At 64.1% G+C, this 115343-nt stretch carries 99 protein-coding genes; 51 read left to right on the top strand and 48 right to left on the bottom strand.

The genetic code is table 11. The features are described from left to right. Positions 1–121: 121 nt before the first annotated feature. Entirely contained in the window at positions 122–994 is an 873-nt protein-coding gene (locus N5D20_RS11415; protein ID WP_279914409.1) for a DMT family transporter, read from the bottom strand. A 115-nt stretch (positions 995–1109) separates the two neighbouring features. Between N5D20_RS11415 and N5D20_RS11410 the strand changes: the two genes are divergently transcribed. Together N5D20_RS11410 and N5D20_RS11405 are read left to right on the top strand one after the other, a co-directional pair. Further along, entirely contained in the window at positions 1110–2054 is a 945-nt protein-coding gene (locus N5D20_RS11410) for a LysR substrate-binding domain-containing protein (RefSeq protein WP_010486365.1), read from the top strand. Positions 2055–2122: 68 nt separating this feature from the next. After that, positions 2123–2416, top strand: a complete 294-nt coding sequence (locus N5D20_RS11405) for a hypothetical protein (RefSeq protein WP_005415831.1) — start codon at positions 2123–2125, stop codon at positions 2414–2416. A gap of 31 nt (positions 2417–2447) precedes the next feature. Here the strand turns inward: N5D20_RS11405 and N5D20_RS11400 are convergent, their stop codons facing one another. Beyond that, positions 2448–3254, bottom strand: coding sequence for a DUF4349 domain-containing protein (locus N5D20_RS11400; RefSeq protein ID WP_279914410.1), 807 nt, complete (start codon positions 3252–3254; stop codon positions 2448–2450). A 5-nt stretch (positions 3255–3259) separates the two neighbouring features. Next, on the bottom strand, positions 3260–3616 hold the full coding sequence (locus tag N5D20_RS11395) for a GFA family protein (protein ID WP_197579447.1): 357 nt from the start codon (positions 3614–3616) through the stop codon (positions 3260–3262). Positions 3617–3728: 112 nt separating this feature from the next. Here N5D20_RS11395 and N5D20_RS11390 point away from each other — a divergent pair, with 112 nt between their 5' ends. Continuing rightward, the gene (locus tag N5D20_RS11390; protein WP_279914411.1) at positions 3729–5537 is read left to right on the top strand and encodes a DUF885 domain-containing protein; all 1809 of its coding nucleotides are present in this window, start codon (positions 3729–3731) and stop codon (positions 5535–5537) included. Positions 5538–5621: 84 nt separating this feature from the next. Here the strand turns inward: N5D20_RS11390 and N5D20_RS11385 are convergent, their stop codons facing one another. Beyond that, the gene (locus tag N5D20_RS11385; protein ID WP_049433857.1) at positions 5622–5858 is read right to left on the bottom strand and encodes a hypothetical protein; all 237 of its coding nucleotides are present in this window, start codon (positions 5856–5858) and stop codon (positions 5622–5624) included. 164 nt (positions 5859–6022) lie between these two features. Between N5D20_RS11385 and N5D20_RS11380 the strand changes: the two genes are divergently transcribed. Beyond that, positions 6023–7021 carry a polysaccharide lyase gene (locus N5D20_RS11380; protein WP_054171324.1) on the top strand — a complete coding sequence of 333 codons (999 nt, stop codon included), beginning with the start codon at positions 6023–6025 and terminating at the stop codon, positions 7019–7021. Between the two features lie 9 nt (positions 7022–7030). Here N5D20_RS11380 and agp read toward each other — a convergent pair whose 3' ends face one another. Then, the gene (agp, locus tag N5D20_RS11375; RefSeq protein ID WP_279914412.1) at positions 7031–8254 is read right to left on the bottom strand and encodes a bifunctional glucose-1-phosphatase/inositol phosphatase; all 1224 of its coding nucleotides are present in this window, start codon (positions 8252–8254) and stop codon (positions 7031–7033) included. Positions 8255–8794: 540 nt separating this feature from the next. Here agp and N5D20_RS11370 point away from each other — a divergent pair. The 3 genes from N5D20_RS11370 (at position 8795) to N5D20_RS11360 (ending at position 11790) form a co-directional block, all read left to right on the top strand. Further along, positions 8795–8965: a hypothetical protein gene (locus N5D20_RS11370; protein WP_157999904.1), complete on the top strand. Its 171-nt coding sequence runs from the start codon at positions 8795–8797 to the stop codon at positions 8963–8965. 918 nt (positions 8966–9883) lie between these two features. Next, positions 9884–10711: a hypothetical protein gene (locus tag N5D20_RS11365; RefSeq protein ID WP_279914413.1), complete on the top strand. Its 828-nt coding sequence runs from the start codon at positions 9884–9886 to the stop codon at positions 10709–10711. Between the two features lie 2 nt (positions 10712–10713). Then, the gene (locus N5D20_RS11360; protein ID WP_279914414.1) at positions 10714–11790 is read left to right on the top strand and encodes a TraB/GumN family protein; all 1077 of its coding nucleotides are present in this window, start codon (positions 10714–10716) and stop codon (positions 11788–11790) included. A 39-nt stretch (positions 11791–11829) separates the two neighbouring features. Here the strand turns inward: N5D20_RS11360 and smrA are convergent, their stop codons facing one another. Together smrA and N5D20_RS11350 are read right to left on the bottom strand one after the other, a co-directional pair. Then, positions 11830–13662: a multidrug efflux ABC transporter SmrA gene (gene smrA / locus N5D20_RS11355; protein ID WP_143994086.1), complete on the bottom strand. Its 1833-nt coding sequence runs from the start codon at positions 13660–13662 to the stop codon at positions 11830–11832. A gap of 172 nt (positions 13663–13834) precedes the next feature. Further along, a complete protein-coding gene (locus N5D20_RS11350) occupies positions 13835–15394 on the bottom strand; it encodes a serine hydrolase (RefSeq protein ID WP_279914415.1) in 1560 nt (519 codons plus the stop codon). A gap of 110 nt (positions 15395–15504) precedes the next feature. Here N5D20_RS11350 and N5D20_RS11345 point away from each other — a divergent pair, with 110 nt between their 5' ends. The 3 genes from N5D20_RS11345 to N5D20_RS11335 are packed head-to-tail and all read left to right on the top strand — an operon-like array spanning position 15505 to position 17745. Then, complete coding sequence (locus tag N5D20_RS11345) at positions 15505–15948, top strand: VOC family protein (RefSeq protein ID WP_019337612.1); 444 nt, start codon at positions 15505–15507, stop codon at positions 15946–15948. After that, a complete protein-coding gene (locus N5D20_RS11340; RefSeq protein ID WP_010486383.1) occupies positions 15945–16763 on the top strand; it encodes a DUF72 domain-containing protein in 819 nt (272 codons plus the stop codon). Before N5D20_RS11345 ends, N5D20_RS11340 begins: the two co-directional genes overlap by 4 nt. Positions 16764–16797: 34 nt before the next feature. Then, positions 16798–17745 carry a DMT family transporter gene (locus N5D20_RS11335; RefSeq protein WP_032128349.1) on the top strand — a complete coding sequence of 316 codons (948 nt, stop codon included), beginning with the start codon at positions 16798–16800 and terminating at the stop codon, positions 17743–17745. Positions 17746–17775: 30 nt separating this feature from the next. Here N5D20_RS11335 and N5D20_RS11330 read toward each other — a convergent pair whose 3' ends face one another. The 6 genes from N5D20_RS11330 to N5D20_RS11305 all read right to left on the bottom strand — a co-directional run bounded on the left by N5D20_RS11330 (position 17776) and on the right by N5D20_RS11305 (position 27365). Continuing rightward, the gene (locus tag N5D20_RS11330) at positions 17776–18936 is read right to left on the bottom strand and encodes an AAA family ATPase (RefSeq protein WP_279914417.1); all 1161 of its coding nucleotides are present in this window, start codon (positions 18934–18936) and stop codon (positions 17776–17778) included. A gap of 121 nt (positions 18937–19057) precedes the next feature. After that, positions 19058–20128, bottom strand: coding sequence for a sensor domain-containing diguanylate cyclase (locus N5D20_RS11325; RefSeq protein ID WP_049433866.1), 1071 nt, complete (start codon positions 20126–20128; stop codon positions 19058–19060). A 116-nt stretch (positions 20129–20244) separates the two neighbouring features. Continuing rightward, a complete protein-coding gene (locus N5D20_RS11320; RefSeq protein ID WP_005408708.1) occupies positions 20245–20967 on the bottom strand; it encodes a pseudouridine synthase in 723 nt (240 codons plus the stop codon). Between the two features lie 34 nt (positions 20968–21001). Further along, complete coding sequence (locus N5D20_RS11315; RefSeq protein WP_279914418.1) at positions 21002–22666, bottom strand: GGDEF domain-containing protein; 1665 nt, start codon at positions 22664–22666, stop codon at positions 21002–21004. A gap of 110 nt (positions 22667–22776) precedes the next feature. Then, a complete protein-coding gene (locus N5D20_RS11310) occupies positions 22777–25200 on the bottom strand; it encodes an EAL domain-containing protein (RefSeq protein WP_279914419.1) in 2424 nt (807 codons plus the stop codon). A gap of 218 nt (positions 25201–25418) precedes the next feature. After that, positions 25419–27365 carry a DEAD/DEAH box helicase gene (locus N5D20_RS11305; RefSeq protein WP_279914420.1) on the bottom strand — a complete coding sequence of 649 codons (1947 nt, stop codon included), beginning with the start codon at positions 27363–27365 and terminating at the stop codon, positions 25419–25421. 267 nt (positions 27366–27632) lie between these two features. Between N5D20_RS11305 and N5D20_RS11300 the strand changes: the two genes are divergently transcribed. Beyond that, positions 27633–27854: an RNA-binding S4 domain-containing protein gene (locus N5D20_RS11300; RefSeq protein ID WP_010486399.1), complete on the top strand. Its 222-nt coding sequence runs from the start codon at positions 27633–27635 to the stop codon at positions 27852–27854. A gap of 11 nt (positions 27855–27865) precedes the next feature. Here the strand turns inward: N5D20_RS11300 and ubiM are convergent, their stop codons facing one another. From ubiM to N5D20_RS11280, 4 genes are all read right to left on the bottom strand, one after another. After that, positions 27866–29044 (bottom strand): 5-demethoxyubiquinol-8 5-hydroxylase UbiM, encoded by a 1179-nt coding sequence (gene ubiM, locus N5D20_RS11295; RefSeq protein WP_043396543.1) that lies wholly within the window; start codon positions 29042–29044, stop codon positions 27866–27868. 80 nt (positions 29045–29124) lie between these two features. After that, on the bottom strand, positions 29125–29514 hold the full coding sequence (locus N5D20_RS11290) for an MAPEG family protein (protein ID WP_010486403.1): 390 nt from the start codon (positions 29512–29514) through the stop codon (positions 29125–29127). Between the two features lie 11 nt (positions 29515–29525). Continuing rightward, positions 29526–30071, bottom strand: coding sequence for a DUF4019 domain-containing protein (locus N5D20_RS11285; protein ID WP_241872586.1), 546 nt, complete (start codon positions 30069–30071; stop codon positions 29526–29528). A gap of 58 nt (positions 30072–30129) precedes the next feature. Further along, positions 30130–31293: a hypothetical protein gene (locus N5D20_RS11280; RefSeq protein ID WP_049433873.1), complete on the bottom strand. Its 1164-nt coding sequence runs from the start codon at positions 31291–31293 to the stop codon at positions 30130–30132. Between the two features lie 412 nt (positions 31294–31705). On the opposite strand from N5D20_RS11280, the gene N5D20_RS11275 reads away from it, so the two are divergent. From N5D20_RS11275 to N5D20_RS11265, 3 genes are all read left to right on the top strand, one after another. Further along, the gene (locus N5D20_RS11275; RefSeq protein WP_171954053.1) at positions 31706–33184 is read left to right on the top strand and encodes a DNA-3-methyladenine glycosylase 2; all 1479 of its coding nucleotides are present in this window, start codon (positions 31706–31708) and stop codon (positions 33182–33184) included. After that, the gene (locus N5D20_RS11270) at positions 33181–33672 is read left to right on the top strand and encodes a methylated-DNA--[protein]-cysteine S-methyltransferase (RefSeq protein WP_010483106.1); all 492 of its coding nucleotides are present in this window, start codon (positions 33181–33183) and stop codon (positions 33670–33672) included. Before N5D20_RS11275 ends, N5D20_RS11270 begins: the two co-directional genes overlap by 4 nt. A gap of 499 nt (positions 33673–34171) precedes the next feature. Next, on the top strand, positions 34172–35422 hold the full coding sequence (locus tag N5D20_RS11265) for an ectonucleotide pyrophosphatase/phosphodiesterase (RefSeq protein WP_279914421.1): 1251 nt from the start codon (positions 34172–34174) through the stop codon (positions 35420–35422). A gap of 101 nt (positions 35423–35523) precedes the next feature. On the opposite strand, the gene N5D20_RS11260 is transcribed toward N5D20_RS11265, so the two are convergent. Together N5D20_RS11260 and N5D20_RS11255 are read right to left on the bottom strand one after the other, a co-directional pair. Beyond that, positions 35524–35703 (bottom strand): 30S ribosomal protein THX, encoded by a 180-nt coding sequence (locus N5D20_RS11260; RefSeq protein WP_004150462.1) that lies wholly within the window; start codon positions 35701–35703, stop codon positions 35524–35526. 110 nt (positions 35704–35813) lie between these two features. After that, positions 35814–36227: a MerC domain-containing protein gene (locus N5D20_RS11255; protein ID WP_019338435.1), complete on the bottom strand. Its 414-nt coding sequence runs from the start codon at positions 36225–36227 to the stop codon at positions 35814–35816. Positions 36228–36362: 135 nt separating this feature from the next. Between N5D20_RS11255 and N5D20_RS11250 the strand changes: the two genes are divergently transcribed. The 5 genes from N5D20_RS11250 (at position 36363) to N5D20_RS11230 (ending at position 42791) form a co-directional block, all read left to right on the top strand. Continuing rightward, entirely contained in the window at positions 36363–38567 is a 2205-nt protein-coding gene (locus tag N5D20_RS11250) for a TonB-dependent receptor (RefSeq protein ID WP_279914422.1), read from the top strand. 168 nt (positions 38568–38735) lie between these two features. Next, positions 38736–39185 carry a hypothetical protein gene (locus tag N5D20_RS11245; RefSeq protein ID WP_049411306.1) on the top strand — a complete coding sequence of 150 codons (450 nt, stop codon included), beginning with the start codon at positions 38736–38738 and terminating at the stop codon, positions 39183–39185. Between the two features lie 201 nt (positions 39186–39386). Further along, positions 39387–39953, top strand: coding sequence for a TetR/AcrR family transcriptional regulator (locus N5D20_RS11240; protein WP_049433878.1), 567 nt, complete (start codon positions 39387–39389; stop codon positions 39951–39953). Continuing rightward, positions 39953–41626, top strand: coding sequence for an MFS transporter (locus N5D20_RS11235; RefSeq protein WP_197578356.1), 1674 nt, complete (start codon positions 39953–39955; stop codon positions 41624–41626). Before N5D20_RS11240 ends, N5D20_RS11235 begins: the two co-directional genes overlap by 1 nt. Before the next feature lie 10 nt (positions 41627–41636). Continuing rightward, a complete protein-coding gene (locus tag N5D20_RS11230; RefSeq protein ID WP_279914423.1) occupies positions 41637–42791 on the top strand; it encodes an HlyD family secretion protein in 1155 nt (384 codons plus the stop codon). A gap of 70 nt (positions 42792–42861) precedes the next feature. On the opposite strand, the gene N5D20_RS11225 is transcribed toward N5D20_RS11230, so the two are convergent. The 7 genes from N5D20_RS11225 to creB all read right to left on the bottom strand — a co-directional run bounded on the left by N5D20_RS11225 (position 42862) and on the right by creB (position 50740). Further along, positions 42862–43353: a Fur family transcriptional regulator gene (locus N5D20_RS11225; protein ID WP_004150412.1), complete on the bottom strand. Its 492-nt coding sequence runs from the start codon at positions 43351–43353 to the stop codon at positions 42862–42864. Between the two features lie 34 nt (positions 43354–43387). Beyond that, the gene (gltX, locus tag N5D20_RS11220) at positions 43388–44791 is read right to left on the bottom strand and encodes a glutamate--tRNA ligase (RefSeq protein WP_049482789.1); all 1404 of its coding nucleotides are present in this window, start codon (positions 44789–44791) and stop codon (positions 43388–43390) included. Positions 44792–44945: 154 nt separating this feature from the next. Then, complete coding sequence (locus tag N5D20_RS11215; RefSeq protein ID WP_125437099.1) at positions 44946–46532, bottom strand: M28 family metallopeptidase; 1587 nt, start codon at positions 46530–46532, stop codon at positions 44946–44948. A 196-nt stretch (positions 46533–46728) separates the two neighbouring features. Further along, complete coding sequence (locus N5D20_RS11210; RefSeq protein WP_049482784.1) at positions 46729–47139, bottom strand: hypothetical protein; 411 nt, start codon at positions 47137–47139, stop codon at positions 46729–46731. A gap of 10 nt (positions 47140–47149) precedes the next feature. After that, positions 47150–48469, bottom strand: coding sequence for a cell envelope integrity protein CreD (gene creD, locus N5D20_RS11205; RefSeq protein ID WP_126559960.1), 1320 nt, complete (start codon positions 48467–48469; stop codon positions 47150–47152). Between the two features lie 81 nt (positions 48470–48550). After that, positions 48551–50011, bottom strand: a complete 1461-nt coding sequence (gene creC, locus N5D20_RS11200; RefSeq protein WP_043396583.1) for a two-component system sensor histidine kinase CreC — start codon at positions 50009–50011, stop codon at positions 48551–48553. A 3-nt stretch (positions 50012–50014) separates the two neighbouring features. After that, positions 50015–50740: a two-component system response regulator CreB gene (creB, locus tag N5D20_RS11195; protein WP_134959383.1), complete on the bottom strand. Its 726-nt coding sequence runs from the start codon at positions 50738–50740 to the stop codon at positions 50015–50017. A gap of 35 nt (positions 50741–50775) precedes the next feature. Here creB and rlmJ point away from each other — a divergent pair, with 35 nt between their 5' ends. The 4 genes from rlmJ to N5D20_RS11175 all read left to right on the top strand — a co-directional run bounded on the left by rlmJ (position 50776) and on the right by N5D20_RS11175 (position 56552). Beyond that, a complete protein-coding gene (rlmJ, locus tag N5D20_RS11190) occupies positions 50776–51633 on the top strand; it encodes a 23S rRNA (adenine(2030)-N(6))-methyltransferase RlmJ (protein ID WP_043396586.1) in 858 nt (285 codons plus the stop codon). Positions 51634–51728: 95 nt separating this feature from the next. Further along, a complete protein-coding gene (locus N5D20_RS11185; RefSeq protein WP_004150340.1) occupies positions 51729–52274 on the top strand; it encodes a GNAT family N-acetyltransferase in 546 nt (181 codons plus the stop codon). A gap of 149 nt (positions 52275–52423) precedes the next feature. Beyond that, entirely contained in the window at positions 52424–55888 is a 3465-nt protein-coding gene (gene mfd / locus N5D20_RS11180; RefSeq protein WP_279914424.1) for a transcription-repair coupling factor, read from the top strand. A 46-nt stretch (positions 55889–55934) separates the two neighbouring features. Further along, positions 55935–56552: an HD domain-containing phosphohydrolase gene (locus N5D20_RS11175; RefSeq protein ID WP_159359930.1), complete on the top strand. Its 618-nt coding sequence runs from the start codon at positions 55935–55937 to the stop codon at positions 56550–56552. Positions 56553–56751: 199 nt separating this feature from the next. Here the strand turns inward: N5D20_RS11175 and N5D20_RS11170 are convergent, their stop codons facing one another. Both N5D20_RS11170 and gpmA read right to left on the bottom strand, forming a co-directional pair. Continuing rightward, the gene (locus N5D20_RS11170) at positions 56752–58845 is read right to left on the bottom strand and encodes a M13-type metalloendopeptidase (protein WP_191850958.1); all 2094 of its coding nucleotides are present in this window, start codon (positions 58843–58845) and stop codon (positions 56752–56754) included. A 211-nt stretch (positions 58846–59056) separates the two neighbouring features. Next, positions 59057–59806 (bottom strand): 2,3-diphosphoglycerate-dependent phosphoglycerate mutase, encoded by a 750-nt coding sequence (gene gpmA / locus N5D20_RS11165; protein ID WP_019337589.1) that lies wholly within the window; start codon positions 59804–59806, stop codon positions 59057–59059. A 94-nt stretch (positions 59807–59900) separates the two neighbouring features. On the opposite strand from gpmA, the gene nfi reads away from it, so the two are divergent. Beyond that, positions 59901–60575 (top strand): deoxyribonuclease V, encoded by a 675-nt coding sequence (gene nfi, locus N5D20_RS11160; protein ID WP_279914425.1) that lies wholly within the window; start codon positions 59901–59903, stop codon positions 60573–60575. Between the two features lie 38 nt (positions 60576–60613). Here the strand turns inward: nfi and N5D20_RS11155 are convergent, their stop codons facing one another. Next, positions 60614–61594: a cation diffusion facilitator family transporter gene (locus N5D20_RS11155; protein WP_010483164.1), complete on the bottom strand. Its 981-nt coding sequence runs from the start codon at positions 61592–61594 to the stop codon at positions 60614–60616. Between the two features lie 142 nt (positions 61595–61736). Further along, on the bottom strand, positions 61737–63986 hold the full coding sequence (locus N5D20_RS11150) for a TonB-dependent siderophore receptor (protein WP_241873799.1): 2250 nt from the start codon (positions 63984–63986) through the stop codon (positions 61737–61739). Positions 63987–64272: 286 nt separating this feature from the next. On the opposite strand from N5D20_RS11150, the gene N5D20_RS11145 reads away from it, so the two are divergent. Beyond that, complete coding sequence (locus N5D20_RS11145; RefSeq protein ID WP_279914426.1) at positions 64273–65688, top strand: GGDEF domain-containing protein; 1416 nt, start codon at positions 64273–64275, stop codon at positions 65686–65688. Positions 65689–65787: 99 nt separating this feature from the next. Here the strand turns inward: N5D20_RS11145 and N5D20_RS11140 are convergent, their stop codons facing one another. Then, positions 65788–67005 carry an MFS transporter gene (locus tag N5D20_RS11140; RefSeq protein WP_197653769.1) on the bottom strand — a complete coding sequence of 406 codons (1218 nt, stop codon included), beginning with the start codon at positions 67003–67005 and terminating at the stop codon, positions 65788–65790. A 78-nt stretch (positions 67006–67083) separates the two neighbouring features. Between N5D20_RS11140 and N5D20_RS11135 the strand changes: the two genes are divergently transcribed. The 15 genes from N5D20_RS11135 (at position 67084) to map (ending at position 79739) form a co-directional block, all read left to right on the top strand. Further along, on the top strand, positions 67084–67533 hold the full coding sequence (locus N5D20_RS11135; RefSeq protein WP_197578370.1) for a helix-turn-helix domain-containing protein: 450 nt from the start codon (positions 67084–67086) through the stop codon (positions 67531–67533). Positions 67534–67606: 73 nt separating this feature from the next. Further along, positions 67607–68734 (top strand): metallophosphoesterase, encoded by a 1128-nt coding sequence (locus N5D20_RS11130; RefSeq protein ID WP_279914427.1) that lies wholly within the window; start codon positions 67607–67609, stop codon positions 68732–68734. Positions 68735–68868: 134 nt separating this feature from the next. Next, positions 68869–69552, top strand: coding sequence for a response regulator (locus tag N5D20_RS11125; RefSeq protein ID WP_019337583.1), 684 nt, complete (start codon positions 68869–68871; stop codon positions 69550–69552). Beyond that, a complete protein-coding gene (locus tag N5D20_RS11120; protein ID WP_010483178.1) occupies positions 69549–70928 on the top strand; it encodes a sensor histidine kinase in 1380 nt (459 codons plus the stop codon). Before N5D20_RS11125 ends, N5D20_RS11120 begins: the two co-directional genes overlap by 4 nt. 79 nt (positions 70929–71007) lie before the next feature. Continuing rightward, complete coding sequence (locus tag N5D20_RS11115; protein ID WP_049455640.1) at positions 71008–71844, top strand: alpha/beta fold hydrolase; 837 nt, start codon at positions 71008–71010, stop codon at positions 71842–71844. 1 nt (position 71845) lies between these two features. Next, positions 71846–72205 carry an EamA family transporter gene (locus tag N5D20_RS11110; protein WP_012479558.1) on the top strand — a complete coding sequence of 120 codons (360 nt, stop codon included), beginning with the start codon at positions 71846–71848 and terminating at the stop codon, positions 72203–72205. After that, complete coding sequence (locus tag N5D20_RS11105) at positions 72202–72600, top strand: DMT family transporter (RefSeq protein WP_019337581.1); 399 nt, start codon at positions 72202–72204, stop codon at positions 72598–72600. The genes N5D20_RS11110 and N5D20_RS11105 overlap by 4 nt, the downstream gene beginning before the upstream one ends. Before the next feature lie 10 nt (positions 72601–72610). Next, positions 72611–73813: a DegT/DnrJ/EryC1/StrS family aminotransferase gene (locus N5D20_RS11100; protein WP_279914428.1), complete on the top strand. Its 1203-nt coding sequence runs from the start codon at positions 72611–72613 to the stop codon at positions 73811–73813. Positions 73814–73987: 174 nt separating this feature from the next. Beyond that, on the top strand, positions 73988–74704 hold the full coding sequence (locus tag N5D20_RS11095) for an MtnX-like HAD-IB family phosphatase (protein ID WP_279914429.1): 717 nt from the start codon (positions 73988–73990) through the stop codon (positions 74702–74704). Between the two features lie 48 nt (positions 74705–74752). Beyond that, complete coding sequence (locus tag N5D20_RS11090) at positions 74753–76153, top strand: aminotransferase class III-fold pyridoxal phosphate-dependent enzyme (RefSeq protein WP_006425764.1); 1401 nt, start codon at positions 74753–74755, stop codon at positions 76151–76153. Positions 76154–76181: 28 nt separating this feature from the next. Further along, complete coding sequence (locus tag N5D20_RS11085; protein WP_279914430.1) at positions 76182–77246, top strand: GNAT family N-acetyltransferase; 1065 nt, start codon at positions 76182–76184, stop codon at positions 77244–77246. 3 nt (positions 77247–77249) lie between these two features. Next, on the top strand, positions 77250–78134 hold the full coding sequence (locus N5D20_RS11080; RefSeq protein ID WP_109814367.1) for an arginase family protein: 885 nt from the start codon (positions 77250–77252) through the stop codon (positions 78132–78134). A 171-nt stretch (positions 78135–78305) separates the two neighbouring features. Beyond that, positions 78306–78665: a VOC family protein gene (locus N5D20_RS11075; RefSeq protein WP_043396624.1), complete on the top strand. Its 360-nt coding sequence runs from the start codon at positions 78306–78308 to the stop codon at positions 78663–78665. Positions 78666–78733: 68 nt separating this feature from the next. Further along, a complete protein-coding gene (locus N5D20_RS11070) occupies positions 78734–78946 on the top strand; it encodes a ParD-like family protein (protein ID WP_005412680.1) in 213 nt (70 codons plus the stop codon). A 10-nt stretch (positions 78947–78956) separates the two neighbouring features. Continuing rightward, on the top strand, positions 78957–79739 hold the full coding sequence (gene map, locus N5D20_RS11065) for a type I methionyl aminopeptidase (protein WP_279914451.1): 783 nt from the start codon (positions 78957–78959) through the stop codon (positions 79737–79739). Here map and N5D20_RS11060 read toward each other — a convergent pair. Then, on the bottom strand, positions 79736–80350 hold the full coding sequence (locus tag N5D20_RS11060) for a LysE/ArgO family amino acid transporter (RefSeq protein ID WP_279914431.1): 615 nt from the start codon (positions 80348–80350) through the stop codon (positions 79736–79738). The two genes, map and N5D20_RS11060, sit on opposite strands and share 4 nt — an antisense overlap. A gap of 104 nt (positions 80351–80454) precedes the next feature. Here N5D20_RS11060 and N5D20_RS11055 point away from each other — a divergent pair, with 104 nt between their 5' ends. The 5 genes from N5D20_RS11055 to N5D20_RS11035 all read left to right on the top strand — a co-directional run bounded on the left by N5D20_RS11055 (position 80455) and on the right by N5D20_RS11035 (position 86135). After that, positions 80455–81348, top strand: a complete 894-nt coding sequence (locus N5D20_RS11055; protein WP_279914432.1) for a LysR family transcriptional regulator ArgP — start codon at positions 80455–80457, stop codon at positions 81346–81348. A 78-nt stretch (positions 81349–81426) separates the two neighbouring features. Then, positions 81427–82839 (top strand): TolC family protein, encoded by a 1413-nt coding sequence (locus N5D20_RS11050; protein WP_279914433.1) that lies wholly within the window; start codon positions 81427–81429, stop codon positions 82837–82839. Then, positions 82832–83845, top strand: coding sequence for an efflux RND transporter periplasmic adaptor subunit (locus tag N5D20_RS11045; protein WP_053442719.1), 1014 nt, complete (start codon positions 82832–82834; stop codon positions 83843–83845). Before N5D20_RS11050 ends, N5D20_RS11045 begins: the two co-directional genes overlap by 8 nt. Beyond that, positions 83830–85017, top strand: a complete 1188-nt coding sequence (locus N5D20_RS11040) for an ABC transporter permease (RefSeq protein WP_279914434.1) — start codon at positions 83830–83832, stop codon at positions 85015–85017. The genes N5D20_RS11045 and N5D20_RS11040 overlap by 16 nt, the downstream gene beginning before the upstream one ends. Next, positions 85014–86135: an ABC transporter permease gene (locus N5D20_RS11035; RefSeq protein WP_241872600.1), complete on the top strand. Its 1122-nt coding sequence runs from the start codon at positions 85014–85016 to the stop codon at positions 86133–86135. The genes N5D20_RS11040 and N5D20_RS11035 overlap by 4 nt, the downstream gene beginning before the upstream one ends. A 51-nt stretch (positions 86136–86186) precedes the next feature. Here N5D20_RS11035 and N5D20_RS11030 read toward each other — a convergent pair whose 3' ends face one another. The 3 genes from N5D20_RS11030 to N5D20_RS11020 all read right to left on the bottom strand — a co-directional run bounded on the left by N5D20_RS11030 (position 86187) and on the right by N5D20_RS11020 (position 90466). Continuing rightward, the gene (locus N5D20_RS11030) at positions 86187–87563 is read right to left on the bottom strand and encodes a hypothetical protein (RefSeq protein WP_279914435.1); all 1377 of its coding nucleotides are present in this window, start codon (positions 87561–87563) and stop codon (positions 86187–86189) included. Positions 87564–87708: 145 nt separating this feature from the next. After that, positions 87709–88077, bottom strand: a complete 369-nt coding sequence (locus N5D20_RS11025) for a glycine zipper 2TM domain-containing protein (protein WP_032127541.1) — start codon at positions 88075–88077, stop codon at positions 87709–87711. Positions 88078–88243: 166 nt separating this feature from the next. After that, positions 88244–90466 (bottom strand): methyl-accepting chemotaxis protein, encoded by a 2223-nt coding sequence (locus tag N5D20_RS11020; RefSeq protein ID WP_049433909.1) that lies wholly within the window; start codon positions 90464–90466, stop codon positions 88244–88246. A 282-nt stretch (positions 90467–90748) separates the two neighbouring features. Between N5D20_RS11020 and N5D20_RS11015 the strand changes: the two genes are divergently transcribed. After that, a complete protein-coding gene (locus N5D20_RS11015; RefSeq protein ID WP_049433910.1) occupies positions 90749–91141 on the top strand; it encodes a barstar family protein in 393 nt (130 codons plus the stop codon). Positions 91142–91171: 30 nt separating this feature from the next. On the opposite strand, the gene N5D20_RS11010 is transcribed toward N5D20_RS11015, so the two are convergent. Continuing rightward, positions 91172–92164, bottom strand: a complete 993-nt coding sequence (locus N5D20_RS11010; protein ID WP_019337566.1) for a glycosyltransferase — start codon at positions 92162–92164, stop codon at positions 91172–91174. Further along, the gene (locus N5D20_RS11005) at positions 92164–93441 is read right to left on the bottom strand and encodes an O-antigen ligase family protein (RefSeq protein WP_019337565.1); all 1278 of its coding nucleotides are present in this window, start codon (positions 93439–93441) and stop codon (positions 92164–92166) included. The genes N5D20_RS11010 and N5D20_RS11005 overlap by 1 nt, the downstream gene beginning before the upstream one ends. 716 nt (positions 93442–94157) lie before the next feature. Between N5D20_RS11005 and N5D20_RS11000 the strand changes: the two genes are divergently transcribed. Further along, positions 94158–96203, top strand: a complete 2046-nt coding sequence (locus N5D20_RS11000) for a type 4 pilus major pilin (RefSeq protein ID WP_279914437.1) — start codon at positions 94158–94160, stop codon at positions 96201–96203. Here the strand turns inward: N5D20_RS11000 and N5D20_RS10995 are convergent. After that, a complete protein-coding gene (locus N5D20_RS10995; protein WP_279914438.1) occupies positions 96184–96957 on the bottom strand; it encodes a hypothetical protein in 774 nt (257 codons plus the stop codon). The genes N5D20_RS11000 and N5D20_RS10995 overlap by 20 nt on opposite strands. A 252-nt stretch (positions 96958–97209) precedes the next feature. Here N5D20_RS10995 and N5D20_RS10990 point away from each other — a divergent pair, with 252 nt between their 5' ends. The 4 genes from N5D20_RS10990 to N5D20_RS10975 all read left to right on the top strand — a co-directional run bounded on the left by N5D20_RS10990 (position 97210) and on the right by N5D20_RS10975 (position 100552). Next, complete coding sequence (locus tag N5D20_RS10990; protein ID WP_279914439.1) at positions 97210–98946, top strand: YadA-like family protein; 1737 nt, start codon at positions 97210–97212, stop codon at positions 98944–98946. A gap of 90 nt (positions 98947–99036) precedes the next feature. Beyond that, a complete protein-coding gene (locus N5D20_RS10985; RefSeq protein ID WP_279914440.1) occupies positions 99037–99441 on the top strand; it encodes a carboxypeptidase-like regulatory domain-containing protein in 405 nt (134 codons plus the stop codon). Continuing rightward, positions 99441–100109, top strand: coding sequence for a DUF5710 domain-containing protein (locus N5D20_RS10980; RefSeq protein ID WP_279914441.1), 669 nt, complete (start codon positions 99441–99443; stop codon positions 100107–100109). Before N5D20_RS10985 ends, N5D20_RS10980 begins: the two co-directional genes overlap by 1 nt. After that, the gene (locus tag N5D20_RS10975) at positions 100106–100552 is read left to right on the top strand and encodes a GIY-YIG nuclease family protein (protein ID WP_279948124.1); all 447 of its coding nucleotides are present in this window, start codon (positions 100106–100108) and stop codon (positions 100550–100552) included. Before N5D20_RS10980 ends, N5D20_RS10975 begins: the two co-directional genes overlap by 4 nt. A gap of 176 nt (positions 100553–100728) precedes the next feature. Here the strand turns inward: N5D20_RS10975 and mobF are convergent, their stop codons facing one another. The 10 genes from mobF to N5D20_RS10925 all read right to left on the bottom strand — a co-directional run bounded on the left by mobF (position 100729) and on the right by N5D20_RS10925 (position 114483). Next, positions 100729–103737: a MobF family relaxase gene (gene mobF, locus N5D20_RS10970; RefSeq protein WP_279914442.1), complete on the bottom strand. Its 3009-nt coding sequence runs from the start codon at positions 103735–103737 to the stop codon at positions 100729–100731. A 30-nt stretch (positions 103738–103767) separates the two neighbouring features. Further along, a complete protein-coding gene (locus N5D20_RS10965; protein ID WP_279914443.1) occupies positions 103768–104634 on the bottom strand; it encodes an ankyrin repeat domain-containing protein in 867 nt (288 codons plus the stop codon). A 67-nt stretch (positions 104635–104701) separates the two neighbouring features. After that, positions 104702–106588, bottom strand: coding sequence for a type IV secretion system DNA-binding domain-containing protein (locus N5D20_RS10960; RefSeq protein WP_279914444.1), 1887 nt, complete (start codon positions 106586–106588; stop codon positions 104702–104704). Positions 106589–106633: 45 nt separating this feature from the next. Next, a complete protein-coding gene (locus tag N5D20_RS10955) occupies positions 106634–107470 on the bottom strand; it encodes a M15 family metallopeptidase (RefSeq protein WP_279914445.1) in 837 nt (278 codons plus the stop codon). 75 nt (positions 107471–107545) lie between these two features. Continuing rightward, complete coding sequence (locus tag N5D20_RS10950; RefSeq protein ID WP_279914446.1) at positions 107546–108430, bottom strand: hypothetical protein; 885 nt, start codon at positions 108428–108430, stop codon at positions 107546–107548. A 24-nt stretch (positions 108431–108454) separates the two neighbouring features. Next, a complete protein-coding gene (locus N5D20_RS10945; protein ID WP_279914447.1) occupies positions 108455–111478 on the bottom strand; it encodes a hypothetical protein in 3024 nt (1007 codons plus the stop codon). Between the two features lie 10 nt (positions 111479–111488). Beyond that, positions 111489–111824, bottom strand: a complete 336-nt coding sequence (locus N5D20_RS10940; protein WP_279914448.1) for a hypothetical protein — start codon at positions 111822–111824, stop codon at positions 111489–111491. A 68-nt stretch (positions 111825–111892) separates the two neighbouring features. Then, positions 111893–113218: a hypothetical protein gene (locus tag N5D20_RS10935; RefSeq protein WP_279914449.1), complete on the bottom strand. Its 1326-nt coding sequence runs from the start codon at positions 113216–113218 to the stop codon at positions 111893–111895. Positions 113219–113291: 73 nt separating this feature from the next. Continuing rightward, positions 113292–113936: a glycine zipper 2TM domain-containing protein gene (locus N5D20_RS10930; RefSeq protein WP_141098009.1), complete on the bottom strand. Its 645-nt coding sequence runs from the start codon at positions 113934–113936 to the stop codon at positions 113292–113294. A 100-nt stretch (positions 113937–114036) separates the two neighbouring features. Beyond that, entirely contained in the window at positions 114037–114483 is a 447-nt protein-coding gene (locus N5D20_RS10925) for a hypothetical protein (RefSeq protein WP_279914450.1), read from the bottom strand. Between the last annotated feature and the right edge of the window lie 860 nt (positions 114484–115343).

Here is a 115343-nt window from a genome sequence, read left to right as displayed (position 1 = left end):
GGCGGCTCGCGACCTGGCGGCGCGTTTCTTTTGGTTACTTTTCTTTTCGCGCGAAAAGAAAAGTGACGCCCATGAACAATGAAGCACCTTCAGCACGCGCCACGCGCAAAACGCCAACGCCTCAGCCCTTCTGACTCACCGCCACGCTCCCCAGAATCAACGCCCCCGCCACCAACATCTGTACCGTCACCGCCTCCCCCAGGAACAACCACGCAAACGCCGCGCCGAACAGCGGAATCAGGTACGTCACCGTCGACGCGCGTGACGGGCCGATGCGGCCAATCAGGCGATAGAACATCAGGAATGCCAGGCCGGTGCAGGCCACGCCCAAGGCGATCGCTGCACCCCAGGCCTTCAGCGGAATGGCGGCCTGTGGCCAGTGCGTCACCGCCATCGGCAGCATCCACAGCGAGGCACACGACAGCGTGGCTGCCGCCGCCGCGGCCGATGGCAGGCCGGTCATGTGCCGCTTCACCATGTTCACGCCCAGCCCGTACAGCAACGACGCCGCAGCGCCGGCGATCACTGCGGTACCAATACTCAGGCCGGACACCTTGGCGGTGGCCAGCACCACCACGCCGGCGAAACCAACCAGCAAGGCGCCGGCGCGGCGCATGCCAATCTTCTCGCCGAAGAACAGGAAGGCGATCAGCGCGGCGAACAGCACGGTCATCGCATTGCAGATCGCGCCGATCGCCGCCGGCGCCTGCTCGGCAGCATAGGCGAACAGCACGAACGGCAGCGCCGAATTGATCAGGCCGATCGGTGCCAGCCACAGCCAACGACGCGGCGGGAACTGCGCGCGGGCGCGCCACAGGAACGGCAGCAGCACCAGCGCGCCCAGCACCAGCCGCACCTCGACCAGCGCGAACGGGCCGAACGACGGCACCGCCACCCGCATGAACAGGAACGAGCAGCCCCAGATGGCGCCCAGCAGGGTCAATTCCAGCGGTGTGCGCCAGTCGCGCTCGACCGCCTGTGGGACCGCATTCATACCCTGCCTCCGTCCATCGTCTGTTTCTCGCCAAGGCAGACAGGATCGGGTGCAGACGCCCGCCGCACAAGCGCGTAGTATCGCTGCCAGCCACAAATATGGTTTGAGGCTCGCCATGCAGCTACGCCCTTCCCTGCTCCCCGCACTGGCCGTCTTCGCGGTCGCGGCGCGCCATCAGAACTTCGCCCAGGCCGCGCAGGAACTGCACCTGACGGCCAGCGCGGTCAGCCACCATGTGCGGCGCCTGGAAGAGGTACTGGAGACCCGGCTGTTCCTGCGCCATGCCCGCGGCGTGCGCCTGACCGCGGAGGGCCGGCAGTTGGCCGACGCCGCCAGCGCCGCCTTCACGGATGTCGCGGCGGTCGCCCATCATCTGCAGCCGGATGCCGACAGCGTGCCGCTGCGGATCACCACGCTGCGCTCGCTTTCCTACTGCTGGCTGCTGCCTCGACTGCCACGCTTCACCCAGGCCTATCCGCACATCCGCATCGAGCTGCACACCGGCAGCGGCCTGGATCGCTACGACGACAATGGGCCCGAGGTCGGCATCCGCTACGGCCTGGGCCAATGGCCGGGCCTGCGTGCGCAGCATCTGATGGACGACTACCTGTTCCCGGTGGCCTCACCCGCGCTGGCCGGGGTCGAAACGCTGGACGATCCGGCCCGCATCGCCGAGCTGCCACTGCTGACCGACCTGTCACCGCAGGGTTGGCGCGACTGGTTCCGTCACGCCGGCGTGCGCCCACCGTCGCCGCTGCCGCCGATGCACACCTTCGCCGACAGCACCGATGCGATGCGTGCAGCGGTATACGGCATGGGTGCGGTGCTGGCGCGCACCCACATCGCTCAACCCTACCTGCAGCGCTACGAGGTGGTGCGCCTGCCCGGCCCGGCGCTCAAGGCGCGCTATGCGTATCACGTGGTGCATGCCGAAGGACAACCACCCAGCCCCACCGCGCGCCTGTTCATCGACTGGTTGCTGGAGCAGGCGCAGGACGAACGCACGCCGATTCCGGCATTGCCGGACAGCCTGCTGGGACGCCCGGCCACACGCGCCTGACTGCGCCCTCACCCGTTCTTTGCCTGGCGCTGGCTAGGCTGCAGGCAACTCCACAACGTACCTATGCCATGGCCATGCTGCGACTGCGCATCACCGGAACCGAAGACGACGCCCGCGCCATCAGCGACCTGCTGCTCGGCCTGGACGGCATCGAACATGTCGAGGAAACCGACGACCTGATGCCGCACATGGACGACGACGATTCCAGTTCGGCCGGGCTGTCTGATGACATCGGCCCGGGCATCCACGAACTGGAAGTGGAAGTCGGCAATGAAAGCACCGCGCAGAAGGTGCGCGACGCGGTGCAGGAACTGGCACTGGAACTGGATGTGTTCGTCGAGTACGAGACCGACGAGGGCTGATGCCGGCTGGCTGCCGGCATCAGCCTTCCCCTCACAGGTTGGGCGGGAGCTTGCGACGGCGGCGACGCCACCACGCCCGCACACCCCAGGCCGCGATCATGGCCAACACTGCCACCGGCAGCAGCGCGGCAACAGCGCGGATCAGGAACGCGATGCTGGTGCTGAGGATGCTGCCCGACTCGCTCAGCGCCTCACCGATCTCGCTGCGGCTGCGTTGGCCGGACGTGGTTCCGAAGTGGATCGTCACCAGCTGGGTATCGATGCGCCGGCGCTGCTGCGCGGCATCCTTGCTGGCCTGCTCGACGCCCGCTTCGATCTCCGACAGCCGCGTGGTGATCGCCATCAGGTCCTCGATCTTCAGGTCCTTGCGGTCCTGGTAGGACAACAGCCACGCGTGCTCCTTTTCCAGCCGGGCCTTGGTCAGTGCCGTCTCGGCCACTTCCTGTGCGAGATCCTCGGCGCGCGTATTGCGCGACTGCAGCGTGCCCCCCTCACCGGCCATCGCGATCAACGGCTCGGTACCCTTCGGGGCGATGCGTACCTTGACCTCGCCGCTGGGCTGCTCGCCACTGCGCTGATCGACCTGCAGCACCGCACAGTCGCCGAACTTCGCGCTCTGGCAGGCCTGTGCCACCTGCTGGATGCGGGGTGCGATCTGCGCCGCTTCCAGCTGCACCTGCACGTCGTGTTCGTAGGCGAGGAATGCGCCTTCCGGTGAAGCGACGGCAGCTTCGGCGGCACTGGCGCCCGCATCGGCCGCTGCATCGCCGTGTTTGGCGCAGGCTGCCAATGCAAGCAGCAGAACCGGCATCGCCGCCACGCGCGTCCACGCGCGCATCGGCCTCACAGTGCAGCTCCGTCATAGGAAGTCACCGCCAGCGTGCCCAGATCCACCTGCGGTACGCAGCGCACGTTCACCGCCACCATCGGCGTTCCGGTGCGCGGGTCCACCGCTTCGCTGTAAGGCGCGACACCGCACTCACGGCAATGGTGATGGTCGATATGGGCCTTGTTGAAATGATAGGTGGCCACGTCCGCCGGATCGGTGGCCAACTGGAACGCCGCGCGCGGGGCGAACCACAGCAGGCTGCCGCGACGGCGGCACATCGAGCAGTTGCAGTCGATGACGTCGCTGATCGGCGCCTCGGCCTGTACGGTGAATGCGATCCTGCCGCAATGGCAGCTTCCCTGGTATTGCATGTCCTGCGCTCCGTTGGAGGGTCCGTGTCTGCGCCCATGGTAATCCTATGGCACGGGGACAAAGCAGCCGCGGGGCCCTATGCTCGGGGTTTGACCCTGTACAGGAACGCCGATGCGCCCGCATCTTCTTGCCCTCGCCCTGGTCGCCGCCCTGGCCGGTTGCCAGCCGGCCGACGCCCCGACAAACGGTTCCACCCCGGCCACCAGCCAGCAGGCCGGTAACGCGGCGGTCGACGCCGCCTTCGCCGATCTGTCCAAGCGCGCCCTGGACACCTGGATGCAGCTGTCGCCGGTCAGCGCCACCCAGATCGGCGACCACCGCTACGACAGCGAACTGGACGACCTGAGTGCCGCCGGCCAGCAGAAGACCGTGGCCGCCTACAAGGCGCTGCTGGGCGAACTGGACAAGATCGAGGTGGCCAAGCTGGGCCGCGAGAACCAGGTGGATGCGGCGATCCTGCGCAACCAGCTGCAATCGGAAATCTGGAATGCCGAAGTGCTGCAGTCCGGCAAGTGGGACCCGCAGCTGTACAACGGCATCGCCGGCAGCGCGATCTACGGCCTGATGGCCCGCGAGTTCGCGCCGCTGCCGGAGCGCCTGAAGTCGGCGACCGCGCGCATGGAAAAGCTGCCGGCAATCTTCGCCCAGGCACGTGAGAACCTGGATCCAGCCCGCGTGCCGAAGATCCATGCAGAGACGGTGGCCAAGCAGAACAAGGGCATCCTCAGCATCGTCGATACCTTCATCACCCCACACATCGGTGAACTGCCACAGGCCGACCAGCAGCGCCTGCAGGCCGCCATCGACGGCCTGAAGAAGGCGGTGGACGAGCAGCAGACCTGGCTGGACAAGACCCTGGTGCCGAACGCAAAGGGCGATTTCCGCATCGGTGCGGAAAAGTACGACCAGAAGCTGAAGTTCGCGCTGAGCTCGTCGCTGTCGCGCCAGGAGATCGGTGAGCGTGCACGTGCCGAACTCAAGCGCGTGCGCGAAGACATGTACGGCATCGCGCAGACCGTGCTGAAGGACAAGCCGGGTGCGCCGGAAATGCCGGCGCAGCCGACCGACGAGCAGCAGCAGAAGGCGATCGAGGCCGCGCTGGAACTGGCCTACGCCGACAAGCCGGCGCGCGACAAGGTGGTCGACGATGCCAAGGCCGCACTGGAGCAGTCCACCGCGTTCGTGCGCGAGCACGACCTGATGACGCTGCCCGATGCGCCGGTCGACATCATCCTGATGCCGGAATTCCAGCGTGGCGTGGCCGTGGCCTACTGCGATTCACCGGGCCCGCTGGACAAGAACCTGAAGACCTTCTACGCCGTGTCGCCGATTCCGGACGACTGGAACGACAAGCAGGTCGACTCGTTCCTGCGTGAGTACAACTCGCGCATGATCCACCTGCTGAGCATCCACGAAGGCACCCCGGGCCATTACCTGGAAGGCTGGCATTCGGCCAAGTTCCCCTCCACCCTGCGTGCGGTACTGCGTTCGGGCCTGTTCGCCGAGGGCTGGGCGGTCTACACCGAGCGCATGATGCAGGAGCAGGGTTACCTCAACAACGACCCGCTGTTCCACCTGGTGCAGCTCAAGTTCTACCTGCGCACGATCTCCAACGCGATCCTCGACCAGGGCGTGCACGTGGACAACTGGGATCGCGAGAAGGCGATGCACCTGATGACCCACGATGCGTTCCAGCAGGAAAGCGAAGCCTCGGGCAAGTGGGTGCGCGCACAGCTGACCTCGGCGCAGCTGCCGACCTACTTCGTTGGTGCGCAGGAACACTTCGACACCCGCAAGGCGGTGCAGGAGAAGCTGGGCGACAAGTTCAACCTGAAGGCCTACCACGACCAGGTGCTGTCCTACGGCGCACCGCCGGTGCGCTTCGCACGCCAGCTGATGCTGGACCAGCCGATCGAGTGATCGGGACGGTGTGAGATGAAGCGGAGCGGCCCGGGGAAACCCGGGCCGCTTTTTTTGTTCGCCCCTGCTTGGGCTGCTGCCGGGTCAGAGCAGATGGATGTACATTTTCTTGGAGCTCAGCCGCAGATCTACGAAGTACTCGGCACCACAGCCACGACAGGCGGCAGGACAATCCTCATCACTGCCACGCTCGTTTTCCAATGAGCCCGCCACTACCGGGTATCCGCACTCGAAACAGTTGAAAGCCACATGGTTACCATGCGGATCAGCAGGGATCTCGTCACCCTCGCCGTCCATCACGAGAAAATCCGTGATTCTCATCGCCACTCCCTCCCGCTGAATTGATGACGACAGACTAGCCAACTCTTGAGCTTCAGGCGCCGCTCCGGCCCTGAATACTTGCAAACCGGGCCTGTGCGGCCTCACAGCTGGCAAACGACTCCGGGCGCATCGTTCGCATCGCCTCCCCGTCCCTGCAGGTTCCCATGCCCTCCCCGGTGCTACACCTTGGCCTCCTCTCCGCTGCCCTGGCGGCCGGTCCTGCCTTCGCCGCCTGCCCCCCGCCGCCGCCCGGCCAGCCGGACATCCGCGCTCTTGGCTACTACACCGACAAGGTGGGCTCGGTCATCGACCCGGCACTGCAGCAGCAGAACAAGGATGCCACCGCGCCACTGGACCGCTATGCCGCCGACGTGGCGCGCATGAGCGATGACTACCTGCGCAACGGCGACCCGGCGGCGGCGAAATGCACGCTGGTGTGGCTGGGTGCATGGGCCGACGATGGCGCCATGCTCGGGCAGATGATCCGGGTCAACAACGACCAGTCGTTCTACATGCGGCAATGGATGCTCGATGCAGTGGCCATGGCCTATTTGAAAGTGCACGACCAGGCCGATGCCCGGCAGCGAGCACGCATCGACCTATGGCTGCAGAAGCTGGCACGGGCCAACCTGGCGTACTGGGACAGCCCGAAACGGCGCCGCAACAACCACTACTACTGGGGCGGCCTGGGCGTACTGGCCACCGGCCTGGCTACCGACGACGATGCTCTGTGGCAGGCCGGCCACGCGGCATTCCAGAAAGGCATCGATGACATCCAGGACGATGGCAGCCTGCCGCTGGAGATGGCCCGCGGGCAACGTGCCCTGCACTACCACGACTACGCATTGGCGCCGCTGGTAATGATGGCCGAGCTGGCACGACTGCGCGGCCAGGACTGGTATGCCAGCAAGGGCCATGCCATTGACCGGCTTGCCCGCAGGGTCATCGAGGGCAGCAACGACCCCGTGTGGTTCAACCAACACACCGGTGTGGCACAGCTGCCACTGCATGCCAGCGGCTGGGTCGAGTTCTACCGGTTGCGCTCACCCGATGGCGGGCTGTTCGATGCCGCGCATGCACGCGGACCGTTCCATTCCCCACGGCTGGGTGGCGACCTTACGTTGATGGCCACCCATGGCATCGTACGCACACCGCTGCGATAGACCCTTGTTTCAGCGATGGGCGCGCTGCAGCAGCTGCTGGAACTGCACGATGCTGCAACCCCTTGGATCGCAGCCTGGCAATGACAGCACGACACGGCCCGGCGGCTGCGCTTCCGTCAACGACAGCGCATCGCGCAATTGCGCAGTGGTCGGGTAGACGTAGGCCAGGCGGAAACGCCCGCCACCGCTTCGGCGGTCACGCCAACGCTCGAACTGCAGCAGGCCGCCGATCGGCGTCTTCTCGTACTGCCCTGGCAGGGTGTAGTCGCTGATTCCCAGCGCGGCGAGCACGGACCCGATGTTGGAGTCATGGCCGACCAGCAGGGTCACCCTCGGCGTTGCCGGATCTTCGAACAGCGCGCCCAATCGTTCCAGCAGCGGTCCGGCCACATCCCGCGCCACCTCGGGCGTTCCGAACAGGATGTCCTGGTAGCGGTTGCGGATCTGCGCCAGCGCCTGCCATTGGGCCTCCGTGTTCAATCGGCCCCAGCCTTCGCGGGGGATGCCACTGCCCTGGTAGTGCTCCATCAACAAGGCATCGACCAACCCGCTGGCCAGGGCCAGCGAACCGGACGCGCGTGGTTCCTTGCCCGGTTCCGCATTGAAGGTCGTGTCGGCCAGCATCAGATGGCATTCGCTGTGCCCCGCACAGGCCGCCGACTGCGGGTAGCGGGTGATCTGCTCCACCACGGACAGTGCCGGTGCCAGTTCCGATGCGGCCAACGCTCGCTGCATTGCCGACAGCGCGTGCTCGCGGAAGACCGTGTCTCTGTTATGGATCACCGGATTGAACAACGGATCCATCGTGCCCAGCGCCATGCGCTGCTCGACCGCGACATGACAGCCCGGGAAGGCACCGGCAACGAAGAACTGCGCGGTGGCCTGGGTGCGCTGAAGGCTGTTGGCATGGGCGTGGAAGTCAGCCAGCTGCGGGCAACCCGAAGCCGGCAACAGCTGCGCCTGACGCAGCCACTGGCCCATGTAACGGCCCATGTAGACCTCCAGCACGCCGCCCTTGGTGGTGAGCTCGCCTGCGCCCACGTCCCAGCTTGGCCAGCGCTCCGGAGTGGCATTGGCCAGCGCGCCCGACGCCACCACCGGCGCGCGCAGGTTGTGGCGGCTGAGCAGGATGCCCTCACGTGTTCCGCTCACCTCGCCATTGTCCGCCATGGCTGGAACAGCGGTCACAAGGCTCGTCACCAGCGATAGGCAGCGAAAGATACGCAAGTGCATCCGAGTCTTTGAGCACGATTGAACCTGCATCACCTGCTCCTATAGTGCAGATAGAGTCTCGAGCCCATGTCTGCTGATCAACGGTCGGCACGGCAATGTCAAAACGGTGAACAGGCCGTTCTCCGAGCTACCCAATGGGGATGGTAGCACCGTCAACCCATGACCTCCCCGACACGCGATGCAAACGCATCCAGTCGTGAAATATCCAGTGATCGCCTCCCACTCGAGGATGCTCCCTGAGTCACGTCCTCGTCTGATTGATACACGCGAGCGCCGAACCGATCCAGGATCTCGACGCCGCCCTGCGCTACATCCCCGGCCCCGACATTCAAGAGAAGCTCCAGGCATCAGAACAAGCCACGGACACAACGCGCAGAGCAGCTTGCTCGACTACGAGACTGATGCAGAAATTAAAAGAGAAGTCCTACGCAACGAACCCGCTACCACTGACAGCAAGTAGCCATACGGACGGCGCATTCTTGATGCCGACCAAGGGATGTGCCCTGGTCATCAACACACACCTATAAAAGGAAATACGTCATGCACGCATCCGCAACCATTTCAGATCCAAACGCCGTCGCCGCATGGATGAAATCATCCAGCGCAAATGCAAGATCCCTCGACGCAGTGTTTGAAACCGAGGCGGACGAAATCAAGGTAGCCGCATTCAGCAGTGACTGCTGCGGATCGAACAATTATGAAGAGCGCTGACAGACTCCGTTGATGGCACGCGGCGTGGATGCGTGTCATCAACACTATCAAACAGGATCAGAATCACGATGACTCGCAGTCATGACGGCATGAGCCGAATAGCACAAAGCCCAGAACAAAGCCGCATGCGATGCGATGGAACATCCCCCTTGCCAAACGACACATCATCATCGACCGCAATCATTGCCGCGACGACTCGATCCAATATTAATCGCGCTATCTAACTCCGCAGAAGGGGATTGATCACCGAGATAATTGGCACAGATCCCGCTTACTCGACAACGCCATCCGACGCGCTTCGCAAACTGGATGGTGATGCGGGAATTCACACCATTATCGTGTTCAGTGACCAGCTTACATCCAGCCTTGACGCTCCTGTCTTGACGTCCCACCACGGGCAGCAGCGCTACCTGCCTCTGGTGGAAGGAGTCCTCAACAGCATCCACGAATTTCAAATCATGACAGGCACATGCGATGACACGATCACATTGCCACCCTGCTCACCCATCACTTCCGTTCTGCGCACTATTTCGAACCATCTGGATTCCAACCAGAAGCTTGGAGGAGACTGGCTCGCGCAACCAGCTCAGACAAAGCGATGGCCTGCTACACGGCTAGCCGAGAGCAGATTCCGTCAGCGTGTCTTTCACTCAGCTCTGATGCACATGTACTGGAAGCATCCTGACTTCAATCCCAAGCATTTCGATTGGCTCCATGGACAACTCAAGAACCTCTACCGCGCATCGCAGCGAGCAAAGGCGGTCCAGGATGCACGAAAGTCAAGCACATGAGAGTCGTCAGCCTGCCCCGGAGGCCACCTTTCGGCACAGCGTCCAGACAGAGCAACAGCTTGGATTGACCCTTTCCGATAGGGAAAGGAAAGCCATCCTCTCCGCATGCGAAGTCAGCGGACTCGATATGGATTCCTACTACAGCTGGTATCAATCGAAAGCCTCCATCAGCTCCCAGTTGGCTGACCTTTGCCGCCCGTCACTGTTGGAGGCGGTCCACAGCATCGACCGTTCCGACTACTCCTCAATCGATGGAAAGCTCCCTGCCGACAGGGGAGTTGTGATCGCACTGCCGCATCACGGCCACTATATCCTGTCTGCGGTCCGTCTGATGGAGCACATTCGCCATCGGCGTGACATCTACATCTTCTATGGCGACCCAAAGAACCATGCAGGCAACGAATTGTTCGACGACCTGTACCACCGGCTCTTCAATCACGCCGGATGCCGCGCGAGCATCATCCACTCGAATGCCAGAGGGATAAGCATAGCGCTTCGCGCACTGAAAAATAGAGCTGCAGTCATCATGATGCCCGATGTCCACCGCTTTCGCGAAGAAACCTATTGCATTCCATTTTTGGGGCGCCCCTTGGACATCATGCTGGGAACCGCCGCAATGGCGCGCAAAACCGGAAGTTGCATATTGCCAGCCATCTCCGTCGTTGACCGGGATCTTCGAGCAACTATTACTTTCGGAGATGCCATCGAGCCTATACAGACGCGAGCATCGCTTCCATCTGAAGTAGCTGACTACTGGACGATGGCTGAAGTCTATCGTTTCCTTGAGCGTGCAATGGGACCTCAGGCCATCTATTGGCAGTACATCAGGCAACACTTCATGAAATCCTCCAAGTTCCCGATGTTCCACCCCGAAACAATCGATGAAGCTTGGCACATGTTCTCCAATGACCCGCGAACCAAGCCACACACGCGTTATACGGCATGCCTGGATTGAACATGGATAGATTTCATTCTCCTTCCATTACCTTGGCGGCCATCGCCCTGATGGCGATGGCGCCCATCAATGGATACGCAACGGATCAAGAGAATGCCGATGCAACTCATCTTCCTGCGATCCACGCGGTCCACTCAGCCCCCGGCCCGCGCATCTGGCAGTTCAGAAAAGGCTCTTCAACGCTGCTTGTACTGGGCACGATTCAACCCCTAAGAAAGAGCCTATCCATCGATACTCGCAGCGTTGAAGCAGCAATCTCGACGTCTGATGCAATTCTGAGCCCTCCGGGCGTGACCGTGGAGCACGATGGCGGGGTATTTCGCAGCCTCATTCTGTGGCCCGCCATCCGCAAGCTCAAGTTCCTTTCAGGTAGAAGAACGCTTCGTGACGAGCTCACCGAAGAAGAGTACACGCGATTGAGCGATCTCAAGATTCTCTATGGCCTGCGTGACGCGAGCATTGAGAGGATGCGCCCAATGTACGCGGCTTGGAAAATTCATGATGCTGCACTGCAATTCAGTGGAGCCCGAGCCGGTGAGCCACTTTCTCGAGCCATTGACCGTATGGCCCGCGATCATGGGATCCCGATGATCAACGCCCGCTTCCCGATGCGGGTGGGAGGGGGCAGGGAAACTATCCAGAATTTTCACATTGACTCCGTGAAAGACCGCAAATGCTTCTCGGATGCCACATCAAGCCTGCGGCCCTGGCTCGATAACCTAGATGAGCTAGGTCATGCGTGGGCAGAGGGAGATATTGAATCGGGCGCGCTCCTGCATGCCCCTCCATCGCCCTCCCGGTGCTGGGCTCGTCTGACCAACGACGCGATCGCCACTACAATGAATATTGACCTTGATATCCAGAGACGAACTCACTGGGTTGCAGTGCTCCGCTCAACTACTTCGCGGCACAGTACGGTTTTCACCACTCTGCCCTTGGATGATCTTCTGCATTCAAGAGGCATGGCCGCGGTACTCGTGGACGAGGGATACATCCCCGATGCCAGGGTGTTCTTTGGCGATCAGCCGCGACCTCCAAACATCGGAGCAAGTGAAACCTCAAATCATCCGGACGGGTGACGATGTAACTTGGCACCTTGCAACGCGGTCACATCGAAGTCACTGATCGGCAGCCACAAAGCCACCAGTCTGCCGCGCCCACAAGCGCGCATACAGGCCACCGGCAGCAATCAGCTCGGCATGGGTGCCGGTCTCGACGATGCGGCCCTGGTCCATCACCACCAGCCGGTCCATGCGCGCGATGGTCGACAGCCGGTGCGCGATGGCGATCACCGTCTTGCCTCCCATCAACTGGTCCAGGCTGTCCTGGATCGCTGCTTCCACTTCCGAATCCAGCGCCGAAGTCGCTTCGTCCAGCACCAGGATCGGTGCATCCTTCAGCAGCACGCGGGCAATGGCGATGCGCTGGCGCTGGCCACCGGACAACTTCACGCCACGCTCGCCCACATGCGCGTCGTAGCCACGACGCCCCTGCCCGTCCACCAGCGTATCGATGAAGGCTTCGGCACGTGCCTTGGCTACGGCTGCACGCAGCTGCTCATCAGTCGCATCCGGGCGGCCGTACAGCAGGTTGTCGCGGATCGAGCGATGCAGCAGCGAGGTGTCCTGGGTAACCACGCCGATCTGCTGGCGCAGGCTTTCCTGCGTAACGTAGGCAATGTCCTGATCGTCGATCAGGATGCGGCCGCTTTCCAGGTCGTACAGGCGCAGCAGTACGTTGACCAGGGTCGACTTGCCGGCGCCGGACGGACCGACCAGGCCGATCTTCTCGCCCGGCTTCACCACCAGGTCCAGGCCGGCAATCACACCGCCCTTTTTACCGTAATGGAAATGGATGTCCTGGAAATGCACGCCGCCTCGGGTCACCTGCAGCGGCACCGCATCCTCGCGGTCCTGCACGGTCAGCGGCTGGGCGATGGTGGTGATGCCATCCTGCACCGTGCCGATGTCCTCGAAGATGCCGTTGATGGTCCACATGATCCAGCCGGACATGTTGTGGATGCGGATCACCAGGCCGGTGGCCAGGGTGATCGCGCCGACGGTGATGTGGCCGCCATTCCACAGCCACAGCGCGAGACCGCAGGTACCGGCAATCAGGAAGCCGTTGACGATGGCGATGGTCAGGTCCATGCCGGTGGTGATGCGGGTCTGTGCGCGGTGCTTGACCGCCAGCTCCCGGATCGACTCGGCCACGTAGGCCTGCTCACGCCCGCCATGAGCGAACAGCTTCAGCGTGGGAATGTTGGTGTAGCCATCGACAATGCGGCCCATTGCCTTCGAACGTGCTTCCGAGGCAATCCATGCCCGTTCCTTCGCGCGCGGCACGAAGTAGACCAGGATCACCACGTAGGCCAGCAGCCACAGGATCAGCGGCACCATCAGCCGCCAGTCGGCCTGCGCGAACAGGTACAGCGCGGTGCCGGTGTAGACCACGATGTACCAGAGGGAATCGACCATCTGCACCGCCGACTCGCGCAACGAGGTACCGGTCTGCATCACCCGGTTGGCCACGCTGCCAGCAAAGTCGTTCTGGAAGAAGCTCAGGCTCTGCCGCACCACGTAGTTGTGCATCAGCCAGCGCGAGCGGTTGCTCAGGCCGGGCACGATCGCCTGGTTCACCAGCAGGTTGTGCAGACCGACCAGGATCGGCCGAGCGATGACCGTGATGAACAGCATCCAGCCCAGTTCATTGGCGTGGCGCTTGAAGAAGCCGGCACCCGGCTGCTCGGCGACCATGTCGACGATGCGGCCCAGGTAATCGAACATCGCCACTTCCACCAGCGCCAGCAGCAGGCCGGCGATCAGGGTCGCCAGCAGCACTGGCCACACCGGGCGCAGGTAGTGCAGGTAGAACGGCAGCACCTTGCGCGGCGGCATGCGCCCGTCCACGGGCGGGAACACCGGAATCAGGGATTCAAACCAACGGAACATTGCATTCCCTCGCCTCTTGCAAGCGGCGAAGTATCCCACGCCGGATGTGTACGCCAGCCGATGATGCCCCGGTTCTGGTAGCGCCGGGCCATGCCCGGCGATTCCCCTTGCAACCGCGCTGCGCGCTCGCCGGGCATGGCCCGGCGCTACCGATCATGTGGGCCGCATCGGGTTACGTTGCCGGGGTGAACAGCAGGTCCTGGAAATCGAAGCTGAAATCGGTCAGGTCGGAGATCGACTGCATGCGCACCTCGCGTACCTTGCCGTCCGGGTCCAGGCTGAAGTTCACGAACGCGTCGGCGTTGAGCGAACGGTCGTCCCAGCGCACGATGAAGGTGTCGTACTGCCAGTGCTCCAGGCGCCCGCTCAGCTGCGCGGTCTTCATGAAGCGCAGGCGCAGGCCCTTGCCCTCGGCACTGATCTGCATGTCGCCATACCAGCGGTCACGGAAGGTGCCGGTGTAGCCGGCCAGTGCCAGCGACGGCTTGCTGCCCTTGTCGCGCGCGCTCTGGTGCTTGGCCCAGGCTTCGTCGGCCTTGTCCTGGCCCTTGGCCACGGCCTTGGCATAGGCGTCCACCCAGTCGTGCTTCTCGCCGCCCAGATAGGCATCGAGCACGCTCAGGGTGATCGCATTGAACGCCGCGCCCACTTCCTGGTTGGTCAGCACCACCACGCCCAGCTTCTCGCCCGGCACCAGGGTCAGCCGCGAGACCATGCCCGGCCAGCCACCGGTGTGCCAGACCAGCTTCTGCCCACGGTAATCGCTCAGGCTCCAGCCTTCGCCATAGCCGGCGAAATTGGCTCGCGCCGGTGCCAGCTCCGGCACGCTCGGCGCCGGGATCGACTGCGGGGTGATCATCCGCCACATCTGCTGCTGGCTCTTTTCACTGAACAGCGGCGTGCCATCGGCCAGTTTGCCTTCGGCCAGCTGCACCTTCATCCAGCGCGCCATGTCATGCGCGCTGGAATAGATGCCACCGGCGCCGGCGTTGTTCGACCAGGTCAGCGGCGCAACGGTGCGCAGGTCCTTGAAATCGTACTTGGCGTGGCCGACCGCGGCCTTGTCGCCGGCCTTCAGGTGATCGGCGTTGTAGCGCGTGCCGGCCATGCCCACCTTGTCGAAGATGCGGGTCTGCAGGAACTGCTGGTAACTCATGCCAGAGACATGCTCGATCACCTGCTGGGCGACCGCGTACAGGATGTTGTCGTAGGCATAGCTTTCGCGGAAACCGCCCTTCAGCGGCACTCTGCCCAACCGCTCCACCACTTCGGCATTGCTGTAGGACGTGGTCGGCCAGAACAGCAGGTCACCAGCGCCCAGGCTCAGGCCACTGCGGTGGGACAGCAGGTCACGGATCGTCATCTGCCCGGTCACGAACGGGTCGGACATGCGGAACGACGGCAGGTGGTCGATCACCTTGTCGTCCATCTTCAGCTTGCCGTCCTCGGCCAACAGGTTCAGCGAGGTGGCGGTGAACGCCTTGGTGTTGGAAGCAATGGCGAACAGCGTATCGGCCTGCACCGGTTCCGGCTTGCCCTGCTCGCGCACGCCCCAGCCGCGCTCCAGCACCACCTCGCCATCCTTGACCACCGCCACGGCAATGCCGGGCACGTCGAACTGCGCGCGCACGCGCTCGACGGTCGCATCCAGGTCCTGCAGCTGCGCCGGGGTGGCAGCACTCGCCATGGTCGTGCACGCCAGCAGCACGGCTCCTCCAATCCAGGGTTTCATCCAGCACGATCTCCGAACAGGGGTGGCGGCCATGTGCAGGTCGTCACCGGGGTTTCGCGGGATGGTAACGTTCTGCGGCGCACCCTGCCCTGTGCCATAGGAGGGGTGTCATGGGCGGGAACGGCCAACCGAGCAACGGCTCCACCATCATTCCGTGCCTGCGCTATCGCGACGCGCAGGCCGCCATCGACTGGCTGCAGCGCGCCTTCGGCTTCCATGCCCAGGCTGTCTACGCCGATGGCGATACGGTGTTCCATGCGCAGCTGACCTTCGGCAGCGGCATGATCATGCTCGGCTCGGCCGACAGGGAAAGCGCCTGGAGCCAGCATGCCGCGATGCCGGACGAGGTGGGCGGCCGCCAGACCCAGAGTGCCTGCGTGATCGTCACCGATGCCGACGCCCATTACGCCCGGGCCAAGGCCGCAGGCGCCCGCATCGTCATCGACATCGCCGACCAGGACTACGGCGGCCGTGGCTATGCCTGCGCCGATCCGGAAGGCTACCTGTGGTGGTTCGGCAGCTACGATCCGTGGCGCGCGGACCACGACCAGTGACCGCCGCAGCGATCCGCTGCGGCATCGGCGGCTGGGTGTTTCCCGAATGGCGCGGCGGCGTTTTCTACCCCGTGGGCCTGCCGCAGCGTGAAGAACTGGCCCATGCCAGCCGGGCCCTGCGCTGCATCGAAATCAACGGCACCTTCTACCGCACGCCCACCGCAGCACAGTGCGCGCAGTGGGCCGCGCAGACGCCGGAAGGCTTCCGGTTTTCGATGAAGGCACCACGCTACCTGGTGCAGCGCCGCGACCTGTCCAGCACGGTGGAGGCAGCCGCGCCCTTCCTGCAGGCCGCACTCGCACTCGGCGACCGGCTGGGCCCCCTGCTGTGGCAGTTCGATCCGCGGCATCCGGCCGACGCCGAAGCGCTGGAACGGCTGATGGCGCAGCTGCCCAAGCAGCTGGGCGGCGTGCCGCTGCAGCACGCCCTGGAAGTCCGCAATGCCGAGGCGCATGGCCCGGCACTGGTTACCGCCGCACGCGCGCATGGCGTGGCCGTGGTGATCGAGGACAGCGACGAGGCGCCCCTGCACGGCGATGTCAGCGCCGGCTTCGTCTACGCACGGATCAAGCGCAGCCAGGCCCGCTTGAAGGAGGGCCTGCTGGCGCCCGTGCAGCAGCGCTGGGCCGAACGGGCCAGGCGCTGGTCGCGCGGAGAGCCGGTGGACGACCTGCCCTGCCTCGCAGGGCCCGCCCCTGAAAGCCCGCGCGAGGTCTACCTCCTGTGCATCGGCGCAGGCAAGGCGCGCAACCCGGCGGCAGCGATGGCGCTGCAGCGGCAGGTTGACCAGAGCAGTCATTCCACACGCGGGTAGCGCTGCGACGTTCGCCTTGCCTCACAATAGGCGGATGAGCACACCCGACACCCGCAAAGCGCTGTGGCAGATCCACTTCTGTGTCCTGCTGTGGGGCGTCACCGCCATCCTCGGCAAACTGATCACCCTGCCCGCACTGCCGCTGGTGTGGTGGCGCATGCTGCTGGTGACGGCGATGCTGGCCCTGCTGCCACGGGTCTGGCGCGGGCTGCGCACCCTGCCCCTGCGGCTGGTGGCCGGCTACGCCGGCATCGGCGCGCTGGTCGCCCTGCACTGGCTGACGTTCTACGGCGCGGTGAAGCTGGCCAACGCCTCGGTGGCCGCCACCTGCATCGCGCTGGCGCCGGTGTTCACCTCGATCATCGAGCCATGGGTGGCCAAGCGGCCGTTCCAGCTGCGTGAACTGGCGTTCGGCCTGGCGGTGCTGCCGGGTGTTGCGCTGGTGGTCGGCGGCGTGCCCGATGGCATGCGCCTCGGTGTGTTGATCGGCGCGATCTCGGCGCTGCTGGTGGCAGTGTTCGGCTCACTCAACAAGCGCATGGTCAGCCACGCGGATCCGCTCACGGTCACCGCACTGGAGCTGGGTGCGGGCACCCTCACCCTGACCCTGCTGGCACCGCTGATGCCCTACCTGCTGCCGGCGCTGGCCAGCCCGCTGTGGGTGGTTCCGGACCTGCACGACGGCATCCTGCTACTGGTCCTGGCCGGCTTCTGCACGCTGCTGCCGTTCGCCCTGGCCCTGGTCGCGCTGCGCCACCTGAGCGCCTACACGGTGCAGCTGGTGACCAACCTGGAACCGGTCTATGCGGTGGTGCTGGCGGTGGTGCTGCTGCGCGAGCAGCACGAGGTCACCCCGTGGTTCTACCTGGGCGTGGCAATCATCGTCGGCGCGGTGTTCCTGCATCCGCTGCTGAACCGCCGCAAGCCGGTGCAGCATCCGGAAATCCTTGGCACGGCCGAGGCACGCAACATCGCCGATTGAGCGCGTCCACGCAGGGCGTGGATGGCCGTATCAACGCTGCGGCCAGTGCCATGCCGGAGCATCCAGCAGGCCCTGCCCGCTCAGCAGCGTGCGGCCCTGTTCCTTGTGCAGGTGCAGCGAATGACAGCCGGGCGCTTGCTCCAGTGCTGCGATCAACCGGCTGGCGTGTGACACCACCCACACCTGGCTGCGCGCACTGGCCGCGATGATCAGCCGCGCCAGCGCCGGTAGCAGGTCCGGATGCAGGCTGGTCTCCGGCTCGTTGAGCACCAGCAGCGGCGGCGGGCGTGGCGTGTGCAGCGTAGCAGCCAGCAGCAGGAAGCGCAGCGTACCGTCGGACAGTTCGGCCATCGACAACGGCCGCAGCAACCCCGGCTGGTGGAAGCGCAGGGCCAGTCGACCGTCCAGCTCTTCGAAGCCGACCGTGGCGCCGGGGAACGCATCGTCGACGCTGCGTGCCAACGCGATCGGATCTCCGATCTCGAGAATGGTCACCCACGCTGCCGCCAGATCCCGGCCGTCGTGATGCAGCACCGGCGTGCGCGTGGCCATCGCCGGTTGTCGCGCCGGGGCATGGGCGTCGCTGCGGAAATGGTCGTAGAAGCGCCAGCGACGGATGTACTCACGCAAGGCGATGGTTTCCGGCATGCGCTGCGGATCGCCGACCTGGGTGAACAGGCTGTCGAACAGCGACAACCGGTCATCCACGAGATCCCAGCCGCGCGCATGACGTTGCCGCACCATTACCCCACGGCGATCAACCAGCAGGTTGGCGCTGCGCAGGAATGGCCCGGCCCAGATCGCCTCCGCCTTGATCTGCGGATCCAGCGCAAACGCCGAACGGCTGGGCGGCGGATAGCCCAGGTCGATGGCATAGCCGAATTCGTCGGTGGTGAAGCCGAGCTTCAATCCCACCGATGCCTGCCGAGGGCCACCCTGCAGCGGGATATCGCCGGCCGCAACCCGGCGATCGATGGATTCGGGGCCGGCCCACAGCGCCGAACCCAGCCCCCCTTCGCGGGCCAGCACCGCCGCAACGCCGCCCTGTGCGGTCTCCGCCAGCAGGCGCAGCGCGCGGTACAGGCTGGACTTGCCACTGCCGTTATCACCGGTCACCACGTTCAACTGCTGCAGCGGCAGTACCAGCCCGTGCAGCGAACGATAGTGGGCGATGGCCAGGGTCTGCAGCATGGTCGGCGTCCGTGGGAACAGGAACGGCATATTCGCCGGGCACAATCGCACAGGCCGCGACACGGCGTTATCCCATCGGCAAAATCATCCACGCAGGGCGTGGACCTACTGCATGCAGGGCTCAGCCTGCCCGTTCCACCCGGTTGCGACCGTTGCCCTTGGCCCGGTACAGCGCCTTGTCGGCGCGCGCCAGCATGTCATCCACGCTTTCACCTGCCTGGTGCTGGGCAACGCCGATGCTGATCGTGACCGGGAAACCCAGCGGAAGGTCTGCCACGGCCAGGCGCAGGAACTCGCATTGCAGTTCGGCCGTGCGCAGATCAGTGCCCGGCATCACCGCCACGAACTCCTCGCCGCCATAGCGCGCGGCCATGCCACGGCCGGCGAAATGCGAGCGCAGCAGCACGCCCAGCTCGGCCAGCACCCGGTCGCCGGTGGCGTGGCCCTGGAAATCGTTGATGTGCTTGAAGTGATCGATGTCCAGCAGGGCCACGCAGGCCACTCCCGGTTGCCCATCGATCTCCGCCACCGCCTCTTCCAGTGCCGCCGCCATCGCGCGGCGGTTCGGCAGTCCGGTCAACGCATCGGTGCGGCTCTGCTCGGCCAGGTCGGCATTCTGCGCCAGCAGCACGTCCTGGTACTCCGACAGCAGGCGCTCGTAGTCATCGCGTTCCAGCATGTGCTTCTGGATGTCGAGCGCGAAACGGCGCAGCTCCATCACCAGCATCACCTGCCGTGACAGAGCGGCCAGTGCCTCGGCCTTGTCGCTGGGCAGGTGCTGCGGATGTGCATCGAACACGCACAACGTACCCAGTGGCAGGCCATCGGAACTGATCAGTGGCGCACCGGCGTAGAAGCGGATGTGCGGGTCGCCGGTCACCACCGGGTTGTCGTGGAAGCGGATGTCCTGCAACGCGTCCTCGACCACCATGATTTCCTGCGGCTGCAGGATGGCGTGGCCACACATCGATTCGCTGCGCAGGTTCTCTGCCGCGTCGATGCCCTGGATCGACTTGAACCACTGCCGCTCGACATCGATCAGGGTCACCGCCGCCATCGAGGTACCGCAGACCGCCTTGGCGATCGCCACCAGGTCGTCGAATGACTTCTCGCGCTGCGAATCAAGGATCCGGTAGCGGTACAGCGCCTCGAGCCGGAGGGCTTCGTTGGCAGGCTTGTCGGGCTTGATCATGCAGCGTCACATTCCGGCAGGTCACTGCGGAGTCTAGCCGATGTAGAGCCGAGCCCATGCTCGGCTGCACCCGGACAAAAGGCAGCCGAGCATGGGCTCGGCTCTACAGAGGCCGTTTACCAGTCCAGTTGCTTCGGCAACAGGCCCTGCAGCTCCTGCTCGGTCAGGTTGCGCCACTGGCCCGGCTTCAACGCGCCGATCTTGATGTTGTCGATGCGCACGCGGCGCAGCTGGGTCACGCGATAGCCGAATTCGGCGGCCATCAGGCGGATCTGCCGGTTCAGGCCCTGCTGCAGGGTGATGCGGAAACCGAACTTGGCGATGCGCGAGGTCTTGCACGGCAACGTCATCTGGTCGTGGATGCGCACACCGCGCGCCATGCCGCGCAGGAACTCATCGGTAACCGGCTTGTTCACCGCCACCAGGTACTCCTTCTGGTGGCCGTTCTCGGCACGCAGGATCTGGTTGACGATGTCGCCGTTGCTGGTCATCAGGATCAGGCCTTCGGATTCCTTGTCCAGGCGCCCGATCGGGAAAATGCGCTGCTCGTGGCCGACGAAATCGACGATGTTGCCCTTGACCGAGGTTTCGGTCGTGCAGGTGACACCCACCGGCTTGTTCAGCGCGATGTAGACATGGCGGCGGGCGCCGGGCTTGCGGGCCACGCGCGCGCGCAGCGGCTGGCCATCGACCAGCACCTGGTCTTCTTCGCCCACCACCGCGCCAGTGCCGGCCGGATGGCCGTTGACGGTGACCCGGCGGGCGGCGATCAGGCGATCGGCCTCGCGGCGGGAGCAGAAGCCGGTGTCGGCGATATGTTTGTTGAGTCGGGTGGTCATCGCCCTATTATCCGGCATCGCCGCCCGCAGCGCTTCATGCCAGGCCGGGCGGATCGAGCTCTTCGCCGTCGAACACCCGGTTCCGGCCCGCCCGCTTGGCCACGTACATGGCATGATCGGCCCGCCGCAACAGCCCGGCCAGATCGTCCTCGCCCGGCCGCCACTGCGCCAGGCCGATGCTGGCGGTCACTTCCAGCCCCGGCACCTGCAGGGCCTGCCCGGCCTCGGTGATGCGCTGGCGCAGGCGTTCCAGCCGCGCCGACGCCGCCTCGCGCGGCATGCCGGGCATCAGCAGCAGGAACTCCTCGCCGCCCATCCGCACCACTTCGTCCTGGCTGCGCACCGCAGCGCGCAGCGCGCGTGCCACCGCCACCAGTACCTGGTCCCCCACCCCGTGGCCATGGCGGTCGTTGATGTCCTTGAACAGGTCGATGTCGAGGAAGCCGATCACCAGCGAGCCACGCTCACGGTCGACCTGTGCCAGGTGACGGGCCAGCTGCTGCAGGCCGGCGCGGCGATTCGGCAGTCCGGTCAGGACGTCGGTTTCGGCCAGCTGACGCAGTTCATCGCGCTGCTGGCGCAGCCGGCCCAGCCGCTGGTTCATGGCATAGGCGGCCATCATCAGCAGCCAGGTCACCGACAGCTGCAGTGCTTCGACCCGGTATTCCAACAGCCATTCCGCACGGCAGGCATCGGCGATGATCAGGACCAGCATCGGTGCCAACGCGGCCAGTCCCGCCTGCGACCAACGGTCGCCACGCCAACGGGCCCATACGCCCATCAGCAATGCCAGGCCACATCCCAGCAGATAGGACACCTGCAGGCCCTGCGCGACCCAGGCCAGCTGTTCCCAGCGCAGCCACGGCACCAGTACGGCCAGCGCCAGCAGGCCCCACAGCACGGTCGCCTGCAGCGGCCGCGACCGTGGCCATACGCGGTCACCGCCGTTCAGCCGCCACAGTGCCGGCAGTACCAGCGCCTGGGTGGCGGCGGTCAGCGAGAGCAGCCACCAGGCCCCACGCTCCCCCACCGGCAGCCACGGCTCCGGGTAGCCGCTGAGGCCACCGAGGATCGCCTGCCACAGCACCAGTACCGTGGTGCCGGCGACGTAAACCAGGAAGCTGCGATCGCGCGTGGTCAGGAAGGCCATCAACGCCGACAGCGCCAGCGCGATCGCCACGGCGATGCAGGCAGCACGCATCAGCAGGCGGGCGGTGTCGTTCTGCTGCACCGGGCTGGGCGCGCCCAGCCTCAAGGTCGGTACCCAACGTGTCTTCAGCGGTGTCTGCCAGGAAACCAGGAACGGCTCATGGCTGCCGGCCGGCGGTACGGCCACCAGGCCGATGCCTGCACGGAAGCGCGAATCACGGGTGCGGGCGTCGTGCATGTTGCCGCAGATTTCGCGGTCACCGTGCTGTACCCGCACTTCGCCGGCAAAGACATTGAACACGTCCAGCGCCTGTGGCTGGCCCGACCAGCCTTCCTGCGGAGCCGTCACCAGCACCTGCTGGCGCGGGCCCGACAGCATGCGCGGCGTGCACGCACGATGCGGGGTGGGCTCATCGGTGGCGCCACCGACCAGCAGGTAATCGCGCCCCGATTCCACCGCTGCGGCCTGCAGCGGCCACGGCGTCGCCAACCACGCCAGCAGTACGACCAGCACCGCTCCCGTTCCGTACTGCCACTGCCTGCCGCCCACGCCACATCCTGTTGTTGCTTACGCCCGCGCCCACTGCGCGTCGCCCCTGGCCGGCATTATCGCAGCCGGACGTACGCCGCACGTGTAGACCAAAGTCGCCGCCACGCCGTTCAGCCAGCCCCCGGCGGCCCCTTCACCGCGACCAGCCGCACCGGGCGCAGATCGGCCAGGGTCAGCCGCTCCAGCGGCTGCGGGCGTTCGATGGCATAGCCCTGCAGGCCCTGCACGCCAAGCCGGGTCAGCGCACCGGCAACCTCGGCGGTCTCCACCCACTCGGCCACCACTTCCATCTGCAGCTCGCGCCCGAGCTCGCTGATCGCACGCACCGTGGCGTGACTGACCGGGTCTGTATCCATGTCCCGCACGAAGGCGCCGTCGATCTTCAGGATGTCCGCCGGCAACTGGCGCAGATAGCCGAAAGAAGACAGGCCGGAGCCGAAGTCATCCAGTGCCATCCGGCAGCCCCGCGCCTTGACCGCATCGATGAACGCACGGGCCTGGCTGAGGTTGCTGATCGCCGCGGTCTCGGTGATCTCGAAGCACAGCTTGGAGGCCAGCGCGCGGTTGCGCTCAAGCAGGTCGCAGACGAAGGCGAGGAATCCCGGCTCGGCGATCGACTGCGCCGAGACGTTGACGTTGCACAGGCCCAGCTGGCGCACGTGTGCCGGGCACACCTGCAGGTGGCGGAACAGCAGCCCGAGCACGTGACGATCCAGCGCCACCGCCATGCCATAGCGCTCCACTGCCGGCATGAACTGTCCGGGCAGGTGCAGGCTGCCGTCGGTACCGCGCATGCGCACCAGCACTTCGTAGTGCAGGTAGGTCGGATCGCCCACGCGGGCGATGCGTTGCGCATACAGCAGCATGCGGTTCTCGGCCATCGCCAGGCTGACGCCCTGCAACCGCTCGGCTTCCCGGCGGCGCTCCTCCAGCGCCATGCGGTTCTCATTGAAACAGTGCACCCGGTTGCGACCGGCCTGCTTGGCGGCATAGCAGGCGCTGTCGGCAGCACTCATGAGCCAGTTCGCATCGGGGGCGTCGGCGCTGACTTCAACCACACCGATGCTGCAGCTCAGCTGCGGGCTGCCCTCGCTGATCGGGAACGTGGCCTGGCCCAGGTTGCGGATCACCCGCTGCAGCACCCGCTTGGCCTCGTCCTGCCCGGCATGGGCGAGGAACACGGCGAACTCGTCGGCGCCCAGGCGGCCGACCCAGTCACCGTCACGCACTGCAGCCACCAGATAGTCGGCGAAACTGCGCAGCATCTGGTCACCGGCGGCGTGGCCGAAGCTGTCGTTGACCAGCTTGAAGTGGTCCAGGTTGATGTAGCACAGCGCATGCGTGCCGCCGTCGCTGCGCACCTGCAGCAGCGAACGTTCCAGCAGCCGCTCGATCTCGCGCCGGTTGATCAGGCCGGTCAGCGGATCGTGGCTGGCGTGGTGTTCGATCTCGCGCGCCAGGGCATGGTTCTGGCTGACATCCTCGATGATCGCAAACACCGACAGGCCACCTCCCGCGCTGCGCACGCCGGTGCCACTCCAGCGCCCCCACACCAGGCTGCCATCGCGGCGGCAGAAGCGCAGCTCACTCGGCCGCAGCTGCCGGTCCCAGTCAATGCGGCCGACGCCATCGATGACCAGTTCGCCTTCCATCAGCAGATCACCGAGCGACATCTGCAGCAGCACGTCGCGTCGGTAGTCGAGGATATCGGCCATCGCCTGGTTGGCTTCGATCACCTTGCCGTCGGTGTCGAGCTTGAGCATGCCGACATTGGCCTGGTAGAAGGCCGCACGGAAGCGGCTTTCGTGCTCGGTCAGGTCCTTGCCGACGCGGCGCGCCAGCGCGACAGCCATCAGGCTGATCGCCAGCACCGACAGCCCACCGACCACAAGCGTGGCGATCCGCACCATCGTGGCCATGCGCAGCAACGCCTGGGAAAATGCCTGTGCCTGCACCTGCAACCGCCGGTCCAGATCACGCAGCTGCTGCAGGTACCGGTCGCGGTCCGCCACTGGCAGCGCCCCGTGGGCATGCCCCGACTGCAGCTCGGCGACCAGCCGCTGCACGGCCAACAGGTCATCATCGGTCTGTCGCCACAGCGTGCTTGCTTCCCGGAATGCACCGATGTCGCGTGCATAGCGGAACGAGAACACCAGGCGCGGAATATCGGCGCGCGCGTTGCCGCCCTGCAGGAAGCCCTGCCTGGCCTTCTCCTCGTCCGGTACCGCCTGTTCCAGCGCCAGCCGGGCCTGCAGATCCCCCAACGGAATCCGCAGCGCCTGGCGCGCGTCGTCCAGGTCCTGGGCATCACCGCGCGCCAGATAGCGGCTGAGTGCGGCGGTCGCATCCTGCTGACCACGCGACCAGTAGCCCTGGCCGGCGATCCATGCGGTGGAGGCCGCCTGCAGCTCCTGGATCAAGGCGGACAGCGCGACCAACCCGATCGCCATGCCCGTCAACAACGCAAAGCGCAATCCCAGGCCACGGGTCATCGGCACCCGCCGGCTCTGCTGGTCCGTGCCACTTCTACCCATCCCGGATCCCCCCGAATGTGCTGCGGTGACAACCTCCCTTGGAACCGGCCCAGCCTATGACCGGCAATGTGTGGGCCATGCGAAAAAGGGGACGGAGGGGATTAAGTCGTTTTCGGCATAAGCGCGCGGCCTGCCATTTACGACTTCATCCCCTCCGTCCCCTTTTCCTGTACGCCAGCCCGGAGGCTGGCGTTGATCAGGACGGCTGCGGGTGCGGCTTAGAAGCTGCGCGGACCGCGCGGCTTGAAGCCGTCACGACGCGGCGGGCGGCTGTCGCGGTCACCGCCGCGGTCGCCGCCGTGGCCACCCGGACCACCCGGACCACCACGACGCGGGCCACCTGGGCCGCCCGGACCACGCTTGTCGAAGCGCGGCTTGAACGGACGCGGGGCCGGGTTGGTGTCTTCACCCGGGGCCAGCGCACGCATCTGCAGCTGCTGGCCGGACACCCACACTTTCTGCAGGTGCGACAGCACGTCCGGCGGCATCTGCGCCGGCAGGTCCAGCAGCGAGAAGTCGTCGTGGATGTCGATGCGGCCGATGAAGCGGCTTTCCAGTCCGGCTTCGTTGGCAATGGCGCCGACGATGTTGGCCGGCTTCACGCCATGCTGGTGGCCCACCGAAATGCGGTAGGTCTCCATGCCCTGCTCCGGTGCACCACGCGGCGGAACCTCGCGGCGCGGACGCTGCTCGAAACCACCTTCGGCGTCGTCACGACGCGGGCCACGCTCGAAGCGCGGACCACGCTCGTTGCGGTCGAATCGATCGCCACGCTCCGGACGGTCGCCACGGTCGAAGCGCTCGCGCGGCGCGCGCTCTTCACGCGGGGCGCGCACCGGCGGCTGCAGCAGGAACGGGGTGTCACCCTGCAGCAGCTTTGCCAGCGCGGCGGCGATCTCGATGGCGGGCACGTTCTGCTCGTTCTCGAAGCGCTCCAGCAGCTGGCGGTAGAAGTCCAGGCCACCGGCGCCGAGGGTTTCGCTGATGCGCGAGGTGAACTTGTTGATGCGGGTGTCGTTGACCGCCTCCACGCTCGGCAGCTGCATCTCTTCGATCGGCTGGCGGGTAGCGCGCTCGATCTGGCGCAGCATGCCCTTCTCGCGCGGGGTGGCGAACAGGATCGCCTCACCGCTGCGGCCGGCACGGCCGGTACGGCCGATGCGGTGCACGTAGCTTTCGGTGTCGTACGGGATGTCGTAGTTCAGCACGTGGCTGATGCGCTCCACGTCCAGGCCGCGCGCGGCCACGTCGGTGGCGACCAGGATGTCCAGCTTGCCTTCCTTCAGCATGGCGATGGTGCGCTCACGCTGGGCCTGTTGCATGTCACCGTTGATGGCGGCAGCGGCCAGGCCACGGGCCTGCAGCTTGCCGGCCAGTTCTTCGGTGCCGGCCTTGGTACGCGCGAAGATGATCATCGCGTCGAACGGCTCGACTTCCAGGATGCGGGTCAGCGCGTCCAGCTTGTGCATGCCGCTCACCCACCAGTAACGCTGGCGGATGTTGGCCGAGGTGGTGGTCTTGGCCGCGATGGTCACTTCCACCGGGTCCTGCAGGTAGGTCTGCGCGATGCGGCGGATCTGCGGCGGCATGGTGGCCGAGAACAGGGCCACCTGGCGCTGCTCCGGCAGCTTCTTCAGCACGGCTTCGACGTCGTCGATGAAGCCCATGCGCAGCATTTCATCAGCTTCGTCCAGCACCAGGGTCTTCAGCTCGGACAGGTCCAGGGTGCTGCGGTCCAGGTGGTCGATCACGCGGCCGGGGGTACCGACCACGATGTGCACGCCACGGCGCAGGGCCGACAGCTGCTGGCCGTACGGCTGGCCGCCGTACACCGGCAGCACGCGGAAGCCCGGGATCTTCGACGAATAGGACTGGAACGCCTCGGCAACCTGGATGGCCAGCTCGCGGGTCGGTGCCAGGATCAGGGCCTGCGGCTTGATCTGCTGCAGGTCGATGTTGGACAGTACCGGCAGCGCGAACGCGGCGGTCTTGCCGGTGCCGGTCTGGGCCTGGCCCAGCACGTCACGGCCTTCCAGCATCGCCGGGATGGTGGCGGCCTGGATCGGCGACGGGGTTTCGTAGCCGATGGCGGTGACCGCCTGCATCACGGGCTCGGACAGGCCGAGCTGCGCAAACTGCAGCGGCGCTTGGGAATCTTGGGACATGGGGAACTCCGAAGACACTGCCGTCTTCCTGGCAGTGCGATAAAAAAGGTGATGGTCCGCGCTTTGGGCGCCCTTCTTATCGCGTGCCCTGGCGCTGCTCGGTTGGAGGAGATTTCACTCGCTCAGAGCGGAATCATACCGCATTGATCCTGAACAAGGTGTACAGCTTGCCATGCGCGTGTCGTCATGCCCCGTGCTGGCGCACAATACGCGCCCTCTTCCCCGGCCCGGCCGCTGGCCCGCGCCCCTTCCCAGGAAACCCGCTCCATGCAGATTCTCGAATTCGACCTCGACGGTGACTACGTCGAACTCAAGCAGTTGCTGAAGCTGGCCGACCTGGTCACCAGCGGCGGCGAAGCCAAGATGGTCATCGGTGACGGCCAGGTGCGGGTCGATGGCGAAGTCGAACTGCGCAAGGCCTGCAAGATCCGCGCAGGCCAGGTGGTCGAATTCGCCGACAGCCAGATCCGGGTGCTGGCTGCCGGCTGATCTGAAGCTGTTCAGGCCACGCGCTGGGTCAGGTGCGAGGCAATCAGCTGCCTGAACGGTGCTACGCCCTGCGCCAGGCGCAGGCCGGCCGCCCGCAGCAGGCGCGCCGGACGGCGATCGTCGGTGTACAGGCTGGCGATCGCATTGGTGGCCTCGTACAGCGGCCGCGACGCCAGCCGGTGACCGCGCTGGTAGCTGGCCAGCATGCCGGCCGCGGCAATGTCGGCACCGCGACGCTGCTGGTTGACGATGCCCTGCGCCAGCCGCTGTGCGCTGGCCAGTCCCAGGTTGAAGCCATGCGCGGTGACCGGGTGCATGCCGACTGCGGCATCGCCGATCAGTGCCGAACGCCCGCCGACAAAGCGGTGCGCGTACACACCTACCAGCGGATACGCCTGCGGCGTGGCCACCGGCTGCATGCGGCCCAGGCGATGTTCGAAGCAACCGCTGATGGCCTCACCGAAGGCCACCTCATCCATTGCCAGCAGTTCTTCAATCTGCCGCGGCGGCAGCGTGATCACCGCCGACGCCTGGCCCTCGTTGAGCGGCAGCAGCGCCATCGTGCGGCCGTAGCCGAACCATTCCCAGGCAGTGTGGTGATGGTCGCGCTCGACCTGCATGCGGCACACCAGCATCGACTTGCCGAAGTCGCGCATCTGCGCACCGATGCCGAGCATGCGGCGGGTGGCGGAGAAGCGGCTGTCAGCGGCCACCAGCAGCCGCGCATGCAATTGGCTGCCGTCATCGAGTTTGACCACATGGCCCTGTGCATCGGCCTGCACGCCCTGCACCTTGCGCCCGTCGAACAGCTCCAGGCCGTCCTGGCCCTGCACGGCATCCCATGCAGCACGGCGGATCAGATGATTGGGCACCAGCCAGCCCAGCGGCTGGCCGTCGACCTGGCTGCTGGCGAAGGTCAGCGCGAACGGCGAGCCACCATTCATCACCTTGGCATCGCGCAGTTCAGCGACTTCGGCGTGCGGCAGGCGCTGCCATAACCCCAGCTGCTCCATGCTCTGCCGCGAGGCATGGGTCAGCGCGATCTCGCGGCCATCGAAGGCGGCTTCGGCCAAGGCTTGGCGCGGCTGCACTTCGACCAGCCCGACCTGCAGCCCGCTGCCGGCCAGCGCGCGCGCGAAGCACAGGCCTGCCGGTCCGGCGCCGACCACCACCACGTCCATCCTGCGCATGCGCGCCTCCTGCCGTTGATTCAGTCCGGGCCAGCATAGCGCCACACACCTGACCGGCCTTGATCTGGATCAGGCCCGGGTCACAACAACGCGAACACCAGCGCCAGGATCGACAGCAGCGACACCAGCCACACCAGGCTGCGCACGTAGGGCACGCCTGCGGCATACAGCGGCAAGTAGGCCACGCGCGCCCAGAAGTAGGCCTGCGCGGCCAGCGCGGTGGTGTCGTTGCCGCGCCCAGCCACGACCACTGCGATCGCGGCGGCGGCGAAGAACGGGAAGGTTTCCAGGAAGTTGGCCTGGGCCCGCTGCAGGCGACCGGCCAGCGGGCTGACCGGCTTCGCTTCGCCATCTCGCGCCGAAGCATTCCACTTCATCCCGCGCTCGCGGGTGACCACGGTGGAGGTGGCGAAAATGTAGACAAAGCCCAGCAGCACCGACCAGGCCAGCATCGTCAGTTCAGTTGCCATCATGCATCTCCTCAGGGTGCCGACGCACGCAGGCTGTAACCGGCCAGGCGCCACACCTGGTCCTCGTCGAAACGGAACGAGACCAGCTCGCGCACCGGCTGCGCGCTGTTGGCGAAACGGGTCGGGAAGCTGACGTTGATGTACAACCCTTCCGGCACCGCAGCGCCGGCGCTGTACTTGACCCGGGTAATGGTCGGCTGGCCGCGGCCGGCCAACGCACCCAGGCGCGTGCGCTCGCTGGTCAACTGGCTGACGAAGGCGGCCTTCGGTACCGCACGACGCGCGACGGCCGAAGCGCCGTCCCACAATTCGCCTGCGCGGTTGGCATCCACCAGCTGCGCCGCCTTCACTGCGGCCGCACCCATTTCCGCGTCCTGTTTCTGCACCTGCGCCTGCTGCGCGGCGGTCAACACCGGAGCGCCGGAGGTAGCCGGTTTTGCAGCCGCTGGCGAGGCCGGTGCCGGGCGCGCGGGTGCCGGGGCGGGCGTGGCCGGCGCAGGTGCCTGCGCCAATGCGGTCAGGGGCAGCAGGGACAGCAGCAGGAGCACGCGCTTCATGGACACCGCCGGTTCTCGGGAAAGAACCGCAGTCTACGCCAGCGCGGTGAGCTGTTCGTCAGCGCGCGTTGGCGCTGCCTTCCACCGCGGCGGCATCGGCCTGCGCGGCAGGCGTGCCGGTGTCTGCCGGCACCTGTTCGGCCACCGGCGGCGGCTCCGACGGTGCCGGCGGCAGCGTCGCCACGTCGATCTCCGACAGCGGGCTTTCTTCCGGGCACACTGCATCCGGGAAGCCGAAGCGCTGCTTCAGTGCCTGGCCGCAGCTGTTGATCGATTCCATGTCAGCGCCTTCGCGCTTGCACTGCTGGTCGAAGGCGATCAGGAACGCGTCCTTGCGCTGCACGAAATCATCGCCGCAGGCCCGCATCTGCTTGATCCGTTCCAGATCGTCCTGCACCGCGTTGGTGCCATCCAGGCCATACTGGCGCAGCTCGTCCGCGGTCAGCAGGCGCAGGCTGCGGTTGGGCACGGTCATCATCAGATCAGCCACGCCCACCGCCACGCCGTTGCGCTGCAGGTAGTCCTTTACGTTGTCGTAGACCTCGTGCAGCTCGCGGTTGAGTTCTGCGCGCGAGGTGGCCTTGGAGCTGATGCGCATCATGCGGTGGATGCCAACCTTGCCTGACAGCAAGCGGTTGTCACCGGCGGCCAGCACGAACACGCAGGCACTGTGGCAGATCGAGCCTTCGCGCACCCAGATGGTCCAGCCGGATTCACCGATACTGTCACCGGCGACGATCGCCGATTCCACCTGGCCCCCGCTGGAATCCAGGTCGAGGATGCGCTTGTGGATCTTCTGCTGGTCGGCAACCACGGCCAACCGCCACATCATCTCGGCGAAGCCCGGGTTGATCTTGCCGGCGTAGCGCACGCGCATCAGGCCACGTTCGGCGCAAGGCGCCAGCGCCTGGCTGATCTGCTCGCGCTGCAGGCCTTCCAGCTCGACACCGTCGCCCGCGTCACCGGCATATTCGGTGCTGCAGCTGACCCACGCACGCCCGTTCTCCAGCTGCGCCTGCGGCCACGGCCGATCCGCCCGGCTGCGCGGCGGCGCCGGCGGCGGTGGCGCATCGGCGGCGTTGATCGACACCATGTTCTCGCCATCACTGGCCGGTGCCCGCGCCGCCTTGTCGGCAGCGGTCACATTGCCCGGATTCTCCAGCTGACTGCAGCCCGCCAGGGCCAGGCACAACAGGGGCAACCAGCGGAGTTTGGCGGACATCGGGCAACCGGATTTCAAGGGAGCAAGGGCCACAGTCTACCCGTCCAGCGCGCGCATTCAGCGCGTGGCACTGAACCCCTTCTGACCCTTGGGAAAGCGTGTCGACCAAGGTCGACACCTACCAGAGCGGGATGCCCTTCCGACAGATCGCAGGAACCTGTCGAAGGCGGGGTGGGTCCGGTTGCGGGAGTGTCCGCGGCATGGATGCCGTGGCCAAGCCCCCGCGGGTTTACGGCGTCTCCCGCAACCGGGCCCACCCCGCCTCCCCACAGGAAACCAGCTTCTGCCGTTGCCGTTGCCGGCCAGCGGCCGGCACTACCGCGGGTGCCGGGCACAGCCCGACCTGACGCCCTTCAGCATCCATGTCCGAATGTGGCGAGTATCTCCACCCGCACACGCCTAGACTGGCGCCATGGATACCGCCCTCGCCCTCGACACCGCCGCCTGCGACCGCGCCCGCCTGGCCCGCGACGCACGCTTCGACGGCGTGTTCTTCACCGCCGTGCGCAGCACCGGCATCTACTGCCGCCCGGTGTGCCCGGCACCGCCACCGAAGCCGCGCAACATCACCTACTACCCGACCGCCGCTGCGGCCGCCGCCGCCGGCTACCGCCCGTGCCTGCGCTGTCGTCCCGAACTGGCGCCGCAGGCACAGCAGGCATTGGCTGGGCAGATCGTGCAGCGCGCCCTCGCCCTGATCCATGGCGGCTTCCTGCAGGAGCAGCCCGTTGCCGACCTCGCGCAGAAGATCGGCCTCAGCGCGCGCCAGCTGCAGCGCCTGTTCGTTGAACACCTGGGCGCGACGCCGGGGCAGATCCACGCCACCCATCGCCTGCTGCTGGCCAAGCAGCTGCTGACCGAGACCACGCTGCCGGTGACCGATGTTGCGCTGGCCGCCGGCTACAACAGCCTGCGCCGCTTCAATACCGCCTTCCTGCAGGGCTGCGGCATGGCACCGACGGCACTACGTCGCCAGCATCAGCCGCCGGCCGCCGATGACGGCTGCCTGGTACTGCGCCTGGTGTACCGTCCACCGCTGGATTTCCCGCGCATGCTGGCCTTCCTGCGCAAGCGCAGCCTGCCCGGCATCGAACTGATCGGCGAAGACAGCTACCAGCGCGTGCTCGGCACACCCGAGCGCCCCACCCTGCTGCGCGTCACCGCCGACCCGAAACGCCCGGAACTGCGCCTGCAGCTGGGCGCGGTCGATCCGCGCCTGATCCCCGACATCGTGCGCCGCGTGCGTCGCGTGTTCGATCTGGATGCCGACCTGCAGCAGGTGCATGCCGCGCTGGGCGAGGAACCGCTGCTGGCGCGAGGCATCGCCGAACGTCCCGGTCTGCGCGTGCCCGGTGGCTGGGATGGCTTCGAGGTGGGCGTACGCGCCGTGCTCGGACAGCAGGTCAGCGTGGCCGCGGCCACCACCTTCGCGCGGCGCCTGGTCGATGCCTATGGCGCACACCTGCCGGGCATGCCATCGGAATTCGATCGCCAGTTCCCTGCGCCCGAGGTACTGGCTGAGGCGCCGCTGGAATCGATCGGCCTGCCGCGCACCCGCGCCGCCACCGTGCGTGCGCTGGCCGCTGCCTGCGCCAGCGGCCAGCTCGACTTCGGGCCCGGTCAGGCATTGGAGGAATTCGTTGCGCGCTGCGTGGCACTGCCCGGCATCGGCCCGTGGACCGCGCAGTACATCGCGCTGCGCGGACTTGGCCAGCCCGATGCCTTCCCCGCCGGTGACCTGGTGCTGCAGCAGGTCCTCGGCCACGCCCAAGGCCAGCGCCTGAGCGAGCGTGCGACCGAAGCCCGCTCGCAACCGTGGCGCCCGTGGCGCGCCTATGCCGTGCTGCATCTGTGGCACCTGTCCGGCACCTTCGTTGGAGAACCGACATGACCCTGTTGTTCGATCGTTTCGACAGCCCGATCGGCGTGTTGACCATCGCCGGTGACGAGCGTGGCCTGTCGCATGTGCTGTTCCCGGAAAACCGCCATCCGGCACGCGGCCGCGAAGACTGGCACTACGCCCCTGATGCACTGCCGGAAGCACGCGATCAGCTGCTGCAGTTCCTGCACGGCGAGCGGAACAGCTTCGACCTCGTGCTGGCACCACGTGGCACGCCGTTCCAGCTGCGTGTATGGCAGGCGCTGGCGTTGATTCCGTTCGGCCAGACCTGGAGCTACCTGCAGCTGGCGCAGCACCTCGGCCAGCCCAGTGCGACCCGTGCGGTCGGCGCTGCCAACGGCCGCAACCCGCTGCCGATCATCCTGCCCTGCCATCGCGTGATCGGCAGCAACGGTGCACTGACCGGTTTCGGCGGCGGACTGCAAACCAAGGCCGCGCTGTTGCGGCTGGAACAACGCCAGGCACCGCTGTTCGCCTGAGAGGGCTGGCCGGGCTGCGCCCGGCACCCGCAGAGGCTAGAGCAACAGCAACAGCGGGCTTCCTGCGGGGAGGCAGGGTGGGTCCAGTTGCAGGGGACGCTGCAAGTACGTCCCTGTAAGCTCGGTCGCCGCTTGCTCGTGTGCGCTGTCCTGCGCACACGGCAAGACCGGGGTTGGGCGTCCTGCCCGACCCGCCCGAGGCATGCCTCGGGCCCATGGCGCTCACGCCCCTGCAACCGGCCCCACCCCGCCTTCGACAGGTTCCGGCGATCTGTCCGAACGTCATTCTGCGCAACTGCTGGTAGGTGTCGACCTTGGTCGACACGGTAGATTCACGCCATGCGTGGATGGAAGCGTCTGTAAGCTGTCTGGAGAAAAGCCCCGTTCTTGTTGAAGGGGGCGCGCCGACAGGTGCGGGGATAAGGAAAAATGCGCGGACACGGCGCGCGATAGTGCGCCGTGTCTTGGGCGCGTCATTACCTCGCACTATGATGGACGGATGACTTCCGTACGCCTGACCTGCGCGCTGGCGCTGCTGCTGCCATTGGCCGCCTGCACCACCGCGCCCACCCCTTCCGCCTCTGTTCCCACCCCTGTTGCAACGGCTGCACCGCCGAAGCTGCTGCTGATCTCGATCGACGGCCTGCGCGCCGATGCGCTCGATCGCGGCCTGACACCGAACCTGCAGCGACTGATCGACGGCGGGGTACGCGCGCGCTGGATGACGCCTTCGTACCCATCGCTGACCTTCCCCAACCACTACACCATCGTCACCGGCCTGCGCCCGGACCACCACGGCATCGTCAACAACAGCATGGACGATGCAACCCTGGGCCGTTTCGAACTGAGCAACCGCGACGCGGTCACTACCAGCGGCTGGTGGGGGGGCGAACCGATCTGGGCCAGTGCAGAGAACGCCGGCGTGCGTTCGGCCACCACGTCATGGCCGGGCAGCGAATCGGAAATCCGTGGCGTACGCCCCAGCCAGTGGCGCGTCTACGATGGCAAGGAACCGCTGGAGCAGCGCGCCGGCATCGTGCTCAACTGGCTGGCGCAGACCGATGCCGATGCACCGCGCCTGACCACGCTGTACATGGAACACGTGGACAAGGCCGGCCACAACTACGGCCCCGAGTCGAAACAGTACGCCGACGCCATCGTGCGCGCCGACCAGATCGTCGGCCAGGTGCTCGACGGACTGCAACAGCGCGGCCTGGCCGCGACCACCAACATCATCGTGGTCTCTGACCACGGCATGGCCAGTGTCGCCGACGGCCACGTGATCGCCACCGAATCGATGGCCAATCCGGCCATCGCGCGCAATGTCAGCCAGGGCCAGTCGGTGGGTTTTGCGCCGGTCGCGGGCCGCGAAGCGGAAGCCGAACGCGCCCTGCTCGGCCGCCATACGCACTACGAGTGCTGGAAGAAGGAGAACCTGCCGGCGCGCTGGCACTACGGCACCCATCCGCGGGTTCCGGCCATCGTCTGTGCGATGGATGAAGGCTGGGATGCACTGCACCGCGAGAAGATCGCCAAGCGCGCGAAGCAGGACCGCGGCTCGCACGGCTATGACAACGCCCTGCCCTCGATGCGCGCCGTGTTCGTGGCCAGCGGCCCGTCGTTCCGCCAGGGCCTGGTGATCGATGGCTTCGACAACGTCGACGTCTACCCGCTGCTGGCGCACCTGCTGCAGGTGCCGGCCGCGCCGAACGACGGCAATCCGGAAACGCTGAAGAAGACCCTGCGCTGATCCGGTTGTAGAGCCGAGCATGGGCTCGGCTCTACAAAAACGTGCTTAAAAAAAACGCGGCGCCAGGCGCCGCGTTTTTCGTTGAACCGGTCCGGGCCGGATCAGGCCTTGGCGACGGCCTTCTTCGCCACAGCCTTCTTCGCCGGAGCCTTGGCCACGGTCTTCTTGGCAACCGGAGCGGCGGCGCCTACGGCGACCTTGCTCGCGGTGTGCGAACGGGCGTTGCCGTAGCTGGCGTTATAGCGCTTGCCCTTGGCGGTCTTGCGGTCACCCTTACCCATGTCTTCAACTCCTCAAATGTGAAATCTGGTTACCCCGTACTGACACGGGTTCGGCGGGGCCGCCTTGCTGGGCGCCCCCGCGCACGATCGAAAATCCTACCATGGAGCGCCTAGTGCGCGCAGCTGGCGTCGTGCACGTGACCGTGGTTGAGGCGCAGGTTGACCAGATGGGCCACACCCACCAGCAGGCCGCCGACGGTCATCACCACCGCGTGCGGCACCGCATTGTGGTGCAACGGGTCATACAGCACGCCGGCCCACAACGCCACCAGGCCGGGAATCAGGAAGCCCAGCGCACGCAGCGCACCGTGGCGACGGTAGCCCCAGACCAGGCTGAACAGCCCCAGCAGGGTCACGAACACCACCAGCGCCTGTTCCACGCCGTCGCTCAGCCAGAACGACAGGCCCAACGACGGCGCTGCGGCCAGCAGCACCGGAATCACCGCGCAATGCACCGCGCACAGCATCGAACCCGTGGCGCCGAAACGGTCGAGCAGGTGGCGCAGGCGTGAGGACAGGGACATGACTTCCAGCAGGGTCGGCGAATCGTTATGGAATAATATAACATCCCTTCCCGACCCGCACGGTTTCCCTCCCCCTGTCCCGCTGACGGGATGCGTGCGCCCAGCGATTGATACAGTGTAACAAAGGACCCACCGATGCCCGCCCGTACCCCGCGGTTGAAGCCGCATTCCCTCGCCCTGGCCCTGACCGCCCTGCTTCCGACCGTTGCCTTCGCCGCCAGCGAAGACGATTCCCATCGTGACCGCCACCTGACTGAACTGTCGTCGGTGCAGGTCACCGCGTCGCCGCTGCAGGGCGACGCAGAATCGCTGGCACGCCCGGTGGAGGTTCTGGCCGGTGAACGCCTGGACGAGCAGAAGGCCGGCACCCTCGGCGATACCGTGGCCAAGCTGCCCGGCGTACAGAGCACCTTCTTCGGTCCCGGCGTCGGCCGCCCGATCATCCGCGGCCAGGAAGGCCCGCGCGTGGCCGTGCTGTCCAACGGCATGGGCAACATGGATGCATCCACCGTCAGCGCCGACCATGCCACCAGCATCGAGCCGTTCCTGGCCGACCAGATCGAAGTGCTGAAGGGTCCGGCCACGCTGCTGTTCGGCAGCGGCGCCATCGGTGGTGCGGTCAATGTGGTCGATGGCCGCATCGCGCGCGAACTGCCGGAGCGCCCGCTGAGCGGCCGCGCAGAACTGCGCGGCAATTCGGTGAACAACGAACGCAGCGGCATGTTCCGCCTCGATGGCGTCAGCGGCAATGTCGTGCTGCACGTGGATGGCCTGGTCCGCAATGGCGACGACTACCGCATCCCCGGTTATGCAGTGATCGACAGCCTTGAAGATCATCATGACCACGATCACGACCATGACGCGGCCGAGGGTGAAGAGCCGCGTCGCGGCCGCCTGGACAACAGCTCGATCCGCACCCGCGCCGGTGGCGTCGGCGCAACGTGGCTGGGCGACGGCGGCTACTTCGGCGTATCGGCCAGCACCTACCGCACCAACTACGGCATTCCCAATGGCGCGCACGTGCACGCCGATGGTGATGATCATGGCCATGACCACGGTCACGACCATGGCGATGAAGAAGAAGGCGGCGACGAGCACGACGTGCGCATCGACATGGTGCAGAACCGCTTCGAGACCAAGGCCGGCATCTACGACCCGGTCTCGTTCCTGAAGAACATCAACGCACGCGTGGCCTACACCGACTACGAACACGTGGAGCTGGAAGCCGGCACGCCGTCCACCCGCTTCACCAACCGTGGCATCGAAGCGCGTCTGGAAGCCGTACAGCAGCAGATCGGTGGCTGGGACGGTGCCTTCGGCCTGCAGTTCGGCAACAGTGATTTCGGCGCCAAGGGCGAAGAGGCGTTCGTGCCGGATACCGGCACGAAGAACATCGGCCTGTTCGTGCTTCAGGAAAAGCAGTTCGGCCCGTTCAAGCTGGAACTGGGCGGCCGCCACGACCAGGTCAAGCTGGACCCGACCGGTGACTACCGCCGCCGTACGTTCGGTGCCACCAACCTGTCTGCCGCCGGTATCTGGAAGCTCAACGACGCCGTTGACCTGCGCATCGGCGTGGACAGCTCCGAGCGTGCACCGACCAACGAAGAGCTGTATGCCGCCGGCGCACACATCGCCACCCGCTCGCTGGAAATCGGCGACGCCAACCTGAAGACCGAGCGCGGCCAGCGCGTCGAACTGGGCATCCACACCCACAGCGAACGCCTGGACTTCTCGGCATCGGTCTACCAGACCAAGTTCAAGGACTTCATCTACCTGGCCGACACCGGCATCACCGAGGGCCTGCCGGTGCGCACCTGGACCCAGCAGGACGCGGTGTTCCGTGGTGCCGAAGCCGAAGCGCTGGTGCACCTGTTCGAGGGCGGTGCCGGTGACTGGGACCTGCGACTGTTCGGTGACTACGTGAAGGCCAAGCTGGACGGCAGCGGCAGCCGCACCCTCGACTTCGCCGTGCCGCACGGCGACCACAACCACAACTACAGCGTGGAACTGGCCAACACCGGCTACCTGCCGCGGATCGCCCCGGCCCGCGTCGGTGCCGACCTGCGCTGGTCGAAGGATGGCTGGCGCGCCTCGGTCGGTGCGGTGCGTTACAGCCGCCAGAAGGACGTCGCGCAGAACGAGGAGCCGAGCAACGGCTACACCCTGGTCGATGCGCACCTGGCCTACCGTTGGGATCGCAACGCCAGCAACAGCTACGAAGTCTTCCTGGATGGCAGCAACCTGACCAACCGCGAAGTGCGTCCGCATACCTCGCTGCTGCGCGACTACTCGCCGCTGCCTGGCCGTGGTGTCGCATTCGGCATCCGCGCGTTCTTCTGATCGCGCGCCGGCGTCGTAGCTTTACCTGAGGGGGCCGAAAGGCCCCCTTTTTCTGTCGCATATGGCATGAACTGGTGAAAGCGGCGCACTACCGACGCGTCACGATCTGCTGCGCGGCTAGACTCAGCCGGCGTCAATTCAATAGACAAACTGAGCGGAAACACCTGCATGGCCATAAGTCTCGATGCCGAACTGGAAGAACGCTTCCTTGCAATCGCCAGGCGCGGGAGAACCGCTTGGCTGGCCGGCGATATTGCGGAGGCAGAGCATCGCTTCCTTGAAAGCTGGGACATGATTCCGGAGCCGAAATCTGCTTATGACTACGGCCAGATTACATCGTATGGAATAGCTGTCTTCTATCGCGATACGGCCCAGTTTGAGAAGGCCAGAAAGTGGGCGATGGTCGCCAGAGACATCTATGGAGAAGGCGAAGCTGCGAGCGTGTCCATGGACGAACTCGCCGCCACCATCCACTTCGAGTCCGGAGACCTGGATGGGGCCTACACACTATTTGAACCGCACTACCGGAAGTACGGCCGTCGTGTTTTTGAGGGCCATAAGAAGGGGTTCATTGATTTCATCAAGAGCAGGAAGAAAACTGGAAAGGTGGATCAGTGAGCCGCTAGCCAGCTCCCATCCGCTCCAGATACTCATCCACGCACGGCGTGGATCTACTGCACCCTCCGGGAGCCATGGGGTTCCTACATATCGCTGCGACGCCATCACGCACTCGTCACAAAGATGTGCGTACCACAACAAGCGGACAATCCCGTCACTCAAAGTCTCGCCAATCGGACATTTTTGTCCGAAAATAATTCCATGACTGCCCAACGTGCCGATGCTGCTGCCCGCCGTGCCCTCATCCTCGACGCCGCCGATCATGTGTTCGGCCAACACGGTGTCACCGCCCCGCTGGACCTGGTGGTCGAACGCGCCCAGGTGGGCCGCGCCACCCTGTACCGCAACTTTCCCGACCGCACCGCGCTGATCCAGGCGCTGCTGCAGCGCACGGTTGATCGCATCCGGCGCCAGGTCGAACAGCTCGGCGACCGCGACGACGCCCTGTTCGAGGTGTTCGAGGGCATGGCCCAGCGCATCATCGATTCGCCGGCACTGGCCGATTACTGGCGTGCGGTCGATTCGGACGTGCCGGCCATGCGCACCGCGCGCGAGACCGTGCGCGACCTGCTGGAAGCACCGATTGAGCGTGCCAAGGCGGCCGGCCTGTGCCGGGTCGACCTGGAAAAGACGGACATTTCACTGATCTCGGGCATGCTGGGCGCGGCCCTGCGCGGCAAGACCCGCGACGAGCGCGCCCACCTGGCCGGGCGCGCCCTGCAGCTGCTGCGCGGGGGTCTCCAGGGAGCAACCAGCGAGGCCCGCTGATGGTCCAGCCGTATCTGAAGCCGGTTCCGGATTGGGAGGAGCACGAGAAGCCGACCATGCCCGGTTCGGCTTCGATGCCCTGGCACCCACCGTACCGTCGGTTGGCCTATGCGCTGGTATCGCTGCTGGTGGCGATCACCGGCGGCCTCGGCAATGCGCTGGTCACCGCCAACCTGCCGTTCCTGCAGGGCCAACTGGCACTGACCCCGACCCAGGGCAGCTGGCTGGTGGCCGCCTATGCAATGGTCAATGTCACCGCCAACCTGCTGGCCTTCAAGTTCCGCCAGCAGTACGGCATCCGCCTGTTCGCCGAGATCGGGCTGGGCCTGTATGCGGCGCTGGCGGTACTGCACCTGTTCGTCGGCAGCTTCGAGACCACGATGCTGACCCGCGCCGCCAGCGGCTTCGCGGGTGCGGCCTGTTCGACACTGGGCACGCTGTACATGCTGCAGGCGCTGCCGCGTCGCTTCACCGGCAATCTGCTGGTCGTCGGTGTCGGCCTCTCGCAGCTGGCGGTGCCGATCGCCTGGATCGTGTCGCCGGGCCTGGTCGATACCGGCCAGTGGCACCAGCTCTACTCGTTTGAGGCCGGGCTGGCACTGTGCGCGTTCGCGGCGGTGGTGGTGCTGAAGCTGCCGCCCGGCATCCAGGTGAAGGCGTTCGAGCCGCTGGACTTCCTCACGTTCGCCCTGCTCGCACCGGCCGTCGCCCTGCTGGTGATCGTGCTGGCGCAGGGCTACACCCGCTGGTGGCTCAACACACCATGGCTGGGCTGGGCTCTGGTCGCCTCGATCGCGCTGTCCACCACCGCCTTCATCATCGAGCACTACCGGCGCAATCCGTTGCTGCAGATCCGCTGGCTGTCGAAGCTGCCGGTACTGCACTTCATCGTCGGTGCGTTCCTGATCCGATTCCTCACCACCGAGCAGTCCTACGGCGTGATCAACCTGATGCGCACGCTGGGCATGGGGCCTGACCAGATGCGCCCGCTGTTCGTGGTGATCCTGGCGGGCGTGGTCACCGGCATCGCCGGTGCATCGCTGACCTTCGGCCCGAAGCGGCTGATCCCCCAGCTGCTGATGGCGATCCTGCTGCTGGGCGCTGCCGCCTTCTTCGACCAGCACCGCACCAGCATGGACCGGCCGCACGATTTCTACGCCAGCCAGTTCCTGGCCTCGGTCGGTGCCGGCATGTTCATGGGCCCGCTGATCATGCTCGGCATCTCCGCCGCGCTGAAACAGGGCGTGGACCACATGATCACCTTCCTGGTGACACTGTCGATCACCCAGACCCTCGGCGGGCTGGCCGGCTCTGCGGTGCTGGGCACCTTCCAGCTGCATCGCGAGCAGTTGTACTCCAGCGCATTGACCAGCCAGCTCGACCCGGCCGACCCGGTGGTGGCACAACGCCTGCGCCTCCAGCAGCAGCTTTACAGCGCACAGATCACCGACCCGCTGCTGCGCAGCGCGCAGGGCAGCGCGCAGCTGGCGCAGACCACTCGCCGCGAAGCCAACGTACGTGGCTTCAATGATGTGTTCACCTTGAGCGGTTGGCTGGCCATCGGCTTCCTGTGCTGGTTGCTGCTGCTGTCGTTGCGCACCGCCGTGCTCAAGCAATGGCGCAAGCGCCACCCCACGTCCCCCGCTGCGGCCACGCCGGCCGCGCCCCGCTGAGTCCTCCACCATGCCTCCCGTCCCGCCCCGACCCGACGACGCCGACAACGTGACCCCACCGCCGCCGACCGACGCGGCACCTGCGCCCACGCCCGTTGAGCCGGCGGTCGCGCCGAAGTACCTCAAGCCCAGCGCGCGCAGCGTAGTGGTGATGGTGGTGGTCGCCCTGCTGGGCATTGCGCTGATCCTGCGCGCCTGGCACCTGTGGCCGTTCACCAGCAGCGTGATGGTGACCGACAACGCCTATGTACGCGGGCAGATCACGGTGATGGCGCCGCAGGTGAACGGCTACGTGACCGAAGTGCTGGTGAAGGACTTCCAGCACGTGAAGCAGGGCGAGCCGCTGCTGCGCATCGATGACCGCATCTACGCGCAGCGCGTCGCCCAGGCGCAGGCGACGCTGGACAGCGCACGCGCGGCGTTGGCCAACTCGGACCAGTCGCAGGCGCAGAACCGTGCGCAGATCGCCTCCGCACACGCCACGTTGTCGGCCGGCCAGGCGGAGCTGCAACGCTCACGCAACGAGCTGAAGCGCTACGAGGAGCTGGCCGCGCAGCAACTGGTGTCAGTCAACGACCGCGACAAGTTCCGCACCACCCAGGCGTCGGCACAGGCCAGCGTCCAGCAGTCACAGGCGCAGATCCGCATTGCCGAGGAAACCCTGGTATCGACCCAGGTGGCGCGCAAGAGCCTGGAGGCGCAGGTGGAGAGCGCGCAGGCGCAACTGGAACTGGCCCGCATCGATCTGGCCAACACGGTGATCCACGCACCGCGCGACGGCCAGATCAGCGAGGCCAGCGTGCGCGTGGGCCAGTACGTCGCTGCCGGTTCGCAGCTGCTGTTCCTGGTACCTGACACGTTGTGGGTGGTGGCCAACTACAAGGAAGGCCAGACCTGGGGCATGGCGATCGGCCAGCCGGCCACGTTCTCGGTGGACGCGTTCCAGGGGCAGGTGCTGCGGGGCCGCGTGCAGGAGATCGCGCCGGCTACCGGCTCGGAATTCAGCGTGCTGCGCCCGGACAATGCCAGCGGCAACTTCACCAAGGTGGTGCAGCGGCTGCCAGTACGGATTTCGATCAACGAGGGCCAGAAGCTGGCGGCACAACTGCGGCCCGGCATGTCGGTGATCGTGCGGGTGGATACCGCAAGCAAGCCGATGGACTAGCGTTTGTCATGAAACGGGGGGCAGATCCCTTTTGCCAAGGCAAAAGGGATCTGACCCCAGGACCCATTGCTCAGCCCGCGCAGCGCGCGCAGAGGCCGTGCACTTCCAGAGTCTGCGCCTGCGGCTGGAAACCCAGCTCCTTGGCGCGCTTCTCCAGCTGGGTGACGATTTCGCGGTCTTCCAGCTCCACCGCGCTGTGGCAGCTGTTGCAGATCAGGAACGGCACCGAATGCGCGGCGCTGCTGGGATGGTGGCAGGCCACGAAGGCATTGACCGACTCCAGCTTGTGCACGAAGCCATTGGCCATCAGGAAATCCAGCGCGCGGTACACGGTGGGCGGGGCATCAGCGCCCACGCCCTTGCCGTTGCGCACCCATTCCAGCAGCTCGTAGGCCTTGACCGGCTTGCCGGCCTCGGCGATCAGCTTCAGCACATTGGCGCGGATCGGGGTCAGGCGCAGCCCGCGTTCGCGCGAGACGCGCTCGACCACCGCCACAAAATCCGATGCATCGTGGACGTGGTGGTGCGGGGCCGTACAGGCAGTGGCGGTCTTGGCGGGCATGCGTGTTCTCCGGTTCGGGCCTGGCAAGGATGCCTCAGGCCGTTGCTACCTTGGTGATGGCCACATCAATGCGTTTCAAGGCCTGCTCGCGGCCGGCCAGGTACACGGTATGGGAAATGTCAGGGCTGACCTGGGTGCCGGTGATGGCCACGCGCAGCGGCTGGGCGACCTTGCCCATGCCGATCTCCAGCGCGGCGGCGACGTCGTGCAGGGCCACGCCCACCGACTCGGCGGTCCATTCCGGCAGGGCTGCCAGCAGCTCGCGGGCCTTGCCCAGCGCCACCTCGGCACCGGCCTTGAAGTGCTTGGCCACCGCCGCTTCGTCGTACTCGGTCAGCGGCTGGTACCAGATCACGGCCTTTTCGGCCATTTCCTTCAGGGTCTGCACGCGCTCACGCAGGGCGATCACCACGTCCTCCGGGGCCGGGCCGGCGGCCACGTCCAGGCCCAGCTTCTGCAGCTGGTAGACCAGGTGCGGCACGATGGCGGCCACGTCCTCGGTCTTCAGGAAGTGCTGGTTGACCCAGCCCAGCTTGGCCATGTCCAGGCGCGAGGCCTTGGAATTGCAGTCCTTCACGTCGAACAGGTCGATCAGTTCCTGGCGGCTGAACAGCTCCTGGTCACCGTGCGACCAGCCCAGCCGGGCCAGGTAGCTCAGCAGCGCATCGGGCAGGTAGCCGGCGTCCTTGTACTGCATCACGTCGGCCGCGCCGGTGCGCTTGGACAGCTTGGCCCCCTGCTCGTCCAGGATCATCGGCATGTGGCCGAACTTCGGCACCGGCGCACCGATGCCTTCGTACAGGTTGATCTGGCGCGGGGTGTTGTTGATGTGGTCGTCACCGCGGATGACCTCGGTGATGCCCATGTCCCAGTCGTCCACCACCACCGCGAAGTTGTAGGTGGGGTAGCCGTCCGGACGGAAGATGACCATGTCGTCCAGCTCGCTGTTGGCGATCTCGATGCGGCCCTTGATCAGGTCGTCGAACACCACCGTACCTTCCAGCGGGTTCTTGAAGCGGATGACGCGGTTCGGGTCGTCCCTGTACGGCAGGCCCAGTTCGCGTGCAGCGCCGTTGTAACGCGGCTTTTCCTGCTTGGCCATGGCGGCCTCGCGCATCGCATCCAGCTCTTCGCGGGTTTCGTAGGCGTAGTACGCCTTGCCGTCGGCCACCAGCTGCTCGGCCACTTCCAGGTAACGGGCGACGCGGTCGGTCTGGTAGATCGGGCCGACGTCGTAGTCCAGGCCCAGCCAGTCCATCGCCTCCAGGATCGCGTCGATCGCGCCCTGGGTGCTGCGTTCACGGTCGGTGTCCTCGATGCGCAGCACGAATTCGCCGCCGCGGTGGCGGGCCTCCAGCCAGCAGTACAGCGCGGTGCGGGCACCGCCGATGTGCAGGTAACCGGTGGGGCTGGGGGCGAAGCGGGTGCGGCAGGTCATGGACGGCTCGAGGAACGGGAATCCCCCGATTTTACCAGCCCTCCGCCCCCGACGGAAAAAGGGGACGGAGGGGATTAAGTCGCGATTGCCCAGCCTCTGGGCGCTGCGACCGGGAAACGGAGGGGAGAAACGACTTAATCCCCTCCGTCCCCTTTTACGGTTCCTGCTTGCGCGGGAAGGACTGCTCGCGCATGGCGGCGTTGTAGGCGAACGAGGCGACGATGGCGGCGGCCTGTTTCAGGTCTTCCGGCTCGGCGTGGTCCCAGGTATCCAGGTGGCTGTGGTGGACGTTGGTGAAGTAGTCCAGCCGGTCCTGGATGAACTGGAAGCCCGGAAGGCCGATGCGGTCGAAGCTGATGTGGTCGGTACTGCCGGTGTTGCGGGTGGCCACGGTGGTGGCGCCCACGTCATGGAACGGCGCCAGCCAGGCTTCGAAGATCGGCATCGCCGCCAGGTTTTCCTGCGCGTAGATGCCCCGGAAGCGGCCCGAGCCGTTGTCCATGTTGAAGTAGACCTGGAACTTGCTGTAGTCGCGGGTCTTCTGCAATGCACCGGTCGGCTCGCGCAGCGAGGCCGGCAGCGCCTTCTGGGCCGGGTCGGTGGGTTCCGGGAAACGACCGAAGTGCTTGGCCACATAGGCCTGCGAGCCGATCAGGCCCTGCTCCTCACCGCTCCACAACGCCACGCGGATGGTGCGCTTCGGCTTGGCGCCGGTGGCCTTGAGGATGCGCATCGCCTCCATCATCACCGCCACGCCGGCCGCGTTGTCAGCCGCGCCGGTGCCGCTGTGCCAGGAATCCAGGTGAGCGCCGATCATCACCACTTCGTCGGGCCTGCTGCTGCCGCGGATCTCGGCCAGCGTGTTGTAGCCCGGCTGGTCAGCCTCGTCGGTGAAGCGCGCGGCTACATCCACGCGCAGGCGTACCGGCTGCTTGGCATCCAGCGCGCGCACCAGCGGATTGAAGTGCTCGGCGATCATCGCCAGTTCCGGGATGCCCACCGATTCTCCGGCCTTGCGCGAACCGCCGCCGGCGACGCGGATGATGCCGTTGTCCCAGCTGCTGATGCTGATCGCGGCCAGCGCGCCCTCTTCGACGAAGAAGGCGTTGACCTTGGCGGCCAGCTCCTGGCGTTCCTTGTATTCCTTCACCCGCTTGGCCCGCTCGGCGGCGACGTCCTTGGGCAGGGTGAATTCCTGCAGGCCCTCCAGCGAGGTGGCGTCATGCCGGTGCGAGTCCGGCTCGGTGCCGCGCTTGTACTCGCGCGCCTCGCCCAGCAGCAGGATCTTGCCGCGCAGCTTGCCGCGATACTTTTCGATGTCCTCGGGCTTCTTGATCTCCACGTGCACCAGCTCGCCCTCAACCGGTCCCTTGGTGCCTGGCGTCCAGGCCTTGGGCAGTGCATGCAGCGGCTGCACGCGGTCACCCAGCATTTCCACGCTGGCCGAGGTGAACTCCCAGCCACGCCCGAAGTCGTCGAAGGCTTCGTCGTGCACGTTGTCCAGCTTCCATTCGCTGAACTTGCCGCGGGTCCACGCGTTGGCGCGGCCCATCGCCGGCGAATTGGTCAGGCGCGGGCCGATGCGTTCGGTGAGGTAGCTGAAGGTATCCATCACCTGCGAACGGTGGAAGGCCTCCTGGCGGATGCGGCTGACCATGTCCAGGTCCACCGACTCGCGCTGCTGCGCCATTGCATTGCCACCCATCGCCAGCGCTACGGCCAGCACGCCCCACTTCAACACATCGCACCCCTGCCCTTCGGCTCGATCATCAACCCATCGAGTCTAGCCAGCAGGGGCGCGCCGATACCGTCCCATCGGTCATGGGCAGGAGCATGCGAACCAAGGTTCGCACCCACAGGTGACCGGTCAGCTCGCACCCACCAGAGGGCTGGGTTCCCGCCAGTAGATCCACGCCATGCGTGGATGAACAACCCGATCACCCACTCCACCCCAACCACAACTGCGCCCGCTCCGGCAGCAACAACAACCAATGCCGCCGATCGATGCTGCTGCAGCCATACACCGACGCGTGTGCCGGCCAGTCATCCGGCAGGCCGCCGATGCCGATCTCGGCCAGCGCCTCCGCCCCGGCCTTCCATGGCCGGTAGCGCGGCACCCGGCCGGCCACCGCGCCGCGTCCCTGCCGCGCGTCCTGCAGCCAGCGCAGTCCCTGCCCCTGCAATCCCTCGCAGGTCACCGCAGCCAGCTGGAAGCGGACCAGGCCGGGGGCGATCCGTGCCCCCGGCAGGGCCGCCAGCACGCCATGTGCCTGCAGCAGTGCATCCACTTCCAGCAGGGCCGGAATGCCCTGCCGTGCCCGTTGCCGCAATCCCTGGCGCCAGCCCATGACGTACTCCTTACTTCAGTTCCGCGCCAAGCGCGTACCAGTCGACCCGGCGCGTCACCCACATCGCCAGCGCCAGGATCACGAACAGCAGCAGCGAACCCATCAGCAGCGCGTTGTTCTCCGACACCAGCAGGCCATACAGCGCGCCGTACAGCACGGTCAGCAGCGCAGCGAAGCCGAGACCGCGCTTCCAATGGCCCAGCACGTTGGCCAGGTACACCGCCTGCAGGCCGATACAGGCCACCGCCGATACCAGGTAGGCCTTCCAGAACGCGATGTGCTCGGACAGGCTGATCAGCAACAGGAAGAAGATCGCCAACGCCAGGCCCACCATCAGGTACTGCAGCGGGTGGATGCGCAGCGACTTGATCAGTTCGAACAGGATGAAGCCGACGAAGGTGAGCAGCACGAACAGCACGCCGTACTTCGAGGCGCGATCGGCCTGGGTGTAAGCATCGACTGGATCGACCAGCGATACCGTCACCGCCTGCGAATCGACCGAACCGTCATTGCGCAGCTGTCGCTGTGCGTCGGAGGCCAGCGAGGACACGGCCCAGCGCGCATCGAAACCCTGTGCATCAACGCGTCGCTCATTGGGCAGGAACGCCCCGCTGAACGACGGGTGCGGCCAGCTCGAACGCAGCGCGATATGCGTATCGTCGCCTACCGGCACCACCGACAGCATGCGGCTGCCGTCCAGGCGCAGCTCCAGTTCAACGGTGCTGGCAGCCAGCTTGCCGCCCTGATCCGCAGCGAAACCGGCCACCGGTGCATGCAGGCCTCGCCCTACTTCGCTGGCCGCGCCCACGCCGGGCAGCAGCCGCAGCTGCTTGCCATCCACGCGCAGATTCGGCGTACCGACCAGGCCACGCACATCGGAAATGCCCACGGCTACATACGGCTGGCCGTAACTGCGGCCGGCCTTCACCGGATAGTCGTCTTCGGCGAACGTCGCCTTCATCTGGCCGTTCCAGCTGTAGACCGGCACCTTGAACAGCCCGACCTCACGCTGGCTCGGCAGCATCTCACCGCCCACCTCCAGCGACGCCGGCATCTGCAACCAGTGCCCCTCGGTGACCTGCACCTCGGTCTTCTTGACGCCCAGCGGATCGACCAGTTCAACCTGCTTGCGCTCCACCCACGGCACCACCCGCACCGGCCCGACCAGCTGCTGCGCACCGGCGCGGCTGTCGGCCACCCGCGCGAAGGCCTCATCGCGGTACGCACTGCGTTCGTTGATGACCCCGCGGATCATCGTCAGCGGGATCAGCAGCAGCAGGATCAGCCCGCCGACAATGGCGAACCGCAGCAGCATCTTCAGGGATTTCATGGTCCATCCTCGTTGGAGAGGGCTGCAGGATGGACCGCTGCAGTGAGCAGGGTTTGTGGCGAATTTGAAGCGAGTGTGAAGTCAGCGGCGCGGGCGCTGGCCCGGTGTACCCAGCGGCAACCACAGGCTGGCTACGGTACCGCCGCCGTCGCGTGCATCGACACTGGCGCGCCCATCGTGCAGGCGCGCGACTTCCCGCACGAACGGCAGGCCCAGGCCGGAACTGCGCCGCCCGCTGCCGGGGCGCGCCAGCGAATAGAAGCGTTCGAACACCCGCTCACGTGCGTAGTCGGGAATGCCGGCGCCACGGTCGGCCACCTGCAGGCGCACGCCCTGCCCGTCCACCTCGGCCTGCAGCGCGATCTCCGCGCCAGCCGGCGAGAAGGCAATCGCGTTGTCGATCAGGTTGTGCAGTGCCTGCCGCAGCAGGTAGCCGTCGCCCTGCACCTGCAGGTCGGGCACGCTGCCGATGCGGACCTGCACGCCCGCCGCTTGTGCGCGCACCTGCGCGGCAGCGGCCGCATCGGCCAGCAATGCCGGCAGCGCGATCCGGTCGCGGGTCTGCAGCCAGCCGTGCTGTTCCACTTCAGCCAGTGCCAGCAGCTTGTCGATGGTCTCGGTCAGCCGCTCCTGCTGGTCGACAATGCTGTGCGCGAAATGCACGCGATCGGCTTCGGGCAGCGGCTCCTGCAGCAGCTCGGCGGCACCGCGGATGGCCGCCAGCGGGCTCTTCATCTCATGCGTCAGCGACTGCACGTACTGCTCGACGTAGGCCTTGCCTTCCAGCTTGCGGCGCATTGTTTCCAGCGCCTGGCCGAGATCGCCGATCTCGTCGCGGCGGCGGCGCGGCGGCGGCACCGGTTCGCCGGCGCTGACCGCACGCGCATAGCGGCTGAGCTGGCCCAGGCCGGTGGTCAGCCACATCGTCACCAGCACACCGACCAGCGCCGACAAGCCGATCAGCCAGGCCCCGCGCTCGATGATGGCGCGCTGGCTGGCGGCGATGAACGGATCGATGCTGCGGTTGGGCTGCGCCAGGCTGAGCACGCCGATGAGGGTGCGCCCATCGGCCGGGTCATATACGGGCGCCGCCACATGCATCACCGTGTCGCCCTCTTCGCCGGCAATCTCGGGACTGGAACGCGCGCCGTACTCACCTCGCAGGGTGCGATAGACATCATTCCAGCGCGAGTTGTCGCGCCCCAGGTCGCGGCCCAGCGAGTCGTAGATGACGATGCCCTTGGCATCGGTGATGGTCACCCGGTAATCCAGCGAGCGCTTCGGGAAGCGCCAGACCATCGCCTTCAGGTCGCGCTGGCGTGCCTTGGCGAGGTTGCGGGTGAAGCTGCCGCTGCGGATGGTGCCGGCCTTGACGTCGGCGGCGGCCATTTCGGCCAGCACGTTGGCCGCATCGACCAGGGTCGATTCCATCGCCTGGCGCACACCGGGCTTCACTTCGTTGACGAACACGCGCATCACGAAGAACGCCGCGATGCCGGTGATCAGGAAGAAGCCCAGGAACAGCTTCAGTACCAGGCGCATCGGCTAGACCTCCAGCGCGTAGCCAAGGCCACGGTGGGTGCGGATCGGGTCGTCGCTGGCACCGGCCGCGCGCAGCTTGGCGCGCAGCGTCTTTACATGCGTATCAACGGTGCGGTCGGCGCTGTCGGCGCTGCTGTCCCAGCCTCGGTCCATCAGCTGGGCACGGCTGAGGATGGCGCCCGGGCGCTGCAGCAGTGCTTCCAGCAGCGCGTACTCGTAGCGGGTCAGGTCCAGTGCCTGGCCACGGAAGCGGATGCGCCGGCCTTCGCGGTCGATGGCAAAGGCGCCATGTTCCTGCCAGCCCGCATCGGCGCCGGGTGCTGCCACGACCGGTGCCGCGCGGCGCAGGCGCGCACGCACCCGTGCCACCAGCTCGCGCGGCGAGAACGGCTTGGTCATGTAGTCGTCGGCGCCCAGCTCCAGGCCGAGCACCCGGTCCACTTCGTCGTTGCGGGCGGTCAGGAAGATCACCGGCAGCTGCGCCGACGGCCCGGGCTGCGCGCGCAGTCGCCTGCAGACCTCGAAGCCGCCCAGGTCGGGCAGGCCCACGTCCAGCACCACCACGTCGATATCCCCGGCCTGCAGCCGTTGCAGGGCCTCGCCGCCCAGCAGGCAGTGGCTGGCGGCATAGCCCTCGCTGCGCAGCGCATAGAGCACGGTTTCGGCGATGGCGGCTTCGTCCTCGACCACCAGGACATGGGCAACAGGAGCTGTCATGGCGCGCAGCATAGCCGCTGCGGCCGCCGCCCCGTACACTGCCGCCCATGAACTATCGCCACGCCTTCCATGCCGGCAACCATGCCGACGTGCTCAAACACATCGTGCAGCTGGCCCTGATCGACAGCTTCAAGCGCAAGGACAGCCCGTTCTTCGTGCTCGACACCCACGGCGGTGCCGGCCGCTACCTGCTGGCCAGCGAAGAGAGCCGCAAGACCCTGGAGGCCGAGTCCGGAATCATGCGGCTGATGGCCCAGCCCAGGCTGCCGGAGGTGGTCGAGCGCTACCTGAAGGCGGTACAGGCGGACAACCCGGTCGGCGCGCTGACCAATTATCCGGGTTCGCCGCTGCTGAGCGCACAGGCGATGCGTGCGCAGGACCGCATGGCGGTCTGTGAGCTGCAGGAAGCCGAAACGGCCACGTTGAAGGCCCTGTTCGCCCATGACAGCCGCGTCGATGTGCGCTCTGGCGATGGCTATGCGCTGCTGCGCTCGCTGCTGCCGCCGAAGTTCAATGGCAGCAAGATCGGCCGTGGCCTGGTCCTGATCGACCCGCCCTACGAAGCCCAGGATGCCGAGTACCAGGCGGTGCTGGCCGCCCTGGCCGAAACCCTGGCGCGCTGGCCGCAGGCCACCTGCGCGGTTTGGTTCCCGATCAAGCAGCGCCGCACCATCCTGCATTTCCTGCGCAAGGCCACCGCCCTGCCGGTGAAATCGGCGATGACGATCGAGTTCCTGGTGCGCCCGGACGACTCGCCGCTGCGCCTCAACGGCAGTGGCATGCTGCTGCTCAACCCGCCCTGGCAGTTCGACCGGGTGGTCGGCCCGGCCCTGCCGGCGCTGCGCCAGCACCTGGGCGAACCGGGGGCCAGCACCCGCCTGGATTGGCTCAAAGCACCCGAATAACGGCCTTCACGAGGCTGTACCGCCGTGAGCCTTTCGTTCACGGAATGCAGCCCCGGTGATGCCACAATCGATGGACCACCAAGGAATCACCCGGTATGGCCACTCGCAACCGCATGCCGCCCTGGCATGAGATCTTCAAGGCTCCCAGCGGCCACGAGCTGCTGATCCGCCCCATCCGCCCGGAAGATGGCGCACCGCTGCAAGCGGCGTTCAGCCTGTTCGGACCGGAAGAAATCCGTGATCGTTTCCTGCAGGCGGTGACCGAGCTGTCGCCGGAAACCACCCAGCGCCTGACCCACCCGAATCCCAAGACCGAGATCACCCTGGTCGCTGCCGAATCCCTGCCTGCTGGCGAAGCAGTGGTCGGTGCGGTCGCCCGGGCCTCGATCATCCCCGGTACCCGTGAAGCCGAGTACGCGATCCTGATCAGCCGCTTCCTGATCGGCCAGGGCCTGGGCCGGCAGCTGATGCGCAAGCTGGTGAAGTGGGGACGCGGCAAGTACCTGGACCGCCTGTACGGCGACGTTGCCGCCGAGAACGAGCCGATGAAGCAGCTGGCCGCCTCGCTGGGCTTCAAGCCGGTGCCGCACCCGACCGGTGCCGAAGGCCTGGTGCGGATGGTGCTGGAGCTGGACAACTAACGGATACGCCGGGCCCTGCCCGGCCACGTCTCCCGGTAGTGCCGGCCGCTGGCCGGCATTGTGTTCCCCCAACGGCACATGAGGCTGTCGGCAACCGGCGAGCCCGACCCACCGGGCCTGGATCAGGCTTCTGCTAAAATCCGGGGTCCATGTCGCGTACCTCATACTCCGCCCCGCCGCTGCCGCGCGCCGGCCAGCTCCGCGCCTGGTGGCGCGCCCCCGCCTCGCCGACCGCCCTGGCCTGGTACCTGGCCCAGGCCGCGCGCGCGCACGACGCGCCGCTGCTGGTGATCGCCCGTGACAACCACGGTGCCAACCAGCTCGAAGCCGACCTGCAGACCCTGCTCGGCGGCGACCCGGCCCTGCCGGTGGTCGCCTTCCCGGACTGGGAAACCCTGCCCTACGACCGCTTCAGCCCGCATCCGGACATCATCTCGCAGCGTTTGTCCGCCCTGCATCGCCTGCCCTCGCTGAAGCGCGGCCTGGTGATCGTGCCGGTGCAGACCCTGCTGCAGCAGCTGGCCCCGCGCAGCTATGTGATCGGTGGCAGCTTCGACCTGAAGGTCGGCCAGCGCCTGGATCTGGAGGCCGAGAAGCGCCGCCTGGAAAGTGCCGGCTATCGCAACGTGCCGCAGGTGATGGACCCCGGCGACTTCGCCGTGCGCGGCGGCCTGCTCGACGTGTTCCCGATGGGTTCCGACGAGCCACTGCGGGTGGAACTGCTGGACGAGGACATCGATTCGATCCGTGCGTTCGATCCGGAAAGCCAGCGTTCGCTGGACAAGGTCGAGGCCGTGCACATGCTGCCCGGCCGCGAAGTGCCGATGGACGAGGCCAGCATCGCCCGCGTGCTGGCCGCGCTGCGCGAGCGTTTCGATGTGGATACCCGGCGCAGTTCGCTGTACCAGGATCTGAAGTCCGGGCTGGCCCCGGCCGGCGTCGAGTACTACCTGCCGCTGTTCTTCGAACGCACCGCCACCCTGTTCGACTACCTGCCCGACGGCAGCTTGCCGGTGGTCTGCGCCGGTGCGTATGAAGCGTCCGTCGCGTTCTGGGCGCAGACCGGTGAGCGCTACGAACAACGCCGCCACGACGTCGAACGGCCGCTGCTGCCGCCGTCTGCGCTGTACCTGTCGCCAGAGCTGCTGCGCGAGCGCCTGAACGATGCCCCGCGCATCGAGGTGTGGTCGGCTGACCACGCGCGCATCGCCGATGCCCATGCGCTGGGTGACCAGCCGCTGCCGCCGCTGCCGGTGGCCGCACGCGAGGCCCCCGCCGGCGACGCACTGAAATCTTTCCTCGGCCACTACCCGGGCCGGGTGCTGATCGCCGCCGATTCGCCAGGCCGTCGTGAAGCCCTGCTGGAAGTGCTGCAGGCCGCCGAGCTGAAGCCGCCGGTGGTGGCCGACCTGCCCGCGTTCCTCGCCGACGATGCGCGCTTCGCGATCGCTGTGGCGCCGCTGGAAGATGGCTTCGCACTGGACGACCCGCGCATCGCGGTGCTGACCGAGCGCCAGCTGTTCCCCGAGCGCGCCGGCAGCACCCGCCGCACGCGCCGTGCCGGCCGCGAGCCGGAAGCGATCATCCGCGACCTCGGCGAACTGACCGAGGGCGCACCGATCGTGCATGAGGACCATGGCGTCGGCCGCTACCGGGGCCTGATCGCGATGGACGTCGGCGGCATGCCCGGCGAATTCCTCGAAATCGAATATGCCAAGGGCGACCGGCTGTATGTGCCGGTCGCCCAGCTGCACCTGATCAGCCGCTACTCCGGTGCTTCGGCGGAAACCGCGCCGCTGCATTCACTTGGTGGCGAGCAGTGGAGCAAGGCCAAGCGCAAGGCCGCCGAGAAGGTGCGCGACGTCGCTGCCGAGCTGCTGGAGATCCAGGCCCGCCGCCAGGCGCGTGCGGGTTTGGCACTGCAGGTGGACCGCGCGATGTACGAACCGTTCGCGGCCGGCTTCCCGTTCGAGGAAACCCCGGACCAGTTGGCCGCGATCGATGCCACCCTGCGCGACCTGTCCAGCAGCCAGCCGATGGACCGCGTGGTCTGCGGCGACGTCGGCTTCGGCAAGACCGAGGTCGCCGTGCGCGCGGCGTTCGCCGCCGCCAGTGCCGGCAAGCAGGTAGCGGTGCTAGTGCCGACCACGCTGCTCGCCGAGCAGCACTACCGCAACTTCCGCGACCGTTTCGCCGATTACCCGCTGAAGGTCGAAGTGCTGTCGCGCTTCAAGAGCACCAAGGAGATCAAGGCCGAGCTGGAAAAGGTCGCCGCCGGCACCATCGACGTGATCGTCGGTACCCATCGCCTGCTGCAGCCGGACGTGAAGTTCAAGGACCTGGGCATGGTCATCGTCGACGAGGAACAGCGTTTTGGCGTACGCCAGAAGGAAGCGCTGAAGGCGCTGCGCGCCAACGTGCACCTGCTGACCCTGACCGCCACTCCGATTCCGCGCACGCTCAACATGGCCATGGCCGGCCTGCGCGACCTGTCGATCATCGCCACGCCGCCGCCGAACCGGCTGGCGGTGCAGACCTTCATCACCCAGTGGGACAACGCGCTGCTGCGTGAGGCCTTCCAGCGCGAGCTCGCGCGCGGTGGCCAGCTGTACTTCCTGCACAACGACGTGGAAAGCATCGGCCGCATGCAGCGCGAGCTGTCCGAGCTGGTGCCGGAGGCGCGTATCGGCATCGCCCACGGGCAGATGCCGGAGCGCGAGCTGGAAAAGGTGATGCTGGATTTCCAGAAGCAGCGCTTCAACGTGCTGCTGTCGACCACGATCATCGAATCGGGCATCGACATTCCCAACGCCAACACCATCATCATCAACCGTGCCGACCGCTTCGGCCTGGCCCAGCTGCACCAGCTGCGCGGCCGCGTCGGCCGTTCGCACCACCGTGCCTACGCCTACCTGATCACCCCTGACCGCCGCGCGATCACCCCCGACGCCGAGAAGCGCCTGGAAGCGATCGCCTCGATGGACGAACTGGGCGCCGGCTTCACCCTCGCCACCCACGATCTGGAGATCCGCGGTGCCGGTGAACTGCTCGGCGAGGACCAGAGCGGGCAGATGGCCGAGGTCGGCTTCAGCCTGTACACAGAACTGCTGGAACGCGCGGTGCGCAGCATCAAGCAGGGCAAGCTGCCCGACCTGGATGCCGGCGAGGAAGTGCGCGGTGCCGAAGTCGAGCTGCATGTGCCGGCGCTGATTCCGGAAGACTACCTGCCGGACGTGCACACCCGCCTGACCCTGTACAAGCGCATTTCCAGCGCGCGCGACAGTGATGCGCTGCGCGAACTGCAGGTGGAGATGATCGACCGCTTCGGCCTGCTGCCGGATGCGGCCAAGCACCTGTTCGCCATCGCCGAGCTGAAGCTGAAAGCCAACACGCTGGGCATCCGCAAGCTGGACCTGGGCGAGAACGGTGGCCGCATCGTGTTCGAGTCCAAGCCGAACATCGATCCGATGGCGGTGATCCAGCTGATCCAGAAACAACCGAACCTCTACGCCATGGAAGGGCCCGACAAGCTGCGCATCAAGCACCCGCTGCCGTTGCCGGAAGACCGCTTCAATGCGGCCCGTGCCCTTCTGACCACCCTCGCCCCGGGTTGATCGCCCCCCCGAACACCCCGCACCGGTCCCCACCCGGTGCGGGCGGATGACCATGTTCCCTGACGCCGTACCCGCCCCCGACCTGCTGCACGCGCAGGCCTGCCTGATCGATGCCCTCTCGATGTCGCTGCAGATGCGCGACGCCTACACCCGCCACCACTGCGACCGCGTTGGCCTGCTCGCGCAGCGCCTGGCCACGCACTGCGATCTCGACGACGATGCCTGTGCGCAGATCGGCCTGGCCGCGCGCTTCCACGACGTCGGCAAGATCGGCATTCCCGACGATGTGCTCCTGGCACCGCGCCGGCATACCGATGAGGAGCGCGCGATCATGCGCGAGCATCCGGTACGCGGCGAACACATCTTCCTGGCCACCGGCCGCAGCGACGCCATGCCTGTGGCGCGGCTGATCCGCGCCCATCACGAGGCCTTCGATGGCAGCGGCTACCCCGACGGCCTGCGTGGCGAGAGCATTCCGCTGGGCTCACGTATCGTCACCGTTGTCGATGCCTACGATGCAATGACCAGCGTGCGCCCGTATCGCGATGCGATGGAGCATGAAACCGCATTGCGGATCATCGAAGCGCAGTCCGGCGGGCTGGTGGATCCCTACGTGCTGCAGCGCTTCCATCGCATGCTGGCGCGGGAACCCGAGCTGGCCTGAGATCTTCCCGACGGTGAAACGACCCGCCGGTAGAGTCGACTGTTAGTCGACTGCTCTTCGTCCAGATCGAGAAAATCCCACGCTGCGCGCGATAGTCGACTAACAGTCGACTCTACCGGCGCGCTCCTCGCGACCGGCCAGAAAGACAAAAGGCCCGGCATTCGCCGGGCCTTTCGCATCATGCATCACGGATGATCGATTACCAGATCACCACGCGCTTGTCGTCGGCACGCACCATCGCATCACCGGCCTTGCACTGGAATGCAGCGGCATAGGACGGCATGTTCGACGGCGCACCGTTGGCACGGAAGTTGGCCGGCGCATGCGGGTCGGTGTTCAGGCGGACGCGCAGCTCACCATCGGTGAAGTTGCGGCGCCACACGGTGGCCCAGTTCATGAAGAAGCGCTGGTCCTGGCTGTGGCCATCAACCTCGACATTCGCCTTCGGATCTTCCTTCAGCGCCATCTGCAGCGCGTCGTAGGCCACGGTCAGGCCGCCCAGGTCGCCGATGTTTTCGCCCAGGGTCAGCTTGCCCTTCACGAACACGCCCGGCACCGATTCATAGCCGTCGAACTGCGCGACCAGCTGGTCGGTACGCTCGGTGAAGGCCTTGCGGTCGGCGTCGGTCCACCAGTTGTCGAAATTGCCGTTGGCGGCGAACTGGCTGCCCGAGTCATCGTAGCCGTGCATCATTTCGTGGCCGATGACCGCACCGATGCCGCCGTAGTTCAGCGCCGGATCGGCCTTGGCGTCGAAGAACGGTGCCTGCAGGATCGCCGCCGGGAACACGATCTCGTTCTTGGTGGCGTTGTAGTACGCGTTGACGGTCTGCGGGGTCATGCCCCACTCGGTCTTGTCCACCGGCTTGCCGATCTTGTCCAGCATGTAGCGGTAGTTGAACGCACGCGCCGCCTGCATGTTGCCCAGGTAGCTGTCCCCGTTGGTCTGCAGGCCTGCCCAGTCACGCCACTTGTCCGGGTAGCCGATCTTCGGGGTGAAGCTGGCCCACTTCTCCAGTGCCTTCTTCTTGGTTTCTTCGCCCATCCACGGCAGCTGCTCCAGGCGCGCCTTCAGTGCCTGCGACAGGTTTTCCACCAGATGCTGCATGGCGACCTTCGACTCGGCCGGGAACACGGCGTCGACGTACAGCTGGCCCAGCGCTTCACCCATGCCGCCGTTGACCGACTCCAGCACGCGCTTCCAGCGCGGCTGCATTTCCTTCTGGCCACGCAGGGTGGTGCCGTAGAAATCGAAGTTGGCCTTCTCGAACTGGCTGCTCAGGTACGGCGAGGCATCGTCGATGGTGTGGAAGCGCAGGTAGGCCTGCCAGGTGCTGGCCGGCACATCGGCGAGCATCTTGTCCATTTCACCGAAGAAGGCCGGCTGCGCCAGCGAGAACTTCTGTGCGGCCGGCACCTTCAGGGTGTCGAACAGCGCGGTCCAGCTGAAGTTCGGGGTCAGCTTGTCGGCATCTGCGGCGCTGAGCGGGTTGTAGCGCTTGGCCGGGTCACGCATTTCGATGCGCGACATCGAGGCCTTGGCCAGGCGGGTTTCGAAGGCCATCACGGCCTTGGCCTGCTCGGCGGCCTGCGCCGCGTCCACACCGGACAGGGTCAGCACCTGTGCGATGTAGGCCACGTAGGCGTCGCGGATCTTGGCCTGCGCGTCGTCGAAGTAGTAGCCCTTCTCCGGCAGGCCCAGGCCGCCCTGGCCGACGTAGGCGATGACGTTGGCCGAATCCTTGTAGTCGGCATTGGCGAACAGCGAGAACAGCACGCCCTTGCCCTCGGCCTGGCTGTCGCGCAGGTACTGGGTGATGGCAGCGGTGTCGTTCAGTGCAGTGATCTTGTCCAGCTGCGGCTGCAGCGGCGCCAGGCCGGCGGCTTCGATCTTGGCTTCGTCGTTGCCGGTCTTCCAGATGTCACCGATCTTGGCTTCCACCGAACCGGCCTTGGCCTGGCTGGCGGCGGCCTGCTGGACCAGCGCGTGCTGCACTTCCAGCGAGCGCTCACGCAGGATCTCGAAGCTGCCCCAGGTGGTCTGGTCGCCCGGCACCGGGTTGGCCTTCAGCCACTTGCTGTTGACGAAGCCATTGAGGTCGGTACAGGCCGAGATCGACGGGTCCAGATCGGCGCTGTTGAGCGAGATCAGCGGCGTCTTGATCTGCGACTGGTCGAAGGCCGGCTTGGCGTCGGCACTGGCCGCCGGTGCGGCTTCATTCTTGCCACAGGCCGCCAGCGAGGCAGCAATGGCGATGGTCAGGCCCAGCGGGACCAGGTTGCGGACGTTCATGTGGCTCTCCTGCGGGTAATTTCACAGGGTAGCCGGGTACGCCCACGACAGGGACCGGCCAAAGGTCACAGGGGCGAGCTTCCTGTAGAGTCGAGCCATGCTCGACTGCGGTTGGCCTCCCGCAGGGGTCATGAACCCGCAACGGAGAGCAGTCGAGCATGGCTCGACTCTACAAAAAGCGAAGGCCGGCTTGCGCCGGCCTTCTGCTTCTTTATTTCGCCTTGCCTTGGTTGGCCACGGCCTCAGCAGCCTTGCGTGCCGCTTCCGGGTCGCCCAGATAGCGGAACGACTGCACGGTCAGATCGTCGTTCAGTTCGAACAGCAGCGGAATGCCGGTCGGGATGTTCAGCTCGAGGATTTCCTCGCGCGAGACATTGTTGAGGTACTTGTACAGCGCACGCAGCGAGTTGCCGTGGGCGGTGACCAGCACGGTCTTGCCGTCCTTCAGCTGCGGCGCGATGGCGTCATGCCAGTACGGCAGCACGCGGTCCAGGGTCGTGGCCAGCGATTCGGTGCCCGGCAGCGCGTTGCGGTCCAGGCCGGCGTAGCGGCGGTCGTGGATAGGGTGGCCCGGATCTTCCAGGTCCATGGCCGGCGGCGGGATGTCGTACGAACGACGCCACACCTTGACCTGGTCTTCGCCGTGCTTGGCAGCGGTCTCTGCCTTGTCCAGGCCCTGCAGGCCGCCGTAGTGGCGCTCGTTGAGCCGCCAGGACTTGTTCACCGGCAGCCAGTCCTGCTCCAGCTCGGCCAGTGCACCCTGCAGGGTGTGGATGGCGCGCTTGAGCACGGAAGTGTGGGCGACGTCGAACTGCAGGCCTTCCTCGCGCATCAGGCGACCGGCGGCAGCCGCTTCCCGGCGCCCCTGCTCGGTCAGGTCGACATCGACCCAGCCGGTGAAGCGGTTGTCCAGGTTCCACTGGCTCTGGCCATGGCGCAACAGTACGAGTTTACGGGTCACTGCAGGGTCTCCAACGCGAGGAAAGGCAGGCCGCCATTGTAGCCCCGGGCGCCACTCACCGGGCCGTGGCGCCGCGCATGCGATGCTGCGGCCAATGAATACGGTGATCGACCCCGGACGCTGGGAAGGCAGCGTCGCCACTGCCCGCGCGCAGCAGATCCAGCTTGCCGGCCGCGTGGAGCGCCAGGACCGCTTGCCCCGCGACATGCGCTGGCTGGCCGGGCTGGATGTCGGCTTTGAAGACAACGGCGCCATCACCCGCGCCGCGGCGGTGCTGCTGGATGCGAAGACGCTGCAGCCCGTGGCGCAGGAGATCGCGCGGATTCCTACGGTGATGCCCTACATCCCCGGCCTGCTCAGTTTCCGCGAGCTGCCGGCGCTGCTGGCGGCACTGGCGCTGCTGCCGCAGGCGCCGGATCTGGTGTTCGTCGATGGCCACGGCATCAGCCATCCGCGCCGGCTGGGCGTGGCCGCGCATCTGGGCGTGGTCACCGACCTGCCGAGCATCGGCGTGGCCAAGTCGAAGCTGGTGGGCCAGTTCGTCGAGCCGGGCGCCGAGGCCGGTGCACATACGCCGCTGTTGGATGGCGATGAACAACTGGGCTGGGTGCTGCGCAGCAAGGTGCGCTGCAAGCCGCTGTTCGTGGCCGGCGGCCATCGGGTCAGTGCCGATACCGCGCTGGCCTGGGTGCAGCGCACCCTGCGCGGTTACCGGCTGCCGGAGCCGACCCGGCTGGCGGATCGGCTGGCCTCGCGACGGGACGAATAGCTGCGGCGGGCATCGCCCGGCACGCGCGTCACCTTCGATCAGCGATGCACGTGACCGCGATGGCCCTGCGCGTCCTCGCCGTGGTCATGGCCCTCATGGCCCTCGTGCTCGCCGCCCTTGGCCGGCACCGGCTCACCACAGGCTTCGCCGCAGTGGTCCGCTTCGATCTGCAGTGTCACGTGCTCGATGCCGAAGTCATCGTGCAGGCGCCCGCCCAGTTCACGGCGCAGCGCATCGGCATCGGTGCCGTCGCGCATCACGATGTGCGCGGTGAGCGCTGGGGTGCTGGAAGCAAGCGCCCACACGTGCAGGTCATGCACATCCAGTACCGCAGCGTGGCCGGACAGGCTGTCACGTACCCTGGCCACGTCCATGCCCTTGGGCACGCCTTCCAGCAGCACGTTGATCGCCTCACGCATCAACACATAGGTGCGCGGCAGCACCCACAGGCCGATCAGCACCGCCAGGATGGGATCGATCGGCTTCCAGCCGGTCCACTTGATCAACAGCGCACCAGCAATCACCGCCACCGAGCCAAGCATGTCCGCCCACACTTCCAGGTAGGCGCCCTTCACGTTGAGGCTCTCGCCGCTGCCGGCCTGCAGCAGGCGCATCGAGATCAGGTTGATGACCAGGCCCGCCGCGGCGATCACCAGCATGCCCGACGAGGCAATCTCCTGCGGCTCGCGGAAACGCCCAATGGCCTCCCACAGGATGTACCCGGCGACCACGAACAGCATCGCACCGTTGATCATCGCGCCCAGCGCTTCCAGGCGCGCATAGCCGTAGGTGCGGCGCGCGTCGGGCGGGCGACGGCTCAGCCGTACCGCCACCAGCGCGATCATCAGCGCCAGCGCATCGGTGGCCATGTGCGCCGCGTCGGACAGCAGCGCCAGGCTGTTGGTCCAGAACGCGCCCACCACCTCGACGACGAGGAAGGTGGAGGTCAGGCCGAGCGCCCACCACAAGGGTTTCTCGTGGCGGATCTCGGATGGCAGGTGATCGTGGTCGTGGCCCATGGCAACAGCTCCTTTGCGATGCGGTGCAGGCTACGCCGTGCTGGCGGGGGAGACTATTACGATGTTTATAACATTGCAGGCGTACCGGTCCGGAGCCGCCAGGCATGCCTGGCGAGCCCCGTGGAACGACGCCGGCCTGGGGTCAGAACCCGAAGCGCAGGCTGGCCCAGTACGCGCGACCCGGCTCGTTGTAGGTCGCCGCACCGGCATCGCTGCTGTTGGCCTCGCGGAACAGGCGCTTGTCGGCCAGGTTGTTGACGCCAAAGCCGAAGCTGACCGTCTCGGTCACCTTGTAGCGCGCGCTCACGCCCCAGATGTTGTACGCACCGCGATCCTGCAGTGCGATCGACGGGTCGCAGGTGCCGGTGCAGCGCGGGTCGTTGTTGATGTTGGTGGTGGCCGGTTCCTGCTTGCCGTAGAACGTGCCGGTCAGCAGCAGCGACAGCTTGTCGGTGGCCTGCCAGTCCAGCATGGTGTTGATGGTGTACTTCGGGATCACCGACAGCGGCTGGCGCGTGGTCTTGTTCTCGTTCTCGACCATGTAGGTGAAGTTGTTGCTCCACTTCAGGCGGCTGCCCTGCTCGCCCAGCAGCGGGATCACCAGGTTGCCTTCAAGCCCCTGCACGATCGCCTTGGGTGCGTTCTCCCAGCGGAAGATGCGACCCTTGGTGTCGGCGGTCAGCCCGATCTGGGTGTAGCCGGCCTGGATCTTGTCCTTGTAGTCGTTGTGGAAGTAGGTCAACGACGCCTGCCAGCCGCTCTGCGGTGCCCACTCGATGCCCAGTTCCTTGTTCAGGCTGGTTTCCGCCTTCAGGTCCGCGTTGCCGCGCATGTAGCAGCCGGCGCCCAGGCTCGGCAGTGCATTCGGGCAGCCATTGCCACGGGTGTAATACAGATAGTCCGGATTCGACTGGTACAGGTTCGGTGCCTTGAATGCACGGGCGATACCCCCCTTCACCACCCAGTCGCTGTTGATGCGGAACTGCGCATTGAGGCTGGGGCTGGTGTTGTTGCCGAACTGGCTGTGGTGATCGAAGCGCAGGCCCGGGGTGACGATCCAGCGCTCACCCAGGTAGATGTTGTCTTCGACGAATACGGCGGTGGTCTGCGCATCGGACTTGCCGCGCGCGCGATCGGCCGACAGCCCCGGAATGCCGCCGCCGCTGCTGCTGGACTGGCTCATCGAGTACGGGTCGGTCAGGCGGCTGTCCAGGTATTCAAAGCCCAGCGTCCAGATGTTCTCGGCGCCGCCCAGCGTGGTCGGGAAGCTCACTTCGCCGTCCAGCTGGTAGTTGCGCAGGCGCGAGGTCGACCAGTCGGTGCCGTTGAAGCTGCCCTCCGGGCCACCGGCCAGGCCTTCGTTGATGCGCGAGTTGTTCACCGCCTCCACTGCCGCCGTTACCCGCGAGGTCACATCACCCCAGCGGCCGCGATGGGTGATCGCGCCGGTGTTGCGGTACATGCGGTTGGTCTCGGCCTGCTGCTCGGCCAAGGCCCCCAGATCGATCGGTGTCGAGGTGCCGGTGGTGCTGACCGCGCGGTCACCTGCATAGATGTTGCCCTGGCGGCTGGTGCCGGCTTCGAACTCGACCACCTGGTTGGCGGTCACGTCCCAGCGCAGCAGCGCGTTGACATCACGATTCTTGACGCCCTCGCGACCGGCCGGTGGCACCGCGTTCGGATTGGTGGCGTACTGGCGGTTGAGGTCCAGCGAATCGGCGTCGGTCTTGTTGAGGTTGCCATACAGGCGGAACGACAGGGTGTCGGTCATCGGCCCGCTCAGCTGCAGGCCGACGCGCTCGCTGCCGCCCTCGGCGCTGTGCTCGGGCACCAGGCCATACAGGTCGACCGCACCGGTCAGGTCGCCGGTCGGGCGCTTGGTGATGATGTTGACCACGCCGCCCGAAGCACCCGAGCCATAGCGTGCCGCTGCCGGTCCGCGCAGCACTTCGATGCGCTCGATCATTTCTGCCGGCACCCAGTTGGTGTCACCGCGGGTATTGCGCTCGCCGCTACGCCCCATGCGCACCGCATCGCGTGCGCCGATGCGCTTGCCGTCGACCAGGATCAGGGTGTTTTCCGGGCCCATGCCGCGCAGATCGATCTGGCGGTTGTTGCCGTACTGGCCCGAGGCACTGTTGCCGGTCAGGTTGACGCCGGGCATGGTGCGCAGCAGTTCGGCGATGTCGTTGGCCGGCGGGCGCCGGGCGATGTCCTCGGCGGTGATGGTCGAGGTACCCAGTGCCTGGCGCGCGATCTGCGAGGCGGTGACGTGCACCGTGTCGATATCGGTGGCGTCGGTTTCGGCCTGGGCGGTCAGGGCGCTGCCCGCCAGCAGGGCGGCAACGGCAAGCGCCAGCGGGCGCGGCGAAAGGACAACGGCAGGAGACATGATCAGGACCTTCTGGCAGGGCTACGGGGCCTCTGGCAAAGGGCTTGAGGCAACGACGAGGGGGGAGGCGGAACGGGCTGCAGGCACCTGCAGCCCGTTCCGTGCGCGCATTCTCCCACCAATGCGAGTGATTCTCAAATGCGTTCACTCATTGGCGCAGCGGCGCCGATGTGGTTTGCGCACCGTGCAACCCTGCACCGCGCGTAAACTGGCCGGCTAACCCGCCATCAACCGTACGCCGCCGCGGCCGATACCCGTGGTTTGCCGTACGCAGTCAGAGATCGACGTGGAACCACCCCAATTGGACGATGCCAGCCAGCCGCTGGCCGAGGCCTGGCAGCATTGCCTGCTGCAGGCCGGCCCTGCCGCCACCGCGCTGCTCAGGGCCGCTGCCACCGATGCCCCACCCGCGCTGGCCCAGCGCTTTTACGAAGTGCTGCTGCAGGACGGGCGTGCACGCCGCTTCCTGTCCCACGACCAGGTCAAGCAGCGCCTGCAGCCGGCCATGCAGCGCTGGCTGGTGCAACTGCTGACCACCGACGCCTCCGGCATCGCCACCACCGTCGCCTCGCAGCGGGTGATCGGCGACGTACACGCGCGGGTCGGCATCCCGGTCGACCTGGTCACCCGCGGTGCGCGCGTGCTCAAGCACGAGCTGTTCGTGCGCCTGCGCGACGACGCGCCCGACAGCGCGACCGCGTTCGCCGCCATCGACTGCCTCAGCGCGATCATGGACATCGCCATGGAAGGCATGACCCTGGCCTACACCCATGCGCGCGAGCGCTCCACCCGTGCCGACGCCGCCTACCGGCTGTTCTCGCTGGTACAGAACGTCGGTACGGAACGCGAGCGTCAACGCGCACTGCTGCTGGACTGGGAGAACGCCCTGCTGTACGCACTCGCCGGTCATGTGCAGGCCAGCGACAACGCCAGCCTGGCCACCTCGGAGTTCGGCCTGTGGTTCACCCACAAGGGCATCCCCAGCTTCGGCGAAAGCAGCGAAACGCAGCAGGTGGGCCAGTTGATGGCCCGCATTGACGGCCACCTGAAGCGCGCGAGCGGCGATGCACCGGCGCAGCGACTGGCGGTGCTGCCGGCCATCCGCGAGGATCTGGCTGCCATCCGCACCCTGATGACACTGCTGTTCGAGCGCATCGGCGAACTGGATGCCGGCAGCGATGCGCTGACGAATCTGCTCAACCGTCGCTTCCTGCCTACAGTGCTGCGCCGGGAAATCGAGCTGGCCACGCGCAACCGCACACCGTTCTCGCTGCTGCTGCTCGACCTGGATCATTTCAAGGCAATCAACGACGGCCATGGCCACGATGCCGGCGACCGCGCGTTGCAGCACGTGGCCGGCCTGCTCGGCCAGCTCACGCGTGGCAGCGACTACCTGTTCCGCTATGGCGGCGAAGAGTTCGTGGTAGTGCTGGTGGCCGCCAGCGAATCGCAGGCGACCGTGATCGCCGAGAGCCTGCGCCGGCAGATCGCACAGTCGCCGGTAGCGCTGGCCAATGGCCAGGTGCTGGAACTGACCGCCAGCATCGGCGTGGCCGGTCACGATGGTCATCCGGATTACGAGCGGCTGATGGCACGTGCCGACGCCGCGATGTACGAAGCCAAGCGCAGCGGCCGCAACCGCGTGGTGGTGGCCAGCGAGGCATTGCAGGAAGCCCCCGGGCGGCGTGCGTTGCAGCGATAACGCCGCGCGGCAGGCACCAGAGTCGACTGCCAGTCGACTATCGCGCGGAGCGCTGGCTTCTCGCGCTCCGCGGCAAGAGCAGTCGACCAACGGTCGACGCTACCGACAGCCGACGCCACCGACACCAACGTCAGCCGCTGCTTTCACCGCCACCACCCACCATGCTGCCCACCACAGCAGCGCCAGCAACGCGATGCCTGCCCCCAGCAGGCACACTGCGGGCCAGCCATGCCGCACCTGCATCCAGGGCCCCGCCGCCGCTCCTGCACCACTGCCCACCGCATAGAACAGCATGTACAAAGCCACCAGGCGCCCATGCTGTTCTGCCGGTGCACGCAGCAGCAATGCCTGGTTCGAAACATGCAGTGCCTGGCCGCCGAGGTCGAGCACGACCACACCCAGCAGCAGCAAGGACAGCGATTGCGGCAGGCCCAGCAGCGGCCACCACGCGACCAGCATCAGCAGCAGCGCGCCGAGGCTGACCCGATGTGCGAAACCGCAGTCCATCCAGTGCCCGACCCGCGCCGCCATCAACGCACCGACCACGCCGGCCAGGCCGAGCGCGCCGATGGCTGCGGTCGACCAGTGCAGCGGCGGTGCCGACAGCGGCAAGGGTGCCGCCGCCCAGAACACGTTGAGGCCGGCAAACAGCAGCACCGCCAGCGGCCCGCGCTCGCGCAGCGTCCGATTCCGGCGCAGCATGCCCAGCATCGAGCCCAGCAGCTCGCGCCAGCGTGGAGGGACCAACGGCACCGGTACTGCGGGCAAGCGCCGCCACAGCAGCGCCGCCAATGCCGCCATCACCACCGCGGACAGCAGGTAGACCCTCTGCCAGCCAAAGGCCGCCGCCACCGTACCCGACACCACGCGCGCCAGCAGCAGGCCGATGAACACTCCGCCCTGCACCACGCCAACCATGCGACCGCGCTGCTCGGGCGGTGCCAGCGTGGCGGTGTAGGCGATCAGGCCCTGGGTCAGCGCCGTGCCCAGCAATCCGGCCAGCAGCATGCCCGACAACAGCCAGCTCGCCGTGCGCGACGCCGCCAGCCACAACAGGGCCAGCACCAGTGCGATCAGCTGCAGCCGCAGCAGGCGTCGCCGGTCACCGCGGTCCGCCAGCGGCAGCAGGCCAAGCAACGCCAGCACGCTGCCGGCCTGGGTGGCCGCCAGCACCGCGCCGGCCACGGCCCGGTCCAGTGCAAAGGCGCGTGCAAGCTGATCCAGCAGCGGCTGAGCGTAGTAGACATTGGCAACGCTGGCGCCGGCGGCAACCGCAAGCAGGACCAGCAGCGGACGGGGAAGAGATGCGGCACTCATCTTGTAGTTGCAATTTGAAACCGGGTGCAGGCTATCGCCATTGGTTTTAAACTGCAACCACATTCGGAGATACCCAGCATGCGCACCGACAGCCCCTGTCCTGTAGCCCGCAGTGCCGACCTGCTCGGTGACCGCTGGGCGTTGCTGGTGATCCGCGACGCGTTCGACGGCATCACCCGCTTCGGTGATTTCCAGCGCAGCCTCGGCGCGGCGCGCAACATCCTCAGCGACCGCCTGCGCCGGCTGGTCGAGGCCGGCATCCTGCAGCTGCGGCCGGCCTCCGATGGATCGGCCTACCAGGAGTACGTGCTCACCGCCGCCGGCCAGGAACTGTTCCCGCTGCTGGTCGCGCTGCGCCAGTGGGGAGAGCGCCATCGCTTCGGTACGGGCGAAGCCCATTCACAGCTGATCGAATTGGCGACGCGGCGGCCGCTGCCCTACATGCAGCCACGTGGGCGCGACGGCCAGCCGCTCCAGCCCGCCGCCGCCCGCGTGCGCAAGCTCAAGGACGACGGGCGCGACGCCTGACCCGCCCATTCGCGCACACCGACGAACGCCCGCGCCGGTTAGCATCGGTTTTTTCCGCCGCTGGATGCCCCCGATGTCGCGCGATCGCCCTTCCCTGCTGACCGCCCTGCTGTTACCCCTGCTGGCCTGCGTCACAGCAACCACGCAGGCCCGCGAGGTTGCCGCGCCCGCCGACCACGTGCAGGCCGATGGCCCCTATGTGTTCCGCCAGAGCAACCAGCTGCAGGCCAGATGGATCTGCGACGACAAGGTCGAGTCGCAAACGCTTGCCACGCAGGCCTCAGGCACCGACATCGCCCCGCGTTGCGGCTACGAACACAGCGTGCACGTGGCTGCACCCAATGCACCTTCGATCTCCGTGTTGCCGGCCGTGCCGCGCATCGTTGCGCTGTCCGACATCCACGGCCAGTACGGGCTGCTGGTGCGCCTGCTGCGCGCCAATAAGGTGATCGACGCACAGGACAGCTGGGCGCTGGGCAAGGACACCCTGGTCATCGCCGGCGATGTGTTCGACCGTGGCCCGCAGGTGACCGAGGCGTTCTGGCTGCTGTATGGCCTGCAGCAGCAGGCGGCCGCCGCCGGTGGCGCGGTGCACTTCGTGCTCGGCAACCACGAGACCATGGTGCTGTACGACGACCTGCGCTACGTCAATCCGAAGTACCTGCGCAGTGCCCAGCTGCTGGGGCGCAGCTACCCGCAGTTGTATGGCGCCGACTCGGTGATCGGGCAGTGGCTGCGCACCCGTCCGGTGCTGCTGAAGATCGGCGACACCCTGTTCCTGCACGGCGGCATTTCGCCCGAGGCAGTACAACTGGCGCTGGACCCGGCGCGCACCAACGCGGCCTACCAGGCCACGCTCGGCCTGGCCAAGGCCGAAGTGAAGGCCGATCCGGCCACCGCACCGCTGTATGACGGCAAGACCAGCCCGATCTGGTACCGCGGCTACTTCGATGGGCGACTGGACACCGCAGGGGTGCAGGCCGTACTCGACCGCCTGCAGCTCACGCGCATCGTGGTCGGCCATACCTCGATGCCGCACGTCAGCAGCTTCCATGGCGACCGCGTGATTGCCATCGACAGCAGCATCAAGAACGGCGAGAACGGCGAACTGCTGTTCATCGAGGATGGCAGGCTCAGCCGTGGCCTGCTGGATGGCTCGCGGGTGCCGCTGGCGCTGGGTGAGCCGGGCCTGCAGGACTGAATGGAGGGACAGCGCGACGGCACCGGGCGGTGGCGGCCCGCTCCACCTTCACCCGGTTTGCGGCTACCCTCGGCAGCCGAGAGAGGCCCACCCCGCCCATCCGATGGGCCAGACCGTTACAGGAGCCCCCGCGCATGCGCGTTCTGATTGCTGAAGACGACCCGGACATCGCCTCCGGCCTGTGCGCCTCGCTGCGCCGCCAGGGCCATGTGGTCGACCACGTCGACAACGGCGCGCACGCCGACGCCGCGCTGGGCTCGACCCAGTACGCGCTGCTGGTGCTGGACCTGGGCCTGCCACAGCTGGATGGCCGCGACGTGCTGCAACGCCTGCGCCAGCGCGGCGATGGCCTGGCGGTGCTGGTAGTGACCGCCCGCGATGGCCTGGCCGAGCGCGTGCGCGTGCTCGACCTTGGCGCCGATGACTACCTGGTCAAGCCGTTCGCACTGGACGAATTCGAAGCGCGCGTGCGTGCGCAGCTGCGCCGGGTCACCAGCAATGGCAACCCGGACCTGCGCATCGGCCGCCTGCGCATCGACCTGGCCGGGCATCGGGTGTGGATCGACGACCAGTCGCTGGAACTGACCGCGCGCGAGTTCGGCCTGCTGTCGGCACTGGCGGTACGCGCCGAGCGCATCGTGTCGCGCGCGCAACTGGTGGAAGCGCTGTGCGACTGGGGCCAGGACCTCACCGACAACGGCCTGGACATCGCCCTGCACCGCCTGCGCCGGAAGTTGCAGCCCGGCGGCATGGGCATCCGCACCGTGCGCGGGCTGGGCTATATGCTGGAAGACGCGCAGGACGACGGCACCCCGTGATCAGTGGACCGCCCAGCCTGCGCCGGCGCCTGCTCGCCTTCCTGGCGTTGCCGATGCTGGGCCTGCTCACCTTCAACACGATCCTGGCCTATTACGTTGCGCTGGACTATTCCAACCGCATCCACGACCGCAACCTGATCGACGACACGCATTCGTTCGCGCAGATGCTGAGCACCATGCCGGTGACCAGCGACCTGTCTCCGCAGGCGCGCTTCCTGATCGAGTACGACCCCGACGGCCATCGCTATTTCAACGTCGACAGCAGCCGCATGGGTACGCTCAGCGGCAATGCAGACTTCAGCCCGTATGCCCCTTCGCAGGACTGCACCGGCGTGCATCCGGCGCTGTACGACGGCAACCTCAATGGCCAGCAGGTGCGCATGGCCACCGTCTGCACGCAGGCGATGAACGATCCGCAGGACCAGCTGGCGGTGACCGTGGCCGAGAGCATGGCCGACCGCCGGCAGCGTGCGCGCGAGATCCTGATGATCATCATCCCGCTGATGACCATGCTGGCGCTGGGTACCGCGGCGCTGGTCTGGTTCGGCGTGACGTACGGCCTGCGCATCCTGACCCCGCTGAGGACCCGCCTGGCGCAGCGCCGCGGCGAACTGGCGCCGATCTCCGATGCCGACGTACCGGAAGAGATCCAGCCGCTGATCAGCACCATCGACGATCTGTTCGCGCGCCAGGCGGAAATGATCACCCTGCAGAACCGCTTCATCGCTGATGCCGCGCACCAGCTGCGCTCCCCATTGGCGGGCATGGCACTGCACGTGGACCAGGCGCTGGCGCACGGCGACCCGGACACGGTGCGCGAGGCACTGCAGCACATCCGCCGGCTCAACCAGCGCACGGCACGGGTCAGCACCCAGCTGCTGGCGCTGAGCCGGGCACAGACCGTGCCGGAAACGGTCGAGGCATTGGATCTGGGCGTTCTGGTACCGCAGTGGGTCGGCATGCGGGTACCGGAAGCAATCCGTGATGGCATCGATCTGGGCTACCGCGGCAGCCCCCATCCGCTGCGTGTACTCGGCAACGGCGCCATGCTGCAGGAGGCGCTGGACAACCTGATCGACAACGCCCTTCGTTATGCCGGCCGCAATGCGACGGTCACGGTGGGCGTGCATGCGCTGGACGACAATGATGTCGAACTGTATGTGGAAGACAACGGTCCCGGCGTGCCCGACGACGTGATGCCACGGCTGGGCGAGCGCTTCTTCCGGGCGCCGGGCACCGCTGCCAGCGGCACCGGCCTCGGCCTGGCCATCGCGCATGAGGCGGTGGAGCACTTCGGCGGCCGCCTGAGCTTCCTGAACCGCCCCGGTGGCGGATTGAAGGTCGCCATCACGCTGCCGCTGCTGAAGGCGCCCTGACCCGGCCCGGGGCGCTGAAAGGCTGGCGAAAATCGCGCTTGCGATCCTGCCATCCCCACTGCCGTCCCGGAGCCGCCAGGTGACCGAATCGCACGACTTCTTCCTCCCCGGTGGCCCACAGGGCGTGCTGCTGGTCCATGGCCTGACCGGCACCCCGGCGGAAATGCGCATGCTGGGCAAAGGGCTGAACAACGCCGGTTTCACCGTGCACGGCGTGCAGCTGCCCGGCCACTGCGGCACCGTGGATGACCTGCTGGCGACCACCTGGGAACAGTGGTACCAGGGCGTGGAAGATGCGGCGGCAACCCTGCGCGGCAAGGTCGACCAGCTGTACGTCGGTGGCCTGTCGATGGGCGCGGTGCTGTCGCTGGCCCTGGCTGCCCGGCGCCCGGAATGGGTGTCCGGGGTCGGCGTGTACGGCGCCACGTTCCGTTACGACGGCTGGAACATTCCCGCCGTAGCCCGCTTCTCGTTCCTGCTGCCGTGGTTCAAGCGCTTCAACATCGGCCGCGACCGCATGTTCATGGAAGAACCGCCGTACGGCCTGCGTGACGAGCGCCTGCGTGCGCAGGTGAGCGCCGCCATGCTGTCCGGCGACAGCGCCGCCGCCGGCCTACCGGGCAACCCCTGGCATGCGCTGGCCGAGATGCGTGCGTTGAGCAACTGGACCCGACGCCATCTGCACCAGGTCACCGCACCGTGCCTGGTGATGCACGCCCGCGAAGACGACGTGGCCAGCATGGGCAACGCCGAGCTGGTGATGTCGCGGGTCAGCGGTCCGAAGGAACTGGTGGTGCTGGAAGACAGCTACCACATGATCACCATCGACCGCGAACGCCGCGACGTGATCCGCCGCAGCGCGCGCTTCTTCACCGAGATCGGTGAACGCACAGGCGTGCTCAAGGCGGTGGCCTGAAATGGGGGCACTTGCCACGCTGCTGTGGCTGGCCAATGTGGTACTCGATACCGGTGGCCAGCTCGCCTTCAAGGCCGCCGCCAGCGATCCGCAGGAAGGCGAAGGACTGCAACGCTGGAAACACATGCTCAGCCGCCCCTGGCTGTGGATCGGCATCGCCTGCTACGTGCTTGAGTTTGTCGCCTGGATCGCGTTCCTGTCGCTGGTGCCGTTGTCCAAGGGCGTGCTGCTCGGCTCGATCAACATCGTCGCGCTGATGATCGCCGGCCGTTTCCTGTTCCGCGAGAAACTCACGCCGCTGCGGGTGACCGGCATGTTGCTGGTCACGGCGGGCGTGGCGGTGGTGGGGGCCGGCTCATGAGGCGCCTGTATGTCATCGGCTTCCCGCTGCTGATGGCCTTCGACACGCTGGCCCAGCTGTGCTTCAAGTACGCCGGCGATGCCGCGCTGCCGGTCGAGGCCAACACTGCGTGGCTGCTGCGCGTGCTGTCGCAGCCGTGGGTGTACGGCGCCATCCTCGGCTACGTGGGTGCGTTCTTCACCTGGATGAGCCTGCTGCGGCATGCGCCGATCGGCCCCGCATTCGCCGCCTCGCACCTGGAAGTGATCAGCGTGCTGCTGCTGTCGGCGTGGCTGTTGAACGAGCCGCTGACGCTGCACCATCTGCTCGGTGCGGTGTTGATCGTGGCCGGCATCGTCTGCCTCGGCCGCGCGGAAGCCGACGACCCGCACAGCCCCGCCGAAAGCGCCGCGTGAGCACCCTGCGATGAGCCTGTTCGCGCGCGAACTGCCACCGACGGCTGGCCTGCCGATGCAGGCCAGCGATTTCCTGCCCGGTGGTGGCGACCTGCGCGCGATCCTGGCCAGCCAGCTCGGCACACCGCCGCTGCAGTTGACCTGTTCCGGCACACACGCGCTGCTGATCGCGCTGCGTACGCTGCGCAAGCGTGCGCCCAAGCGCGACACCGTGATCCTGCCGGCCTATACCTGCCCGCTGGTGCCGATCGCGGTGCACAGCCTGGGCCTGCGCGTGCAGCTGTGCGATACCCGCCACGGCCATTTCGACTTCGACCCCGGCCAGCTCAAGCGCCTGGCCGACGCACGCACGCTGGCAATCCTGCCCACCCACCTGGGCGGGCGCATCGCCGATGTCGAGCTGGCCTGCGAAGTTGCGCGCGGCGCTGGCGCCTGGGTGATCGAGGATGCCGCGCAGGCGCTCGGTGCACGGGTCGGCAGCAGCAGTGTCGGCCTGTGTGGCGATATCGGATTCTTCAGCCTGGCCGCCGGCAAGGGCCTGAGCCTGCACGAAGGCGGCCTGCTGGTCAGCCGCGATGACGAGCTGCGTGCCGCGCTGGCCGGACATGCCGCTGAACAGGTGCGTTCCAGCCTGCGCTGGGAACTGCTGCGCAGTGTGCAGCTGCTTGGCCTGGCCGCTTGCTATCGGCCATCGCTGCTGTCGTTGGTGTACGGCAATCCGCTGCGCAGTGCGTTGCAGCGTGGCGACCTGGAAGAAGCGGTCGGTGACATTTTCCCGCTGCAGATTCCGCAGCACCGGGTCAGCCAGTGGCGGCAGAACATCGGTGCCCGTGCCGCGCGGCGCCTGCCGGCCTTCCTGCAGGCAGGGCGCCTGCGTGCATTGCAGCTGCGCGTGCAGCTGGCACAGCTGCCAGCCGTTGAGGTGGTCGACGGCCTTGCCGGTAGCGGTGGCACCTGGCCGATGCTGATGCTGCTGCTGCCCAGCCAGCGCGCCCGCGATGCCGTAATGAAAGACCTGTGGCCACGCGGGCTCGGCGCCAGCCGCATGTTCATCCATGCCCTGCCCGACTACGCGTACCTGCGCGGCATCGTGCCGCAGGACGACATGCCCAACGCACGCGACTTCGCCGCACGCATGCTGACCCTTGGCAACAGTGCCTGGCAGACCCGTGAAGAGACGGCCGAAATACTGCAGGTGCTGGCCCGCGCGTGACTTCAAGACGCACGGATGGACTGCACCTCACGCATTCATCCATGCACCTTCCTGAACGCTTTCCCAGCCCGTCAATGAAGCCTTTCAACAGGAAAGGAACGAGAAAGGCGGCCTGCCTACATTGATTCTGCCCCGGCATCGGGCCGGGCGTTTCTTTCATCGACGGACCTGCCCATGCACTGGAGCATCCTGTGTGACTTCGATGGCACCATCAGCCTCGAAGATGTCATCGACTCGCTGCTGGAAAAGTACGGCCAGCCGGGCTGGCAGGAACTGGAAGACCAATGGAAGGCTGGAAAGATCGGCTCGCGTGAATGCATGCAGGGCCAGGTGCGGCTGCTGAAGCTGGACCCAGCCACGCTCGATGCGCACCTGGACCAGGTGCAGATCGATCCGGGCTTCGTCGCCTTCGTCGCCCGCGGCGAGCAGCTGGGCGTGCCGCTGCGCATCGTCAGCGACGGCCTGGATTATGCGATCCACCGCATCCTCGCCAACCATGGCCTGTCGCGACTGCCGGTGGTGGCCAACCACCTGCGCTGGTGCGGGGACCACTGGGAACTGGAATCGCCCTACCAGGCCGAAGGCTGCCGCAGTGGCACCTGCAAATGCACCTGCGCCGCGCAGGCGCGCGCCAACGAAGCACCGCGCGTGCTGATGATCGGTGACGGCAGCTCGGATTTCTGCGTATCCGAAGATGCCGACTTCGTGTTCGCCAAGCGCCGCCTGATCACCCATTGCGCCAATGCCGGCATCGGGCATGCCGCCATCGCTACCTTCCACGATGCAATCGCGCTGTTGCCGCGTCTGCTCGATGGCAGCCTGCTGCAGCCACGCCGCATCGACGCCAGCCCGCAGCCCACCGCACTGCCCCTGCTGCTGGCCACCGCCTGAGCACGCCCCCGCCACCTCTTTCGAACGTCCTTCACGGAACCGAACTGCATGAACATTTTTGACAAGAACGCCGACGCCGCTGCCTCCGACGCGCAGCTGCTGGCCGACGAAGCCCGCTACAGCTCCTTCGGCGACACCGTCCACTACGTCGACCCGCCGAAGATCTTCCAGCGCGGCGAAGGCAGCTACATGTTCGACGGTGCGGGCGTGCCCTACCTCGACCTGCAGATGTGGTACTCGGCCTGCAACTTCGGCTACAGCAACAAGCGCCTGAACGACGCGCTGAAGGACCAGATCGACACCCTGCCGCAGGTCGCCAGCCAGTACCTGCACCCGACCCGCGTGCAGCTGGCCAAGACCATTGCCGTGGACATGCACGAGAAGTTCGGCCTCGACGGCCGCGTGCACTTCAACGTCGGCGGCGCGCAGGCCATTGAAGACTCGCTGAAGATCGTGCGCAACGCGCGCGGCGGCAAGAGCCTGATGTTCGCCTTCGAAGGCGGCTACCACGGCCGCACCCTGGGTGCGTCTTCGATCACCTCCAGCTACCGCTACCGCCGCCGCTACGGCCACTTCGGCGAGCGTGCGATGTTCATCCCGTTCCCGTACCCCTTCCGTCGCCCGAAGGGCATGACCCCGGACGAGTATTCCGACCACTGCGTGTGGCAGTTCGAGCGCCTGTTCGAAAGCGAGTACAACGGCGTGTGGGATCCCAAGGTCGGCCAGGCCGAGTACGCCGCGTTCTACGTTGAGCCGATCCAGGGCACCGGCGGCTACGTCATTCCGCCGCGCAACTTCTTCACCGGCCTCAAGCGCGTGCTGGACAAGTACGGCATCCTGATGGTCGTCGATGAAATCCAGATGGGCTTCTGGCGCACCGGCAAGCTGTGGTCGATCGAGCACTTCGGTGTCACCCCGGACGTGCTGGTGTTCGGCAAGGCGCTGACCAACGGCCTGAACCCGCTGTCGGGCCTGTGGGCTCGCGAAGAGCTGATCAACCCGACCGTGTTCCCGCCGGGCTCCACCCATTCCACCTTCAACTCCAACCCGCTGGGCACCCGCCTGGGCCTGGAAGTGCTGAAGCTGGGCAAGGAAATGGACTACGAGCGCACCGTGCCGGAGAAGGGCGCGTACTTCCTCGACGGCCTGCGTGGCCTGCAGAAGCGCCATCCGGAAATCGGCGACGTCGACGGCCTGGGCCTGGCCCTGCGCGCGGAAATCTGCCAGACCGACGGCTACACCCCGAACAAGGAACTGCTGGACCGCATGGTCGACATCGGCCTGGCCGGTGACCTGCTGCACGACGGCAAGCGCATGGGCCTCGTGCTCGACGTGGGTGGCTGGTACAAGAACGTGATCACCTTTGCGCCGTCTCTGGACATCAGCTACGAAGAAATCGACCTGGCGATCACCCTGCTCGACCAGGCGCTGACCAAGGCCAAGGGCTGAGGTCGATGCGCTGCCGGTTCCCGTGCCGATGGAGATGACGTCACGCGCATCCAGCACCGCGCTGGAACCGGCCGCGCTGCTGGAGGGCTTCCTGGCCCACCCGCCGCTCGGATTCGAGGCAGGCCGCCTTCCCAGCGGCCTGCCGTCCTTCCGTGCACCGCTGGACCTGACCACGACGATGGACGACGAACTGCGCGGCAGGCTGCTCGGCCTCCCGCTGTCGCGCCTGTGGCGGCCGTGGATCACCTGGCAGACCCGCTTCGTTGGCGCCACCAGCACCGAGTACACCCCGCTGCCGGCACACGTCGCGCCGGAGGCGCTGGCCGAGGACGTGACGCGTCACGCGATCGGCGATACCCGGCTGCTGGTGGTCAAGGACCTGGCGATCGATTCACCACTGCTGGACGATGCGGCCAACGCGCACAGTGCTGCCTTCCTGCAGGCATTGCTGGCGCGCGGCTTCGTTGAACTTGAAGGCATGCCGCTGGCCTGGGTGGCGATCGATTTCGATTCGCTCGACGGCTATCTCGGCCGCCTGTCGTCCTCGCGCCGCAAGAACATCCGGCGCAAGCTGCGCTCGCGTGATGACCTGCAGATCGACTGTATCGCCACCGGTGATCCGGCCCTGGCCGACCCACGGCTGCAGGCCGAACTGCATGCGCTGTACCTGGGTGTGTATGCGCAGAGCGCGGTGCACTTCGACCGGCTCGGCCTGCCCTACTTCCAGCATCTGCTGGCCGACAGCCAGGGCCAGGGACGGATGTTCCTGTACCGCCACCAGGGCCAGCTGATCGGCTGGAACCTGTGCTACGTGCATGCCGGCAAGCTGGTGGACAAGTACATCGGCCTGGCTTACCCGCAGTCGCGCGAGCACAACCTGTACGCGGTCAGCTGGATGCACAACCTCGAGTACGCCCTGCAGCACGGTCTGAGCCACTACGTGGCCGGCTGGACCGACTCGCGGATCAAGGCCGAGCTGGGGGCCCGCTTCACCTCCACCCGGCACGCGATCCATGCCCGTTCCCCGCTGCTGCGTGCCGCCCTGCGCCGGCTGGCCCCGTACCTGCAGGGCGAACCTGATGGAGGTGGCTGAGCGATGCTGGTGCGTTCCCCGCTGATCCTGGACCTGGACGGTGGCGTATTGCCGCTGCAACAGGCGCAGACCCTGGCCCTGCCGCAGTGGCACGATCCACTGCGCTTCGCCTGCAGCAATGCCACCCTGGACCGTTTCGCCGCCGAAGTGCTGGCACCGCTGCCCGCGCAGCTCGGCACGGTCATGCTCGGCAGTGGTGACTTCCACCATCTCAGTCTGCCGCTGCTGCGCCGCATGCGCGCGCAGGCGTCGTTCCAGCTGGTGGTGCTGGACAACCATCCGGACAACATGCGTTTCCCGTTCGGCATGCACTGCGGGTCGTGGGTCAACGCCGCCAGCAAGCTGCCGCATATCTCGCACATCCATGTACTCGGCATCACCTCCAGCGACATCGGCCTCGGCCATGCCTGGGAGAACCACTGGCGTCCGCTGATGGGCGGGCGCCTGACGTACTGGTGCATGGACGTGGATGTCGACTGGGGCCATCGCCTCGGCATGGGCCACGCCTTCCGCCGCTTCGAGCACCCCGAAGCCCTGGTGGCCGCGTTCGCTGCCGAACAGGCCAAGTCGCCACAACCCACCTACCTGTCGATCGACAAGGACGTGTTCGCCGAGGACGTCGCCCGCAGCAACTGGGACCAGGGCCGCTTCCAGCTGGAGGACGCGCTGGTGGTGATCGAGGCACTGCGCGCCGGCGGCCTGGTCGGCAGTGACATCACCGGCGAAGTCTCGCTGGCCAACTACCAGAGCCGCTTCAAGCGCTGGCTGTCGTCGCTGGATGGCCAGCCGGACGTCAGCGCCGATGATCTTCCTGCCTGGCAGGCCCGGCACCAGCAGGTGAACCGCGAACTGCTGGCGGCAATGGCTGCCGTACCGACGGCCTGCTGACCGCTGTCCGGCAATGCCAACCAAGGTTGGCAACTACCAGAGCCGGGTAGAGCCGAGCCCACGCTCGGCTGGCGCCTTCTGTAGAGTCGAGCCATGCTCGACTGCGGGGACCGCGAACAGCAGCCGAGCATGGCTCGGCTCTACACTGGGTTCCCCCCAGGAGCCCTCGCCATGCCCCAGACCGTCATCCCGCAGCTGCGCATGCGCCACGCCGACACCACCCTGCCGTTCTACGTGCAGGGGCTGGGATTCGTGGTCGACTGGGAACACCGCTTCGAACCCGGCTTCCCGCTGTTCGCCCAGCTCACCCGCGACGGCCAGACGATCTTCCTCACCGAACATAGCGGCGACTGCGAGGTCGGCGGCGCGGTGTATTTCATCGTCGACGACGTCGACAACCTGCACCGCGCCTTCAGCGCCGCCAACGTGCCGATCGAACAGCCGCCGCATGACACCGAGTGGGGCAGCCGCGAGATGCTGCTGCGCGACCCGGACGGCAACCGGCTGCGCTTTGCCACCCACGTGGACTGAACGACACCGGCTTGAGAGGGATATACGAAACATATACGCTTCGTATATTAAACCCTCCAGGACCGCCCATGGGCATCGTCAACATCGATGACACCCTGCACGACCAGCTGCGCCGTGCCTGCACCGTCTCCAGCCGTTCGATCAACGCCCAGGCCAACTTCTGGATCCGGGTCGGCATGCTGTGCGAGCTGAACCCTACGCTGAGTTTCCAGGACATCGTCGCCAGCGAGCTGCGCGCGGCCGGCGTGCAGCCACCGTTGCTGCCCCCGGGCCAGGTCTGAGCCGATGGGCATCATCAAGCGCCCCGACGAGATCGCGCTGATGGCCGAATCGGGGCGCCTGCTGGCGCAGGTGTTCGCCGCGCTCGACCAACTGCCCCTGCAGGGTCGCAGCACGATGGAGATCAACGAGTTCGTCGAGCGCATGATCGTCGATGAGCTGCAGGCGCGGCCGGCCAGCAAAGGGCAGTACGGCTTCCCGTACGTGCTCAACACCTCGATCGACGACGTCATCTGCCACGGCGTTCCCAGCACCACCGACGTGCTGCGCAACGGCCAGATCGTCAACCTCGACATCACCCTGGAGAAGAACGGCTACATCGCCGACTCCAGCACCACCTACCTGGTCGGTGAGGTCGACTACGCCGCGCGCCGGCTGGTGCAGACCACCTACCAGGCGATGTGGAAAGGCATCGCCGCGGTGCGCCCCGGCGCACGCCTGGGCGACATCGGCCACGCCATCGCCCGCCACGCGCGCAGCCACGGCTACAGCGTAGTGAAGGAATACTGCGGCCATGGCATCGGCCAGGAAATCCACGAGGAACCGCAGATCCTGCACTACGGCCATCCCCACACCGGCATGGTGCTGGAAGAAGGCATGGTGTTCACCATCGAGCCGATGCTCAACCAGGGCAAGCCGGCCATCCGCCAGCAGCCGGACGCATGGCCGGTCTACACCCGCGACGGCAAGCTGTCGGCGCAGTTCGAACACACCGTGGCGGTTACCCGCAGCGGCGTGCGCGTGCTGACCCTGCGCCCCGGCGAAACCCCGCAGTGCGCGGTGGACGTGGCCTAGAGCGGGCGCAACAGCAGCAGCGTGGCGAGGCAGAACATGAACACTGCCACGCCAGCATCCAGCACCCGCCAGGCACTCGGCCTGCGGAACACCGGCTGCAGCAGCCGCGCGCCATAGCCCAGCGCACAGAACCAGATCACGCTGGCTGCGCAGGCGCCGGCAGCAAACGCCCAGCGCAGATCGCCCGGGTAGCGCGCGGACAGGCTGCCCAGCAGCACCACCGTATCCAGATAGACGTGCGGGTTGAGCAGGGTGAACGCAAGGCAGGTCAGCAGTACTTGGCGCCCACTGCCGCCCTGCGCCTCGGCGGCGGCCAGCGCACTGCCACCGCGCCACGCGCGCGATCCCGCCTGCAGGCCATACCAGAGCAGGAAGGCCGCACCACCGAAACGCAGCACCTGCAGCAGCAGCGGCCACTGCAGCACCAGCGCCCCCATGCCGCCGACACCGGCCAGTATCAGCGCGATGTCCGCACCGGCGCAGGCCAGCACCACCCTCCCCACATGACGCTGCTGCAGGCCCTGGCGCAGCACGAAGGCGTTCTGCGCGCCGATGGCGATGATCAGGCCGGCACCTGCGAACAGGCCGGCGGCGGTAGCGGCGATCCACATCAGGACAGGCCAGGCAGCGGGGGGACGCGCAGGGTGCGGCCAACGGACACGTTAAGACAAACTGTTTTTTCTTTATCCTGTGCAGAAATACTGAAGAGGTACTGGTGGACCTGGTACATCCGCAACTGTCCGCATTTGCCGCAGTGCTGGAAGAACGCAGCTTCGAGGCTGCGGCGCGCCGGCTGTCGATCAGTCCGTCGGCACTGTCGCAGCGGATCAAGGCCCTGGAGGACCGGCTTGGCCAGGTGCTGGTGGTGCGCCAGGCACCGTGCCGGCCCACCGCCGCCGGTGAGGCACTGCTGCGCCGGGTACGGCCGATGCAGGCGCTGGAGGCCGAGGCAGTGGCCGAACTGCTGCCCGAACGCGGCAGCGACGCCGCACGTACGCCGATCCCCTTGGCGGTCAACGACGACTCGCTCGATACCTGGTTCGTGCCGGCCATCGCCGACCTGCACCAACGCCATGGCTACCTGTTCGACCTGCGCATGGACGATCAGGACCACACCCTGCAGCTGCTGCGCGACGGCAGTGTGCTGGGTGCAGTGACCGCCGAAGGCCAGCCGGTGAAGGGCTGCAACGTACACCCGCTCGGCGCGATGCGCTACCACGCCATCGCGTCGCCCGGCTTCGCCCGCCAGTACTTCAGTGACGGCATGCAGGCCGCGGCCCTGGCGCACGCCCCCATGTTGGTGTTCAACCGCAAGGATGAACTGCAATGGCGCTTCGTGCGACGCCTGACCCGCGCGCGGCTGCAGCCACCGCTACACTACCTGCCCTCCTCCACCGGTTTCGTCGAAGCCGCCGCGTGCGGACTCGGCTGGGGCATGGCCCCGGAAACGCTGGTCGCACCCGCCGTGCGCGCCGGCCGCGTGGTGGTACTGGAGCCCCGCCGCTGGCTCGATGTGCCGCTGTACTGGCAGCATGCCGCCGTGCGTTCAAGCACGCTGCAGCACATCACCCAGGCGCTGCGCACTGCGGCCAGCGGCACCCTTCGTTGAGGACAATCCGATGACCGCAGACCCGGGCTTCACGCCGCGCGCACTACCGTTTGCGCACTTCTTCACCACTGGGACGGCATGGGCGTGATCGGCCGACGTACAAGGATGCACCGCGCGAAGCCCGCGCTGGCGCTGGCGCTGGCGCTGGCGACCTGCCTGCCATTCGCTGCGTCCGCGCAGAACAACACCGACGCACCTGCATTGGACTGGGAACAGGCGCGGCAACGCCTGGAGCAGGTCTCCGATGCACTGGCGGCCGCTGACGCAGCGGTACGCAACAAGCAGGACCTGCAGGACGCGACCCGCCTGCTGCGCCTGCCGGAGATCACCGGCGAAGTGCGCCGCCTGCAGTTCCAGAAGACCCTCACCCTGCCACTGGGCTCGCTGGCCCCCGTGGCTGAAGCCTTCGGCATCGATTCGCCGCTGTCGTTCACCGAGCGCGACTGGAGAACGCGACCGGTGGTGACGGCTGTGCTGCCGCTGTACACCGGCGGCGTGATTCCGGCCGCACAACGTGCCGCCAGCGCCGCCCACGAACAGGCCAGTGCCGAACGCGAAGCACAGCGCCAATCGCTGACCGTGCAGCTGGCCCAGGCCTACTTTGGCCAGCGCCTGGCCGAGCAGGCAGTGGACGTACGCCGCGACGTGCGCGATGGCCTCAACCAACATCTGTCCGATGCGGAGAAGCTGGAGCGCGAGGGCTTCGCCACCCGCGCGCAGCGCCTGCAGGCCACCGTGGCCCGCGACAAGGCCGAACGCGAGTACCAGAAGACGGTGAACGATCTGGCCACGCTGAAGGCCGCGCTGTCCACGCTGCTGCGCAGTGGTGGCGAAGTACAGCCCGTGTCGCCGCTGTTCGTGCAGCGCGTGCCGCTGGAACCGGTGGCCAGCTTCGAGCGCACTGCGCAGGCGCGCCAGCCGCAGATCGCACGCCTGCGGGCGATGGTGGCGCAGGCCGAACAGGGCGTGCGCGTGCAGCAGGCCAAGCTGAAGCCGCAGATCTTCGCCTTCGGCCAGTACGACTTCCGCCGCCGCGACGAGATGCTGACCGATCCGGACTGGGCGTTCGGCATCGGCCTGAAGTACACCTTCCTGTCGCCGAACTCGCGGCCGGCGCAGATCAGTGCCGCACGTGCGCAGCAGGAACAGGCCGAAGCCGGCCTGCGCGAGGCCGAAAACCAGGTCGCACTGGGCGTGCGCAAGGCCTGGAACGAACTGGAAACCGCGCGGCAGCAGTTCGTACTGCTCGACAGCAGCATCGCCCAGGCACAGGAAAACCTGCGCCTGCAGGAGCTGGCGTTCCGCGAAGGCCAGGCGACTTCGCTTGATGTAATCGACGCGCGGCTCGGCCTGGGCGGTGCCCGTGTCGAGCGTGCGCAGGCCGCCTACCAATACGATATTGCGCTGGCACAGTTGCTGGAGGTCAGTGGACAGATGGACCGTTTCGAAGAGTTCCGGCGGCGTGCGGACGAGGTGATCGACCATGAGTGATGTGCTGCACGACGAAGCGAAAACGCCCCCCGGCAAGCGCCGCTTGGGCCCGATCCTGATAGTGGTGCTGCTGATCGTGGTGGTGCTCGGCCTGTGGCTGGCCTGGCGCAGCCCGGCCGACCAGATCCAGGGCATGGCCGATGCGGACACCATCAACGTGGCCGCCAAGATCACCGCGCGCGTGGCCGAACTGAAGGTGCGCGAGGGCGACCGTGTACAGCCCGGCCAGGTGCTGTTCCTGCTCGACAGCCCCGAAGTGGCCGCCAAGGAACAGCAGGCGCATGGCGCATTGGCCGCCGCGCAGGCGGTGGCCGACAAGGCCGACGAAGGCGCGCGCAGCGAGGACATCCGCGCCGCCGAAGCGAACTGGAAGCGCGCCGAAGCCGGTGCGACGCTGGCCGAGGCCACCTACCAGCGCGTGCAGAACCTGTTCAACGAAGGGGTGATGACCCGGCAGAAGCGCGATGAAGCGCATGCCCAGGCCACCAGTTCGCGTGAACTGGCCCGTGCCGCCCGTGCGCAGTACGACATGGCGCTGGCCGGCGCACGCGAGCAGGACAAGCGCGCCGCGCAGGGCCAGGTGCAGCAGGCACAGGGCGCGGTGGCCGAAGTCAACGCTGCGCGTGTCGAAGTCGAAGGGCGCGCGCCGGTGGCCGGCGAGATCAACAAGCGCATGGCCGACCCGGGCGAGCTGGTGCCAGCCGGCTATCCCGTGTTCACCCTGGTCGACATCGACCGCATGTGGGTGGCGATGAACCTGCGCGAATCGCAGATGCAGGGTCTGAAGGTCGGCAGCAAGCTGCAGGGCAACGTGCCGGCACTCGGCCAGGACGGTGAGTTCGAGGTCTACTTCATCAACCCGGCCGGCGACTATGCAACCTGGCGCACCACCCGTCAGTCGTCCGGCTACGACGTCCGCAGCTTCGAGGTGCGGGTGCGCCCGGTACGCCGCATCGAGGGCTTCCGCCCCGGCATGAGCGTGCTGTTCGCATGGCCCCAGCACTGAGCCCCGACCGCAACGGCTTCGCCGCTTTGTGGCGGCGCGAGCTGCAGTCGCTGCGCGGCAACCGTGCCGACCTGCTGCTGGTGACCCTGCTGCCCCTGCTGATGCTGGCGGTGATGGCGTGGATGTTCACGCCGTCGGTGATGCGCGATATCCCCATTGCTGTGGTCGACCTCGACCACAGCAGTGACAGCCGCCTGCTGCTGCGCATGCTCGATGCCAGCCCGGGCGTGCGCATCGCCAGCCAGCCCGTGGACATGGAAGACGCCCGTTCGCAGCTGCGCCGCCTGGATGTGTTCGCCATCGTACTGGTGCCGCGTGATGTCACCCGCCAGGCGCTGCGCGGCCGCCAGGGCACGGTGTTCACCTATTACAACGCCACCTACATGACCACCGGCCAGTCGGCGTCGCGCGACATCGGCGACGCGGTTTCCGCGTGGAACGCACGCCTGCTGCGCGAGCGCATCGGCCTGCAGGTCGGCCCGGGCAAGCTGCGCGCGGCGCCGATCGCGGTGCAGTCGGACATCCTCTACAACCCGGCACGCAGCTACGAACTGTTCCTGCTGCCACTGATCTTCCCGGCGGTGCTGTCACTGGTACTGGCACTTGCCGTGGCCGGCAGCCTTGGCCGCGAGATCCGCGACGGCACCCTGCCCGCCTGGCTGGGTCGCACGCCGTGGTCGGCGATTGCCGGCAAGGTCGCGCCGTACACTCTGCTGTTCTCGTTGTATGGCGCGCTCGGCATTGGGTACCTGGCCTGGCTGCGCGGCGATGGTGTGGCCGGCAGCGCGCTCGTGCTGCTGCTCGCACAGCCACTGTTCTACCTGGCCACGGCCGCCTACGCGTTGTTCTTCGTCGGCGTCACCCGCGACATGGGTACCGCGCTGTCCGCGGTCGGCCTCAGCATCGGCACCGCACTGGCATTCTCCAGCGCCACCTTCCCGGTGCTGGATGGCCCCCTGTTCACCCGTATCTGGCATCAGTTGCTGCCACTCAGCGCCTACATCAAGCTGCAGACCCAGCAGCAGTTCATCGGTTCGCCGCTGCAGGTTTCGATATGGCCGCTGACCACGCTGTTGTTGATGACGATGGTGGCCGGTGGCATCGGCGGCCTGCGCCTGATCGCCTTTGCGCGTACGCCTGAAGCCGCGCAGCCTGCGGGAGCCGACGCATGAGCGCACTCTGGCGCAGCCTCCGGCAGACGCTGATGGCAGTGCTGTGCGACCGCTACGCGATCGTGGTGATGGTCGGCGCGGTGATCCTGTATTCGTTCTTCTACCCGGCCGCGTACCGCCACCAGGTGGCCGGCAACCTGCCGGTGCTGGTGGTGGACGAAGACCACAGCGCGACCAGCCGCGCGCTGCTGCGAAAGCTCGATGCACTCCGCGTTGCACGCGTGGTCGGGCAACCGGCAGACATCGACAGTGCACGCCAGCAGCTGGAAGCCGGCCACGCCGAGGGCATCGTACTGATCCCGGCCAACCTGGAACGCGACATCCTGCGCGGCCATCCGGCCAAGCTGGTGCTGCTCGGCAACGGCGCCTACCTGGGCCGTGCCAGCTGGGTGCTGGGCAGCGTGGCCGATGCACTGGGCGCGTTCGGGCGTGAGGCGGTAGTCGGCCAGGCGGCCTTCATGGGCGCACCGCAGGCGCCGCCGGTCACCCTGGTGCAGCGCCCGCTGTACAACACCCAGGAAGGCTATGGCAGCGCCATCGTGCCCGGCGTGGCCGAGCTGATCGTGCACCAGACCCTGTTGATGGGCATCGGCGTGCTGCTCGGTGGCCGCCGACTCGCGCTGGGCCGGCGCCTGCGCTTCGACCTGCCAACGCTGGCGGGCATGGCATTGGGCTTCAGCCTGATCGGCCTGTTCGGTCTGTTCTGGTACGCCGGCTTCACCGCGTGGGTGCAGGACTATCCGCGCGGTGGCAATCCACTGGGCCAGTTATTGGGCGGCACGCTGTTCATCGCCGCCACGGTGGCGTTCGGCCTGTTCGTCGGCAGCTTCTTCCGCACCCGCGAACGCGCCTTCCAGTACATCATCGCCACCTCGATCCCACTGTTTTTCCTGGCCAACCTGTCGTGGCCGGCGGTGATGACGCCGCAACCGCTGGTCTGGCTGGCGCAGCTGCTGCCGACCACCTCGGGCATCAACCTGATGGTGCGCCTGAACCAGATGGACGCCCGCCTGGCTGAAGTCGGCCACGAACTGATCACTCTCACCGTCCTGCTGCTGCTCTACGGCAGCCTCGCCGCCTGGCGCCTCCTCGAAAAAAAAGAGGACGAAGGGGATTGAGTCGTAAACGGCAAGGTCGGGGGATGCGGCTCAATCCCCTCCGCTCCCTTTTCAGGGGTCGGGCGCGTACCAGAACGGGATGCGGTGCTCGCGGCGTCGCTCCGGGCCGCGTTCGCCCCCTTCGGCATTCCAGACCAGGCTCAGGTCATGGCGACCCGGTGCCAGCGTCGCCATGGGCAGATAGCCCACCAGGCCACGCATGTCGAGATCGCGGCGCTCCATCGGCATGAAGTCGTGCAGGTCAACCGGCGTGCCATCCAGCTGCACCCGCCACAACCGGGACAGGCACTCCACCGCTGCGCTGGCAGCCTTTGCGCCAGTCGCTTCATTGCGTGCGGCGGGCAAGGCGGTGCAGTGCTGGCGCGCCAGCGGGTTGTCGCGCTGGGGGCGGTGTGGAATGAACACACGCAGGTGTGAACCACTGATAGTGTCCGACGGGATCATCGGGTACGGCAGCAGCTGATCGTGCGCCGAACGCATCGATTCGTAATGCGCGCTCAACATGCCGTGTTCGACGGCCTCGTCGGTCATCACCTGGTAGCGGTTGAACAGCGAGAACTTCACCGAACCCAGCACCTGCACCCCGCCCAGCACCATGGCCACCATCACCGCCAGCAGATAGACCGCCATGAACGAACGCGAGCGCAGGTTGCTCTGCAGGGTCAACTGCATGGTCTGCATCAGGCGCAGCAGGGGAATCCGTTGCAGGCCCGCCAGGAAGCGCTGCAGCCACCGCTGCACGCCGTCATAGGGCTGGTCGCGCCGCTGCCGGCTCGCAATGACACGCTCCAGCAGTGCAGGAACCAGTGCGAGTACAAGCAGGCTGGCCAGCACGGTACCGACCACGATCATGGCCACACGATCGGAACCACCGGCAAGCGCACTGATCGCCATCGCCACGCACAACGTCAGCACGGCCATCACCAGGGTGCCGGCCAGCGTCTGTACCGCCAGCAGCGTGGTGGAGAAGAGCATGGTGGCCAAACGATCAGCGCGTTCGATGCTGCCGTCCAGGCCACCGTCGCGCGCCTTGAGGAAAGCGCGCGATACCGGGCCCATCTGCGGCAGCCGTTCCCAGTCGATGCCCTTGGGAAAGTGCGATTTCAGCCCGATCAGGCCTATCCAGTACCCGCGCACGGTCAAGTGCGCGATCAGCGCTACCGCCAGCACGTAACACATGCCCACGCTGATGCTGAAACCAAACCACAGCACCTGGAAGTACATGCCTTCCGTGTGCAGGCTGCTGCGCGCCCACGCATCGAACAGGTACCCAGGCACCGCCAACAGTGCGAACGCCAGCAGGCCGGAAATGAACAGTTCCAACTCATCGGTACGCTCGCGCAGCCGACCGAAGCGGGTGCTCGCCTCGGGTCCGGGCTGGCGGTCGGCAACCGGCACGTGCGACTCTGCGACGGGCAATTCGTTCACAGGACATTCATCCTTGGAGGTCGGCGCAGTATAGGCGCGACACAGCGGCCGGTGATACGGGGCCCCACAACGAGGAACGCCGGCACGGGGCCGGCGTTCGAGGAACTGCGTTGCGGAAGGGGGATTACGCTGTTGGCATCATCGGTCAGCGGTAAACGCGTTCGCAGCGGCGTTCGACCACGCGGTCGCCGTTCTTCTGCTGGCTGTTGCCCTGGATCTGGCGGCCGGCAGCGCCGCCCGCTACGGCACCGGCCACGGTGGCCAGCTTCTTGCCGTTACCGCCGCCGACCTGGTTGCCGAGCAGGCCACCGATCACTGCGCCGGTAGCGGTACCCGTGATGCGGTTGGGATCGCGCGAGTTGCGCTGCACTTCCACGTTCTTGCAGACCACGCGGCTGCCGTCGTTGAACTTGCGTCCCTCATCGCGCGGCCCATAGGTCTGCGCGCCGGCCACCGACGAAGCCGCCAGCAGGGTGCCCAGCACAAGCAATCGGGTCGAGGTCTTCATGGCCATCTCCTGAGTTCCGGTATGGCACCAGTGTCCTCCCGCGGTTGGCAACCGGAAGTGAAATGCGCGTGTCCGCCACTTCATCGGCCATCGCACGTTCAGGAAGAAAATCCGCGCCCATCGCGACCAGCCGTCGCGATGGGCGCCGTCTCCCTGCCGGCATTGCCCTCTGCTAGAACTCTTCCCAACCACCCGCATTTGCGGCCAGCGTCGGCTCAAGCCGCGGCGACAGCACCGCAGGCCGGCGTACCGGCGCAACCGATGCCGCCACGGCTGCCAGCGCCGGGCGTACTGCGGCGGCGGCGGTCACCGCCCCCGTGCGGAACACCGACACGGCTTCGGCCAGCAGGTTCGCCTGCTCCTCCATCGAGCGCGCTGCGGCACTGGCTTCTTCGACCAGCGCGGCATTCTGCTGGGTGGTCTCATCCATCTGCACCACCGCCTGGTTGACCTGTTCGATGCCCGAGCTCTGCTCCTGGGAGGCAGCAGAGATATCGGCCATGATGTCGGTCACGCGCTGCACCGAAGCCACGATCTCGCCCATCGTGGTGCCGGCCTGGCGGACCAGCGCCGAGCCGTCGGCGACCTTGCCGACCGAATCCTCGATCAGGCCCTTGATCTCCTTGGCCGCGCCCGCCGAGCGCTGCGCCAGCGTACGCACTTCGCTGGCCACCACTGCAAAGCCTCTGCCCTGCTCACCAGCACGCGCAGCTTCGACCGCCGCGTTCAACGCGAGGATATTAGTCTGGAAGGCGATGCCATCGATGACCGAGATGATCTCGGCGATCTTCTTCGACGCGGCTTCGATGGCCGACATCGTGGTGACCACCTGGCCGACAACCTCGCCGCCCTGCGAGGCAACACCATGCGCGCCGATGGCCAGCTGGTTGGCCTGGCGTGCGTGCTCGGCGTTCTGCTTCACGGTAGAGGTCAGTTCCTCCATCGACGCTGCCGTTTCTTCCAGGTTCGCCGCCTGCTGTTCGGTACGCCGCGACAGGTCGGTGTTGCCCGAGGCGATCTCGCCCGCTGCCAGGTTGATGCTGGAAGCACTGGCCTGGATACGGCCCACGATCTGCTTGAGCTGATCGACGGTGGCATTGCAGTCATCACGCATGCGCGCGAACACGCCGTGGAAATCCCCCTGCATGCGCACGGTCAGGTCGCCGCGCGAGACGGCCTGCAGCAGGGTCGAGACCTGCACCAGGTTCTCGTCGGTGGTCTGCATCAGGCGATTGAGCCCTGCCACCATGTCGCGGAAATCGTAGGCGAAGCGATCTTCATCACCGCGCAGGCTGAAGTCGCCTGCCGCGGCCGCCGTCGCCAGCCGGCGGATCTCGCTGTTGATCGCCGACAGGCTGGACTTGGTTTCATCCATCGCCTGGGTGATCGCCGCCTTCTCGCCGGGCAGCGGGTCCATGTCCACCGACAGATCGCCGCGTGCGTAGTGCTTCATCACCTCGATCAGCCGGTTCTGTACCTGCACGTGCGATCCAACCAGCGCATTGGTCTCATGCACCATGCGCCCGTAGTCGCCGGGGAATGCGCTCTCGTCCATGCGGTAGCTGAGGCTGCCGGCATCGTGCTGGCGTGCCAGCTCGCCCTGCGCCGCCATCACCGACTGCAGCTGTGCCTGCATGCGCTGCATCGACTTCAGCAGCTGGGTCACCTCGTCGTTGCCGGTGGCGTCGATGCTGCTGTCCAGGCGGCCACTGGCAATGCCGTCGGCCAGCTTCACCGCGCCTTCCAGCGGACGGGTCAGGCTGCGGGTGATCGCCCAGGCCGCCAACGTGCCCAGCAGCAGGCTCAGTGCCCCGAACGCGATCGACAGCGTGCCGGTCCACGATTCGGTTGCGCGGTACTCTTCGCGGCTGCGTTCGGTCAGTGTTTCCTGGTGGCGCAGCAGGGCCGAGATGGATTCATTCCAGGCCGTAGCCAGACCGTGCTCGGCCAGCAGCTCCTTCGCTGCACCATCAAAATCCCCCGCCTTCATGCGCTCATGCAGTTGCTGGGTTGATGCATCGGTAGCCTTGCGGGCCGCCTCGATGCGCGCGACCAGGGTATCGCCGGTAGCGTCACGCGGAATCTTGATGTACCTGGCCCAGATACCGTCATAGGTCCGCGACAACTCCTGGGCACGCTGGTAATCCTTGTCGAACTCATCCCCCCGCTTGATCACCATCAGGCGGCGATGCATCAGCACCGCGTTGTTGGTATCAAGCATGTCATTCAACAAACGCATCTTCACCATGTTGACGTCCACCACTTTCTCGAACTGAGCGGATTTCAGCTGATTTCCATACAACACCAGGCCAACGATGGCCATGATGAACAGCAGCAGCAGACCGAAGCCGGCGCCAAGCCGGGATCCCACACGGAGATTACGTAAGGCAAGCATCTCAATTCCCTTGATCGTGGCCGTACGTTCGATGGCGGCGCAGCGAAGGGAAACTTTACGGGACTTTATATATGGACCGATCCAAATATATGGAACTGTGCAGGCAGTCAGAAAACAAGGCGGCAGATAATGGCGCTATATCATTATCGAATACCGCTGACACGCCAGCGCCCGATGAAAATCACGCAGGTTTAACACCATAATCACGCCAGCCCCATCCAAAGCGGTCCTGGATTATCTGCACCGGACACAACTGCCGCCCGGGAGGGCTACAGTCTGCAGATGACACGGATCCTGCACATCGAAGGCACGTCCATCAACGACATCGCCAGCCTCTACGTGGAAATCAATCGTGTGTTCATGGCCGACGAAGACTGGCAGCTGGGCGCAAGCCTGGACGCGCTTGATGACCTGCTTCACGGCGGCTACGGCGCTCTCGCAGGCCATGCCACCGCCACGGTGGTGTGGCGTGACATCGCCCACAGCCGCGATGCACTGGGCCGCGAGGCCACGCGCACCTGGCTGCAGTCGAAACTCGCTCAGGGCGGCAGGTTCAACGGTCCGGCCATCCACGCTCAGTTGACGGCACTGGCGCTTGGCCAGGGACAGACCTACTTCGAGATCGTCATGGAGATCTTCGGCAGCCATCCGCAGATCACCCTGGTGCCTGGCTGAGCGGGCTGCAGCGACCAGCCCCACATCTGCTCAGAGCTTGGCCAGGGCCTCGCCCAGACGGCGCGGGAACGCCACCTCGCTGGCCAGGTGCCATGCGCGTGCATTGGCGCCCAGCCGGGTCCACTCGGACTCATCCATCGCCAGCGCGCGCTCGACGGCCTGTTCCAGCGCCTTCTCATCCACATGCCAGGTCCTGGACAGATGGCAGGGCTCGCCCTCGTGCGCGGCAACCAGGATGCCTCGGCTGTCGTCGATCATCTGATTCATCGGCGCGCCGTCGCAGGTGATCACCACCGCCCCGCAGCTCATCGCTTCCACCAGGTAATGGCCCCAGCCTTCGGTCTGCGACAGGCACAGGTGGAACGCATGTTCGTTCTGCAGGCGCTGCACCTCCTGGTCGAGCAGCCGCTCGCGGACGATCCTCAGGTTCGCGGCACCGCCCTCATCTTCGTCCGAAGGGCCGCCGCGCAGGATGGTCAGCAAAGGCCATTCGGGGTGCCGTTTCCAGACATTGACGAGTGCAGCCGTCCCCTTCATGCGGCTGGTACCGGCCGCATGCAGGAAGCTGCGCGGCCTGCGCGGCACCGCCGGGTCGTAGCGGTCACGGCTGCAGAAACCGACCTCCAGTGCGCGCATGCCCAGCGCGTTGAAGATGCGCGTGGCTTCTTCGGTCTTGGTCAGCAACGCATCGAACCGCGGCAGGATCCGCAGGCTGCGTGCGGACACCCATTCCGGATTCGGGATCAACAGATTGACGTTGGCCAGTCCGAAGCTCGCCGGCCGGACATGTTCCAGCGAGATGTTGATGTCGAACCGGGCCGGCGTGCGCCCCAGGCTCAGCCACGAGGCCAGCAGCCTGCGCAGGCGCATGCCGCGGAGTTTCCAGGCACCACCATTGCGCACCGCGTCCAGGCGGCTGACCGTCACCGTGTGCCCGAGCTGCTGCAACGAGCGCTCGATCACCTGGATGTCATGGGACAGGCCACGCTGGTTGTCGGCAGCCAGCAGATGGATATGCGCCATCAGGAGGGACTCCCTTGCCGGCGCAGGTCACGCGCCGGCAAGGCGGTCGCCAGCATGAAACCCAGCACCAGGTAGAAATAGAACGAATGCGGCATCGCCCGGTAGAACACGTTGTCCGTGAACGCCGAAAGCGCATAGACGATGACCACGGCAAGTCCGGCGGTGGCGATCATCGCGGTGATGTCGTCGGCGTGGCCGAGACGTCGCACGAAATGGATGCCGGGCAGGATGAAGACCAGCAGCATGATCAGCAGCAACGGCACGCCACCGGTCACCGCCGCTTCCAGGTACTCGTTGTGTGGGTGGTTGTAGCGGAAGATCGACTCGGACACCTCGCCGCGGGCGATGCCCTCACGTGCATAGGTACCGAACTGGTTCAGGCCCACCCCCGCCACGGGATGCTCGGCGAAGGCGTCGACCGCCACACCCCACATGGCGATGCGCTCGCGGACCGAGCCGACCTCGTTTTCCTGGTTGAAACCGGAGATCTCGCCACTGACCTCACCGAAGCGCTGGATCACCTCATGGTTCAGCACCGAGGTGGCGCCGACCACGCCAATGACCAGGGCACCGACGAAGGCCAGTGCCCCCCGCCAGCGCCGGGTGCGCCGGACGTGCACCGCAATCACCATCAGCATGGCGGGAATGAACGCCAGGATCGGCCCGCGGCTCTGCGCCAGGATCGAACCATAGACGCCGACGGCGATGGCCACGCCGTGCAGCCAGCGTTCGGCCGGATGGACATTGGGCTGGATCAACCGGATGACCGAGAACAGCGCCATGCACAGCGTCACCATGGTGAACTCGATGGCGGTCCATTCGCCGCCACTGAAACCGTGCGCGCGTTCAAGGCCCATCACGTGGTGCTGCACGATGCACGACCCGCCGAAGACCAGGGTGGACAGGGCGAAGATCTTCCAGATCAGGCGCCAGTCCAGCGCAGTGGCGAACACCGCAGCGGTGCCCAGGTAGAGCAGTGTCTGTGCCGGAAGGTCCAGTTCGTTCCAGCGCAGCCCGTGCCAGAGGATGCTGTAGAAGGCATAGGCCAGGCGCAGGAAGCAGACGATCACGATGAACCGGGCGATGCGGTAGCGCAGGCGGACATCGGGCTGGCGGCGGATCAGAACCACGCCGGTGACCAGCAGGGCCAGCAGCAGCACCGCCTTCAGCAAGGTGTAGGGTGCGGAGCCGGCAAGCGGAACGATGGCGACCAGGATGCTCAGCAGGACGGTACGCCAGGTGTAACGAGGTTCGGCGGCCATGCAGGCTGCAGTCATGCTTGTTCTTTCCATCAACGCCCGCCCGGGATGAGTCGCCCCGGTTTCCATGGAGGCCGCTTGGCGGAAATCGCCGGGGCTGACACTACCGTGGGGCCCCGTGGAAATCAACCAAACCGCAGGTGTACGGGGGCGTGCGTTGGCGTACGGACAGTCGCGGGCAACCGCCCTTGTCTCTGGGCATCGGTCGGGATCATCGACCGCCCCAGGTCGCTACACTAACGATCTCTCCGGCCATGCCTGCGCGTGGCCACGCCCCGACGCCCTGCCAAGACGCGAAACGCCCCAAGTGACTGATACAAAAGACAACACCAGCAACGCCAAGGCGTCCAAGGACCACACCCCGCTGATGAAGCACTATTCGCGTGTGGTTGCGGATACCCTCAAAGTGCTTGCACTGTAAGGCTTTCACCGCCGCCGTGTCCAGCCAAACTCCCCATGGACACACAATGGACACAGGTTCTGCCGCCTTGTGTCCCAACCTGTCTTAAGACGCCCCCGCCTCACTCTTAAGTCTTCAACGGCCGTTTCCCCGTGGACACAGCGAACACCGATGATCCCTCGTGTGACCATGCGGACGTTTTGTAATTGACTCTGCAATTGGCAATTGCTTGATGGGTTTCAATTGCAACAGCTTGCCAAAAGTAAAAAGCCCCGTAATGTAATTTCAATTGAGATTATTTTACGGAGGGTCAATGAGACAAAGAGGATTTAATTTGATTGAATTGACCCTGGTCATGGCGCTTATTGTCGGACTGGGGGCGTTGACATATAAGTTGTTCAAGCCATCAGCTTCAATGGCTGCGATCCGCACAGAACAATCGCGCGCAGGACAAATTGTTCAATCGCTGACGGATCTCTATGTACTGCAACCCTCGTACGCCGGCTTGTCCACGGCGACCCTTGAAAGCACGTACAACTCAAAATTCATTGTGCGCAACGACACATTGGACACGCCATCAAGCATTGGCGCGTCGGCAATTGTTCAGCCCGGAACGGCCTTTGGAACCAACGACTCAATTGACCTTATTTATCAAGCCGTACCAAATGGATCGTGTGTGAAGCTGGCAACAGCATTGGCCCGCTCAGCGGATTTTGTTCGCATCAACAGTGTGGAAGTGCAAAAGCCATACTCCAAATTGCGTGAGGACTTGCTGGCAACGCAATGCGCCACACGTGATCGCAATGAAGTTCTGTTCCGCTACACCAATAAAAATGTTTCGACTCAAGCAACAGACATGTCTGCTTGTGAGTGTTCGCCCACAATCGAAACCCAAACTTTAGCGTGCGCGGACAACGCCAGCGGTTCCATTACCCAACGGCGCAATGCCACGTGCCCTGCGACGACCTGCCCTAGTCGCCAATGGACATCGTGGGTGACCACCAGCAACACATGCGCGGCCAATGCTGCGCCTATACCCGTCATTGATCCGCAAGTCCCACAATCCATCTGCACGCCAATCACCGAGCAGCGTGTATCGAACTGTCCAAGCGATCAAATTGGATTTGTCGTTGAAGGGCGCACCCGCGCGTGTCCCAGCCATCAATGGGGAGCATGGACGCCTGTTACTCGGAAATGCATCGATCCGGCCCCACCCCAAACAGCGTGCGAATTTGACCCTACAACGGACAAAGGCACGGAAACGACTGCCTGTCCAGCCGGTCAAGGCGGAAACATCATTCGTGAGCGCTACCGCAATTGCAAAGCGGATGGAACAAAAGAATGGGGTGAGTGGCAGACGATGACCAACACATGCAGCGCGTCGTGCACCACAACGGGCACCTGCTGTGCGCCTGGACGCATGCAGCGCGCCACATCAGTAGCCTGTCCTATTCGCACATATGGCGAACGCAATGGTGTTGAACAGCAATTCTCTCGATGCACCAGCGCAACCTCCGCTCCTGTGTGGAGTGGCGTGTGGGAATTGAATACGTCAACGGTTGTTGGGCAATGCAACGCATGCCCAGCTGACACCTCCACGACATTGACCCGCACAGAACCCCGCTCGGGATCCTGCCCTGCTGGAACGTTTGGAAATCAAAGTTGGGAAGCGGTGTTCAATCAGTCAATGACCGTAACTTATGCATGCAACGCCACATCAGGCCAGACATCACCAGGTCGAGAAGAGACGTATGGAGCATGGGTCGAGTCGGGCACACGAAATCACAACAGCAATTGCGCAACATGCCCATCTCCTTACAACGAAACCGATGAGCAATGGCAACGTGTGGATCTTGGATGCCCAAGTGGTTATTCGGGTCAAAACTCGTATGAGAAGCAACAGCATCGCCAACGGACAATAAGCTTCAACTGCCCAAGCGGTCAGACAACTGCGCCGTCTCCCAGCGTCGGGGCATGGGGTGGATGGTACGACACAGGAGCGCAACGCAATCACGTGAATTCGTGCGCGGCAAGCTGCACAGTCGAGAACCGCTCATACCGCATTGCTTGGCAGAATTCTTCACCACTTAACGGATTGAAGGACTGCAATGCATCGAACATCGGTCAGCGATCGTGGTCCAACTACATCAGTTGCAGTGGACTGGGGCCATGTGGCGGAACATTCCGCGCAGCCATCTGCACATCAAGCGGTTGGCAGATTGTGGCCGGTGCCGGTTCCTCACCATATGTGGGATGGTCAAGTGGCCGACCAGCGGAATGGGACGCGGTGTATATGCAGGGGTACAACGATGCACCCGCAATTGGGGCGCAACAGGGCTCAGCGGGTCAATCGAATTGGATCACCTATCAATGCTTATAACCCGAACCTTTTTGGGGCCGTCTTGATGCATCAAGCGGCCCTTGTCGGTGACCATGTAGCCAGGCCCAGCCTTGAAATCTTCTGCGGAAAAGACATCTGTTTGTCCACGTGCTTCTTTAGCCCCCAGGTGATAAAACGGACCCGATAGAAGCACAGCCTTGTCAGCGGCATTGATTTTGTAGGTCGAACCAGTTGGGTGCGAATGAATCCCCTGACCTGTCGCGGTCATGCCCTCGGGGCAAACACTGGTGATGGGGCACATCACGTGCGAACCAACCGTTGTGACGGCTGCACCCCAATCCCCCTGTGGGGACTTGCAAATCTGAGCGCACACTTCGTGCTGAGTGTTTTTGGTGTAACGCGCAATTGGACCCGAAATCGATACCGCAAATTGATCCATCGTCATTGCAGAACGTGCAGTCAATTCACCAAGAACTCTACCCTCAAGATTGCTTCTCCCAATATTTATTGACGCACTCACTGACTCAAATGCCAGACGCGACCAGCCACCAGCGGTGTAAACAACAAGTTCCGCATCAGAGTATTTCAGCGCACAGTCCACCAGACGAATGCGATAAGAGCTTTCCGCTTTCGATATATACCCGCAGCTCGATGACCGCTCAGCTAACGACACACGCTCAACAAAGCTATGCAGCGCCTCACCGTCATGACTGACAAATGCTCCCTCGCCGAACGCGCTGACCGATGAAACTATTAGAGACAACCCAAAAGCAAGCAAAACACATTTATTCATATACAACCCCATTACATTGATTTAATTCAAGTTATGAGGTAAATGAATATTGTCAATTAGCTTGACTTGGTTATATCGACTGATACTCTAATTGTGCCGGGAACGTCCAACCCCCTTACGTCTCTTCGGCAAGCCCCCATCACGGGGGCTTTTTTTATAGCCTAAACCGTAGTCGCGGCTTTGCTATTGACAAAATTGTAATGTCTGATTTCCTGAATTAGTGAATTCACTCACTAACAATAAGGAGGTCCAATGAAACACAATAAACATTCCTGCTTTTTTTTAGCACTATGCTTCGGCATGGCTTTAAGCGGACATGCTGCAGCTCAATCAACGATCAATCTTGGTGAAGGCAACGCATCCACAGATGATTCCCCAACGTATGCATCCGGAACCATCATAATTGGTTATGACAACATCAATAACGGGGTGCGCAACAATCTCAATGGCTTTGGCAACACAAGCATTTGGTCGTCCACAGTTGTTCCCGATCCATCGGTTATGTATGGACTGACGCGCAACACCGCGTACGGAAATGGAAATCACCTGCAAGGTTACAACTTATATGCATCTGGCATAGAAAATCGCGTTTTGGATGGGACAGAGGTCTTTGTAACCGGCCGTGAAAATGTCTTACGCGGCAACAATATTTTTGTGTCTGGCGACCGGAACGTCAGCGACGCTCTTGCAAACGGCGCAATGGCTTACGGTGGAAACAATGGCCTATTCGGCAACGCACTCATTTACGGAACTAGCAACGTAGGTCACAGCGGTTTCATCGCAGGAACCAACAACTTCATTCTTTCAACAAGTGGCGGGGCGGTGTTTGGCATCTCCAACTACGAGCGGGGAACGAACAACTACCTGTTCGGGTATGAGAACCGCAGTTCTGAAACATCAAATGGCAATTTGCTGGCCGGTAGGTACAACAGTGCAAGCGGAGCAAACAGCACTCTGGTTGGTCATTACAGCAATGCGGTTGGGGATGGCGGCTTGGGTTTGGGAAACAACACCCAAGTCAACGGCGCTTGCGTATCGCTGGGCAATTATTCTGAGTGCGGTGAAGCCAACACGGTGTCGTTTGGTAATGGAAACGCCAATGGCACGAAACGTCTGTTGTTCGTATCCAACGGAATTGCCAGCACCGACGCAGTGAACCTTGGGCAGTTGTCTGCTGTAAGCCAGTCGTTGGGCGGCACTGCTGGCTTCACCAATGGCGTTTACAACGGTTGGAGCGTCAGTCTTGGGGGCTCGAGCTACAGCAACGTACACGACGCTCTTGTGTCGCTTGATGGACGCCTCACCACCGTTGAGAACAACCCAGGCGGTGGTTCGTCCACACCCGGTCCCGCTGGTCCCCCTGGTCGTGACGGGGTTGATGGCACCGATGGCTTGCCTGGAAAAGACGGCGATAAAGGCGACAAAGGCGACCGTGGCGAAACTGGATTGGCTGGAAAAGACGGCGAGAAAGGCGAAAAGGGCGATCGCGGTGAAACTGGATTGGCTGGCAAAGACGGTATCGACGGCGCCACTGATCCTTTGGCAGTGAAGTACGACGACGAAAGCAAGTCCACAGTCACACTGCAAAGCGCCTCCGGTGGGTCGACTCGCCTGAGTGGCGTTGCACCTGGCCGTATCGCTCAAGGATCCACAGACGCTGTGAACGGTGGGCAGTTGTGGGATATGGAGAACCGTTGGAACGACCGCTGGGAAGACACCAACCGTCGCATTTCTCAACAAGATAAGCGGATCAACGGGTTGGGCGCTCAATCCATGGCGATGAGCCAGATGGCGATGTCCAGTCAATACCTGCCTGTTGGAAAAGTCTCTTTCAACATGGGCGTGGGCTTCTACGGGCCAGCCGCTGCGGTGGCTCTTGGAGGATCAGCACAGGTCACTGAGCGCATTCGCGTGACGGGTGGCATCACTGGCGGATCTGGTGGAACAAGTGTTGGCGGCGGCTTCGGGGCTTCAATCACCTTCGACTGATATCTCGCAACACCTACAACTCGGCAGTACCAAATGGGGGCGCCGGCAAGCGCCCCCTTTTTTCTACAGCATTAAAGGAGGTTTCATATGATGAAAAAAATAATTCTTACGCTGGCACTCATGGTGTCTGCAGCTTCTGCACAAGCAGCACACGTTCTTGCGTCAGATATCACAGGGGTTGTTGTGGATGGGCAGGGCAAGCCCATGGCGGGCGAAGTGGTGCGGGCCTACCACCACGAAACGAACCGCCTGATAGAACGACGAACAAATAGCAAGGGACGCTACCACTTCAATAATGTGCGGTCGGACGGCCAGTACACCGTATCGCACGCGGCAACATCGTTCACCGGTCGAGTCCAGTTGGGACAGACACACCGCCAAAACTTCGTGGGCGATGTCGTGCGATACGACTCTCCGTCCATCCTATTCTCCTGGGTGTGGTCTGGACCCAACCAGCGGGTGTATGGCGTTGCAAGCCATGCAAAGGGGGAATGATGGCTCAATACTTCCTCGTCCCTTACAGCGACAAAGACAAAGCCCGTGAACTGGGCGCACGCTTCGATGGCGACACCAAGTATTGGTACGCCGACACAGTGGAATGCATCGAACAGATGCGGCTGCACTTTGACCCCATCACCAATCCCAACCCCATCACCACACTGATTGGTGAAGACCGCACGTTTGGCGGGAACCATCTGCACATCACAATGGTGCCCATGAGCTGCTGGATGCGCTCGGTGAAAGCCTGTTTGGACCCCTCGGACTGGAAACGTCTGTCGGCGGGGCTGCGCCAAAGAAGCAACCACACGTGCGAGTTGTGCGGCGCCAAAGAGGATCCCAAGCGCGAGGAATACTTGGATGTGATTGCGCGGTGGGAGTACAGCGACACAGGGAACGTGCAAACGCTCAAGCGCCTTGTGAGCGCGTGCCAGATGTGTGTAAGAGCCACGAACTACGGTTACTCAAAGCTGACCGGTTTGGAGACAGAAGTTCGCCACCACTTCAAGGCAACCAACGGTTGTGATGATGACTTTCTGGACCAGCACATCATCGAAGCATTTGGGCTTTGGACCCAACGCTCATCGAACAATCAAAAGTGGACGATGGATCTTTCGTTGCTTTCCAACAACGGGATCCGACTTGCTAATAAAGGGGGCGTTTGAGTGGTGATGGAGCGGCACGGTTTGGCCGCTCTGAAAAATACCAAGCCCGCCCCCGCCACATCTACGCGCTGTTGTTCGACAACGGGTGCTGCTATGTGGGTCAAACCACAGACCTACGCAGGCGCGAAGGCCAGCACAGAAGCCACGCGGGTGGCTGGCAAGGTCAGTGCTTCACCTTCATCCAACTGGCGACCATGACCGGCACCAAAGCAGAAGCCGAGAACCATGAGTACGCGTGGCGGTTTGCAGCGCAACGGGCCGGTTGGCGCATCTACGGCAAGCCACCAAACATCCGGGTGAACACCGCACTGCGCATGACACTCCTGCGCCGGTCCATCGCCAAACAGTGCGTCTGGCCTGGGCAAAAGCGCGGGATGTGGGGATGGCTCAAATGGGTCTTGGGGTTCGGTGCCGCTGCCGGAATGGTGGCGCTGTTCCAATAAAAAATGGCCCCAAGGGGCCATTTTTATTCAGTAATACCCGCGCTCGTTGGCGTCCCGTAAGCGCTCTTGTTCCTCTTCTGAACCAAACGCTGGACGTGGGCGAGTCAATCGCCACGCGACACAGCACGCGGCGACCAGCAAAATGATGGCAAGGACATACACCATGGCCGTTAAGCTCATAAGGTCTGTCTATTGAAGCTATCACGCTGAGTATTGGGGGTCAACGCACGGTCCATCGCCTGTTGAATTTCCGATATGTGTTGACCCACCCAATCCTCAATTTGTTTGCTTTCAGCGTTCAATTTAGCTTGTTTTTGCCGCGTCTCATTTCCACGCTTTTTCACACCTGCGCCAACTTCTGGCTTTTGAAATTTGAATTTATCAAACATCTTGGCAATCTCCGCGCCCTCTTCGCCACGCACACCAACGTGCAGGGTGTTCTCCTTGTTGCGATCAAGAGCCGCGCGTTGGCGTAGTGTTTCGGCTTCGTGGGTGGTTGTGTACAACGTGAATTTCCCTTTGGTCACTCGTGAGATTGCAACCATCAAACTGCTGCTGTCGGTCATGCCCGCGTTGCCCAGCAAGAACACATCTGTCTTGCCTTGACCTTGGGCTCCATGCACCGTGCGCGCATAGTTGTGCTGAATGGCGTTCCACTCTTCGGTGTTGAATTTGAGTTTGCGACGCTCCAACCCCTCATCGATGTCCACCGTTACGTCAAATCCGCCACGCTTGCGGTTGGGCACGATCGATGTGATTTTTGCCTCGGTTCCGTTGACGACATTCATCACGCTGTCGGCGGTGGTGAAGCGGATCCGATCACCAACGGACAACGACATGTCCTCAAAGAACTTTTTGCCCATGGCACGGATATGCACCTCTTCTTTTGCAACCTCACCGCGCTCTTGATAGCCCTTACGAATGGCTTGATTGAGCGTTTTAAGATCTGCATTGGAGTGCGCCAGGACTAAGCGTTCGTCAGTGGTTGCATGTGAAGCAAAGTAGTCGGACACCAGCGAGTCAACCGCCTCGGCGTGGGTGTTGTACTCGTCAATGCATCCTGCGGCTTCCAACGCGCTCCAAATGGCGGACGACTGCTCCAACACTTCGTTGCGGGACTTGGGTGAGCGTTGCTTCACCGGCAACCCATTCTCGTCGTAACCGTAGAACATCTTTACGATGTCGCGCATCCGTTGATCCTTCTGCCGCCGAATTTCAGTGATGGTGCTTTCGCCCAGTACATCGCTCATCAACGCCATGCCCTGCCCTGCGCCCACTGGCTTCAACTGCTCTTCGTCGCCCTGCAAAATGAGCTTTGCGCCTGCGTTTTTGCAGTGCGCGGACAACGCACGGATCTGTGGCACGTCGATCATGCCAGCTTCGTCCAACACCACAACATCATTGCCGGTCAACACAAGGCGGTTGCGCGATAAGTCGGCAAGGATTTTGGTCACCGATCGGCATTCCATGCGGCTTTCTTCCTGCAGCTTTTTGGCCGCTTGGTTGGATACGGCACAACCCAGCATGCGTTTGCCTTGTGCGCGGTACACTTCGGAGTAGAAGTCCGACACGGTTGTTTTCCCCGTACCTGCAAAGCCCGACGCCACACACACGCCGGCCGTGTCACTGACGATGTGATCGACCGCTGTACGCTGCTCCTTGGACAACTTGAAGCCCTTTTTCAGTTCCAAAGCTTCAATGATCGGTGTGGACAGTTCCTTACCCACCTTCCACCATTCCTCCCCTTTGCGGGCGTTGGACATGGTGACCAAATCCAACTCGCACTCCACCATCCATCGCGCCGCGTAGCGCGACTCAGTGTGGCGTCGGGCCAAGGTCATTCCTTTGTCGTCGTCGTGCAGCGCCACAGGGTTGATTTCCATCAAGTCGCTGGTGTCGGACACGGCTGCATCGGCCAGGGCAAACAGTTCGCTTGCGGTGACAAAGCCCAAGTTTTCTGTGCCAATCTGACGCAGCAGTGTTGGGTAGTCGAACGCCGCGTCGTTCTCGTGCAGCAGTTCAAGCAGTTCCTCACGCGTCCGCGCGGGGCAACGCACATCCTGCTGTTCCTTAAGTTCCGCAATGGTGGGTATTTTAAATTTTTGGCTGACGTTCTCGATGAGCTTGGAGAAGTGGTCCATCAGTTCGGGATAAGACGGCTCGTCTTTGTGCTTGCGCGTCTTCGCCCAGGCTGCGGCGTCGGCCGTGCCCTTGGAGCGCTCTTCCATGATTTCCAGATGGCGCGACGAAAATTCGTTGATGAGTTCTCTGTCGTGTAAGCCTGCAACCTCCCACGACCGCGCGCCTGTTTTCTGTCCGTGAGCATCAACCTCTTCGCTCTGTACAATTTTGAATCCCGCCTTGGACAGTTCTGTCGCAAGAACATTCTGGTACACCATATCGGCTGCGTGGCGGAAACGAAAAATCTCAGATGCGTCAAAAGTGCTGTGCTTGCCGTCCGAACCCTTGCACACGTTGTAGACCAAAACGTGGGTGTGCAAGTGAGGTTCCAACTCGCGGCTTCCGAACTGCATGTGCATTGAGTACGCCAAGCCGTCAACGTCAATCACGTCCTTCCCGCCTTTGCTGCGCCGACACTGGGTGAACGCCTCAAACATCTTGCTCATGGACGCCTCCACAGCTACACGTTGAGCTTCCATCACAATGAGCTTTGTGTCGTCATCGCCCAGGGCATGCAAGAGCGAAACAGACTTTGGTGGGGAGTGCGTAAGGTCGTAGCCCGCGCGTCGTCCGCCTTTGTCCACCATCATCACATTGCCATCCTTGTCCAAGCGAGGCTTGCCGGTACGCTTGTCGATCTTCACTTCGGCAGTGGGTCTGGCGCCTGCGTTCTGACACAGTTCCTTACCTGTTGGTGAGAAGCCGTCGAACAGCGCCATCATGTCCTCTTTGTTGACCGGCTTTCCGAGCAACCCCAACTCACCGGCAAGCTTGCCACCCCAGTGGGACGTGACATAGGTGGATGTTGCGCTCTCAAGATCCGGCGTGCCGTCCAAATAATAGTCAGTGGCTTGACCGTCTTGTTTTTGAGTCTTCTGTTGCAGTTCGATATCGGGAACCGCCAACAAATAGTCGATGACATCATCGCCTTTTGGATTGCTTGATCTGTGTTGCAATAGTTGTCGTTGGATCACGGGCACCCCCGTTTGAATGAATGACTTCATCCAAACAAAGAACACGGTTTTGTCAAGGGATTACATGCGTTGAAAGCGCATGCGGGGAGGTGTGTCGCCGCGCCCCACTTCGTACTGTGTGGACGCCGCCGCCAGCAATCGGCGCTGGTAGTCTTCTGCCTCTACAACGCCCAAATCTTGCAATTTGATTTGCGGAGCGTTTTTACCACCCTGTTCCACCAACCAACGGCTTGCGTCTTCATGCCCACCCGCTTGCGCGATGTCCAACGCTGTCTCTTTCAAAATGTTTAAAGCGTTGGGGTCACATCGATCGATCAATAAGGCAAGACACTCCACACTGCCGCTGCTTGCCGCCGTGTGTATGGCCGTCCGGTGCAAAGGATCCACAACGGTGGGATCCGCACCGCTGTTGAGCAAGACTGAAAGGGTGTCTACCGATCCGCTTTGAGCGGCCAAGTGCACCGCTGGCGTGGTGGAGCGATGTGTGTGGTTGATGTCGGCGCCGGCCGCAATCAGTTCTTGCACAACGTCCGCGTGGCCGTTGCGTGCCGCGTGTTGTAGAACAGTGGTGTTGGCGTGATCCAACTGGTGCAGGTCACCGCCCAGGGCGATGAACGCGCGCGTTTGCTCAAGGTTGCCCATGCTTGCGGCTTGGTGTGCCGTGAGCCGGTGTTGTTCGCGGCTGTTGACCACAGGCTTGCGCAGATCAAAGGGGCGCTGACCATGCATGTCGGCCGCTTCCACGTTGGCGCCGTTGTCCAACAGCAACGCAGTGATTTCGACCCGGTGGCCGAGAACGGCGAAGTGCAGCGGGGTGATGCCGTTTTCATCGGCGACGTTGGCGCCATGCTCAGCAATACAATCCAAGACAGTGCCACTGTCGTTGTCGATGATTGCGCTTTTAAAGCGCTCGTTAAAATAGGTCATGCGGCCCCCTGAAAAAATGAATGTGACATCCACTCAAACAAAGAACCGGCCAATGTCAAGCTGGTTTCTAGCGAAACAGATCCATGACCTCTTGCTGGGAGAGAATTTGAGGCTGTCGGTGGGTTCCTGCGTTTGACTCACTGGGGGACTGGATAACGGCTTCTGCTGGTTTGGCTATTGCCGCAGCTTCTGTCATCCAACGCGCTGGCACTTGCCCAGGTCGTTGCACCTCCAACGATTGGCCGGGGAACGACAACAACAAGGGGTCATAACCGGCCGTTGCAACGATTGCCCGCACCTCAAACGATCCCTTCTTGCCCCGGCGTGGACCCAGCTCGTTTGTCAATTGGTGTTCAAAGACAACCTGACGGCCGTCTTGATGCACGTTGGCGTTCTCGTCGTGGGCCAAGGTCGCGGTGACATTGGTTCCAAACATTTCGGCCACGTGTTTGCGTGTCTCTGACATCTGCAGCTGACAAATCACGTGTGTACCGACGATGGTGGGCAGGATCTTTGCCTCTTCCGGTGAGTACACTTTCGACAACTGACCAAGCTCTTGGATGCCGGCAATCAAAGTGACGCCCTTGGACCGTCCTTTGTCGATCAACGGCATGATGTTCAACCGCCCCGCCGATGTTAGCTCGTCCAAGATGATGTACATCCCACGGTTCTTGTCTTCTTTCATCTTGGGGGAAATCACCTCACCCACCAAAATATTGATGAGGGAGGAAATGTAAGCACTGGTCAGAAGCTCCATTCCGCCGCCCTGGACAATGACGCCCTTGCGCCCTTTGTAGTCGTCCGAAGCCCACTCAGTGATTGAGAAACGGCGCTTGCCGACTACAGGCCACGCCTTTGCGAAATACTCAACGGCTTGCATGTTCGACATGATGGTGGACATGATGTTCGATGTCGTTTGCGAGTCGGGGTTCTCAATGAGTGGAAATGCCTTTTTGTAGTTCGCCAGAATATCTGGCTGCATCTGTTCGGCGGTTTTGTTCAACTGCTCATTCAAGTCCGTCCAATTCCACAATTTTGGCTTGTTGGCAATCAATGTACGGACGGATCCGACAAAGATCATGCGGGCTGTGTTGGTGAAAAATGGATTGTTGTCCCCAGGCTTCTCCGGGATCATGCAGCGAGCGAACTCTTCCACTTGGATGCTTGTGTGGATATCGCACGCCACATCCCACACGTATCCTTGCTTGTCGTACGGGCTTAGAACGATAGGGCGTGGGTACACTACGTTGATGGTTTTGGCCTTCACGCGCTTCCAGCGAGATGCGGGGTCTGTGTAAGTTCCGGCGCTGAAATCACCGTAGCTCGTGAAGTCACCCTTTACGTCGTACAAGAACAATTTCTTCTTCTTACGGATGACTTGCCGAATGAGAGGCAAAAGGATCTGTGTCTTCCCCGACCCAACCGAGCCGTACAACAGCAGATGCCGGTTCCAGCGCTCCTGGGACAGTCGCAACTCAGGGTGCAAGAGCAAGGGCATTGTGTCCTTGCCCACTTCCGCCTTCGTGATCTGCCGCGCCATTTTGATTGCGTCTTTCCCTTTGCGCACCTGCGGCCCATCCAAAACATACATGTTCCGCCGTGGGATCAATCCGTATTTCAGTGCACCAATGGCGCAGGCAACAGAGATAACAAAGCTCCAAATTGTCGCGTAAGGCGAACCAGTGAGTTGGAGGCTTTCGATGGCGTCTCGTGCGCCACCGATCATCAATCCCAGTGTCGCGTAGTTCATGCTGACCACCACACCCAATTTCAGATGCAAGCTGTAGGGCACGGCGGTTGATGGTTCCCACATCCGCACTCCGAATATCAGAAGACCATAGACAAGGCAAAAGACGCCAATTGCAAGCAACAGTGCCGTGTCCCAACGCCGAACCAGTGTGTGTGGTGGCACGTGCTTGCCCACGCGCCCAAATGCCTCATAAATTTGCTCCATAAAAAGCCCCTTTTGCTTTTCAACATAAAGGGGCTTTTCGTTCCGTCAAGTCCAACTGAATTTTAGAGGATACATGGGCTGGTACATGACCCATGTTTGCGCTTCAGGACTGGGGCATATTTGCACAGAAAGATATATTTGCTCTTCGCACGGGCTGTCGAATGGACAAATTTCCCCCATAGGCTGATAGGCAAAAGCCGACAACAAGATGGCGGGAGAGACCTGTGATGCATCGGCGATCATTGCAGGAGCCTTTTGTCCACTGCGTTTGGCTTGGATCGCCACACGGCATTGGGACTTCATCTCCACATGCGGATAGTCTTTCAGGGACGCCCAGGCTCCACCCCAGTCCAAACCGACTGCCTGAACCATTTCGCCAAACAACATATAGCCTTCCCGCACATGTGGATCGTTCATGTCCCACGTGGGCTTGCCGTCCACATGCAACACACTGTCCATCGCATAGCCGTGGTTGTGGCAACTCATTCCCGCTCCAACGCCCGTGACACCCGAATTGCTTGCCAGCAGCGCCGCTTGACGGGCCTCGCTGCGCATCCCCTCCATCGGCCGCATGTCAAACCCACGTTGGGCCATCACGTCATACACCGCCTCAAGTTTTGTGCGCATGTCCGGGTGCACGCCTTTCCACATCTTCTCGTTGCGTTTTTTCTTGAAGAAATTCCACCACTGAGTTTCGTTGGCGTTTTTAACCGGCGATACGCTGACAGACGATTGCAACGGATAGGACGTGATTGGTTTTTCAACGTGCGCAAAGCACGGACTAACTATCAAAGACATAAGTGACAGAAAGACGAAACGTAAAATCCATTGATGCATAAATTCCCCTTTTTCAATACGACTGTATTTATTGAAGAGGAACATCAAACATTGTCAATACCTTTTATTGAACTGGACGCAAAAAAAGGCCGGATTGCTCCGGCCTTCTTCTTGAAACGATCACATTTTTTGACTGAACCGCTGAGTTTGCTCTTGAACCTGTACTTGTTCTTGAACTTGCACCTGCCCTTCGGATTTCTGACTTTGCTTAGCAAGCAGTGCATCGACTTCTTTCTCCTTGGGCCAACGGTTGTTTTCAATGACAAAGCGGTGTTGGACATCGGCAAGCATTTTTTCTTCATCGCTTGGTTTTGCCAATGTCTCCGCCGCCCAGGCCATGCCACCTACGCGCTGTCCGGATTGCGACTGGCTTCCCTCTCCTTGTTCATCTTGCTTTGCGCGACGCTGGGCGATGCGTTGAGAAAACGAAAACGAATTGCTGTCCTGTTGAAGATCGTACGCATCCGCCTGCGCTTGGGCGTGCATCAACTGTTCTGAGGGCAATTCTCCGAGCTTTTGGCGTTGGCCGGTGGCCTCCAACATTTCTTCAAACTTAGCGTTGCGCCGCGCGGTCAATTCACCCAGCACTTCGGGGGAAGACTTTTCTTCCCATTCGGCCATGGCTTGACGGCTCTCAGCGATCTTGTCTTCGTAGACGTTGAACCGCTCTTGCCATTGGTCTTTTCCAAACGTCATTGGCTTGGGGTTGTTTTCCAAAAACTCGGTGCGGGCTTGCAAAACTCTCTGATAGTCCTCTTCCAAGCGCAGCACATGGGTTGGATCCTTCCGACGCTCAATCTCACTGTCGTACTGCCCAATACGCCGCTCAAGAGTGTCCACCTTCTGATCTTGCTCCACCCAGGCTTGCGCCTGGGTGTCTCCTTGTTCTGCAGCTTGCTGCTTGCCCTCACGGTATGTGTCATCGGGGGCAGCAAAGATGCTGTTCAGATCGGTGCTGAACATCGAGTCGTTGTATGTTTTTTGATCCTGTATGTCTTTGTTCATTAGTAGTCTCCTTTATTGGTTGTATTAAGCAGCTTCGGTTTCAAACAGTTCTTGCTCAAGTTGATCCTCTTTGAACTCGCGCATGTACTCATCGACCTTGCCGGGTGTGACGGGAATGGTTTTGGCAAAATCAACACGGCGGACGTTTCCACGGTTGAGGTAAACCAGCGCACGCGCACCGCCACTGGTGTTCAACTCGCGTCCCATTTCCACCAACGTGACAATGGGACCGTCTTGCATTGCGCCTGAACCGTGAACCATCATGGCCGAGCGGATGGACGACGAACCTTCCTGGACATTCGTGCCACGCAGAGCGCTCCATTTTTGATCCCAGCGGTGTCCAATGTCGTTGCGGAACATGTCTTGCGACACCACTTTGGCAAAGCCCCAACGCTTCAATTTCCGCATGAATGCGCGCTGTGGGTGATCGTCAACATTGAGAGTCGAACGTTTGTAAGTGGACGTACTGGCTTTGAAGTCCAAACCGCGTCCAGAGGGGTTGTATTGGATCAATGTTCCATGTCCAACCTTGCGCATCACAAACTCATACGTTGCTTCCGAAGCCTGCGAACACGTAATTGATTGGAATTGATCCAAGAAGCCTTCCATGCCTGCCTCAGTCTCAAAGCACGACATCAAGCCTTCGACGTTTTGAGTCAGATACACAGCACCCATGCCGAACGAACGGGCGATGGGGAGCAACTTGATTTCCTGCTGGCTGACCAACAGTTGGCATTCATCGATAATTTGGATGAACACTGTTTCCTCGGGCATCTCCTTGCGCCAATCAGCAACCTTCACCCGCTGCTTGAGTTTGGCGTACACACGTTGCTTCAACAGAATTTGGACTGCGGTGCCGGCGTCCTCGTGCAATGACTCGGGCAGATCGATACCGATGCGCGCACCACGCATGACTGCGGTGATGTCCACACCCGTGGTCAAGGCGGTCCATGGGGTTCCGTTCTCGTCCACAAGTCCAGTGGATTGGATCAGTGGGTTGATGCGTTGGTTGACGTTCAAGCGGAACGACTGGCGTTGCTCATAGGGCATGCCCACCCATGTGTTGGCCACATAGGTCACGGCTTTTTGCAGCGCTGATCCTTGGCGTGTGAGTTCCGGGTGGATGGCAATTGGCGAGCGGTCCACGCCAACAACATTCACGCCTAGGAAGTTGAACCATTTTTGAAGCTCTGGACCCATCGCTCCCTGAGCGTTGCCCTGGGTGACCACGATGTTATCCAACAGATCCAACACCGCGACAGCATCATCGAAGCACCAGCGCCATTTGCGCGGACGCTGCACTTCGGTTTTATAGAACGCAAGACGGTCGCGTGTTTTTTGCAATTCTTTGACGGCGTTGATGTGGTTTTCGGAACCTTTGGTTGCCGGATTGCTGTTCAACTGTTTGACGTTGAATTCCAAGTTGGGGATCATCATGTCGATCTTGGTCAACTCTTGGACAGCTTTTTTGTAAACACTTTCTTCGTGCTGACACAACGCTTCAAAGATGATGCACGCATTGAGAACGTGGTTGTCGGCACCCTGCGACCAGATTTTGTTCTTATCGTCGGAACTGGCAACCATGGAGTTGATGGCTTTGGCTAGTTCCTTGGCGCTTAATCCTTCAATCAAACCAACGGCCATACCCGGCTTGATGTTCCACTCAAGAACGTTTGACAGTTCGCCTGGCAATGTCCCCTTACCACACAGGACAAACAAACCAACGCGATATCCTTCCATGCTGCACAAGGCAATTTGCAGTGCCACCAAACGTGCGAAGTTGGTTGTTTTACCAATACCGGTACGGCCCAAGCACAGCATATGTGTGCACAGGTCATTGATCGACACAACCATTTTCTTACCGGGATCGGGACTGAAATCGTAGCGCTTGGACGCCAAGTAGCCACTGGAAATGGCAATCACGATTGTTGGTGACTTGTCCTTCTCTACGTTGACCGCTTGCATGTGGCGGTCTTCTCTCGTGGTTTTGAAAGAGTGGTCTTGCATCACCCCACCAACCACCTTGTTTTGTTGATCCAGTGCCCAACCACGTGCACGGAAATTCAATTCTGTGTAGCGCATGGCGTACGCAGACGCGAACAACAAGATCACCCAAGGTGCCATGACGGGCGGCAAGCACATGACAATGCCAAATCCAGTGCAAAGCTTCGCCCAACCCCATGCCCATGCCTTACCGCCTTGTACCGCACCACCCAAATTTGAGTCATCACCCCAGTTGACGATCGTGCCAAAAATAAACACGCCCCAAACTGTGGAAAGGAAAAAGGCGATAGCCCCACCAATTTTCAACAGGATCCCAAACGGGCTCGCTGAAAAGTTGGTTAGCGTCTGCAATATGGACATGGAATACCCGCCGTTGCCCGACGCTTGATCCAGTGCCGCAACGCCCACACCTGTCTTGACAACAAAGATGGCGTACAGCGAGAACAAGACTGGTGCGATAAAGCCAATGAACCCCATCTTGATGGCTTCATTCACGTCCTCCCCTTGGTGCAAGGCGACGATATGAGGAACGACAAGCGCCGCTGGGATCACCGCCAGTAATGCCCAAAAGCTGGGCAGGGCTGCAAGCACAATTGTGAGGGCGGCCAACACGGGGATCATGCCGTACACAATTGATGTCGCTGTGGAGTCCGCGCCTTGAGTCAGGTCATTGGTGGTTACAAAGTTTTCCCAGGGCAATCCATCGGCCGTTACTTTGTAGCTGGAATGCTCGTCGTCCAGGTCTTCGGCGATCATGGGCGAGTACATCCGGAACGGCTCCAAATCAATGCCTTCGGGAACGTACAAGGTTCCATCATCCCGGCGTTGTGCGCCCATCTTTAATACTTTCTCAACGTCGCTGCTGCGAACGTTCGGCAGTTCACCGTTGAGAACATAGCGATCACCACGTCCAATTAAGCGCAAGAAACGCTTGTTGGCATTACGCACAGTTTTTTGTTCGCTCGTAAGGACCGGCCCTTTGTTCTTGATTTTCCCGCTCAACTTGTCCAGAAAATCTGGAATTGTGAAAATGTTTAAACCCATACCACCTCCTTTAGATTTTAATGATTAACCAAAATATGAAGCCCAAAAATGAAATTATGGCAAGCGAAGTCATGAACACCCCGCGCGACACACGTGGTGCCTCTTCATCCCGAATTTGAGCCAACAGCAAACTTTGATCGCGCCAGTTGCTTTCGGACTCGGAAATGTCGGACGTGCTTCCGCGATCGCCTGTGTTGTAGTAATACTCCCGCTGCAAGTGTGGGTTCATCTTTGAAAACTTATCCAACGGTGTCCGGATTAGTGTTCGCCCGTAAAAATCGTACAGCCAACTTCCCAATGACAGGCCAAACTTCGTTTTGTATTGATCGTAAATTTTATGAAGCATTTTTACTCCTTATATATATGAGTGATTGTTACTCAAGCACGGAAGCCAATATTGTCAAGAGTCAATAGTTAAAGTTTTTTGGCCCATGCATCCAGATCCGAATTGGCCTTGTCCTGCCAGTCGTCTTTTTTATCCTTTACTTTCGCATCATCATTTTTTGCCTTACGCTTCTCCACCGGCTTCGGTGCAGTTGCAGTTGCCTTGGGTGCCACCGACTCTTTGGAGGGCTGTTTAACGATGACAGTTTTCTGCTCGGGCTCAGTTTTTGGTTGAGTTGCAGGCTCAGGCGCCGGTTTGAGTTGGGCAAGAGGTGAATTGCTTGCAACGGGTTTGAGTTCGCCTTGATGATCTGCGTCCAATGGCAGTTGTTCTTTCGCGCGCTTCTGAGCTTCAGCTTCCGCTTGTGCCGCTTTTTCTTTTTCCAACGCTTGCGCTTGCTCCGCGTCGAACAACTCTTTGTCCCGCAAAACCACAAGAACATTTTCACGTGGAGTGAGGCTAATGCTGTGCGGCGATTTTTCCGTTGCGGATTTGTAGTGAACGGTTGTTTTTATGTAGCCTTCTGGTGTCACGATCAAAATCTTCGGATTGACCTGAGTTGGGGTGTAATCCGCTGACGGTTCCAACGTGTATTCCTCGCGCACATCAACCGTACGGCTGGTCAAGGTCACAACACCCTTGCGTGATATCTCAAATGTGGTTTCACCATCGGTCCAGCTTTTTCCGAAAATGGCTGTCACACGCTCACCCAACACAGCACCGCGTGGTGTTTTGAATTCCTTTATCACTGGCAAGTTTTTTTTGACCGGCGCAACTGCTGCCGATGGAGCTTCACTGGATCCATTTAAGTGGAAATACGCGGCAAACGATCCGGCTGCAACGATGCAAGCAACGACTGCAATCACGATCAGTTTTCGTTTTGGCCGTGATGCAACTTGGGCTCGATCGGCTAGCTCGATGTCCTGGGCGTGAGGTGTTGGGTTGACCTGTGTGGGAGTCACTTTTGGTTTTACTTCGTCCCCAACCACCGGGCCTTGCTCCACCTCTTGAACCACATGCTCCGGTTCAACCGGCTGCTGTTCTGAAACAGCGACCGCAGGTTCCGGATTGCTTACCACAGGCTGTGCCTGGACATCCGCAACGCTCTCCACGGGCGCGGGAGATCGATCTTCTTTCTTCTTTGTTGCGGCGGACACACCGCTTTTCAGTCCCGACCAAATTCCGGCGCCCACTTTTTTTGCACCGTCCTTCATCATGTGTGCCGTCTCGATGGTCTTATCCACGGCACGGTCCAATTCTTGGCTGGACTTGTCGTTTAATAAATCATCATCGTCGTCAGCCATTTGCATTTGCAATGCGCGCGGGTCAATTTTAGATTTGTGTTCTTCTGTCATATTTTCTCCTTTCAATCTCACGATGGTCTTGAAGAAGAGGGCGCCGAATTGACGCCCTCGCCTCCTGCTTTGTTTACCGCTGAGCAATCTCGGGCAGTGGGGTGATGACGAACTTGTTGTCGCCCTGGCCGCAACTCACTTTCACTGCGTGTTGCACTCCGGCTCCGTTGAACGCACCGCGCTTGCCCAGTTCGGCCAATGGAAGTTCGCAACCGGCCTTCCCGGAAAATTCAAACGTCAATTGGTTTTTGGATTGCGAACTGATCGCAGCCACCTTGTCGAACACCGTTGCCGTCTTTTCAGAAACCGGCGACATATCTTTGGGGTCGTACGCAATCACCATTGCGCCCAGTTCTTTTGTGGGCTTGCCCTTGTCGTCCACACCGTCGCGCTCATCGACCGATGCTTTTAAGCCGGCTTGTTGCGCGTAAGCGCTTGCCTCTTGGAACTCTTTGAGTTGTTTTGCCTTGCTCCACTTCTTCCCAAAGAAGTTACCGCCCGCGCATCCCAGCGCTCCGCCACCAATGGCTCCTGCGGCTTTGTCGTCTTTCAAAATCTTCGCGCCAACAACACCACCCAAAATTCCGCCAACCACGCAACCGATCTTTCCGGCCTTTTGTGTTCGCGCTTGATCTTCGGCCGGAGCCTGGGCGTGTGCGCCGATCGATCCGGTCACCAATGCAACCATTACTGCTGTCGTTAAAATCATTTGCTTCATTTGTATCTCCTATTTTTTTGTTGATGAATAATTTGCACCTGGGGAAGTTGTTGGGATCTTGTGCAATGTTCCCCGTGACATTGCATCCAAGATATTTTTCTTACGAGTTGTCCGTCGGGAACGACACACCACCGGAATTTCTCGTAGATGTCTGCTGCCGATTTCCTTGGCCATTATTTATTTGCAAACCACCACCCTCAATGAGTCGGCTCGCCAATGTGTTCAATCCACCAATGTGTTGCTTGCAAATTTCGATATGCCGTTCGGACATTGCGTCATTGATGCTCCGCACGGCTTCAACAAACGTTTTTTGATCCGCCATCAGGTTCAATCTGAGATTTGCCACCTCCTTACGCAGATCCTCTTGGGTGCGGAGCAAATCGGATTTTGCTTCCTCGATTGCGGCCACTGTTTCAACGCGACCGAGCTTGACCTCGATTGCATTGCGCACCCAGTCGGTAAATGTCATACCGTTTTGGGCCATTTGTTGTTCAACCCGCTGCAATTGCCGCTCTGAAATTTTGATGTGCTTGTTAATTGTTTTCATTTTTCCTCCCTTTTGTTTCCGTTACTCAAACAAAAAATCGGATATTGTCAAGCTCACACCCAAAAACGTTGGTATTACTGGGTTTTTGGCATTTAATTTGCAGCGCAAAAATACACGGGCGTGTACATCCGGAAAGCATTGGCGTTAAAGGCTTTCCAATGGCCCTTTGTTGGTTTTTAGCTACACGCCGTTAGAACACCATAGGTGCGACATGTGCATACGTTCTGTACAGTCCCAAACAGACGGCTGTAGACTTTCGGCCACCGCGAGCTTTTGTTTTTGCTTTGCGCTTTTTTGTTTTTTGCTCTGGCTTTTCGCTTCTGCCTTGCTCTGGCTGTCCCTCTGTTGCTCTTTGCGGGCGCTCGGACTTTTTGTTCTGCGCTTTGCCCACTGGCGCGCTCGTTCGCCAGTCAGTGCCCCGCCCTGGCCGTCTCGTGCTGTTTCTCTGGATGTTTGCAGTGCGGCACCACCGCTTGTGCCTGCAGCTCGTATCGCCCGCTGCGCGCCTGGCTGTGTGTCAGCCATCTGTTTGAGGTGGGCGGGGCACTCCCTGCCCTCGCCTGCGGCTCTTAGCTGTCCGTCTGGTTGCTTGCGCTATACCTGGGCGCCGTCAGCTCGGTCGGCCGGCACGTGTCGTCTGGTCCGCTCAATGGGTTCGTTCATCCAGCAGTCTGGTGACGCCGTTTGGTTCTAGCACACACAATCAAGCGTCTGGTTGGGTCAGCACGCACACCGTCTGGTAACAGGACTTGGCCTTGTTTCCATTTCCAAGGCGCCGATTGAAGATCCGCACTTTCATTGTCACTCGCAAAAAGAAACCCGCCTAAGCGGGCTCTTTGTGGTTACATTTTTCGCCGCAT

Source organism: Stenotrophomonas sp. GD03877 (assembly GCF_029840555.1).
GTDB lineage: Bacteria > Pseudomonadota > Gammaproteobacteria > Xanthomonadales > Xanthomonadaceae > Stenotrophomonas > Stenotrophomonas geniculata.
Note: the sequence above shows the minus strand (reverse complement) of the source record. Positions and strands in the feature narration are given on the sequence as shown.

What these genes read in the sequence shown, in the direction of transcription:
- N5D20_RS11415 (WP_279914409.1), bottom strand. Translation starts at nt 994, where the DNA reads ATGAATGCGGTCCCACAGGCGGTCGAGCGCGACTGGCGCACACCGCTG.
- N5D20_RS11410 (WP_010486365.1), top strand. Translation starts at nt 1,110, where the DNA reads ATGCAGCTACGCCCTTCCCTGCTCCCCGCACTGGCCGTCTTCGCGGTC.
- N5D20_RS11405 (WP_005415831.1), top strand. Translation starts at nt 2,123, where the DNA reads ATGGCCATGCTGCGACTGCGCATCACCGGAACCGAAGACGACGCCCGC.
- N5D20_RS11400 (WP_279914410.1), bottom strand. Translation starts at nt 3,254, where the DNA reads ATGCGCGCGTGGACGCGCGTGGCGGCGATGCCGGTTCTGCTGCTTGCA.
- N5D20_RS11395 (WP_197579447.1), bottom strand. Translation starts at nt 3,616, where the DNA reads ATGCAATACCAGGGAAGCTGCCATTGCGGCAGGATCGCATTCACCGTA.
- N5D20_RS11390 (WP_279914411.1), top strand. Translation starts at nt 3,729, where the DNA reads ATGCGCCCGCATCTTCTTGCCCTCGCCCTGGTCGCCGCCCTGGCCGGT.
- N5D20_RS11385 (WP_049433857.1), bottom strand. Translation starts at nt 5,858, where the DNA reads ATGAGAATCACGGATTTTCTCGTGATGGACGGCGAGGGTGACGAGATC.
- N5D20_RS11380 (WP_054171324.1), top strand. Translation starts at nt 6,023, where the DNA reads ATGCCCTCCCCGGTGCTACACCTTGGCCTCCTCTCCGCTGCCCTGGCG.
- agp (WP_279914412.1), bottom strand. Translation starts at nt 8,254, where the DNA reads ATGCACTTGCGTATCTTTCGCTGCCTATCGCTGGTGACGAGCCTTGTG.
- N5D20_RS11370 (WP_157999904.1), top strand. Translation starts at nt 8,795, where the DNA reads ATGCACGCATCCGCAACCATTTCAGATCCAAACGCCGTCGCCGCATGG.
- N5D20_RS11365 (WP_279914413.1), top strand. Translation starts at nt 9,884, where the DNA reads ATGGATTCCTACTACAGCTGGTATCAATCGAAAGCCTCCATCAGCTCC.
- N5D20_RS11360 (WP_279914414.1), top strand. Translation starts at nt 10,714, where the DNA reads ATGGATAGATTTCATTCTCCTTCCATTACCTTGGCGGCCATCGCCCTG.
- smrA (WP_143994086.1), bottom strand. Translation starts at nt 13,662, where the DNA reads ATGTTCCGTTGGTTTGAATCCCTGATTCCGGTGTTCCCGCCCGTGGAC.
- N5D20_RS11350 (WP_279914415.1), bottom strand. Translation starts at nt 15,394, where the DNA reads ATGAAACCCTGGATTGGAGGAGCCGTGCTGCTGGCGTGCACGACCATG.
- N5D20_RS11345 (WP_019337612.1), top strand. Translation starts at nt 15,505, where the DNA reads ATGGGCGGGAACGGCCAACCGAGCAACGGCTCCACCATCATTCCGTGC.
- N5D20_RS11335 (WP_032128349.1), top strand. Translation starts at nt 16,798, where the DNA reads ATGAGCACACCCGACACCCGCAAAGCGCTGTGGCAGATCCACTTCTGT.
- N5D20_RS11330 (WP_279914417.1), bottom strand. Translation starts at nt 18,936, where the DNA reads ATGCTGCAGACCCTGGCCATCGCCCACTATCGTTCGCTGCACGGGCTG.
- N5D20_RS11325 (WP_049433866.1), bottom strand. Translation starts at nt 20,128, where the DNA reads ATGATCAAGCCCGACAAGCCTGCCAACGAAGCCCTCCGGCTCGAGGCG.
- N5D20_RS11320 (WP_005408708.1), bottom strand. Translation starts at nt 20,967, where the DNA reads ATGACCACCCGACTCAACAAACATATCGCCGACACCGGCTTCTGCTCC.
- N5D20_RS11310 (WP_279914419.1), bottom strand. Translation starts at nt 25,200, where the DNA reads ATGGGTAGAAGTGGCACGGACCAGCAGAGCCGGCGGGTGCCGATGACC.
- N5D20_RS11305 (WP_279914420.1), bottom strand. Translation starts at nt 27,365, where the DNA reads ATGTCCCAAGATTCCCAAGCGCCGCTGCAGTTTGCGCAGCTCGGCCTG.
- N5D20_RS11300 (WP_010486399.1), top strand. Translation starts at nt 27,633, where the DNA reads ATGCAGATTCTCGAATTCGACCTCGACGGTGACTACGTCGAACTCAAG.
- ubiM (WP_043396543.1), bottom strand. Translation starts at nt 29,044, where the DNA reads ATGCGCAGGATGGACGTGGTGGTGGTCGGCGCCGGACCGGCAGGCCTG.
- N5D20_RS11290 (WP_010486403.1), bottom strand. Translation starts at nt 29,514, where the DNA reads ATGGCAACTGAACTGACGATGCTGGCCTGGTCGGTGCTGCTGGGCTTT.
- N5D20_RS11285 (WP_241872586.1), bottom strand. Translation starts at nt 30,071, where the DNA reads ATGAAGCGCGTGCTCCTGCTGCTGTCCCTGCTGCCCCTGACCGCATTG.
- N5D20_RS11280 (WP_049433873.1), bottom strand. Translation starts at nt 31,293, where the DNA reads ATGTCCGCCAAACTCCGCTGGTTGCCCCTGTTGTGCCTGGCCCTGGCG.
- N5D20_RS11275 (WP_171954053.1), top strand. Translation starts at nt 31,706, where the DNA reads ATGGATACCGCCCTCGCCCTCGACACCGCCGCCTGCGACCGCGCCCGC.
- N5D20_RS11270 (WP_010483106.1), top strand. Translation starts at nt 33,181, where the DNA reads ATGACCCTGTTGTTCGATCGTTTCGACAGCCCGATCGGCGTGTTGACC.
- N5D20_RS11265 (WP_279914421.1), top strand. Translation starts at nt 34,172, where the DNA reads ATGACTTCCGTACGCCTGACCTGCGCGCTGGCGCTGCTGCTGCCATTG.
- N5D20_RS11260 (WP_004150462.1), bottom strand. Translation starts at nt 35,703, where the DNA reads ATGGGTAAGGGTGACCGCAAGACCGCCAAGGGCAAGCGCTATAACGCC.
- N5D20_RS11255 (WP_019338435.1), bottom strand. Translation starts at nt 36,227, where the DNA reads ATGTCCCTGTCCTCACGCCTGCGCCACCTGCTCGACCGTTTCGGCGCC.
- N5D20_RS11250 (WP_279914422.1), top strand. Translation starts at nt 36,363, where the DNA reads ATGCCCGCCCGTACCCCGCGGTTGAAGCCGCATTCCCTCGCCCTGGCC.
- N5D20_RS11245 (WP_049411306.1), top strand. Translation starts at nt 38,736, where the DNA reads ATGGCCATAAGTCTCGATGCCGAACTGGAAGAACGCTTCCTTGCAATC.
- N5D20_RS11240 (WP_049433878.1), top strand. Translation starts at nt 39,387, where the DNA reads ATGACTGCCCAACGTGCCGATGCTGCTGCCCGCCGTGCCCTCATCCTC.
- N5D20_RS11235 (WP_197578356.1), top strand. Translation starts at nt 39,953, where the DNA reads ATGGTCCAGCCGTATCTGAAGCCGGTTCCGGATTGGGAGGAGCACGAG.
- N5D20_RS11230 (WP_279914423.1), top strand. Translation starts at nt 41,637, where the DNA reads ATGCCTCCCGTCCCGCCCCGACCCGACGACGCCGACAACGTGACCCCA.
- N5D20_RS11225 (WP_004150412.1), bottom strand. Translation starts at nt 43,353, where the DNA reads ATGCCCGCCAAGACCGCCACTGCCTGTACGGCCCCGCACCACCACGTC.
- gltX (WP_049482789.1), bottom strand. Translation starts at nt 44,791, where the DNA reads ATGACCTGCCGCACCCGCTTCGCCCCCAGCCCCACCGGTTACCTGCAC.
- N5D20_RS11210 (WP_049482784.1), bottom strand. Translation starts at nt 47,139, where the DNA reads ATGGGCTGGCGCCAGGGATTGCGGCAACGGGCACGGCAGGGCATTCCG.
- creD (WP_126559960.1), bottom strand. Translation starts at nt 48,469, where the DNA reads ATGAAATCCCTGAAGATGCTGCTGCGGTTCGCCATTGTCGGCGGGCTG.
- creC (WP_043396583.1), bottom strand. Translation starts at nt 50,011, where the DNA reads ATGCGCCTGGTACTGAAGCTGTTCCTGGGCTTCTTCCTGATCACCGGC.
- creB (WP_134959383.1), bottom strand. Translation starts at nt 50,740, where the DNA reads ATGCTGCGCGCCATGACAGCTCCTGTTGCCCATGTCCTGGTGGTCGAG.
- rlmJ (WP_043396586.1), top strand. Translation starts at nt 50,776, where the DNA reads ATGAACTATCGCCACGCCTTCCATGCCGGCAACCATGCCGACGTGCTC.
- N5D20_RS11185 (WP_004150340.1), top strand. Translation starts at nt 51,729, where the DNA reads ATGGCCACTCGCAACCGCATGCCGCCCTGGCATGAGATCTTCAAGGCT.
- mfd (WP_279914424.1), top strand. Translation starts at nt 52,424, where the DNA reads ATGTCGCGTACCTCATACTCCGCCCCGCCGCTGCCGCGCGCCGGCCAG.
- N5D20_RS11175 (WP_159359930.1), top strand. Translation starts at nt 55,935, where the DNA reads ATGACCATGTTCCCTGACGCCGTACCCGCCCCCGACCTGCTGCACGCG.
- N5D20_RS11170 (WP_191850958.1), bottom strand. Translation starts at nt 58,845, where the DNA reads ATGAACGTCCGCAACCTGGTCCCGCTGGGCCTGACCATCGCCATTGCT.
- nfi (WP_279914425.1), top strand. Translation starts at nt 59,901, where the DNA reads ATGAATACGGTGATCGACCCCGGACGCTGGGAAGGCAGCGTCGCCACT.
- N5D20_RS11155 (WP_010483164.1), bottom strand. Translation starts at nt 61,594, where the DNA reads ATGGGCCACGACCACGATCACCTGCCATCCGAGATCCGCCACGAGAAA.
- N5D20_RS11150 (WP_241873799.1), bottom strand. Translation starts at nt 63,986, where the DNA reads ATGTCTCCTGCCGTTGTCCTTTCGCCGCGCCCGCTGGCGCTTGCCGTT.
- N5D20_RS11140 (WP_197653769.1), bottom strand. Translation starts at nt 67,005, where the DNA reads ATGAGTGCCGCATCTCTTCCCCGTCCGCTGCTGGTCCTGCTTGCGGTT.
- N5D20_RS11135 (WP_197578370.1), top strand. Translation starts at nt 67,084, where the DNA reads ATGCGCACCGACAGCCCCTGTCCTGTAGCCCGCAGTGCCGACCTGCTC.
- N5D20_RS11130 (WP_279914427.1), top strand. Translation starts at nt 67,607, where the DNA reads ATGTCGCGCGATCGCCCTTCCCTGCTGACCGCCCTGCTGTTACCCCTG.
- N5D20_RS11125 (WP_019337583.1), top strand. Translation starts at nt 68,869, where the DNA reads ATGCGCGTTCTGATTGCTGAAGACGACCCGGACATCGCCTCCGGCCTG.
- N5D20_RS11110 (WP_012479558.1), top strand. Translation starts at nt 71,846, where the DNA reads ATGGGGGCACTTGCCACGCTGCTGTGGCTGGCCAATGTGGTACTCGAT.
- N5D20_RS11105 (WP_019337581.1), top strand. Translation starts at nt 72,202, where the DNA reads ATGAGGCGCCTGTATGTCATCGGCTTCCCGCTGCTGATGGCCTTCGAC.
- N5D20_RS11100 (WP_279914428.1), top strand. Translation starts at nt 72,611, where the DNA reads ATGAGCCTGTTCGCGCGCGAACTGCCACCGACGGCTGGCCTGCCGATG.
- N5D20_RS11095 (WP_279914429.1), top strand. Translation starts at nt 73,988, where the DNA reads ATGCACTGGAGCATCCTGTGTGACTTCGATGGCACCATCAGCCTCGAA.
- N5D20_RS11090 (WP_006425764.1), top strand. Translation starts at nt 74,753, where the DNA reads ATGAACATTTTTGACAAGAACGCCGACGCCGCTGCCTCCGACGCGCAG.
- N5D20_RS11085 (WP_279914430.1), top strand. Translation starts at nt 76,182, where the DNA reads ATGGAGATGACGTCACGCGCATCCAGCACCGCGCTGGAACCGGCCGCG.
- N5D20_RS11080 (WP_109814367.1), top strand. Translation starts at nt 77,250, where the DNA reads ATGCTGGTGCGTTCCCCGCTGATCCTGGACCTGGACGGTGGCGTATTG.
- N5D20_RS11075 (WP_043396624.1), top strand. Translation starts at nt 78,306, where the DNA reads ATGCCCCAGACCGTCATCCCGCAGCTGCGCATGCGCCACGCCGACACC.
- N5D20_RS11070 (WP_005412680.1), top strand. Translation starts at nt 78,734, where the DNA reads ATGGGCATCGTCAACATCGATGACACCCTGCACGACCAGCTGCGCCGT.
- N5D20_RS11060 (WP_279914431.1), bottom strand. Translation starts at nt 80,350, where the DNA reads ATGTGGATCGCCGCTACCGCCGCCGGCCTGTTCGCAGGTGCCGGCCTG.
- N5D20_RS11050 (WP_279914433.1), top strand. Translation starts at nt 81,427, where the DNA reads ATGGGCGTGATCGGCCGACGTACAAGGATGCACCGCGCGAAGCCCGCG.
- N5D20_RS11045 (WP_053442719.1), top strand. Translation starts at nt 82,832, where the DNA reads ATGAGTGATGTGCTGCACGACGAAGCGAAAACGCCCCCCGGCAAGCGC.
- N5D20_RS11040 (WP_279914434.1), top strand. Translation starts at nt 83,830, where the DNA reads ATGGCCCCAGCACTGAGCCCCGACCGCAACGGCTTCGCCGCTTTGTGG.
- N5D20_RS11035 (WP_241872600.1), top strand. Translation starts at nt 85,014, where the DNA reads ATGAGCGCACTCTGGCGCAGCCTCCGGCAGACGCTGATGGCAGTGCTG.
- N5D20_RS11025 (WP_032127541.1), bottom strand. Translation starts at nt 88,077, where the DNA reads ATGGCCATGAAGACCTCGACCCGATTGCTTGTGCTGGGCACCCTGCTG.
- N5D20_RS11020 (WP_049433909.1), bottom strand. Translation starts at nt 90,466, where the DNA reads ATGCTTGCCTTACGTAATCTCCGTGTGGGATCCCGGCTTGGCGCCGGC.
- N5D20_RS11015 (WP_049433910.1), top strand. Translation starts at nt 90,749, where the DNA reads ATGACACGGATCCTGCACATCGAAGGCACGTCCATCAACGACATCGCC.
- N5D20_RS11010 (WP_019337566.1), bottom strand. Translation starts at nt 92,164, where the DNA reads ATGGCGCATATCCATCTGCTGGCTGCCGACAACCAGCGTGGCCTGTCC.
- N5D20_RS11005 (WP_019337565.1), bottom strand. Translation starts at nt 93,441, where the DNA reads ATGACTGCAGCCTGCATGGCCGCCGAACCTCGTTACACCTGGCGTACC.
- N5D20_RS10995 (WP_279914438.1), bottom strand. Translation starts at nt 96,957, where the DNA reads ATGAATAAATGTGTTTTGCTTGCTTTTGGGTTGTCTCTAATAGTTTCA.
- N5D20_RS10990 (WP_279914439.1), top strand. Translation starts at nt 97,210, where the DNA reads ATGAAACACAATAAACATTCCTGCTTTTTTTTAGCACTATGCTTCGGC.
- N5D20_RS10985 (WP_279914440.1), top strand. Translation starts at nt 99,037, where the DNA reads ATGAAAAAAATAATTCTTACGCTGGCACTCATGGTGTCTGCAGCTTCT.
- N5D20_RS10980 (WP_279914441.1), top strand. Translation starts at nt 99,441, where the DNA reads ATGGCTCAATACTTCCTCGTCCCTTACAGCGACAAAGACAAAGCCCGT.
- mobF (WP_279914442.1), bottom strand. Translation starts at nt 103,737, where the DNA reads ATGAAGTCATTCATTCAAACGGGGGTGCCCGTGATCCAACGACAACTA.
- N5D20_RS10965 (WP_279914443.1), bottom strand. Translation starts at nt 104,634, where the DNA reads ATGACCTATTTTAACGAGCGCTTTAAAAGCGCAATCATCGACAACGAC.
- N5D20_RS10960 (WP_279914444.1), bottom strand. Translation starts at nt 106,588, where the DNA reads ATGGAGCAAATTTATGAGGCATTTGGGCGCGTGGGCAAGCACGTGCCA.
- N5D20_RS10955 (WP_279914445.1), bottom strand. Translation starts at nt 107,470, where the DNA reads ATGTTCCTCTTCAATAAATACAGTCGTATTGAAAAAGGGGAATTTATG.
- N5D20_RS10950 (WP_279914446.1), bottom strand. Translation starts at nt 108,430, where the DNA reads ATGAACAAAGACATACAGGATCAAAAAACATACAACGACTCGATGTTC.
- N5D20_RS10945 (WP_279914447.1), bottom strand. Translation starts at nt 111,478, where the DNA reads ATGGGTTTAAACATTTTCACAATTCCAGATTTTCTGGACAAGTTGAGC.
- N5D20_RS10940 (WP_279914448.1), bottom strand. Translation starts at nt 111,824, where the DNA reads ATGCTTCATAAAATTTACGATCAATACAAAACGAAGTTTGGCCTGTCA.
- N5D20_RS10935 (WP_279914449.1), bottom strand. Translation starts at nt 113,218, where the DNA reads ATGACAGAAGAACACAAATCTAAAATTGACCCGCGCGCATTGCAAATG.
- N5D20_RS10930 (WP_141098009.1), bottom strand. Translation starts at nt 113,936, where the DNA reads ATGAAGCAAATGATTTTAACGACAGCAGTAATGGTTGCATTGGTGACC.
- N5D20_RS10925 (WP_279914450.1), bottom strand. Translation starts at nt 114,483, where the DNA reads ATGAAAACAATTAACAAGCACATCAAAATTTCAGAGCGGCAATTGCAG.